Here is a 112,495-nt window from a genome sequence, read left to right as displayed (position 1 = left end):
CGGCACCATCACCGGCCGGGCCGAGGCGTTCGGCCTCCGGGCGTCCGTGGTGGACGGCCAGGACCCGGAGGCGGTCCGCGACGTCACCGCCGCCGCCGTGGCCCGGACCCGCGCCGGTGGGGGACCGGAGCTGATCGAGGCCCACACCTACCGGTTCGACGCCCACCACACCTTCGAACACGCGGTACGCCTCGACTACCGCGACCCCGACGAGGTGGCCCGGGGCCGCTCCCGCGACCCGGTGACCATCCAGGGCGACCGGCTCGCCGCCGACGTGCGGGAACGGGTCGACGCCGAGGTCGAGACGGTGCTGGCCGAGGCGGTCGAGTTCGCCCTGGCCGGTCCCGAGCCGGACCCGGCCGGGGCCCTTGACCACCTGTACGCGAGCGGGCTGGTCGCCCGGGCGGGGAGCCACTGATGCCACGGCTGTCGTACCTCAAGGCGCTCAACCGGGCGCTCGGCGACGAACTGGCCCGGGACGAGGACGTGTTCCTGCTCGGCGAGGACATCCGGGTCGCGGCGTCGAACGTCACCGCCGGGCTGCTCAAGCGGTTCGGCCCGGAACGGGTGCTGGACACTCCGCTCTCGGAGCAGGCGTTCACCAGCTTCGCCACCGGGGCGGCCCTGGCCGGGATGCGGCCGGTGATCGAGTTTCAGATCCCGTCCCTGCTGTTCCTGGTCTTCGAGCAGATCGTCAACCACGCGCACAAGTTCCCGTTGATGACCGGCGGGCAGTGCACCGCCCCGGTCACCTACCTGGTGCCCGGGTCCGGGTCCCGGACCGGCTGGGCGGGGCAGCACTCCGACCACCCGTACAGCCTCTTCGCGCACGTGGGGATCACCACCGTCGTCCCGGCCACCCCGGCCGACGCGTACGGGCTGCTGGTCTCGGCGATCCGGCACGACGACCCGGTGGTGGTCTTCGCCCCGGCGGGGGCGCTCGGCGTCCGCGACGACGTGGACTTCGCCGCCCTCGCCCCGGTGCCGCTCGGCGTCGGCGCGGTACGCCGTCCCGGCACCGACGTCACCGTGGTCGCCGTCGGGCACCTGGTGCACGACGCGGTCGCCGTCGCCGAGGACCTCGCCGACCAGGTGTCCGTGGAGGTGTTCGACCCGCGCACCCTCTACCCGTTCGACTGGGACGGGCTGGCCGCGTCCGTGGCCCGGACCGGTCGGCTGGTCGTCGTCGACGACTCCAACCGCTCCTGCGGCATCGCCGGGGAGATCATCGCGACCATGGCCGAACGCGTCCCGATGGTCGCGCCCCCGGCCCGGGTCACCCGGCCGGACGGCGCGGTGCTGCCGTTCGCGCAGGCCCTGGACCGGGCCGTGCAACCCAGCCGGGAGCAGCTCACCGCCGCCATCCACCACGTCACGAAGGACAGCTGAATGATCGACGCGACGTACGACTGGCCCGCCGCCGGGCAGGCATGGTTCGACCTGCCGGAGTCCGTCCGCGCGGGCATGGTGGCCGCCGGTGCCGAGAACTGGGCGGAGATCTTCCACGGCCGGGCCACGTACAACAAGCAGTGGCGGATGGCCCGGCCGCCGGTACTGGCCGCGGAGAGCTACCGGGTGATGGTCGGCGTCGTCGACCGGCTGGCCCAGTTGCTCCTGGAGGCCGCCCAGCGGCGGGCCCGGACCGCCGGTGAGCTGGCCGGGCTGCTCGGTGTCGACCCGGTCGGCACGCGCATGCTGCCCACCGACGAGCCGCTCGGCGCGCACCTGCTCGCCGCCGTCCGTCCCGACGTGCTGCTCAGCAACGGGGTGCCCCGGGTCGTCGAGTTCAACATCGACAGCAGCATCGGCGGGGTCCTGGACGCCGACACGGTCCTCGACCGGTTCACCCGGGTCTACCGGGAGCGGGGCCTCCTCGACGCGGTCCCGATGGGGCCGGCCCCGTCCGCGATGGACACCCGGTTCGCGGCGATCCGCTCCACGCTGGGACTGCCCGAGGGGGCGGTGGTGCCGCTGTTGCTGGACTTCGAGGCCGACTACCCGGGTCTGGACGACCCGGACCTGATGCGCCGGGTGCTCGCCCCGGTCACCGAGCGGGCCGCGCGGTTCGGCCTGGTGATGCCGATCGAGGCGGTCACCTCGGTCAGCCTCGCCGACGACGGCGGCCCGCTGGTCGCCGGCCGACCGGTCGACGGGGTCTTCCGGCTCTTCGTGCTCAACCGGGTCACCCGTGGTCCCGGACTGGACGCGTTGGAGACCCTGGTGCTCTCCGGTCGGCTGCCGGCCTTCACCTCCGGCGCGGCCTGGCTGCTCGGCAACAAGCAACTGCTCGCCTGGCTCTGGTCCGACCTGGACGGGCTGGACGCGAACGACCGGGCGATCGTCCGCCGGCACCTGCCCCGCACCGAACTGCTCACCGCCGACCGGTACGAGGACGCCGTGGCCGGCCAGCACGACCTGGTCTCCAAGCCCGCCGACGGGTCGGCCGGCGTGGATGTCGTCATCGGCCGGGAGTCCGACGCGGACACCTGGCGCGAGGCGCTGCGTCGGGGCGTCGACCGGGGCGGCTACATCCTCCAGGAGTACGCCCACGCCGACGTGGTCCCGATGGACTTCGTGCACATCGAGACCGGGGAGACGGTGACCGAGGAGGTGCCGTACAGCATCGCGCCGTACCTGTTCGGGCGGGAACTGGCGAACGCCTGCGTCCGGTCCGGCTTCCCGGGCTGCGAGGGCGTGCTCAACCTCTCCCGGGGTGTCCTCCTTTCCGGGGTCATGCTGGTGGACTGAGTGACCGTGGGGCGCGACGGTACGCCGTCGTGCCCCACGAGCCGGCGACGCTACGGCCGGGGTCGGCGGCGGACGGCCTCCGCCTCGAGGTCGGCCGCCGACGTGCGTTCGCCGGACCGCCACAGGTCGAGCAGGGATTCGTCGGTGAAGTCCGGGGTGCCGAACAGAAGCGTCCCGTCGTGGCCGACGAACAACTGGCCGCCACCCTTGCGGATCTGCCAGACGTAGACGACCCGGTCCTCCGGATAGGGTGCCACGCCGTACCGGTCGCTCGGCTGGATCGTGGCCAGCTGCTGCTTGCCCCGCTCGGCGAGTTGCTGTTCGCGTTCGGTCAGGACCGACTGGTTCATCGGGGGATCGGGCAGCGGGGCCAGCTTCGGCAGCGCGTACGGCGGCCCGGCGGCGTGCACCAGGAACACGAGGTGTTCCTTGAGTTTCCGGCGGCTCACGTTGGTCACGTCCTCGCGGCCCCCCATCGACAGCGGAAGCGTGAACCCGAAGCACTCGTCGATCTCCGGCACACCCAGCCTGGTTACCGCGTCGTCGTAGCACAGGCGGGGGAGTGGTCTGGCGTACGGATGCTCCAGATAGTCGAAGACGAGATCCGAGACGACGTCGGCGTACTCGGAGTAGAAGCCGTGCGGGTACCGCACGAGCAGGAAGCGGCCCTGGTGCTGCACGACCAGGTCGCCCCAGGCGGTGGCGAAGACCGGCAACGCGCCCGGGTGCGAGGGCAGGATCAGGTCCATCACCGGCAGCAGCAGTGCCGGGTCGATGAGCCGGACGAAGCCGTCCGCCGTCATCAGGGCACCCTCGTCGCGCCAGGCCCGCTCCATCGCGACCGGCACGATGTTCCCGTACCGCTCGATCACGTCGGGGAAGATGCTCCCGACGACGCGGTGGCCGTTGCGGAAGTGCCCCGTCACGCGGTCCGCCCGTCCGACGCGGGAGCATTCAGGCGCACCGCCAGGCGGCGCAGGGTCTCGGCGGTCGCGATGGCGTCGCTGCGGGCGCTGCCGTGCCGGCCGTCGCTGCTGTAGATCGACGGGTCGGCGGTGAGTGGATGGTCGGTCAGCGCCACGTGCAGGGTGCCGAGCCGCTCGGCGAGCCGGGCGGTGTGCGCCGAGAGGCGACGCATCCGCTCACCCAGCCCGGCACGGACCTTCTCCGGTACGGCCGGGCTGTTCGACACGTCGAACATGCCGACCGTGATCACGTCCGCGCCGGCCCGCTGCAACGCGGTCACCATGACGTCCAGCTCGGCGTCGACCGCGTCCGGGTCGTACGCCGGGCGGAACGCATCGTTGCCGCCGCAGACCACCAGCGCCAGGTCGGGGTTGAAGTCCAGGGCCGGGCGCAGCTGCTCGGCGTGCACCTCGTGGGCCCGCAGCCCGCGCCGGCCGAGGTTCAGGTACGCCAGCCCGGGTGCGGCGGCGCGCAGCTCGGCGGCGAGCCGGTCGGCCCACTGGAGAGGGCTGTAGCCGTCGACCGGCTCGCACAGGCCCTCGGCCACGCTGTCGCCGAGCACCACGAACCGCCGCCACGGGTGGCCGGCGAGCAGCGTGATGCTCTCCCCGTCGCGCAGGCAGTACGGATCGGTGGACTCGGTCAGCGTCGACGGCATGCCCGGCACCGTAGTGGACCCCGGCAGTGTGGACCAGCGTCCGGACGGCCGACCTCGGGCCACCATCGCGGCTGGCGCCGGAGACCTTCCCGGCCGCGACGGACCGTCCACCGCTGCCCGGGGGCAGCGGGCGGCGTGGTCACTCTCTGGCGTCAGCGCGCCTCGGAGCGAACCCGTGCTTCCTGTCCTTTGCTCTGCACCCGCCGAGGCGACACTCACGCAGGGTGACGCCCGGGATTGCCGTGTGGTGCTCCCTTGCGGTGACGATCGGCAGGTCGTCGGGGGTGGCGCGTCGGCAGGTGCAGAGCAAAGGATGAAACTGGGCATGGCCGGACCGGCCGCGAGCGTCACGTTCCGTGACGCGCTGGCTTCGCCACCGTGGGTGACGTTCCGGGGCGTCGGCTAGAGCAGGCGGGTGATCTGCTCGGCGGTGATGCGCTCGTCGACCCGGTCGAGGTCGAGGTTGGCGCAGACCACCACGGACGCGCCGACCGCGAGCGGGGCCAGCAGCCACGTCACCGGCTCCTCGTGCGTGGCCGCGTCGACCAGGATGCGGTCGCCCCGACGAAGGTCGCACGCCTCGGCGACGCCCCGGGCGACCTCCCCCCACTGCCGGTAGCTGGTGCCGTCGACGCTGGCCGCGTCGCCCTGGCGGACGGCCGCGTACGGCGGGAGGCTGTCCGGGTACCGGCCCACCTCGGTGAGGAAGTCGCGGTAGCCGGCGGGCGGCTCGGCCGGCGGCACGCCGACCGGCCCGAGACCGAGGACGAAACGGTGGGTGGCCTCGGGCGGGTCGTCCAACCAGTTGTCGATTCGGTGCCGGGCGACGAAGCTGGCGTCCAGCGGTTCGTCCGCGCCGGGCCCGACCTGGGGCAGCCCGGCGGTGGCCCAGCCCCGGAAGGACACCGACACCCCCGCCGCCCATGCGCCCAGCAGCACGGCGGCGGTCTGCCAGTGCGGGGGAAGCAGGACGGCGGCCCGGCTCCCGGGGCCCAGCCCGCAGCCGTCGCGCAGCAGCCCCGTCGTCCGGGCAGCCCATCCGCCGAGCTGTGCGGCGCTCAGCGCCGTCCGTTCGCCGGTCGCGTCGTCGTAGAAGGTGAGCAGCGGAGCTTCCGTCCCGGTGACCGCCCCGGCGGCCAACAGGTCGGGCAGGTCGGCGGTGGACGTGGCCATTGGACCCTCCGGAGCAGGCGGCGCGGGACCATCACCCTACCCGTCACCGACGGTGGCCTCCGGTGCCGGACACGCCTCGACCGGCGGCGTGCCGGTCGCGCAGGGCACGCTTGTCCACCTTGTTGGAGCGGTTCACCGGCAGCCGGTCGACGAACTCCACCCCCTGCGGCGCCCACAGATCGGAGAGCTCCCGGGTGACCAGGTCGACCAGGTCCGTCCCGGTGACGCTCGCTTCCGGGGTCCGCACCACGTACGCGTAGGGGGCCTCGGCGCCGTCGCCGGCCGGCACCCCGACCACCGCCGCCGCCGCGACCTGCGGGTGTCCGGCGAGCACGTCCTCGATCGGACGGCTGTAGATCGGCCAGCTCCGCCGCTGGGTGAGAATCCGGTCGGCCAACCGGTCGACGAGGTAGAGGTACCCGTCGGCGTCCAGGTGTCCGACGTCCCGGGTCCGCACCCAGCCGTCGACCAGCGTGTCGGCGGTCAGCTCCGGCTGGCCGAAGTAGCCGACGAAGCTCAGCGCGGTGCGCACCCACACCTCACCGTCGACACCCGGCGGCAGCACCCGTCCCTCGGCGTCACGGATCTCCACGGACACGTCCCCGTACGGCCGGCCGCAGGAGCGCAGCCGCTCCGGGTGTGCCGGGTCCTCGGTCAGCTGCGGCAGCGCCGTGATGATCACGGCCTCGCTGAGGCCGTACACGATGCGCATCACCGGGCCGAAGCGGGCGATGGCCTGGCGCAGCCGCGCGGGCGCGGCCGGACCGCCGCCCACGTTGAACATGAACATGGCGGAGAAGTCCGCGCCGTCCAGCGCCGGGTGGTCGAGCACCTCGTAGAGCATCGGCGGGGTGAGGAAGGTCGAGTTGATCTTTTCGGCGTGCACGGTGGCGATGAACCGAGCGGGATCCCACCCCTCGGCGGGGAAGAGCACCCCGCCGGTGAAGAGGTTGACCAGCGTGGTGACCTGCCCGCTGGCGATCCACATGGGGGAGTGCGACAGGTGCCGCAGCAGTGGCGTGCCGCTGCCCCGGATCGCCTCGGCGATGGCGAGGACCTGCCGGTAGAAGCTCTCCCGGTGGTGCACCAGCTTCGGGACGCCGGTGCTGCCGCTGGTCTGGAGGAACGACTCCGGCTCCGGCACCGACACCGGCAGCGCGGCGACGTCGGCCGGGTCACCCGGCGCGGTCAGGTCGGGTCCGGTCCCGGCGCCCAGGCAGAGCACCGGCACGCCGGGCAGCGCGGCGGCCACCTCCGCTCCCCGCCCCCCGTCGCGGGCGTCGTGAACGAAGACGTCCGGGCGGGAACGCCGGACGAACTCCTCGATCTCCCGGCGGGAGGTGACCGGGGCGATCCACATCGACCGGCAACCGAGCAGGTGCAGCGCGAGCTGGAGCAGTGGCGCCTCGAGCACGTTGCCGGCCATCACCAGCACGGCCGCCCCCGGCCGCACCCCGTGCCGGTGCAGGTTGCCCGCGAGGGACCGGACCGCGTCGGCGACGTCCCGGTAGGAGAGCCGCCGTCCGTCGGCGACCAGCGCCTCCCGGTCGCCGAACCCGGCGAAGAGGGCCAGGGCGTCGTGTACGTAGCTCGTCCGGTGCGTGGACCCGTCGGCCATGCGGCAGCTCCCATCCGTGCGGGGTGGTCGCCGGACGCGAGGTCCACACGGAACCTGGTGCGGGCGCGTCCGGGAAAGGGTGTCGGCCGGTGACGGGACCGCGGCGACCACCGCCGACCATCCGCACCGCCGCTCGTCGAGCCTAGGTGGACGGTGTCGACACGGACCAGAGCCGATCGTCGGAGGGCACCGTCCGGGCAGTAGTTGATCATGCCGATCCGGTTGATTGACCCCTGTCAGCAGCGCCGTTAGGTTTCTGGACCATCGTCCGGGCGTCGCCGACCAGCGGACGGCCCCGGGCTGCCGATAATGGAGGTTCAATGTCGACCCCGAAAAGATGGCACGTCGTGGCTGCGGCCACGGCGCTGCTGGTCACGGGCACACCCGCCGTCGTGGCCAGTGCCGGCCCGTCGGCCGAGGTCAACCGCAACGACCGATCGCGCGACGTGTGGGCGGGCACCTGGGCCGCCGCGGTCACCCGGGGCAACTCGGTCGGACTGACCAACACCGGGCTGAACAACCAGAGCGTCCGGATGGTCGTGCACACCACCGTCGGTGGTGACCGGCTGCGCATCCGACTCAGCAACATCTTCGGCGAGCAGGCTGTCAAGCTCGGGCGGGCCACTGTCGCCAAGCCGAACACCAGCACCCCGGACGACCTGTCGGACATCGACACCGGAACCCTGCGCGAGCTGACCTTCGGCGGCTCGACCACCGCCACCATGAACCGTGGCGGGGAACTGCTCAGCGACCCGGTCGCCCTGCGCGTCGGCGAGCAGCAGGACCTGGTGGTGACCCTGCACTTCCCGACCTCGACCGGACCGGTCACCTTCCACGGCCAGTCGCGGCAGACCACGTACATCGGTGCCACCGACCTGACCGGCGCGGCCGGCGGCACCGGCTTCACCATCCGCCCGGACTGCTGCTGGTTCTTCCTCTCCGGCGTCGACGTCGAGCGGCGCAAGAGCCCGGGCGCGGTGGTGGTCCTCGGCGATTCGATCGGCGACGGCAACGCGAGTACGGTCAACGCCAACAAGCGCTGGCCGGACTTCCTCGCCGACCGGCTGATCGACACCCGCTCCGAGGTCCGTACGCCGGGCGTGCTCAACGCCAGCCTCGCCGGCAACCGGCTCAACCACGAGGGCACCGAGCCCGGTGCCGGCGGCTTCCCCGGCTACCACGAGCTGGGCCCGAACGCCGTGGCCCGACTCAACGAGGACGTCTTCGCCCAGACCGGCGTGCGGACCGTCGTCACCCACCTGGGCATCAACGACATCTGGATGTCGGGTGACTCCGCCGACAGCATCATCGCCAGCCTGCGGCAGATCAACCAGCAGGTGAAGCAGCGTGGGTTGACCAGCCTGGTCGCGACGCTGACCCCGTACGAGGGGCACGGCGCCGTGGGCGTCTGGACGCCGGAGAAGGAGGCGACCCGGCAGGCGGTCAACGCGTACCTGCGCGGCAGCACCGAGTTCGACGGGGTGCTCGACTTCGACCAGGTGCTCCGTGACCCGGCACAGCCGAGCCGGCTGCTGCCCGCGTACGACTCGGGGGACCACATCCACCCGAACGACCTGGGCAACAAGGCGATGGCCGAGGCCGTGAACCTGCGGCTGCTCGACCTGTAACAGCACGTCGGAAGCGGCGGGGTGATCCCCCGCCGCTTTCTGCCGTCATTCCTGGGGAGGAAGCACCACACGTGGACGTCCACACCATCCTGACCGGCCTCTACAGCGAACAGGGCCGCCAGGACCCGTACCCGTACTACGCCGCCCTGCACCGGTTGGGGCCGGTGGCCGCCGTGCCGGACCGGGGCGAACACCGCTCGGTGACCGCCGTCGCGGTCGGCTACGACGCGGTCGCCCGGGTCCTGCGCGACCCGGAGTTCTCCAAGCAGCCGCCACCGAACTGGCGGGACCACGAGGTGCTGCGGACGCTCCAGACCTCGATGATGTTCGTCAACCCGCCGGACCACACCCGGATGCGGCAGGTCTTCGCGAAGACGTTCACCCCGCGTCGCCTGGGCGCGCTGGAACCGGTGGTGGTGCGGGTCGTCGACACGCTCCTGGACCGGATGGCCGAGGCCGGGGCGGGCGGCACGGAGGTGGACTTCGTCGCCGACTTCGCCCACCCGGTGCCCGCCCTGGTGATGGCGGAGTTCATCGGCATCCCGGCGCGGGACCTGGCCTGGTACCGGGACCGGGTGGAGTCGATCGACGCGTTCCTCGACGTGGCCGGCAAGACCCCGGAACGGCTGGCCGCCGCGAACACCGCCGCCGCCGAGCTGCGCGAGTTCTACCGCGAGCTGATCGCCCACCGGCGGGCCACCCCGGCCGAGGACCTGATCAGCGGCCTGGTCGAGGCGGTCGACGCCGGTGACGTCGGGCTCACCGAGGACGAGCTGATCAGCAACCTGATCGTCCTGTTCAACGCCAGCTTCGTCACCACGGTCTACATGCTCAGCAACGGACTGCCGATCCTGCTGGACCACCCTGACACGGTCGCCGCGCTGCCCGGTGACGACGCCCTGGCGGCCGGGTGCGTCGACGAGATCCTGCGGCTGCAGAACCCGGTGCACTTCCTGGCCCGCGCCGCGCCCCGCGACCTCGACCTGGACGGCGTCCCGGTCGCCCGGGACGAGAACGTGCTGCTGCTGCTCGCCGGGGCGAATCGGGACCCGGAGCGTTTCGGTGACCCGGACCGCTTCGACCCCCGCCGGACCGGGCCGGCGTCGCTCGCCTTCGGCCTCGGCCTGCACTTCTGTCTCGGTGCCGCCGTCTCCCGGCTGGAGGGGCGGCTCGCGCTGCCCCGGCTGCTCGCCCGCTTTCCCCGGATGGCCGTCGCCGAGGAGCCGACCTACAGCGGCAGCCTCTTCCTGCGCGGCATCGACAAGCTGCTCGTCACCACCGGCGGTTAGGAGACCGACATGCCACTGGACCCGCAGGTCCTGGCGTACCGCGCCCGCCGGGCGGCGGCCGGTACGCCCCAGCTCTACACCCAGACCCTCGCCGAGGCCCGCGCCGCCGACCTGGCCGCGATCCGGGCCGGCGGCGGTGACGCCGAGGCGGTGCACGAGGTACGCGACCGGACCGTCCCCGGCCCGGACGGGGACCTGCCGATCCGGATCTATCGTCCGGCCGGCGACGGGCCGCTGCCCACCCTGGTCTACTTCTTCGGCGGCGGCTGGACCCTCGGCAGCATCGACACCGCCGACGGCATCTGCCGTCGACTGGCCAACGCCGTTCCCTGCCAGGTGATCACCGTCGGCTACCGGCTCGCCCCGGAGAACAGGTTCCCGGCCGCGGTGCTGGACTGTCACGCCGCCACCTCCTGGATCGCCGCGCACGCCGACGAACTGGGTGTCGATCCGGCCCGGCTGGCGGTCGGCGGGGACAGCGCCGGCGGGAACCTCGCCGCGGCGGTCACCCTGCTCGCCCGCCGCGACGGCGTACCGACGCTCGCCGGGCAGCTGCTGGTCTACCCGAACACCCTGCACCGTGGCGAGACCGACTCGATGCGTGAGTCCGAGGACCCGTACCTGTTCAACCGGACGTCGGTCGACTGGTACTGGGGGCACTACCTGGCCGACCCGGCGGACGGGCGGAACCCGCTCGCCTCGCCGCTGCTCGCCGAGGACCTCGGTGGCCTGCCCCCGGCACTGGTGATCACCGCCGAGTACGACCCGCTGCGCGACGAGGGGGAGCGGTACGCCGAACGCCTCCGCGAGGCCGCTGTGCCGACCGAGCTGGCCCGCTACGCCGGCATGATCCACGGGTTCTTCGCCATGTCCGGCGTCCTCGACGGGGGTCGGCACGCACTCGACCGGGCGGCCGGCTGGCTGCGGGGGCGCCTGCACGCCCCGGCGGCCGGGGCGGACGCCGCCCGCCCGGACCGGCGGCCGGTGGGCGCGAGGCGGGCTGATGGCTGAGAGCGTCGCGCCCCCCACCGGTCCGTCGACCGGGCCCGAGGGCACCGTCGGACGCCCCGTCGGCCACCAGCCGCCGGTCTGCCTGGCCGACTTCGCCGCGGCGGCCCGCGCCGTCCTGCCCGCCGACGTGTGGGACTTCGTCTCCGGCGGCAGCGGCGCGGAGACCACCCTCGCCGCCAACCGGGCGGCCCTGGACCGGGTCGCCGTGCTGCCCCGGGTGCTGCGCGGGTCGGGAGCCCCACGGCTGGACGCCGTGCTCGCCGGTCGGCCGGCGGCGCTGCCGGTGGCGGTGGCGCCGATGGCGTACCAGAAGCTGGTGCACCCCGACGGGGAGCTGGCCCTGGCCACGGCGGCCCGGACGGCCGGCGTGCCCTACGTGGCCAGCACCCTCGGTAGTTGTCCGATCGAGGAGGTCGCCGCGACCGGCGCGGACGTCTGGTTCCAGCTGTACTGGCTGCGGAACCGGGGCCTGGTCGTCGACCTGCTGGCCCGCGCCGAGGAGGCGGGCTGCACGGCGCTGATGGTGACCGTGGACGTGCCGGTGCTCGGCCGCCGCCTGCGCGACCTGCGCAACGCGTTCCGCCTGCCCGCCGAGGTGGTGGCCGCGAACCTGCCCGGCGGCCGGAACGACCTCGCCCACCAGGGCACCCCCGGCGTGTCGGCGGTGGCGGCGCACACCGAAGCGGTGTTCGCCCCCGCCCTGACCTGGTCGGACCTGGAGTGGCTGCGGTCGGAGACCCGGCTGCCGTTGCTGGTGAAGGGCATCCTCGACCCCCGTGACGCCGCCCTCGCCACCTCCGTCGGCGCGGACGCGGTGGTGGTCTCCAACCACGGCGGCCGGCAGCTCGACGGCGCGCCAGCCGCCGTCACCATGCTGCCCGAGGTGCTAGCGGCGGTCGACGGCCGTGGCGAGGTGCTGCTGGACAGCGGCGTACGCGGCGGCACCGACGTGCTGCGCGCCCTGGCGCTCGGCGCGAGCGGCGTGCTGGTCGGCCGGCCGATGCTCTGGGCGCTGGCGGCGGGCGGGCGCTCCGGCGCGGAACGCGCCCTGTCGATGCTGGCCGAGGAGCTGCGCGACGCGTTGGCCCTGGCCGGCTGCGCCGATCCGGCCGAGGCCCGTGAGCTGCGCGTGCTGACCGGAGGAGATCGATGAGCGAACCGGTGGAGATCGACGTCGCCGCACTGCACCCGGCGGTCGACGATCCCGCGCTGAACTCGATGAACTTCCTCAACGAGGTGGCCCAGCGGTACCCGGACGCGGTCAGCCTGGCCGCCGGGCGGCCCTACGAGGAGTTCTTCGACGCCGACGCGTTGCCCCGCTATCTGGACCGGTTCCGCCGGTACCTGACCGACGAGCTCGGCCATGACGAGGCCGGGGTCCGGCGCACCCTGTTCCAGTACGGCCGCACCAAGGGAATCCTGCACGAACTGATCGCCCGCAACCTGGCCGTGGACGAGGGCGTCACCGTCGACCCGGAGGCGGTCGTGGTGACCGTCGGCTGCCAGGAGGCGATGTTCCTGGTGCTGCGGGCGCTGCGCGCCGACCCCCGGGACGTCCTGCTCGCGGTCGCGCCCACCTACGTCGGGCTGACCGGCGCGGCCCGGCTGCTGGACTTCCCGGTCCGGCCGGTGCGGGGCGGGCCGGACGGCATCGACCTGGCCGACCTGCGGGACCGGCTGGACGAGGCCCGGGCCGCGGGGGAGCGTCCCCGGGCCTGCTACGTGATGCCGGACTTCGCCAACCCGTCCGGGGTGAGCATCAGCCTCGCCGACCGCCGCCGGCTGCTCGACCTGGCCGAGGCGGAGGACCTGCTGCTGATCGAGGACAATCCGTACGGTCTGTTCCCGGCCGACGGGACGGACCGGCTGCCCACCCTCAAGGCGCTCGACGAGCGGCGGCGGGTGGTCTACCTCGGTTCGTTCGCCAAGACCGTGCTGCCCGGCGCGCGGGTCGGCTACGTCCTGGCCGACCAGCGGGTGCGGGGCGCGGACGGGACGGTCGGGCTGCTCGCCGACCAGCTCGCCAAGATCAAGAGCATGATCACCGTGAACACCTCGCCGATCGCCCAGGCCGTGGTCGGTGGCCGGCTGCTGGAAAACGGGTGCAGCCTGGCCCGGGCAAACGAGCGGGAACGGGCGGTCTACGCCGGCAACCTGCGGCACCTGGTGGCCGGCCTGGCCCGGCGGTTCCCACCGCCGTCCCCGGTGCGCTGGAACGTCCCGGCCGGCGGCTTCTTCGCGGTGCTGACCGTGCCGTTCCCGGTCGACGACGCGCTGCTGGCCCGCTCGGCGCAGGAGTACGGCGTGCTCTGGACGCCGATGGCCCACTTCTACGACGACACCGCCGCGGTCGAGGCCCTGCGGCTGTCGATCAGTGCGGTCACCGGTGAGCAGATCGACCTCGGCCTGGACCGGTTGGCCGCGCTGCTCGCCGACGAACTCGACCGGCGCGGTGTGTCGGTCACCTGACGCGTCCGCCGCGACACGCTCCGACTCGCCACGACACGCTCCGGTGTGGACGGCGATAATGGAACGATGGTCGCCTGGGAGTACGCACTACTGGTCCGCCGCTACCAAGGGCAGGGACGCAGTTTCGAGGTCACGTTCACCTGGTACGGCCCGGACGGCTCACGCCGGGACGTCACCCCCTACGGCGACACCGCCATCGCCCACCTGAACCGGGTGGGCCGGGAGGGGTGGGAGCTGGTCTCCGCGGCCGAGGACGTCAACAACGTCCAGGGCAGCACCGAGGTGCACCGCTACCACCTCAAGCGGCCGATGCCGATCTGACCCCGGTCGGGGTGACGCCGTGCCCCGGCGCCACCCCGACAGCCGGTCGTCAGCCCAGGTCGACGGTCGGGTAGAGCGGGAAACCGGCGACCAGGTCGCTGGCCTGCTTGGCGATCCGCTCGGACACCGTCGGGTCGAGGATGTACTTCGCCTTCGACCCGGTGCCGTCGGCGTTCGCCCCCGGCCGGGTCTGGCTGAGCACCGTGTGGATCAGCTCGGCGGTCTCGTCCATCTGGTCGGTCCCGAGGCCCCGCGTGGTCAGCGCCGGGGTGCCGATCCGGATGCCGGAGGTGTACCACGCCCCGTTCGGGTCCTGCGGGACGGCGTTGCGGTTGGTCACGATGCCGGAGTCCAGCAGGGCCTGCTCGGCCTGCCGGCCGGTCAGCCCGTAGCCGGTCACGTCGATGAGCACCAGGTGGTTGTCGGTGCCCCCGGTGACCAGGGTGGCGCCGCGCCGCAGCAGCCCCTCGGCGAGGGCGTGGGCGTTGGCGACGATGCGCTGCGCGTAGTCGGCGAAGTCCGGCCGGCGGGCCTCGGCCAGGGCGACCGCCTTGGCGGCCATCACGTGCGGCAACGGACCGCCGAGCACCATCGGGCAGCCCCGGTCCACCTGCTCGGCCAGCTCCGGGCCGCAGAGCACCATGCCGCCACGCGGCCCGCGCAGCGACTTGTGGGTGGTGGTGGTGACGATGTGTGCGTGCGGCACCGGGTCGAAGTCGCCGGTGAAGACCTTGCCGGCGACCAGCCCGGCGAAGTGTGCCATGTCCACCATGAAGGTGGCGCCCACCTCGTCGGCGATCTCCCGCAGGATCCGGAAGTTGACCTTCCGGGGGTACGCGGAGTAGCCGCCGACCAGGATCAGCGGCTTGAACTCCCGGGCCGCCTCGGCGACCTTGTCGTAGTCGATCAGCCCGGTCGCCGGGTCGGTGCCGTAGCTGCGCTGGTCGAACATCTTGCCGGAGATGTTCGGCCGGAACCCGTGGGTGAGGTGTCCACCGGCGTCCAGCGACATGCCGAGCATCCGCTGGTTGCCCAGCTCGCGGCGGAGCGCGAACCAGTCGGCCTCGGTCAGGTCGTTGACGTGCCGGGCCTGCGCCCGCTTCAGCGCCGGAGCCTCCACCCGGTCGGCCAGCACCGCCCAGAAGGCGACCAGGTTGGCGTCGATGCCCGAGTGCGGCTGCACGTACGCGTGTTCGGCCCCGAACAGCTCCCGGGCGTGCTCGGCGGCGAGCGCCTCGACCGTGTCGACGTTCTGGCAGCCGGCGTAGAAGCGCCGGCCCACGGTGCCCTCGGCGTACTTGTCACTGAACCAGTTGCCCATCGCCAGCAGGGTGGCCGGGGAGGCGTAGTTCTCACTGGCGATCAGCTTGAGTGACTCCCGCTGGTCGGCCAGCTCGGCGCCGATCGCGTCGGCCACCCGGGGCTCGACGGCGCGGATCACCTCAAGGGCGCTGCGGAAAGCGGTGGACTCGGCGTTCGGCGACGACGGCATGCGACCTCCAGTACGGTGCGGAAGGCCCAGGCGCTCGGCGTGCGTCCTCATGACGGGGCCGCTTCCCGATGGTGCTCCATCCCCACGCGCCAGTCACGGCCCACCGGCGATCCTACCGGGTCGCGGCGGCCGGCCTCGGGCGCGCCTCCGCCGGGGCTGGAGCGGGGCGCGAGCGCGCCCCCGCCAGGGCGCGTGCGCGGGGACGCTGGCCCCACGGAGGTGTCCGTAAGATCGTGGTCATGGTGGGGGAGGGCGGCGGCAGCCTGGTCGCGATCAGTGATCTGCACGTCGGATACGCGGACAACCGCCGGATCGTCGACGAACTGCGACCGGAGTCGCCGGAGGACTGGCTGCTCGTCGCCGGGGACGTCGGCGAGACGGTGTCGCACATCGAGCGGACGCTCGGTCAGCTGCGTGAGCGTTTCGCGAAGGTGATCTGGGTGCCCGGCAACCACGAGCTGTGGACCCCGGCCACCGATCCGGTGACGCTGCGGGGCGAGGAACGCTACCGGCACGTGGTCGACCTGTGCCGCCGGCTCGAGGTGGTCACCCCGGAGGACCCGTACGAGGTCTGGCGCGGCCCGGACGGGCCGGTCCGGATCGTGCCGCTCTTCCTCGGCTACGACTACACCTTCCTCCCCGACGGCATGGACCGGGAAGCGGCGCTGGCCGAGGCGCACCGCACGGGGATCGTCTGCACCGACGAGTACCTGCTGCACCCCGACCCGTACCCGAGCCGGCAGGCGTGGTGCGCGGCGCGGCTGGCGCAGACCCAGGCCCGCCTCGACGCGCTCGACGAGATGCCGACCGTGCTGGTCAACCACTATCCCCTGGTGCGGGAGCCGACCCGGATCCTGCGCTTTCCGATCTTCGCCCAGTGGTGCGGCACGACCGCGACCGCCGACTGGCACCTGCGCTACCGGGCCGCCGTGGTGGTCTACGGCCACCTGCACATCCCGCGCACCAGCGTGCACGACGGGGTGCGGTTCGAGGAGGTCTCCCTCGGCTACCCGCGCGAGTGGAAACCCCGCCCGAACGGTCCGCGACTGCGGCAGATCCTCCCCGTTCCGCCCGGTGACCTACCGGAGTGGCCGGCGATCCAGCCACTCCGGTAGCCGGGTCCGGGCGACCGTCGTGCCCGGTGGTCGGGCTCAGGCGGTCACCGCGTCGAGCGCCTTCTTCAGCGCCTTCGGCGCGGTCGGGGTACGCGGCGCGTCCGGGCGCAGCGCGAGCATCCGTTCACCGATCTCCTGCAACTGCTTGCGGCCGAGCGCCTCGCGCACCTTGGGGAACCACTCCTGCTCCTCCTCCTCGACGTGGTGCGTCACGTTCTCGATCAGCACCGTGGTCTTGGCGACGAAGCGTTCGTCGTCGGCGTCCATGGTGGCCAACTCGGCGCACAGCACGTCGGCGACGTGGTGTTCCTCGTACGACTCGAGGATGTCGTCCTCCAGGTCGGGCAGGAGCCGGCGGACCTCGGGGTACATCACCTCGTTCTCGAGGTAGGTGTGCACGGTCAGCGCCTCCAGGATCCGGCCCACCAGTTCCTGCCGCCGCTTCGGCGGCCCGTCCTGGGCGTCCTGGAACTCCCGGAACAGCCGGCGCATCTCCTTGTGGTCCTCTTTGAGCAGCACGATCGCATCGGTGGACACCGTTGACCTCCTCGGGTGGGCTGGTGATCGCCCTGCTACCCCCGGTCGGGCCGGGCAAAACAGACCTCACCCGGACGGGTGAGGGCCCGGCGCGTCCCCGCGCCGGGCCCTCACCGTGCTGCCGCCCCGTGGTTACCGGACGGCCTCGTGGGCGTCGACCATGCCCGCGCCGTAGAAGCCGTTGCGCGCCCCGCCGGAGCAGGTGGCGTCGTAGGCGTCACCCAGCAACGGCACGGGGTTGTACACCCCGGCCGGGCAGGACACCGGGTCGGCGGTGCGCTCCAGGAACGCCGCGAGCTGACCCGGGTTCATCCCCGGGTGGGCCGAGGCGGCCAGGGCGGCCACGCCGGTCGCGTGCGGGCCCGACATCGAGGTGCCCTGCTTGTAACCCCAGCCGTTGGTCCGGGTCACCACGTTGAACGTGGTGGACAGGATCGCGTCGGAGGTGGTGGAACGGGCCCCCTCGGTGCGGAAGCGGGTGTCGCCACCGGGGGCGGTCACGTCGACCACACCCTGCCCGTACGAGCTGTAGTAGCTCTTCGCCCCGGTCGGGCCGACCGCCGAGACGGTCACCACGCCCGGTGCCTCGCCCGGCAGAACGAGGCAGGCGCTGTTGACCTCACGCACCTCGGGCGTGCCGTTGTTCGGGCTGCCCGTGTCGACGTTCTTGTGCGCCAGGTCGTAGTTGGAGTTGCCGGCGGACGCCACGTGCAGCACGCCCTTGCCCTGCGAGTACCGGATGGCCCGCTGCACGGCCTGCCACACCGGCCGCTGCCGGGCGTCGTTGCGGCAGTTCAGCTCCCACGGGTCGATGTAGTAGCTGTTGTTGGTCAGCTGCATGCCGTGCTCGGCGGCCCAGAGGAAACCGCAGACCGCCGCCTCGGGGAAGATGTAGCCGTCGTCGTTGACGACCTTGACGGCCGCCACCTTGACGCCCGGGGCGACACCGGTGACCCCCACGCCGTTGATCGCGGCGGCGATGGTCCCGGCCACGTGCGTGCCGTGGTCGGAGGTGGTCGGGTTCCAGGACGCCTCGGTGGTGTCCGGGACGCCGCCGATGCAGCTGGCGCTCTTGTCCTTGGCGATCTGGCTGGCCAGGTCCGGGTGGCTGCTGGAGATGCCGCTGTCCAGCACCCCGACCACGACGTTCGGGCTGCCGGTGGTGACCGCGTGCGCCTGCGGCACGTTGATCATCGGCATGTCCCACTGCTGGCCGAAGAGCGGCTCGCCGGTCGGGTCCGCACCAGTCGCGGTGAGACCGGTCAGCTCCACCGTCTCGCCCTCGTCCAGCGCGGTGCCCAGTCCGGCGGTGGAGGCGACCGAGTCGACCCCGGCGCCGGCGACCTGCCGGGCGAAGTCGGGGTTGGTCGAGCGGACCACCAACACGCCGATCTGGTCGTACGTGGCGACCACGGTGCCCTGCGCGGCCTTCGCGCGGGCCACCGCCCGGTCCGTCGACGCGCCCTGCGGCGCGAGCACCAGGAACGTCGTCTCGGGACCGGCCGCGGACGCCGGAGCCAGCCCACCGGTGACGGCGAGGCCGACACCGAGCGCCACGGTCGAGGCCGCGGCAAGTGTCTTGCGACGGATGAACTTCACACACACTCCCAGGGGGCTGTTCCCGCCGGTCGCGGATCCGTTTCCAGACGCGTCCGGCGGGGGCGGGCGGGGTGCCCGCCCTCGGTTGACCAGCGTAGGGAGCGGGTGTGGCGTTACACACATCCGTTCGGTCAGACGCGACCTGTCAGACGGTGGCCAACACCTGGGGGATCTCGTCGAGCAGTTCCCGGGCCAGGAAACCGATCCGGCCGTAGCGGGGGATCAACCGCTGTCCACTGACCGCGTGCGCGAACGCCGCCCAGCAGGCGGCCTGTTCCGGGTCGGCGCCCCGGGACAGCAGTCCGGCCAGCAGGCCCGCGCGGACGTCCCCACTGCCGGAGGTGCCCAGACCGGCGTCGCCGCTCTCCTCCCGCCACCGCCGGCCGTCCGGGCTGGCGATGTGCCCGTAGAGCGACACCACCGCCCGGTAGCGTTCGGCCAGGTCGGCGGCCTCGGCGTCGAGGTCGTCGCCGGGGTCGCGGCCGAGCAGGTGACGGGCCTCGGTGAGGTTCGGGGTGAGCACCGCGGTCCGGTCCGTCTCGGTGAGCAGGTCCGGTTCATGGCTGAGCGCGCCCAGGGCGTACGCGTCGAGCACCAGGGCCGTCCGGGGTCCGGCCGCGTCGAGCACCCGGTGCAGCACGGCCCGGGTCTCGTCGATGTCGTGCAGTCCGGGGCCCACGGCGACCACGTCGGCCTCGGAGACCAGCTCGTCCAGCCGCTGCGCGCGGGCTCCGGCGACCGCGCCGTCGCGGGTCTCCGGCAGTCCCACCACCAGTGCCTCCGGCACCTGGATGCTCAGTGCCGCCGCGGTGGACTCGGCGGCGGCCAGTTGCAGCACCCCGGCTCCGGCCCGCAGGGCCGCCACCCCGGCCAGCAGCACCGCCCCGGGGGTCACCCGGGAGCCGCCGACCACCAGCACTGTGCCCCGGGTCTCCTTGCCGCCGGTCGGCACGGGGAGTGCCCAGTTCCGCAGCAGCGCCGGCGTGATCACCTTCGGCTCAGACCGGTTCGGCATCGACGCCCTCCTCCCGGGTCGGTTCGGTGCCCTGCTCCCGCAGGTGCGTGACGTCGTTGAAGACGGTCAGGTCGAGGCCCCCGTCCGGGCCGCGCCGCCACCCGGTGACCGAGCAGTTGCCCAGCCGGTGCCGTCGGGTCAGCTCGACCAGTTCCGGCTCGGAGATCGGCTCCAGCAGGTAGCGGAGCAGGAACACCAGCGCCTCGTGGCCGAAGAGGGCGACCCGCCGGTCGGCGTGGTCGCGGCGCAGGTCGCCGAGGAGGGCGCGCAGCCGCAGCGCCACGTCGGCCCAGGACTCGCCACCGGGCGGACGGTAGTAGAACTTGCCCAGCCGGGCCCGACGCTCCGCCTCCTCGGGGAACCGGCTGGCGACCCCGTGCGAGGTGAGCAGGTCGAGCACGCCCAACTCCCGGTCGCGCAGCCGCTCGTCCCGGTGCACCGGCACGTCTAGGCCGGCCAGGGCCAGCTCGGCGGTCTGCGCGGCCCGCCGGTACGGCGAGACCACCACGACGTCGGGACGCTCACCGTCGGGCCGGGCGGCCAGCCAACGCCCGGTGGCCTCGGCCTGCTCCCGCCCGGTGGTCGACAGCGGTACGTCCGCGTCCCGTTCGGCGACGTCGACCAGGTCGACCCCGGACGCCTCGGCCCGCGCCGCCGCGACGTTCCCGGTGCTCTCTGCGTGCCTGATGATCCACAGCCGTTCCAGCTCCGCCATGCGCCCATCCGTACCCGGCGGCCCGGCTCCGGTAACCGGGCGGTGTCCGTGGCCGGCACGGGGCGGCCCAGGGTGGCCGGCGGCGGTGGGCGGGTGGCACGCGTGAACGGGGGATCGACGGGTAAGCGCGGGCGGACCGACAGCGGCGAACCAGGGGAGGTGCACCGTGGCGACCATGGTCAGGGAACCGATGAGCCCGGTAAAGGACAAGAACTACGACCTGATCCACGCGCTCCAGCTCTCGCTCGAACACATCTGGCGGATGGAGACCTACATCTCCGACGCCGAGGAGCGGGGCGACAAGGAACTGGCCTCCTGGTTCCGCAAGATCCAGGAGAACAACCGCAAGGCGGGCGAACAGGGCAAGCAGATGCTCATGCAGCGGTTGCAGCAGGAGAACGGGTAGTCGCGGGGCGGGCGGGGGGGGGCGGGGGGGGCCCCCCCCCCCCCCCCCCCCGCCACGCGTCGGGTCAGCCGCCGACGGTGAGGCGCACGGTCACCACCTCGCCCGGCTCGATCCCCTCCGCGCGGCGCACCGCGTCCCGCAGCGGTACGAGGTACCGGCCGTCCTTCGGGAACAGCGAGGTCGTCCACCGGGTGGCGCCGACCCGCGCGGCCACCGGGATCATCCCCCAGCCGTAGGTCACCGCCGCCGAGGCGGCCTTCAGGGTGGCGCTCTCCTCCGCCGGCACTCCGACGAAGTGGTAGGGCGCCGGGCCCCGCCAGTACCGCACCTCGCCGCTGAACTCCAGCTCCATCCGGTCAGGATAGGGACCGGGTGCGACACGATTCAGGCCCACGGGCTGTGGGTGCCGTCGAACTCCTCGAAGACCAGCCAGGTGCGGGTGGACTTCACCCCCGGGATGCTCTGCACCTGCCCCAGCACCACGTCCCGCAGCGTCGCGTTGTCCGGCGCGCGGACCAGCGCCAGTACGTCGTGGTCACCCCCGAGCAGCGCCGCGTGCACGATGTAGCGCACCCGGGCCAGCTCCGCCGACACCTCCCGCCAGGTGTTCTGCTCGATCGTCAACGCCACGTACGCGGAGGTGCCCAGCCCGGCCTGCTCCGGGGCGACCTGGGCGGCGAATCCGGTGATCACCCCGTCCCGCAGCAACCGCTCGACTCGGGCGTAGGCGTTGGTGCGCGACACGTGCACCCGCTCGGCGAGCGTCCGGATCGACATCCGGCCGTCGCCGACCAGCTCAGCGACGATCTGCCGGTCCACCTCGTCGAGCGGGCGGGCCGTTCGTCCCGCCCCGGCGGGCAACTCGACGTCCGGTCGGTCATCCTGGCTCACGCTCTCGCCTCCTGACGGCCAAACGTCCCGGCTTTCGCATTGATCTTGAGTCAACCATCCGCACCGTCGAGCATAGGGCCACCACACGTCCAGGAGGTTCCGCCGTGACGACCACATCTCGGGCGGTCCGCCGGGCACCGTCGCCCTCCCGTCGCGCGGCCACCCCGCCCGACCCGGCGCGCGAGCTGCTGCCCAGTGCGGAGCCGGTCCGCATGCTCGATCCCAGCGGCACGCCGCTGCCCACCACCCTCGCCGAACCCGACGTCGACCAGCTGCGCGAGATGTACCGGCGCATGGTCGTCGGCCGCCGCTTCGACGCCCAGTCCACCGCCCTGACCAAACAGGGCAAACTCGCCGTCTACCCCTCCTCCCGTGGGCAGGAGGCGTGCCAGGTCGGCGCGGTGCTCGCCCTGCGCGAGACCGACTGGGTCTTCCCGACCTACCGCGAGTCCATGGCGCTGGTCTCCCGGGGCATCGACCCGGTCGAGGTGCTCACCCTGCTGCGCGGCGACTGGCACTGCGGGTACGACCCGGCCGCCCGCCACACCGCGCCGCAGTGCACCCCGCTGGCCACCCAGTGCGTGCACGCCGCCGGTCTCGCCTACGGCGAGGCGTACCAGGGGCGGGACACGGTCGCGCTGGCCTTCATCGGCGACGGCGCGACCAGCGAGGGCGACTTCCACGAGGGGGTCAACTTCGCCGCCGTCTTCAAGGCCCCGGTGGTCTTCTTCGTCCAGAACAACAAGTACGCGATCAGCGTCCCGCTGTCCCGGCAGACCGCCGCGCCGTCCCTGGCCTACAAGGGCGTCGGGTACGGCGTCCCCGCCGAGCAGGTCGACGGGAACGACCCGGTCGCCGTGCTCGCCGTGCTGACCCGCGCGGTCGCGCACGCCCGCGCCGGCAAGGGCCCCTACCTCGTCGAGGCGCACACCTACCGGATGGAGCCGCACACCAACGCCGACGACGCCACCCGCTACCGCGACGGCGCCGAGGTCGAGGTGTGGCGCGACCGGGACCCGGTCGTGCGCCTGGAGGCGTACCTGCGCACCCGGGGGGTGCTCGACGACGAGGCGGTCGCCGCCGTCGCCGCCGAGGCCGAGGCGTACGCCGCCGACCTGCGTACGCGCATGCACGACAGGCCGGCCGTCGACCCGCTCAGCCTCTTCGACCACGTCTACGCCGAGCCCACACCCCAGTTGCGGGAGCAGCGCGAGCAGGTCCGGGCCGAGTTGGCCGCCGACGCCGACCGGGAGGGGGAGAACTGATGGCCGCCACCACGATGGCGAAGGCGCTCAACGCCGCGCTCGCCGACGCGATGGCCGACGACGACCGGGTGCTCGTCTTCGGCGAGGACGTCGGCCAGCTCGGCGGCGTGTTCCGGATCACCGACGGGCTGCTGGCCCGCTTCGGCGACAAGCGCTGCTTCGACACCCCGCTCGCCGAGGCCGGCATCGTCGGCTTCGCGGTCGGCCTGGCCATGTCCGGGCTGCGGCCGGTGGTGGAGATGCAGTTCGACGCGTTCGCGTACCCGGCGTTCGAGCAGATCGCTTCGCACGTGGCGAAGATCCGCAACCGCACCCGGGGCGCGCTCAGCGTGCCCATGGTCATCCGGGTGCCGTACGCGGGCGGCATCGGCGGGGTGGAGCACCACTGTGACTCCAGCGAGGCGTACTACGCGCACACCCCCGGGCTGAAGGTGGTCACCCCGGCCACCGTGGACGACGCGTACGCGCTGCTGCGCGCGGCGATCGACGACCCCGACCCGGTGGTCTTCCTGGAGCCGAAGAAGCTCTACTTCTCCAGCGCCGAGGCGGCGCTGCCGGCGACCGCCCCGCCGATCGGGCGGGCCGTCGTCCGGCGGCCGGGCCGTGACGCCACCCTGATCGCGTACGGGCCGGCGGTGCCGGTCGCCCTGGAGGCCGCCGAGGCCGCCCGCGAGGAGGGCTGGGACCTCGAGGTGGTCGACTGCCGCAGCATCGTCCCGTTCGACGACGAGACGGTCACCGCCTCGGTGCGCCGCACCGGTCGGTGCGTGGTGGTCCAGGAGGCGCAGGGCTTCGCCGGGGTCGGCGCGGAGATCGCCGCCCGGGTGCAGGAGCGCTGCTTCCACGCCCTGCACGCCCCGGTGCTGCGGGTCACCGGCCTGGACATCCCCTACCCGGCGCCGATGCTGGAGCACACCCACCTGCCTTCGGTGGACCGCATCCTCGACACCGTCGCCCGGTTGCAGTGGGACGACCAGCCCGACAGCCGCTGGCTGCCCCGCCTGGAAGGCAGCGCGGCATGACCACCGTGGACGGCGCCCGGGTGTTCCTCCTGCCCGACCTCGGGGAGGGCCTCGCCGAGGCGGAGATCGTGCAGTGGCGGGTCGCCGTCGGCGACGAGGTGACCGTGGACCAGACCGTGGTCGAGGTGGAGACCGCCAAGGCGGTCGTGGACGTGCCCTGCCCGTACGCCGGTCGGGTGGTCGCCCTGCACGGCGCGGCGGGGGAGGTCCGTCCGGTCGGCCAGCCATTGATCACCGTGGCGCCGCTGGACGCGTCTCCGGCCGAACCGGCCGGCCACGCAACCTACCGCGAGGAGGAACGCGCCGGGTCCGGCAACGTGCTCATCGGGTACGGCACCGGGCACGGCCCCGGCCGACGGCGTCGCCGTCCCCGACCGGCCGTGGCCCCGGAGTCGTCCTCCACCCGACTGACCGTGGCCCCGGAGCCGTCGCCCACCCGGACGGCCCCCACCGCGGCGGTCGTGCCCGGCGGCACCGACCGGGGCGGGGTCGCATCGGTTACCGGTTCTCCGGTCATCTCGCCGATCGTCCGGCGGCTGGCCCGGGAACACGGCATCGACGCCACCACCCTGCGCGGCACCGGCCCCGGGGGAGTGGTCCGTCGGGCCGACGTGGAGGCCGCGCTCGCCTCGACGGCCACCCCGCCGGCCGCCGTGACCGCCGTACCCGACCCGGCCCCGGCCTCCGCCGCCGAGGACCTGGTCATCCCGCTGACCGGGGTCCGCAAGGTCATCGCCGACAAGCTCTCCCGTAGCCGGCGGGAGATCCCCGAGGTCACCATCTGGGTCGACGTGGACGCCACCGGCCTGCTGGAGACCCGGGCGGCGATCAACGCCGCCGGCCCGGACCGGCCGGTCAGCATCCTCGCCCTGATGGCCCGGATCTGCCTGTCCGGGTTGCGGCGCTTTCCGCAGCTCAACGCCCGGGTCGACGGCGAGGCGCAACGGATCGTCCAGTCGGCCGGGGTGCACCTGGGGATCGCCGCGCAGACCGACCGGGGGCTCATCGTCCCGGTGCTGCGGGACGCCCAGCGGCTCACCACCGCCGAACTCGCCGCCGCGCTGACCGAGACCACCGCGGCGGCCCGCGCCGGCACCCTCCCCCCGGCCCGGCTCACCGGCGGCACGTTCACGCTGAACAACTACGGGGTGTTCGGCGTCGACGGCTCCACTCCGATCATCAACCACCCGGAGGCGGCGCTGCTCGGGATCGGCCGGATCGTCGACAAGCCCTGGGTGGTCGACGGGCAACTCGCGGTCCGCAAGGTCACCCAGCTCAGCCTGACCTTCGACCACCGGGTCTGCGACGGGGGCGTGGCCGGTGGTTTCCTGCGGCACGTCGCCGACTGCGTCGAACGGCCCGCCCTGCTGATCGCCAACGTCTGACCGTCCACCCACTCATCCGCCCGGTCGGCCCGGCACCACGTCCGGGGCCGGCCGGGCGTTTCCGCCTCCCCATCCACCCGAGGGCGGTCGTCCGTTGCCGGTCGGGGTCCTGACCGGGCCGGCGGTGCCGCTGCCGCCCGAACCGCCCGTTCCCGGCCGCCGGGTACCTGCCGCGCGTGAACGGTGATCATGGGACGTACCAGCAGGCCGGGGGAGGGAAGGGACGCCGGTCACGCATGAGGCTCCCGCCGGACCGACCGGGCCGTTCCCCCACATCCGGTCAATTCTCGCCAATGATCGTGGGTAATTGCGCGGCACGATTCTGCGGAAATTGCGCCGACCGCCGAGCGGTGATGGTGACAATGTGCCGGAGGGAAACGGGAACGGGGGGAGAATCATGGAGTGGAGGCGGCGGATCACGCTGTCCGCGGTGACCATGACGGCGACCGCACTGGCACTTGGCGGGTGCACGGCGGACCGGGCACCGGAGAAGAAGGAGGCGGCGGCCCGGGTGCCGTTGGACCTGACCGTGACGCCCACCGACCGCACTCGGGACGTACCGATCAGCGCCGAGGTCGGCATCGCGGTCCGTGGGGGCAAGGTGAAAGAGGTCCGGATCCGGGACGACAAGGGAACGCCGGTCCGCGCCGAGCCCCGCGAGGACGGGACGGCCTGGGTGCCGGCCGCGCCCCTGGCGCACCGCCGGACGTACACCGCCGAGGTGACCGCGAGCAATGACGCGGGCGAGACCGCCACGCGCAGCACGACGTTCACCACTGCCGCGAAATCGAACGCCCCGGCAATTACCAGCACGCTCTACTTCGCCGGCAACCGGACGTACGGAACCGCGATGCCGGTAACCGTGGCGTTCGACCCGCCAATTCCGAAAGAGGCCAGGGACGAGGTTCAGCGCCGATTGTTCGTCACGACCGACCCGCCCCAGCCGGGCGCCTGGTCGTGGCTGGAGGACGGCAGTCAGGTCTACTACCGGGCACCGGACTTCTGGCGACCCGGCACCAGCATCAGCGTCCGTTCGGCGCTGGAGGGCCTGCCGATCGGCCGGGACCGCGTCGGGGACGCCGACCGGCGGGCGACCTCACAGATCGGCCGTCAGGTGGCGCTGGAGATCGACAACGCCACCAAGCAGATGTCGGTGTTCCAGGACGGCCGGCTCCTGCGCCGGATCCCGGTGAGCCTCGGCAAACCGAGCACGCCCAGCTCCAGCGGCCGCATGGTGATCATGGAGAAGCACGAGCGGACCACCTTCGACACCCGGGGTGAACCGAACGGCGGCTACGTGGTCGACGTGGACGACGCCCAGCGCTACACCTGGGGCGGTGAGTTCATCCACTCCGCCCCGTGGTCGGAGGGGGACCAGGGGAACACCAACGTCTCGCACGGCTGCGCCAACGTCTCCGCCCGCGCCGCCGACTGGTTGATGGGAATCACCCAGGTCGGGGACCTGATCACGGTGAAGGGCACCGAGGTCCGGTTGCAGCCGGGCAACGGCTGGACCGCCTGGAACGTCAGCTGGGAGGAGTTCGTGAAGGGCAGTGCCCTGCCGGTGCCGGGAAACCTGCGGCCCGTACCGACCGGTAGCCCGGCGGCACCGGCCGCCGGTGCGACGCCCGGCCCCGCCTCCACCGGCAGCGGCGGCTGAGCCCGTCCGGCACGGGTCCGTCGGGCCGGTGCCGTGACCCCGCCGGGCCCGGCGCACCGTGTCGGGCCCGGCCGGGGGCGTCGCCGCAGGTCCGAGCGGGTGGCGGACCTGCGACGAGGCCCCTGGTGCGGCATGATGATCTCATCGGGTAGCACCCGGGGGGAGCCAGTCATGCGTGTCCGTGCCGTCGGCGCCGTCGACCTCATCTGGGACGAGCAACCGCCCTACGACGACCGCGCGGGTGGCCGGCTGGCCCGGGTCGTCGTGACCAAGGAGTTCCAGGGGGATCTCCAGGCCTCCAGCGTCGCCCACCTGCTCAAGGCCGAGTCGGCCCGGCCGGGCTCGGGCGGCTACGTCGGCCTCGAACGCGTGGTGGGCACGCTGCACGGCCGCCCGGGCAGCTTCGTCCTCCAGCACTGCGGGGTGATGGAGCGGGGCAAGGGCTCGCTGACCATCCAGGTGGTCCCGGACACCGGCACCGGGGAGCTGACCGGGCTGGCCGGCACCATGGAGATCCTGCTGGTCGACGGCGAGCACGGCTTCACCTTCGACTACACCGTCGACAGCTGACGTCGCGGCTGCCCGGGAGCGGTGGGGTGGGGCGGCCCTCCTCCTCCGGGAGGGTGAGGGGTTTTCCCGGACCCGACCCGGGGCGTACCCGGGTATCGGTCCGCGGCAGGAGGAAAGTGTCGGTCCGAGCGCCTAGATTCGAGGTCATGAGGCAGCGCAGCGACCGGCTCGAGGTCGAGGTCAGCATCGGTGACCGGGTGATCGACGTGCGGGTGGCCGGCGAGATAGACATCGCGACGGTGGCCCAGTTCCGGTCGGTGCTCTGGGCCCCGCCGACCCGGCCGCTGCTGCGGCTCGACCTCTCCGCCGTGCCGGTCTTCTCGGCCGCCGCGATCCGCACCCTGGTCGCCGCCCACCTGGGCGTCCGGGCCCGGGGCGGGGAGCTGGTGCTGGTCGACCCGCACCCGATGATCGTGCGGGTGCTGCACGGCACCGGCCTGCACCGGGTCATCCCGGTGGAGGACACGCCGCGACTCACGCTGCCCGCCGGGCGGCCTCCGGCGGAGGCTCTCGGCACGCCCCGGGAAGACCAGCGTGCCGACGTCCCGGCGCCGACCCCGCCGGGCGACGCCCTGCCCTTCGCCGCCGGCCCGGTGCGGCGGTCGTGGGCGGTCACCGACGTGTCCCGCTCCCGGATTCCGGCCGACCGGCGGCCGTCGCCGGTGGGCCGGACGCGCCCGGCCCCGCCGTACCGGCCTCTCGCGGCGGTCTGACCGACGTCCCGTCCCGACCTGCCGGAGGTCGGGGCCATCGGCGTGTCGACGGCCCCGACCTCGTACGTCAGCGAACGCCGAGCAGGTCGACCACGAAGACCAGGGTCTCGCCCGGCTTGATGACACCCCCGGCGCCCCGGTTGCCGTAGCCCAGGTGCGGCGGGATGGTGAGCCGACGACGGCCGCCGACCCGCATTCCCACCACGCCCTGGTCCCAGCCGGCGATGACCTGGCCGGCGCCGAGCCCGAACTGGAAGGTCTCGCCCCGGTTCCAGGACGCGTCGAACTCGCGTCCGGTGGAGTGGGCCACCCCGACGTAGTGCACGGTGACCAGCTGCCCCCGCTCCGCCGCGGGGCCCTCGCCGACCGTGAGGTCCTCGACGACGAGATCGGCGGGCGGGGCGCCCTCGATCGGGCCCACCTCGGGCTTGTTCATCCTGGCTCTCCTGCCTCGCGGGATCACTGTCCCGGTCGATCCTGCCGGATCGTCGGCTGCCGATGTCCGGCAGGACGGCCGGCCCGCCGGTTCCCCGCCCGCCGACCCCGGCCCGCCAACCCCCCGACCCCCGGCCCGCCAACCCCCCGACCCCCGGCCCGCCGGCCCCCCGGCCCGCCACCGGCGCGGACACGACGCGGCGGACGCCACCGGGTGGTGACGTCCGCCGTGGTGCCGGTCTGCGGTCAGCGCAGCCAGGGGAACCGCTGGACGAGAGGGAGCCTCGCCCAGGCCCGGCCGAGGCCGAGGGTGTCACCGGCGGCGACCAGCGCGAGACCGGCGAGCAGGGCCGCGTTGATCAGGTGCTCGTCCACGAGGGGGTTGTTCTCGGGAGGCAGGACGACCGTCCACATCATCACGTAGAGCAGGCCACCGGCGACCGCCGCGATCCGCAGGCCGATGCCGAGCAGCAGGGCCAGGCCGATACCGAGCAGGCCCGCCATGAACAGCCAGTCGGCCCAGACCGCGCCGGCGATGTCGTGGTAGAGCCCCTGGAACGGCCCCTGGGCGCCGAAGGCCAGGAAGCCCCTGGTCGGGCTGCCCCCGTTGGTCCAGGCGTTCTTCGCCTCGGTGGCGAAGCCGAGGCCGAAGGTCTTGTCCAGGAAGGCCCAGAGGAAGGTCCACCCCAGCGCGATCCGGATGCCGGCGAAGACGTACCGGGCGGCCTGGGTCCGGGCGGTCCCCGCCGCCGGGGTTCCGTTCCGGTGGGTCGCGGTCGGCGCCGCCGGGGTGGTGGTCCGGACGGTGGCCCGGTCGATCGTCGCGGTCATGGTGTCCACGTCCTTCCCTCGTGCCTCGCACCGCTTCCCGGTGGCAGTTCCATTCCATCCCGGCCGGGTCGCCGGGGGCAGGGTCGTCCGGCCCCGCGTCCGGCGGGACCTTCGCCCCCTTCCCGGGGGTCCTTCGCGGGCCGGAGGTCCCGGTGCGGTCCGGTGCCTTTGCCTCTGCCCGGTCCGAGGCGGCGGCCGTAGCGTCCGGTGTGCACGGACGGCAGGGAGGTCGGCATGAGGACGTGGCAGGTGGGCGACGTGATGACCGTGGACGTCGCGACGGTCGACGGACAGACCCCGTACCGGGAGATCGTCGACCTGCTGGTCCGGCGGGCTGTCAGCGCGGTCCCGGTGGTGGACGGCTTCCGCCGGGTGCGTGGCGTGGTCTCCGAGGCCGACCTGCTGCACAAGGTCGAGCGGGCCGGCCGCCCGGACGAGCGTCGGATCTTCGAGGGGCGGCGTCGCCGCGACGCGCGCGTCAAGGCCGCCGCGATGGTGGCCGAGGAGCTGATGACCGCACCGCCGGTCACCACGTACCCCGGGGCGTCCCTGCCGGCGGCTGCCCGGCTGATGGACCGCGAACAGGTCAAGCGACTGCCGGTGCTGGACGACCTGGCCCGCCTGGTCGGCATCGTCACTCGTGCCGACCTGTTGCGCGTGCACCTGCGTCGGGACTCGGAGATCCGCGAGGACGTGGTGCAGGAGGTGCTGCGCCGGGTGCTCGCCGTCCCGGACGGGCTGGTCACCGTCCGGGTGCGGCACGGCGAGGTGGCCCTGGACGGCCAGGTCGACCGGCGCAGCTCCGCCGAGCTGGCGGTCCGCCTCGCCGGGCAGGTCAGCGGGGTGACCCGGGTGGTCGGCACCCTCGGCTACGACCAGGACGACACGGTCGCCCCGGAGTGGGCGCCCGGGGTGACCCCGGTGGCGTGACCGCCGGTCGCTCAACCCGGGTGCGTCAGCCGCTGGCCGAGCTGCGCCGCGAGGACCGTGGGCGCCTCGGCCAGCGACGGACCGTACCAGGTCAGGTGCCGGCCGGAGAGGAGGGCACAGGGCACGCCGGGGAAGGCGTCCGGACCGTCCTCGGCGGTGAACCGGTACGGCTCGTCCGGCAGCACCACCAGCTCCGGCCGGTGGTCGCGCAGATCGTCCAGGCCGGGTCGGGGATAGCGTTCCGGATGGTCGGCGTAGAGGTTGCGCACGCCGAGCCGGCGTAGCACGTCCCCGGCGAAGGTGTCGCCGCCGAGCACCACCCACGGCCGGCGCCAGACCGGCACGACCGCGCGCAGGGACCCGTTCGGGACCGGCGGCCTCGTCCAGGCGTGCCGGGCGGCGGCCAGCCACTGCGGTTCGCCGGACGCGCCGAGGGCGGTGAGCAGGTCGCCCAGCTCGGTGAGGGCCTGCGGCACGGTCCGGGGGTAGGTGACGCGTACCGGTACGCCGGCGGCGGCCAGGGCGTCAGCGTCCTCGCGGCGGTTCTCCTCGACGTTGAGCAGCACGACGTCCGGGCGGAGCGCGACGACCCGGTCGAGGTCCGGGTACTTGCTGCCGCCGACCCGGGTGACCGTCAGGCCGGCGGGATGGGTGCACCAGTCGGTCGCGCCGACCAGCACCCCGGGCAGGGTGACCGCCACCGCCTCGGTGAGCGACGGCACCAGGGACACCACCCGCACGTCCGCACCTCCCGATCCCGACCGGTCCGTCGACGTCGATGATGCCCGAACCGGTCGTCGACCGTTGCCCCGCTTCTACAACGTTGTAATACTCCCGGTGTCACTTCGAGGAGGCTGTATGCGACACGACGACGACACCATGTCCACGACCCCGCCGTACGATGCGGGGGAGGTCGGCGAGACTCCGGTGGAGGCGCTCGGCGACCTCTACCGCGACGGGATCACCGCCTGCCGGGGCGCGTTCCCGGCCGAGTGGGTCGACCGGGTCCGTGAGGACGTCGAAGCCGCCTTCGCCGAGGCCCGGTCCCGTCCCGACGGTGCCGTCGGCCGTGGCCCCCAGCGCTGGTACGTGGAGATCCATCCCGAGCAGCTGCGTGGCTTCGTCGATCTGGTCACCCATCCCTGGGTGGTGGGGCTCTGCCGGGCGGTGCTCGGACCGCGCTACGAGATCGTCGAGCTGGGCTTCGACACCCCGTTCCCCGGTGCCGCCCGGCAGCCCTGGCACCGGGACTTCCCGATGCCCGACGAGACCCGGCAGCAGCGACGGCTCACCTCGCTCGCCTTCAATCTCACCACCGTCGACACGGTGGAGGAGATGGGCCCGTTCGAGATCGCCCCGGGCACCCAGTGGGACGACCACGCCGACCTCGACCACGGCATGTTCCCGCCCCGGGAACGCTACCCCCGTTACGAGCGACGCGCGGTCCGCAAGTATCCGCAGCGCGGCGACATCTCGGCCCGGTCGGCGCTGACCATCCACCGCGGCACCCCGAACGTCTCCGCCGTCGCGCGCCCGGTGCTGGTGCTCGGGGTCGACGCCCCCGGCGCCGGCAACGCCGCCCGGCACGACATGGCCGTCACCCGGGACTACTGGGAGCGCCTACCGGCGCTGGTCCGTGAGCACCTGCCGTGCCCGGTGGTGGAGACCCTGACCCCGATCCGGCAGAAGCACACCATCGAGGGGCTGGTGATGGGGGCCTGAGCCCGGGGGCCGGGCCCGCCCCAGACCGCCCCGGCCGAGGGACGCGGCGACGGTGTGCACGGCGCGTCCGCCGGTCCGGTGCGGTCCGTCGTCGGGTGGGCCGCTCGGCGGGCTACCCCCGCCTCCGTCCTACACTCTGCCGGGCACCGAGGGATGGAACGTGGGACAGATGACGAGCACCGGACCCGACGGCGACTCCCGGCTGCGTCCGATCGCCGCCGGACGCGGTCCGCTCCTGGAGCGTGGTGGCCACGTCGTGCACACCGCCCGCCGTCTCGGTGAGCTGGTCTCCGGCCGTCCGCCGGGCATCACCGGTCACCAGTGGAGCACGGCCGGCCGGGCCACCCTCGACGTCGTGGTCTGTGACGGCGCCACCGGACGGCCGGTGTTCGCCGTGGAGTTCACCACCCCGGCCGCCACGCCGGAGGCGCAGCGCGAGGTCCGGATGCGCGACGCGGTCAGCGCGGCGGTCGGCCTGGCGGTGCTCCGGATCCAGTCCGGCACCCTGCGGCCCGGTTCGCACGCGCGGCGGGTGGCGGAGTACCTGATAGACGCCCGTGGCTACGCCGCCGGCATGCCGGAGCCGGGGGACCCGGAAGCCGAGCAGCCCGTGGGGTTCCGGGACATCGTCGGCCGACTGCCCGACGGCCGCAGCGGTCACGTCAACGACCTGGGGGCGATCGCCCGCGCCGCCGCGGTCGAGGCGTACGTCGCCCGGCGGCTCGTCGACCCCATCGTGCGCGACCTGCACGTGCGCTGGACGAACGGCCCCGTCGAGGGCTGGGCCTGGGCCGAGGTGCGTCCCGGCCGGTGCCTGGTCGAGCGGGTCCTGCTCTGGGAACACCGCTTCTCCTGCGGGGTGGACGCCGCGCGGCTCGCCGGGGACCTGGCCGTCACCGCGATCGGGGAACACCTGCGCCGGGTCGACGCCGGTGAACCCGACCTGGTGCCCCGAAGCGACCTCGGACGGGACTTCGACCGGTTGCGGTCCCGTCGCGGTGAGATGGAGCACGGGTTCGACTTCGACCATCTCACCTTCGACTGACCCGCTTTCCGGTCCCGCCGGCCACGTCGGGTCCCGGTCCGGTGGACGTCGCGCTCCGCGCGCGGGAATGGGCCGGACGGTGGTTCCGGGTCGGCCGGGGTGGGTGACGCGAAAGGACATCGTCGGTAATCGACGCGTTCCCAGGTCCGCGAATACCGCCCGCCCGCGCCCGGGTGGGGAAGGGGCACCCGGATACGGTCCCGCTGCTCCGCGGCGGCCGTGCGGGTGGGTCGGTCGGAGCGCCGACCGGCGGGAGCCCGTGGCCGGGCCGGACCCCCGCCATGGCGGATCCACGAGCGCCCCGACCGCGACGTCCGCGTGCCCGGACGCCGTCCAGCGGGTCGGTCGACGACGACACCGGGACGGTGGTGACCGCGCGACGTGGGCCGTGACCAGCGGATGCCGTACGGTGCGGAAAGCCGGCGGTGGAGCCCGGAGCGGGACGGGTGGAAAGGTGGCCCGGCCGGCGCTGGCGGTTTCCCAGCGTGACGTCCGGGCTCCGGATGGTTATGTCGGTCGGTTGATCAGCGGTTCTTGTACGCCTCGACGACCGACACCGGGATGCGGCCACGCTCGGAAATCTCGTAGCCGTTCTTCGCGGCCCATTCACGGATCGCCCGGTTCTGCTCACGATCCATTCCGGACGTCGCCGGACGACCCGGACGGCGGGCTCCCCGGCTGCTCTCCACGACGCCCCGACCGATGCGACGGCCAGCGGCGATGTAGGGGTCCAGGGCCTTACGCAGGACACCGGCGTTTTCGTCCGACACATCGATGGTGTACATGACGCCGTCGAGCCCGAACTCGACCGTCCGGTCGGCCTTTCCGCCGTCGAGGTCGTCCGTGAGAACTGTGATTACTTTCCTGGCCATAGTCCATTACTCCTTGCGCGTGGCGGGGTGTGGCTAAGAGTTTGACGTATCCCACCGCAAATCCGCAACAATGCGTGGCCTTCGGCATTCCATGGTGCGCACCGGACGGGTGAAAACCCGCCTCGGCATGGAAATTGCCAGTCAGCGGGTCGCGCCGCCGGCCATCGCCGAAACCCCCACCCGGGTGCGGCACCGGGAGGCCGTACGGGTGGCGAATACCGTTCAGGTGCCGAGCAGCCCCGCATGGCCCGCGAGTGCGGCGGCCTCCGTCCGGCTGGTCACGCGGAGTTTACGCAACAGCGAAGCGGTCATCTGCTTCACGGTCCGTTCCGAGACGTGCAGCTCCTCGCCGATCGACGCGGTGCCGTGCCCGGCGGCGATGAGCTGCAGCAGCCGTCGCTCCTCGTCTGCCCCCCCCCGGTCCCTCGTCGGTCCCCGTCGCCGGTGTCACCGGGGCGTGTGTCGGGCTCCTCCGCCGCCCCGACCCGGCGACCGCCTTCTGGGGACTCACCACCCCGGCCTTCCTGGTCTCCGTCCCGGTGGTCTTCCAGGTGGTCGACCCGGCCGCGCTGACCCGGGCGCTCGGCGGCGTCGACCCGTACCTCGCGCTCGGGGTGCTCGGGACGCTCACCGCTGCGGTGATCTTCGCCCTGGGACGGGGCCGGCTGGTCGACGACACCCTCGAGACCGCCCAGCCCCGCTCGTTCGGGCAGACCCTCCGGCACAGCGCGCACGAGGCGTCCTTCGTCACCGTCTGGGTGGCCGTGGCGTACCTCGGCTGGCAGGTGATCAGCCCCGGCACCGGCTTCGACGGCTCCCAACTCGCCCTAGCCGGGCTGGTCGGGGTGCTCGTCGGGGCCGCGCTGCTCGCCCTGCCCGGATGACCCGCCCGCCGTCGACGGCATTCCGCACGACGAAAGGAGAGGCTCGTGTTCCACCCCGCACTCGGCGCCGGTCACGGCGCTCCGGTCGGCCCCTCGGCCCGGATCCGGACCAAACTGGCGGTCTCCGGGGTGCTCACCGTCGTCGCCGCACCGGGTTGGACGATCCTGGCTCTGGCGGCCACCACGGCGGCCATTCCCCTCGCCGTCGCGCTGGCCGGCGGGCCGGCGTCGCTCCGTGCGCCCGCCCCACCCGCCGGGCAAGCACCCGTCCCGTCCGCCGGCGGACCGCCCGTCCCGTCCGCCGGAGAACCGCTCGCCCCGCCAACCGTCGGACATGGCGTGGGTCACACGCCGGAACAAGGCGAACGTACGTCGACTTGAGTCAGGCACGCTCAAGTCAACGCAATGGCAGGTGTTCGATGGCAACTCTTCCGGTACTGCCCCTGACCGACACCGTCCTGCTGCCCGGCATGGTCATCCCGGTGACCCTCGACCCGACCACCCAGGCCGCGGTCGACGCGGCCCGCGCCACCGGGGACCAGAAGCTGCTCGCCGTACCCCGCATCGACGGCGAGTACGGCCCGGTCGGCGCGGTCGCCACCATCGAGAAGGTCGGCCGGCTGCCCAGCGGCGAACCGGCCGCCGTCGTCCGTGGCCTGACCCGGGCCCGGATCGGCTCCGGCGTCCCCGGACCCGGTGCCGCCCTCTGGGTCGAGGCCACCGAACTGCCCGAACCCGCTCCCGCCGGCCGGGCCCGGGAACTCGCCCGCGAGTACCGGGCGCTGATGACCTCGGTGCTCCAGCAACGCGGCGCCTGGCAGGTCATCGACGCGATCGAGCGGATGACCGACCTGTCGGAACTCGCCGACTCCGCCGGCTACGTCTCCTGGCTCACCCTCGGCCAGAAGACCCAGCTGCTCGCCGCCCCGGACGTCACCGCCCGGCTCGAACTCCTCGTGAACTGGGTCCGGGACCACCTCGCCGAGCAGGAGGTCAGCGAGCGGATCAACAGCGACGTCCGTGAGGGGCTGGAGAAGTCCCAGCGGGAGTTCCTGCTCCGCCAGCAGCTCGCCGCGATCCGCAAGGAGCTCGGCGAGGACGAGCCCGACGGCTCCGCCGACTACCGGGCCCGGGTCGAGGCCGCCGACCTGCCGGAGAAGGTCCGCGAGGCGGCGCTGCGCGAGGTCGGCCGACTGGAACGGGCCAGCGACGCCTCCCCGGAGGCCGGCTGGATCCGGACCTGGCTGGACACCGTCCTGGAGATGCCGTGGACCAGCCGTACCGAGGACGACACCGACCTGGCCGCGGCCCGTGCCGTGCTCGACGCCGACCACGCCGGCCTGGCCGACGTCAAGGACCGGATCCTGGAGTACCTCGCGGTGCGCAACCGGCGCGCCGAGCGCAACCTCGGCGTGGTCGGCGGACGCGGCTCCGGCGCGGTGCTCGCCCTCGCCGGTCCGCCCGGCGTCGGCAAGACCAGTCTCGGTGAGTCGGTGGCCCGCGCCCTCGGGCGGAAGTTCGTCCGGGTCTCCCTCGGCGGTGTCCGCGACGAGGCCGAGATCCGCGGCCACCGGCGCACCTACGTCGGCGCGCTGCCCGGCCGGATCGTCCGGGCGCTGCGCGAGGCCGGCTCGATGAACCCGGTCGTGCTCCTCGACGAGGTCGACAAGCTCGCCGCCGGATACGCCGGTGACCCGGCCGCCGCCCTGCTGGAGGTGCTCGACCCGGCGCAGAACCACACCTTCCGCGACCACTATCTCGAAGTGGACCTCGACCTGTCCGACGTGCTCTTCCTGGCCACCGCGAACGTGGTGGAGAACATCCCCGGCCCGCTGCTGGACCGGATGGAGCTGGTCGGCCTGGACGGCTACACCGAGGAGGAGAAGGTGGCCATCGCCCGGGACCACCTGCTGCCCCGGCAGCGGGACCGGGCCGGGCTGACCGCCGACGAGGTGACCGTGACCGACGCCGCGCTGGCCCGGATCGCCGCCGAGTACACCCGCGAGGCCGGCGTCCGGCAGCTCGACCGGGCCCTGGCGAGGATCCTGCGCAAGGTCGCCGTGGCGCTGGCGACCGAGCCGGGACCGGTCCACGTCGACGTCGACGACCTGGCCCGCTACCTGGGCCGCCCGAGGTTCACCCCCGAGTCGGCGGAACGGACCGCCGTCCCGGGCGTGGCCACCGGCCTGGCCGTCACCGGCGCCGGGGGTGACGTCCTCTTCGTCGAGGCGACCAGCATGGACGGCGAACCCGGGCTGACCCTCACCGGGCAGCTCGGCGACGTGATGAAGGAGTCCGCGCACATCGCGCTGTCGTACCTGCGCTCACATGGTCGCCAGCTCGGCCTGGACCCGAACGCCCTCGCCGGTCGGCGGATCCACCTGCACGTACCGGCCGGCGCGGTGCCCAAGGACGGCCCGAGCGCGGGCATCACCATGGTCACCGCGCTCGCCTCGCTGGTCAGCGGCCGGCCGGTCCGCCCCGAGGTGGGGATGACCGGCGAGGTGACCCTCTCCGGCCGGGTGCTGCCCATCGGCGGGGTCAAGCAGAAACTGCTCGCCGCGCACCGGGCCGGCCTGACCGAGGTGGTCGTCCCGGCCCGCAACGCGCCGGACCTCGACGACCTGCCCGCCGAGGTCCGTGCGGCGCTGACCGTGCACACCCTGGCCGACGTGGCGGACGTGCTCGCCGTGGCGCTGCGCCCCGCCGACGCCGACAGCCGCACCGGTCCCGCGCTCGCCGCCGCCTGATCGGGTTGGTAGCAGGGGTCCCCTGCAGTGCCCAGGGCACTGCAGGGGACCCCTGCTCGGCAAAAAGCGGTAACAGGGGACCCCTGCTACCACCTCACGCGAGGCGGGGTCAGTGCTGGTCGCGGTCGCGGCGTACGGTCGCCTTGCGGCCCTTGATGGTGCTCTCGCGCAGCCCGGCGATCACCTCGTCGGCAACCGCCTGGGGCACCTCCACCAGAGAGAACCGGTCGGCGATCTCGATCGAGCCGATGTCCCGGCCACTGAGCCGGGTCTCCCCGGTGATCGCTCCGACCAGGTCCTGCGGGCGGACTCCGGCCCGTCGGCCCAGCCCGATGAAGACCTGGGTCGTCCCGCCCGTACGGGCACGGGTCGGACGGCGCTCGCCACGGGTCTCGTACCCCGGCCGGGCCTCGCGGGGAGCGCGGACCGGCGCCTGCGGGATCTCCTCCTCGTCGTCGGCGCCCGGCCCGGCGGCCTCGTGCGCGAGCTTCACCGCCGCGAGCGCGACCTCCATCAGGTCGAACTCGTCGCTGAGCGACTCCACGATCACCCGGAAGGGCTCCAGGTCGTCCTCCAGCAGACTCTCCCGCAGCGCCGCCTGGGTCAGCTCCAACCGCCGGGTCCGCAGGTCGGCCACCGTGGGGATCTTGTCGATGACGATCCGCTGGCCGGTCACCCGCTCGATCGTCTTGAGCATCCGGTGTTCGCGCGGCTCGGCGAGAGTGATCGCCACCCCCTCCCGTCCCGCCCGACCGACCCGGCCGATCCGGTGCACGTACGACTCGGGCGCCGACGGAACGTCGTAGTTGACCACGTGGGTGAGCTGCTCGACGTCCAGCCCCCGGGCGGCGACGTCGGTGGCCACCAGCAGGTCGGCGGTGCCGCCGCGCAGCCGCCCCATCACCCGGTCCCGCTGCTCCTGGCTCATCCCGCCGTGCAGCGCCTCGGCCCGGTAGCCCCGGCCGTTCATCGTTTCGGTGAGCCGGTCGACCTCCTCCCGGCTGCGGCAGAAGACGATCGCCGCGGTGGGGGACTCCACGTCCAGGACCCGGCCCAGCGCGGCCGGCTTGTGCGCCCGCGCCACGATGAACGCGCGCTGCCGTACCAGGGGCGTCTCCCCGGCCACGGCCGGCTCCCGGGCGATGAGGATGCGTACCGGGTCGGTCAGGTGCTGCCGGGCCATCCCGTCGATGCGCGCCGGCATCGTGGCCGAGAAGAGCACCGTCTGCCGCTGCGCGGGCGCGTGCTCCAGGATCGCCTCGATGTCCTCGGCGAAACCCATGTCGAGCATCTCGTCGGCCTCGTCGAGCACCACCGTGGCCAGCCCACCCAGGCGCAGCGTGCCCCGGGCGATGTGGTCCAGCGCCCGGCCGGGCGTCGCGACCACCACGTCCACCCCGGCGTCCAGGGCCCGCAGCTGCCGCCCGATCGGCTGCCCGCCGTAGATCGGCAGCACCCGGACCCCCAACTCCCGTCCGTACCGGTGCAGCGCCTCGGAGACCTGCACGGCCAGCTCCCGGGTCGGGGTCAGCACCAGTGCCACCGGGTCACCCGACGCCCGCTCGGCCGGGAGCCGGTGCAGCAGGGGCAGCGCGAAGGCGGCGGTCTTGCCGGTGCCGGTCGCCGCCTGACCCAGCAGGTCACGGCCGGCCAGCAGGGGAGGGATCGCCTCCCGCTGGATCGGGGTGGGCTCCTCGTAGCCGAGGGACGACAACGCGCCCAGCAACTCGGGTCGCAGACCGAGGTCGGAGAAGGGGCTCGCCGGATCGGGGTCGCCCGGACCGGTGGAAGCGGACGCTGGTTCGGGCAGTACAGGTGCGGAACTCATGCGACAAGCCTTCCATTACCCCTGGGGTCACGTTGCGGCGACCGGGCCACATCGGCGACACCCTCCGGTACGCCGGTGCGGACGACGCCCGTTCAGGCGTCGCCCGCACCGCCGTGGCCCCTTCGACGAGGCCACGGCGTCCCGCTGCCATCCGGACCACGATCTGGGTCCGGACGCCCCCGATCAGGCAGCCGGGACGGACGGCTCAGAGGGTCAGCAGCACCGCGATTCCCACCCCGGTGTCGAAGACGGCGCACCACTCGGCGTACCCGCGCGGCACTACCCGGTTCAGGCGGTGGTGCACGACGTCCCACGCCGAGTGGGCCAGCCAGCCGGCCGCCACCAGCCAGGTGGCGAGCGGCTCGGCGGCGGTCGCCGCGGCCACCGCCAGGCCAACCCAGGCGAGCATCCCGGCCACCTGCACGGCGAGCATCCGGCGGTCGCCCAACCGACGCCGGTACGCGCCGATCACCAGGTAACCCGTCGGCAGCACCAGCACGAACCACGGATTGGGCACGACCGGCGCGAACACCATGTCGACCGTCACCAGCAGGGCCAGCAGGGTCGGCCAGCGTCGCCGCAGCAGCCTGCCCAGCGGACCCGCCGCCGGGGCGGGGCCGCCCGGGTGGACGTGGTCGTCCGGGCGACGCCAGACCACGACGACCGTCGCCGGCACCATCAGCAGGTGCGCGCCGAGGACCAGGGCGTCCGCGTCGATCAGGCCGGCCCACCACGGTACGGCCAGCAGCGCCAGCGGCAGCAGCATCGCGGCGACCATCTCACCCACCCCGGACCACGGGTGCCCCCGGTACCGCATCCACACCGTCATCCCGATCGCCATGTCCACGGCCATCACTGCGACGCCCACGTCGGGCCGGGCGAGCAGGTCGGTCCGGCCGAGGCGGTCGGCGGCCACCGCCCAGAACGGGTCGAGGAGGAGCATCCCCGCCACCATGGCGGCGAGCATCTCCAGTACGGGTCGGAGCAGCCGGCGTCGACCCGCCACCGGCTCGGCCACGGGAGGCGTCCCGGTCGCCGTCCGGGCCACAGGGTTCGTTCCCGTCGTCGTTTCGGTCATACGTCGAGCCTGCGGCGTACCCGCCCCCGGAACCCATCCGCACGGTGTCACCGGTCGGCCGTGCGAAACGCCCGGCGTGCCCGTGCGTCCCGGGCCTGACGGCCGGACCGTCGTTCTCCTAGCATCGGGGCCGTGCCGACCACTCCCGCTGACCCGGACCGCTGGCTGCGCCGGGCCCGGACGGTCACCCTGTTGTCGTTGGCCGGCGGGCTGTGGGCCAGTCTGCTCCTGCCCGCGGTCGGGTTGTTCCGCGAGACCGACGGGCTCCGGCTGGCCGGGGGAGCGGCCGGCATCGTTCTCTTCGCCGTCACACAGGGCGCGGCGGTGCACGCCGCCGTCACCCCCTGGCTGGACGACCGGACGCGCCGCCGTCGCCGTCTCACCTTCGTCGGCGCGGCGGTGCTCAGCGTGCCGCTGGTCGCGCCGCTGGCCGCCGGATCCTGGCCGAGCTGGGCATGGCTCGGGGCCTCGGTGGTCGGCACCGCCCCGCTGCTGGGCCCGGTCCGGGCCCTGCTGCCCGTCACGGCCGGCGCGCTGCTGGTCACCGTGACGGTGGCCGGGGCCACCGGTGGGTCCGTCGTCCGGCACCTGGCCGTCACCGCCGGCGTCGGCCTGGGGATCGCCGCCGTGAACGGTCTCCAATTCTGGTTCTGGGACCTGCTGGTGCAGGCCCGGCAGGGGCAGGAGGCGCGGGCCCGGCTGGCCGCCACCGAGGAGCGCCTGCGGTTCGCGCGGGACGTGCACGACGTGCTCGGGCACGCGTTGACCGTGATCGCCCTCAAGGCCGAGCTCGCCGCCCGGCTCGCCCCGGTGGACGCCGAGCGCGCCGGGCGGGAGGCAGACGAGGTGCGCCGGCTGGCCGCGACCGCCCTGGACGAGGTCCGCGACGCCGTGCACGGGTACCGGCGGGTCGACCTCGCCGACCAGGCCGCCGCCGTCGGGCAGGTGCTCCGGTCCTGTGGCGTACGGTCCACCGTGATCCTTCCCGACGGCGACCTGCCGGCGGCGACGGCTGCCCAGTTCGCGGCGGTGCTGCGGGAGGCGAGCACCAACGTGCTGCGGCACAGCCGGGCGGGCTGGTGCCGGATCGAGATCAGCTTGGAGGACGAGATGGCCCGGATGACCGTCGCCAACGACGGGGCCTCGGCGGCCGGCCCGGACGACCGCAGCCATGGCCTGTCCGGCCTGACCGAGCGGCTGGCCGCGGTCGGCGGCGTGCTCGTCGTCCGGCGTGACGGCGACGTCTTCACCGTCGAGGCGACCGTGCCGGCCGCCGCATGATCCGCGTCCTGCTCGCCGACGACGAGGAGTTGATCCGGGCGGCCCTCGGTGCCCTGCTGGACCTGGAACCGGACCTGACGGTGGTGGCACAGGCCGCCGACGGGCCCGCCGCGGTGACCGCCGCCCTGGCCCACCGCCCCGACGTGGCCGTGGTCGACCTGGAGATGCCCGGCCTGGACGGGTTCGGCGTCACCGCCGAACTGGCCCGGGTGCTGCCCGGCTGCGCGGTGGTGATCCTCACCGGCCGGGGTCGGCCCGCGCACCTGCCCCGCGCGCTCACCGCCGGGGCGCGTGGCTTCCTGCCCAAGGGCGCGCCGGCCGGCGCGCTGGCCGACGTGATCCGACGGGTGCACGCCGGCGGCCGGTACGTCGACCCGGCGCTGGCCGCCGACGCGTTGAGCATTCCGCCGTGCCCGCTGACCCCACGGGAGTTGGAGACGCTGCGGCTGGCCGAGTACGGCGCACCGGTCGCGGTGATCGCCCGGCGCGCGCACCTGTCCAGCGGCACGGTGCGCAACTACCTCGCCTCGGCCGTGCAGAAGCTCGGGGCGGCCAGCCGCGCCGAGGCGGTCCGCGTGGCCCGGGACAACGGCTGGCTGTGAGAGACGCGGCCGTCCCGGTGGCCCCGGTGCGGCTAGCCTGGGCGGCGTGCGGACCGTCGAACTGCTCTGCTCCCCGCCGCTGGAGGACGTGGTCCGGGACGCGTGGCACCGGCTCGCCGACGCCGGCCTGCCCAGCCTGGCCCGGAACACGCACCCGACCAACCGCCCGCACCTGACCCTCGCCTCGGTCGAGGCGTTCCCGCCCGGGGCGGAGGACCGCCTCGCCGACCTGGTCGACGCCGCGCTGCCCCTGCCGGTCCGGCTGGACCGGATCACCGTCCTGGACGGCAGCGCCCCGCTCGTCTGGCTGCTCCAGCCGTCACCCGCGCTCACCATGCTGCACGCCGCCGTCTGGGACGCCCTCTCCGGCGCCGAGGGACGGCTGCCCTGGCACGAGCCGGGCCGGTGGATTCCGCACCTGAGCCTGGCGTTGCGGTTCCGGGACGCCGACCGTCGGCGGGCCCGCGCGGTGGCCGCCGTCCACCGACCCGCCGGCGCGTTCGTCGCCGCCCGCAGCTATGACGGCGCCGACCGGAAGGTCACCCCGCTGGGCGGCGCCCGCCGGTGACGAGCGCGCGGACCGGTCGGGCGGCGAGCCACCGGCCCCGGTACGTGACCGGGCCCCCCGCCCGGCTGGGCAGGGGGCCCGGATGGACGGTCCGACGCCGCACCCCGTGGACCGTCCGTCCCCGTGACTACCGGTAGAAACGCAGGTAGTCGAATTCCGCGGTGACCGCCGGCTCGGCCCCGCCGTGCGCGACCAGGCCGATTCGGGGAGCGGTGCCGGCCGGGAAGGTCCAGACGCCACCCCAGGTCCAGGTACGCCCGTCCCGGCTGGACCCGGCCCGGAACTCGTGCTCGCCGGTGGCCGCGTCGACCCGGTGCGCCAGCCGCAGCCAGGTGGTGGTGGCCGGGGTGCCGACGATGTTCCCGCCGTACACCGGCTGGCCGGCGAAGGGCAGCTCGTAGCCGTACTCGACCTGCCGGGTGTTCCAGATCGCCACCTGGCTCAGTCGGGCGAACCGGTCGTCGTCGACGTATGCCACCAGGCCGGCCTGCTGGTAGTTGCGGACCGTCTCCTCGCCCAGGTCGAGGGTCACCTTCGTCTCGACGACGTAGTTCCCGCTCGGCGCGTCGCGCAGCAGCACCCCTGCGGTGTTGCCGGTGCCGGTCAGGTCCGTCGACCGCACCGGCCAGCGCAGCGCACCGTCGGTGACGGTGACCGCCGGGTCCGGCCGGACCCACTGCCAGTCCGCGCCGAGGCCGCCGTCGAACTCGTCGGAGAAGCGTGGCAGCAGCCCACCGGGGCGGGGCTCGGGCACGGTCCGCCGCACCGGCTGGTGCAGGCGGACCATGCTGGCGTTGTCGAACTCGGCCACGCCGCCCTCGGCGGCCAGTCCGAGACGGCCGACCGGCGGGCGGTCCAGGTGCAGGGTGACCACCGCGAGCTGGTCGCCCAGCCGGGCCGGGCTCAGCTCGGCGACCAGCCGGTCGCCGCGTACCTCGACGGCCAGGTGGTGCCGGTGGCCGGGCGTGAAGCCGGCCGGCAGTGGCGCGGTCGCCGTCCGTCGGCCGTCGCGGGCCACCAGGCGGCCACCGGCCACGTCGATCCGGACGTCGACCCGGTCCCCGAGGGAGACGGCCATGGCGCGGGCACCGGCCGGGTGCAGGTCCACCTCGGCGCGGACGTCTCCGCCGGTGCTGGTGCGGTGGGTCAGCGTGCCGGTGCCGCGCAGCCGACCGTCGGTGACCCGCCAGTCGCCGTCGCGCCGCCACCCGACGAGGGAGGCGTCGTCGAAGCGTTCGTCGACCCGTCCGGTGGTGACCGGGGCGGGCCGGTCGCCGTCGGACGGCCCGGCGCCCGCGTTCACCACCGGCCAGCCGTCGACCCAGTCGAGCCGGTCGATCAGCATCGGCCGCTCGTTGATGCCGAACGGCTCGTCCAGGTACGGGTCGGCCCGGTCGATGCCGTGGTAGACGATCCAGTCCTGACCGGACAGGTCGGTGAGGAACCCGTTGTGCCCGACGCCGATCCAGCGGTTGCCGTTCTGGGCCAGCACGGGCGTGCCGCCGGCCCGGGAGGCGGTCAGCGCCTGCCCGTCGCGGTCGACGAACGGCCCACGCGGACTCCTCGACCGACCGACGTGGACGGAGTAGCCGGTGGCCGGCCCGGCGCAGCAGTTGGCGGTGGAGGCGAAGAGGTAGTACCAGCTGTCGTGGCGCAGTACGTAGCTGCCCTCGAACTTGTTGTCGACCGCCACCAGGGTCGGCTCACCGACCGCGCGCAACCCGTCCGGGGAGAGTTCGGTGACCGAGATGCCGCCGTAGTAGCTGCCGTAGTAGAGGTAGGGGGTCCCGTCGACGTCGGTGAACTGGCTCGGGTCGATGGTCCAGAGCCAGCCGCCGCCCCCGCCGGGGCGGGGGGCGACGACCGGCTCGTTGGTGAAGGTCCACGGTCCGGTCGGGGTGGGGGCGGTCGCCGCGCCGACGGCGAAGTCGCCCCCGCCGGGGGAGACGGTGGTGTCGGTGACGGTCACGTACATGACCCAGCGGCCGTCGACCCAGCGCACGTCGGGAGCCCAGAACCCGGCCCCCTCGGCGGCGTACGGGGGGCGCTGGCCGGCGGTGAACGCGTCCCCGACGTACGTCCACCGGACCAGGTCCGACGAGCGCGCCATGGGGACGCCGTGGAACTGCTTCTCGCCCTCCCGGAGGGGGTCGGTGGTGCCGTAGGCGTACCAGAGCCCGTCGTGGCCCCGGACGATCACGGGGTCGGCGAAGGTGTCGGCGAAGGAGGCGGAGAGCGGATTGTCGTAGCGAGGCGGCTGCTCCGGGCCGGCGAGTGCCGGCGCGGACGCGGTGGCCGCGAGAACGAGCCCGAGTACGGCGCTGCACGCGCCGCCGCGGCGGAGGTGTCCCATCAGACCTGCCTTGGGTCGTCGGTGGTGTCGACCGTCGTCGCTGCGGTGTCGTGCCTTTGTACAACGTTGGATACAACGTTGTAAAGATCTCCCCGTCGCCTGTCCACATCGGCCGGCGCTCCCGCCGTGTCCGACGGTGTTCCCGGCCGCCACGGTGTGGCGCGCCGGCCGGTGGGGTGTCCTCCTCGGGCGGGTGTCCCGCATCCGGTTTCCCCCCGGACGGGGAGCTTCCCCGCTGGATAAGAGCAATCTTCGTACTCCGCGGCGTAGTGACCGATACCGTCGTCTTCAGGCTCACCCTGCCGATATGTCGGGAGAGAGAGGACCGTGCCATGCGAGTGCCCAGCCGGCGTCCGGAACAGCCCGGCTCGTTCCTGACGGCCGGCGGACCGGTCCGGGCGGCCCGGACCACCGCGACCCGACCCGACCTGGACGCCTACCGTGCCGCCGTGACCGAGTTGCTGGTCGAGGTCAGGGCGTTCGCCGACGAGAACTCCACCGTCGCTCGGCAGGCCCTGCTCACCGACCGCCTCGGCGAGCCGGCGCTGGCCGACGTCCTCCAGGCCACTCCGCAGGGTATGGTCGGCGCCCGGGAGACCCTGCTGTTGGAGATGACCCGTCCCCGGCCGAACGCTTACAGTTCCGCCGCCCTGACCGCCCTGGTCCGGATCTACCTGCTCTCCCGGATCGACGTGATGTGGTGGGCGACGGCGTCCACCTACCGCACCGACGACCAGGTCCAGCGGGACGCGAACCTGGTCGACCTGGACCGGCTGCGCCGTCGGGGTCTGCTGCGGTTCCGCTACCGGAGGCAGCCCGGCACCCTTCTCGGCCGGGCCGTCCGTGCCGCGCAACGGCGGACCGTCCCGCACCGTGCGCCTCGGACCACCGGGCTGAGCTGCGTCCACGCCCGCCCCGAACCGGTGGCGCTGCTCAACCAGATCGCCGCCGAGTTCGCCCTCGCCGCGCCGGCCGGCACGCCGCCTCTCTGGGTCACCAGTCTCACCCGCAGTCTGGAACACCAGTACCGGCTGCGCCGACTCGGCTACGCGGCCATGGTGCCCAGCTCGCACTGCCTCGGTTGGGCGGTCGACGTGGAGATGCACTGGTTCCGCCGGTTCGGTGCCGCGGAGGCGCTGGCCAACGTGCTGCTCGGCCGTCAGGATGCCGGCGAGGTGAACGTCGTCGACGAGGGGCGGGCATGGCACCTCTGCGTCTCCCCCAGGGCCGTGCCCCGGCTGCGTCGGGCGTACCGGGAGGAACTGGGGGAGTGCTGAGGTGCGCGGCACCGTGCCGCCCGGGTCGGGCGGTAGGAGGGTTCCCCTGCGCCGCAGAAAGGGGTAACAAGGGACCCCTCCTGCCACCTCAGCAGGGCGTCACCGTCAGCGCAGGTACGGGCCGGTGGCGCCGATCTTCCCCGGTGCCGGGTTGCCCGGCAGGTCGAGCACGTAGACCCGCAGGTTGCCGGTACCGCTGACGCCGGCGGTCAGGGTGCCGGTGGTGACGGTCTTCACGTCACCGGTGACCGCGTCGGTGTACCGGCCGTTCGGGATGCCGGTGAAGGTCGCGCCGGAGGAGACGGTGACCAGGGCGAAGCTGTCCACCCCGCCGGCGGTGTACCGGCGCTTGAAGGCCATGTTGCCGTTGACCCCCTCGGTGGAGTATTGCCCCTTCTGCAGGGCCGGCACCGCCCGCCGGATCTGGTTGAGCCGCTGCACGTGCTTGACCAGTGGCTTGTCCAGCGTGGTGGCCACCGGACCGCTGGCGGCGCCGACGACGCCGAAGTCGGTGGCGGTGACGCTGCCCTCCAGGTGGCCGCCGTAGTAGGCCCGTCCGGTCGTGGCGAGCGGGCAGGTGGGGCCGCAGTCGATCCGGGCGCCCTTCTGGAACTCGATCTCTGAGCCGTAGTAGAGCGTCGGGATGCCCCGGAACGTCCACATCAGGCTCATGTTCTCCGCCCACGCGTCGGTGCCGCCGGTGTACCGGGTGTTCGACTTGTTCGGCCCGTAGTCGTGGCTGTCGACGTAGACCACGTTGTACGTGGCGTCGTTGTAGCTGTCGTCGGAGTCCTTCCCGTTGTGGAACGCGTTGGAGGCGTCCCCGAAGTTCATGTGCATCCGCATGTCGATGACGTTCATGCCGGAGAACTTCGAGTGGTCCGGGGCGTGGTAACTGTTTCCGCGCAGGAAGGCGTTGTCACTGGTCGGTTGGTTACCGGTGCCGAGCAGCTGCTCGTAGTCGTACTGCTCGATCGCGGCCTGGACGTCGTCCGGGCTGTACTCCTTGCGTTCCTTCCAGGTGAAGAACTGCGCGGAGTGGTTCACCGAGCCACGGTTCCACTTGTCGTTGACGAACGCGGCGACCTCGCCGAAGACGTAGAAGTCCTTCCCCTTGGCCCCGTGCTTCGCCACCGCGTGCGCCTGGAGGGCCGGCAGGAAGCGGCGGTTCCAGGTGACCCGGGGAATGTGCACGGCGGTGTCGACCCGGAAACCGTCCACGCCCATGTCGATGTACTTGTTGTACACGTCGATCAGGTACTGCTGCACCCTCGGGTTCTCGGTGTTGAAGTCGGCGAGGTCCTCGTGCAGCCAGCAGCTGCGGGAGTCCTCTCCCTCCCAGTTGCCGATCCAGCACTGGTGGTAGAGGTCGGCGGGGAAGAGCTTGTTCGTCGGCGACGGCCACTGGCAGTCGTAGAGCGTGTAGCCCTCCGGGCTGCGGCCGTTCGGCGTGCCCCACCGCAGGCACTGGTTGCCGGCGGGCGCGGTGGTCGACCAGACGTCGCCGTTGTAGGGCCGTCCCTTGGCGAGCGCGTTCTGGGCCGGGGTCAACTCCGGGTCGTTGCCGGCGTGTTCGACCAGCGGGTCGTACGACCGTCCCGGCTCCTGTTTGCTGTACATCCACTTCCACTGCTCGTCGCGTACGCCGTAGACGGTCGGGGTGAACAGGCCCTTCGCGCCCCAGCGGGAGCTGTGGTTGTAGACCACGTCCTGGAAGATCTTGATGCCCTTGCCGTGCGCGGCGTTGATCAGGTCCTGGTAGCTGGCCCCGGGGCTCTCCAGCCGGGGGTCGACCCGGTGGAAGTCCCAGCCGTGGTAGCCGTGGAAGTCGTAGTCGGAGCGGTTGAGCACCACGGGTGTGATCCAGATGGCCGAGAAGCCCAGCCCCTTGACGTAGTCCAGCTTGTCGATCAGGCCCTGGAAGTCGCCCCGGAACATCGGGTCGTCGTTGGCCGCGTTGCCGGACTTCACGTGCTGACTGCCGCCCCGGTTGTTGGCGCCGTCGCCGTCGGCGAACCGGGCGGTCATCACGAAGTAGATGGTGTCCTCGCGGGGGTCGCCGCCGAGCGGGGTGCCGCCGGGCGGGTCCGGGGGAGCGGTGCCGGTGGTGGCTGCGGCCGGGGTGCTGGCGGGCGAGGTGTTGCCCGCCGCGTCGTGTGCCCGGACGGTGTACTCGTAGCGGGTGCTGGCGGTGAGGTTGCCGTCGACGAGGCCGGTGCCGGTGGTGGTCAGGGTGACCGTGCCCTGCGGCCCGCCGGTACGGGTGATCCGGTATCCGGTGACGCCCCGGTCGTCGGTCGAGGCGGTCCAGGCCAGCGTGATCCGCACGCCGTCGGCGCTGGCGGTCAGGCCGGTCGGGGTCGACGGGGGCGTGGTGTCCGGCGTCGGTGCCGTGCACGGCTCGTCCGCCTCCGGGGTGACGACTCCGGCCCGTACGGTGGTGACGCCCGCCACGATGCGGTAGTCCGCGCCGTTGTTGTTGTCCCACCGGCCGGCGCCGTCGTTGAACGCCGCGCGCAGGCCGGTGGCGTCACCGAGGTCGACCACCTTCCGTGCCCAGCCGTCGCAGACGGTCTGCATCGGTACGCCGGGCACGGTGGTCCAGGTGCCGCCGGTGACCTGGTAGTGGATGTTCGCGCTGGACCAGCCCCGGCTGCCGGTGTGGTACCAGACCTCGGCGGGCCGGTCGTCCGGCGGTTCGCCGCCGGTGCAGGGGTCGCCGGTGCCGATCACCCCGCCGGAGACGGTCACCGTTCCGGTGCCGATCCGGTAGTTCGCGCCGTTGTTGTTGTCCCAGGTGCCGGTGGTGTTGGTGACGACCACCTGCGCGCCGGTGGCCGCGCCGAGGTCGATGGTCCGCTTCCGCCAGCCGGTGCAGGCGGTGTCCATCGGCACGCCCGGCACGGCGGTCCAGGTGCCGCCGGTCGGCGCGTAGTGGATGTTCACGGTGCTGCCCCAGGCGGCGGGGGGCTGGTAGTAGACGGTGACGGTCTGCGCGGCTGACGCGCCGGTGAGCGGGGTGAGACCCGCTCCGAGGCCGACCACCAGGGCCAGCACCGCCCATCGCCGTCGGGTTCGGATGCTGCTCATAACTCTCCTCGGGGGAGGCTCCCGGCGTCGCACCGACCCCGGGGACAGCTGGATGTTCTTGCAATCCTTGACTCGGCGGTGAGCGAATGTTTCTGCAAGAACATGAAAGTCTTGCCAGGAAGTTACCACCATCACTCTTCTGGGACCAGATGTCGCCCATCCGGTGAACGGGTAAGGAACACGTCATGACGAACGTGGACGTGATGGTGGTCGGACAGATCGCCCGGGACCTGGTGCTCCAGGTCGACGAGGTGCCGGACGCCGGTGGGACCGCCCCGGTGCGACGACGCCGCGAGCTGCTCGGCGGCAAGGGCGCCAACCAGGCGGTCGGGCTCGCCCAACTGGGCGTCCGGGTGGGACTGCTCGGCGTGGTCGGCGACGACGAGGTGGGCCGGGGACTGCTCGCGCAGGCCCACGCCGACGGCATCGACGTCGCCTCGGTCGTCCGGCGCGTCGGCACGTCCACCGGACTGATCGTGGACGTGGTCGACGCCGGGGCCCACTGGCGCTACCTGGAGGACCTGCCCGAGCCCGTGCTGCTCACCGAGGCGGACGTGACCGCCGCCGCCGACGCGCTGACCGGGGCGCGGGCGGTGGTCGTCCAACTGCAACAGCCCCCGGCGGCGGCCCTGGCCGCCACCCGCCTGGCCCACGGCGCCGGCCGCCTGGTGGTGCTCGACGGCGCGCCCGCCCCCGAGGCGGCCGACGACCTGCTCGCCACCGCCACCGTGCTGCGCGCCGACAGCCAGGAGACGACCCTGCTCACCGGTCGGGAACCCACCGACGCGGCCGGCGGGCTGCGGGCCGCCCGGGACCTGCTCGCCCGTGGCCCCTCGCTCGTGGCGGTGGAGGTCGACGGGGTGGGCAACGCCTTCGTCTGGCCGGACGACGAGGTGTTCGTGCCGCTGAGTGCGACCACGACCGTGGACACCACCGGGGCGGGGGACGCCTTCGTCGCCGCGCTCACCGCCGGGCTGCTCCGCGACGAACCCCGCAGCCGGTTGGCCCGGCTCGCGGTGGCGGCGGCCGGGGCCACCGTCGGCACTCCCGGCGGGCGGCCGGCGCTGACCGACGCGGCCATCGCCGCCCAACTGGCGCGGATCCCGGCGGGTACGCCTACACAGGACCGCTCTGCCCGACGACCGGAAAGAAGGAATTCGTCCTGGTCAGGATGAACTGGTCAGCGCGCGGGGCGGGCGTTTGGTCCGCCCAGGCGATGTCAGCGGCCCGGTGGAGCTTGGGCGGGCACGACGACGGCCCGCCGGGCCCCAGCGACGCTGGTGGCCCCGGCGGGCCGTCGGTGGTGTCGGGGGCGGGCGTCAGCCCGCCGGCGGGTACGGGTCGTCCTTGTAGGTGTACTCGGTCTCGATCCGGCCGTCGGCGGTGTGGACGACGAGCTGACTGGGCTCGTTGTCGTGCGCGACCTTCCGGCCCGCCTCCACCGCGACCTGCTTGGTGTCGTACCGGCCGACCTGCTTGCCGCCCTGTTCGACCTTCCAGCCCTGACCGTCCGGCACCACGTGGTACTCGTTGCGCTTCATCGTCACCTCACCGTCCCTTCGGTGTTCGTTGGTACCCACCACCCACGGCCGGAAACCGGGGCATCCACTCACGACCGGGAGCGGGGACATTCACCACCGTGGACAACCCGCCGCCGCTGTCCTAGCGTCTTCCAGCTATGCGGAGACATGCGCTCGTGCTCGGCCTGGCGGTGCTGCTGACGGTCACTAGCTGTTCGGGGGCGGAACCGGTCACCGGCGCGCCGGCCGGGCCGACCGACGGCACCGCGACCCCGGCCGCCTCCCGACAGACCCCGGCCGAGGTCGAGCGGACGCTGGCCAGCCTGCGCCGCGTCGACGACCTGCCCCTGTACGAGATGACCTACGTCGGTGACTACGACGCGCAGACCGACCTGGACCGGCCCACCCCCAGCCCGGTCGGGTGCTCGCTGTTCGCCGCGCTCGGCGACCCGGACCGGCCGCTGTTCGCCCGTAACTTCGACTGGGACCGCAACCCGGCGATGGTGCTGCGCACCGACCCGCCCGACGGGTACGCCTCGATTTCCCTGGTGGACATCTCCTACCTGGGGGTGGGCGCCGACCCGACCGGTGACCGCCGGCTGCTCGACGCCCCGTTGCTGCCCTTCGACGGGATGAACGAGCGCGGCCTCGCGGTGGGGCTGGCCGCCGACGACAACGCCCGCGCCGAGCCGGTGCCCGGGCTGCCCCGGGTGGGCAGCGTCCGGATCCTGCGGCTGGTGCTCGACGAGGCGGCCACGGTCGCCGAGGCGGTGCGGGTGTTCCAGCGGTACAACCTCGACTTCGAGGGCGGTCCGCCGCTGCACTACCTGCTCGCCGACGCGACCGGCGCGTCGGCGGTGGTGGAGTTCGTCGACGGCCGGATGCGCGTGCAGCCGGGCGGTGGGAGGTGGCAGGCGCTGACCAACGTACCGGTGATCGACGTTCCGGAGCAGCGGCGACGTGCCGACCACCGCTACCGGGTGCTCGCCGAGGCGCTGACCGCGGCCGGCGGCAGGATGGACGCCCCGGCGGCACTGGACCTGCTCGACGACGTCCGGCAGGGGCACACCCGGTGGTCGGTCACGTACGGGCTGCGCGGCGGCGAGGTGCGGGTGGTCACCGCCGCCGGTGGCCGGCACGAGTACCGGCTGCCGACCGCCTGATCGGCGGACACGCCTCGGCCCGGCCCCGTGCGGGGTCGGGCCGAGGACGCGGAACGACTACCGGCTGCGGTAGCTGGGCTGGGTCTGCGGGTTGAACTCCCGGAACCGGGTCAGCTTCGCCGACGCGGTACGCGGGTCGTTGATCTCCAGGATGTCCAGGCCCTTGACCGTGTCGCTGGAGTAGATGTACCCGTTGTAGTAGTACGCCGACCAGGTGCCGCCGAAGGTGAGCTCGCTGTCCGACAGCGGCCCCCGCTCCCAGAAGCCGATCTCCTTCGGCGTGGTCGAATCGGTGAAGTCCCAGACCGAGATCCCGCCCTGGTACCAGGACTGCACCATGATGTCCCGTCCCTTGACCGGGAGCAGCGCGCCGTTGTGGGCCACGCAGTTCTCGGTGTCGGCGTTGGCCCGGGGGATCTTGAAGTAGCTGCGGAAGGTCAGCTTGCGGGCGTCTCCCTTGCCGGAGAGGTCGTAGACGGCGTTCGCGCCCCGGTTCGGTCCCACGGTGGCGTTGCAGGTCGCCGCGCCGCCGCCACCCAACTCGTCGACGAACACCACCTTCGTGCCGGCGTTGTTGAACGTGGCCGAGTGCCAGAACGCGAAGTTCTCCGTGTCCCGCACCCGGTTGATCACCCGGGGCGCCTCCCGGTCGGCGATGTCCAGCAGGATGCCGTCACCCATGCAGGCACCGGCGGCCAGGTCCTTGTCCGGGAAGACGGTGATGTCGTGGCAGCCGCTGGTGGCGGAGCCGCCCGGACGTCCCTCGTATCCGCCGTCGGGGAAGAGGTTCGGTACGGCGACCACGCTCGACGCCGTCGGGTTCTTCACCGGCACCTTGACGATGGAGATGGAGTCGTGCGGCCGGGAGCAGCCGACGTAGGTGTCGGACGGGCCGTACGAGGAGACGTAGAGGTAGACGGTGTTACGGGCGCGGGCCGGCACCAGGGTGTGCGTGTGCGAGCCGCAGGCGGTCTGGACGGACTTGACGTAGCGCGGGGCGGTCTTGTCGCTGATGTCGAAGATCTTGATGCCCTCCCACGCGGTCTGATCCGGGTTGACCCGGTCGCTGGCGCAGGAGTCGTCGCTGCGGGGGGAGTCGGTCGACAGGAACAGCAGGTCGCCGTGGACCGAGATGTCGTTCTGCGACCCCGGGCAGAGCACCTGGGAGACCAGCTTCGGCCGCTCCGGCCGGGCGATGTCGTGGATCTGGAAGCCGTTGTAGTTGCCGACGAAGACGTACCGGCCCTGGAAGGCCAGGTCGCTGTTGATGCTCGTGTTCAACGGCTCGCCGATCGGCGTGTTCGCCACCAGCCGCATGTTGGGGCTGCTGACGATCTCGTCCACCCCGGGTATGCCGGTCGCCGCGCTCGCCTGCGCGGGAGCCGCGTCGGGGGCGGTCTTCGCGGCGCTGGGTGTGGCGGGGGCGAGACCGAGCAGGAGCAGGCCGGTGGCGGCCAGGCCCAGGGTCCGTAGCTGACGTGGGGGTGGGAGGGCTCTGCTCATCGGCGGCATCCTTCGACGGAAGGCTATGGTACGAGGGCGCCTTGCAACCTGACGATAGCAGTCGATGTGACCGGGCGGCGGAGGTTGTCGTCGCGGTTCCGTGTACCACGCCGGGAAGGGGAGGGGTGCCGATGACGGTCCGACATGGACGGCTGCTGGCCGCCGCCATGGTGCTGCTGGTGGTGGTGGCGGCCGCGTTGCTGCTGCGGTTCACCGCCGACCCGCCCGCGCCACCCCCGCCGCCCGCCGCCCCGCCCACGGCCACGCCTGCGCCGGACGGCCCACCGGTGATCGTCCCGGGGCGGCCCGGTGAGCCCGCGGTGACCCGCGCCGGCAGCGAGGTGCGCCGGGACGCCTCACCCGGCCACAACGACGCGGACGTCTGGTTCGTCCGGGCGATGATCCCGCACCACAACCAGGCGCTGGAGATGGCCGCGCTCGCCCCGCAGCGGGCCGGTGACCCGGCGGTGCGGGCCCTCGCCGAACGGATCAGGGCCAGCCAGGGGCCGGAGGTCGGAATGCTGCGGGGCTGGCTCGCCACCCGGGGGCTACCCGCCGAGGAGACCGGCCACGGCCATGGCACCGACACCGGCACCATGCGGGGCGTGCAGTCCCCGGAGGCGATCCGGCAACTCGCCGCCGCCCGGGGCGCGGACTTCGACCGCCTCTTCGTCAGCATGATGACCGACCACCACCGGGGCGCTGTCGCGATGGCCACCGACCTGCTCCGGGTCGGCGCGGACCTGACCCTGTCGGAGTTCGCCACCGCGGTCGCGGTCGAGCAGAACGTGGAGATCGACCGGATGCGTACGCTGCTCGACCGCTGACCGGGGGCCGCCGCCGGCCCCCGGCGGGAGTCAGCCGGTGCCCTCCGCTCCACCGTTGCCGCCGCCGGCCGGGGCGGTCGTGGTCTGGCCGACGGTGGGCTCCGGATCGGTGGGCTCGACCGCTGGAGTGGTGGTGGGCGCCACCGGCGGCGTGGTGGTCGGCGCGCCGGTCGGCTCGGTCGACGGGACCGGTTCGGCCGTGCCGCTCGACCCCGGGCTCGGAGTCACCGTCGGGTCGACCGACGGCCGACCGGTGGGCGCGCCGGGGCGGTTCGGGCGGTTCGGCCCCGGCGTCGTCTCCTCGGTCAGGCCCGGATCCTGGTTGTCACCGCTCGGGGCGCTCGCCGACGGGGTCGTCCTCAGGTTGGTGGCCGGTGGCGACTCGTCGTTGGTCAGGCTCATGGCGGTTACCAGGCCGGTGATGGCCACCAGCACCGCCGCGACCGCGCCGATCAGGGGGCCGCGCCGCCGGTTGCGCGCACCGGCCGCACCGGTGGACGACACGGCGGGCAGGTCGGTACGGGTGTCCGGGCCGGAGACCCGCAACGGGCCGGGGACCGGCACCGTGGGCGTGCCGCCGGCCGTGGTGGCCGTCGCCATGCCGCCCGCCGCCCGGGCGGCGACGGCCATCTCCGCGCCGGAGGCGTACCGCTCGGCCGGGTCCTTGGCCAGCGCCCGGAAGACGAGGTCCCGTACGGGTGCGGGGATCTCGACCGGCAGCGGTGGCGGCTCGTCGTCCAGGTGCCGCACGGCCACCTGGAGCGGGTTGTCACCGGTGAACGGCGGGCCGCCGGTGAGGCAGCAGTACGCGACCGCGCCGAGGGCGTAGATGTCGGTGGCGGCCGAGACCGGCCGGCCGGCAGCCTGCTCCGGCGCCATGTAGAGGGCGGTGCCCGGCACGGCGTTGGTGCTGGTGATGCTGGTGACGTTCGTCGACCGGGCCACGCCGAAGTCGACGAGGACGACCGCGCCGCTCTCCTGGACCATCAGGTTGCTCGGTTTGACGTCCCGGTGCACGATGCCGCCGGTGTGCGCCGCGTGCAGCGCCTCGGCGGCCTGGGCCACCACGGACATGGTCTCGGCGACGCCCAGCGTGCCGTCGGCCTCGATGCGCCGGGAGAGCGGTTTGCCCTGGACGAACTCCATCACCAGGTAGTCGGCCGTGCCACCCTCGGGAAGCTCGTCCTGGCCACAGTCGTAGACCTGCACGATCCCGGGGTGGCGCAGCGCCGCCATCATCCGGGCCTCGGCGCGGAACCGGGCGATGAAGTCGGGGTCGGAGACCAGCGCGGGCAACAGCACCTTGACCGCGACCTGGCGTCCCAGCACCACGTCGGACGCGCGCCAGACATCGCCCATGCCGCCGGTGGCGACACGTTCGTCCAAGCGGTACCGACCGCTGAGCACGACTCCGGAAGACAACACGGCAATACCGTACCCATCGGCGCGCGCGGCTATCCGGGCGCGATCCCGGGTAGGGTGAGCGGGGCGCAGTGGTGAAGACACACAGTGTGACGGTGGTGTGGCCCGGATGGCGCGCCGGCCCGTGGCGACCCGGCAGGCGGGTCGGAACCGGTTCGTTGCACGCGCCCGTAAGCTGCGCGAACACCGGACCCCGTCGCACCGGCCGCCGGGAGCGTCGCACGGTCGCTGGGCGTTACGGCGACATGCCGTGACTTGTCGTTGACTTATGTCACTTGTTTGATTTGTGGTGCTGTCTTGTCGGTGCGTGACGTGCCCCCTACCGTTACCGACTCGGGTCGGCCCCGACCGGGGCGCGGGACCTGCCCGCACGGGCGGCTACGCCCCGGTGCGTGCCGTGCCGTCGCGGCGGCGGACGCGATTCGAGGCCAGCGGGGGGCTGATGGTGCGGCTGGAGGTCCGGTCGGACGTCGACGGCACCGACCCCGAACGGTCGGCCCCGGACGGGCACGTGGCAGGATCATCGCCCCGATGACCGGTGACCTGAACGCGGTGGTGACCGCTGCCCAGAACGGCGACGAGGAGGCGTTCCGTCTCCTCTACCGCACGCTGCAACCGGGCCTGCTGCGCTACCTCACCGCCCTGGTCGGCGCGGACGCCGAGGACGTCGCCTCGGAGACCTGGCTCCAGGTCGCGCGCGACCTCGCCACCTTCACCGGCGGCGAGTTCCGGGCCTGGGCGGTCACCATCGCCCGCAACCGGGCCATGGACCACCTACGCCGGCAGCGCCGCCGGCCGTCCGTACCGGTGCCCGTGCAGTCCCTCAGTGACCTGCCCGGCGACAGCGACACCGCCGAGCACGCCGGGGAGACCCTCGGCACCGAGTCGGCGATCGCGCTGATCGCCACGCTTCCGCCCCGCGAGGCGGAAGCGGTCCTGCTCCGGGCGGTGGTCGGGCTGGACGCCGAGTCCGCCGCCCGGGTGCTGGGCAAGCGGCCCGGCGCGGTCCGTACCGCCGCGCACCGGGGCCTGCGCCGGCTCGCCGCGCTCCTCGGCGACGGCGAGTCGTCCCCGGCCACGCCACCCCACCCACGCCCCGGCCGGGGCCGGCAGATACCGGCTCCGCCTCACGTCGAACCGGCGGACGGTTGACGTGAGGGGAGCCTGGATGCCTTTCCGCCGATTCCGCCGACCGGACGAGCAGGCGGCCGAGCGACTGCTCGACACCGTCGTCACCGCAGGCGTCGACCCGTCCGACGAGCCCGTCGCCCGGCTGTTGGCCACTGCCGCCGCGCCGGCCCGCCCCGGCGAACTGGCAGGCGAGGACGTGGCGCTGGCCGCGTTCCGGGCCGCCCGGGCACAGCGCCCGGCACCCGTGCCGGACCCGCCCCGCCCACGCCGTACCGCGCGGGCCGCGGCCTGGCTGGCCGGGCTGGCGGTCGTTGCGACCGCCGGGGTGGCCGTGGCCACCGTCGACCTGCACCGGTCCGACCCGCCGCCGGCCCCACCCGCGCCGACGACCGGCACTCCGGCCCCGCCGGAGAGCGCGCCGACGCCCACCCGGACGCCGTCGACCGCCACCGACGCCCCCACCACGGGGCCCCGACCCGGGGCGGGACCGGGTCGGTCCACCGATTCCCGGGGCCCCGCCGCCCATCGCGGCCTGTGCACCGCCTACCTGGCCACGTCCGCCGGGCAGCGCGCCAAGGCGCTGAAGACTCCCGCCTTCCGGGCGCTCACCGAGGCGGCCGGCGGTCCCGGCCGGGTCGAGGAGTACTGCGGGGAGCTGGTGGACGCTCCTCCGGGCCGCCACCCCACCCCGACCGACCGGCCCGGCCACGACAAGCGGACCGAGCCGCCGACGGCCCGACCGTCGAAGTCCCGGTGAACCCGTACGACGAGCGACACCGGTCGTTCGTCTGCTAGACATGACACGGAAGGGCCGCCGACGCGCCGGTTCGCGACGGTGGGCCCGGTGCCGACGAACGGTTCGGGGAGGGACCACGCATGGTGACGTCGCCGGAGCTGGACCGCTCGGCGATCCTGCGGGAGGCCGGCGCTGCCGCCGGTCACATCGCCCGGATCTGCTTCAAGACCGGCCCCCCACTCCTCACCGGTGTCGAGCTGGAATGGACCGTGCACGACGCCGCGGATCCGGCCCGTCCCGTCGACCGGGACCGGCTGCGCGCGGCACTGGGGCGGCACAGCCCCACCACTCTGGACAGCGCGAGCCCGGCTGAGCGGCTCCACCACGGCGGTACGGTCACCGTGGAGCCCGGCGGGCAGGTGGAACTCTCCACCGCGCCGCGACCCTCGCTCGCGGCCCTGCTCACCGACACCGACGCGGACGTCGGTGAACTGACCCGGCTGCTGGCCACCGCCGGCCTGATCCTGGGCCGCAGCGGCATCGACCCCCACCGGGCACCCCGTCCCGTCGTCGACACCCCCCGCTACCAGGCCATGCGCCGTGCGTTCGACCGGCGCGGCCCGGCCGGGCGGACCATGATGTTCAGCACCGCCGGTGTCCAGGTCTGCCTGGACGCGGGGGAGGAGACCGACCTGGCGGCCCGGTGGACGGCGGCGCACGCCGTCGGCCCGCCGCTGCTGGCGGCCTTCGCCACCGCCGACCGGCACGCCGGCCGGCTCACCGGTTGGGCGTCGGCCCGGATGGCCGCCTGGCTCACCATCGATCCGACCCGGACCCGGCCGGTCTGGCAGCCCGGCGACGGGCACCGGGACCCGGTGGCGGCCTGGACCGGGTACGCGCTCGCCGCGCCACTGCTCTGCGTCCGTGCCGACGGGCCGGACTGGACCGTCCCGCCGGGGATCACCTTTGCCGACTGGATCGACGGGGCGCTGCCCCGGCCACCCACCACCGACGACCTCGACTACCACCTCAGCACCCTCTTCCCGCCGGTGCGGCCCCGGGGATACCTGGAGATCCGCTACCTGGACGCCCAGCCGGGCCGGGAGTGGACGGTGCCGGTGGCGGTGCTGGCCGCCCTGTTCGGCGATCCGGCGACGACCGCCACGGCGGCGGCGTGCGGCGCACCGGCGGCCGACCGCTGGTACCAGGCGGCCCGGTACGGACTCGCCGATCCACCGGTGGCCCGGGCCGCGGTGGAGCTGCTGGACCTGGCGTTGGCGGCCCTGGCCCGGTTCGACCTGCCGGCCGGGACGTACGAGGAGATCGTCCGAGGTGTACGACGGCGGCGGGCCGTCGCGGAGAGGAACGCACGGTGACATCAACCCAGTCGGACGCGGAGACACTTCGCGACCGGATCGCGGCCGAGTTGGCCCGCACCCGGGCCCGGACCGCCGGACTGACCGACGCGGTCGACGACGACGACCTGGCCCGTCAGCATTCCCCGTTGATGTCCCCGCTGGTGTGGGATCTGGCGCACGTCGGCAACCAGGAGGAACTCTGGTTGGTCCGCGACGTCGGCGGCCGGGAACCGGTCCGGCGGGACATCGACGACCTCTACGACGCGTTCAAGCAGCCCCGTCGGGACCGGCCGGCCCTGCCGCTGCTGCCGCCCCGGGAGGCCCGCGCCTACGTGGCGACCGTTCGGGACAAGGTGCATGACCTGCTCGACCGGATCCGGTTCACCGACCGGCCGCTGGTCGCCGACGGTTTCGCCTTCGGCATGATCGTCCAGCACGAGCAGCAGCACGACGAGACGATGCTCGCCACCCACCAGCTGCGCTCCGGCCCGCCAGTGCTCGCCGCGCCGCCGCCGCCCGAGCCGACCGTCCGGATCGGCGGGGAGGTGCTGGTGCCGGCGGGACCGTTCACCATGGGCACCTCCACCGACCCGTGGGCGCTGGACAACGAACGCCCCGCCCACACCGTCGACCTGCCCGCGTACCTCATCGACGCGGCGCCGGTGACCAACGGGCGGTACCGCGAGTTCATCGCCGACGGCGGCTACGACGACCCCCGCTGGTGGAGCCCGGCTGGCTGGGCACACCGGCAGGCCGAGGGGCTGACCGCGCCGATGCACTGGCGGCGCGACGGCGACGGCTGGGCGTACCGCCGGTTCGGCCGCTGGGATCCGGTCCGTGACGACGAGCCGGTGGTGCACGTCTGCTTCCACGAGGCGGAGGCGTTCGCCACCTGGGCCGGCCGTCGGTTGCCCACCGAGGCGGAGTGGGAGAAGGCCGCCCGCTGGGACCCGGCCACCGGCCGGTCCCGCCGCTACCCCTGGGGCGACGACGAGCCCACCGCCGCCCACGCCAACCTCGACCAGCGGCACCTGTGGCCGGCGCCGGTCGGCGCGTACCCGGGCGGGGCGTCCCCGCTCGGCGTGCACCAGCTGATCGGGGACGTGTGGGAGTGGACGGCGACCACCTTCCGGGGCCACCCGGGCTTCACCGCCTTCCCGTACCGGGAGTACTCCGAGGTCTTCTTCGGCGACGACCACCGGGTGCTGCGGGGCGGCTCGTTCGGCACCGACCGGGCGGCCTGCCGGGGCACCTTCCGCAACTGGGACTACCCGATCCGCCGGCAGATCTTCAGCGGCTTCCGCTGCGCCCGGGACGCCCGGCCGGAGGAACGGTGATCCGACGCGCCGCCGGGCCGGTCCCGGTTGGTGGCGCCTGATGTGCCGGCACCTGGCGTACCTGGGGCCGCCGGTGTCGCTGCGGGCGCTGCTGTTCGACCCGCCGCACTCGCTGGTGCGGCAGTCCTGGGCACCCGCGGACATGCGCGGCGGCGGAACGGTCAACGCCGACGGCTTCGGTGTCGGCTGGTACCCGGACGGCGGCGTCCCGGTGCGCTACCGCAGCGCGCAACCGATCTGGAGCGACCCGGCGCTGCCCGGCCTGGCCGCCGCCACGGTCACCGGGGCGGCGTTGGCCGCCGTCCGCTCCGCCACGGTCGGCATGCCGGTGCACGCCGGGGCCGCCGCGCCGTTCGGTGCGGGAGCCTGGCTGTTCAGCCACAACGGCGTGGTACGCGGCTGGCCGGAGTCGGTGGCCGGGCTCGCTGCCGCCCTCCCGGTGCCCGACCTGCTCACCCTGGACGCCCCCACCGACGCGGCGCTGCTCTGGGCGCTGGTCCACGACCGGCTGCGGGCCGGTGCGGACCCGGCCGACGCCGTCGCCGACACCGTCCGGGCGGTCACCGCGGCCGCCCCGGGGTCGCGGCTGAACCTGCTGCTCACCGACGGCCGTACCGCCGTGGCGAGCGCCGCCGGGCATGCCCTGTCGGTCCGCGCGGACGGCGACGCGGTGCTGCTGGCCTCCGAACCCCACGACGACCACCCGGCCTGGCGGCCGGTGCCCGACGGCCACCTGGTGGTGGCCACCCCGGCCGGGCTGCGCACGACCCCGCTCGACCGCGGGTAGCACCGGCCGGACGCGACGTTCACCAACGAAAGGGAAGTCCATGACCGCCGAACCGCTGGAGATCCACCTGGAGGAGCGTGACCTCGACCGGAGCCTGCGCGACGACGTCCGGACCGGGCTGACCGCCGACCCGAGGTGGCTGCCGCCGAAGTGGTTCTACGACGCCCGGGGAAGCGAGCTGTTCGAGGAGATCACCCGGCTGCCGGAGTACTACCCGACCCGGGCGGAACGGGCCGCGCTGAAGCGGCACGCGTCCCGGATCGCCGAGGTGACCGGAGCGAAGACCCTGATCGAGCTGGGCTCCGGCTCGTCGGAGAAGACCCGGCTGCTGCTGGACGCGCTCAGCGGCCGGGGCACCCTGGGCACCTTCGTCCCGCTGGACGTGTCGGTGAGCGCGCTGCGCCAGTCCACCGCCGCCCTCGCCGCCGACTATCCCCACCTGCGGGTGCGGGGCATCGTCGGGGACTTCACCCGCCATCTGGACCGGCTGCCGGCCGGCGGGCGGCGACTGGTGGCCTTCCTCGGCGGCACCATCGGCAACCTGCTCCCGGCCGAGCGGGCCGCCTTCCTGGCCGCGATGCGGGCCGCCCTGGAGACCGGGGACTGGTTGTTGCTCGGCACCGACCTGGTCAAGGACCCGGGGATCATCGTGCCCGCCTACGACGACGCCGCCGGGGTGACCGCCGAGTTCAACCGCAACGTGCTCCGGGTGATCAACCGTGAGCTGGGAGCCGACTTCGTCCCCGACGACTTCCGGCACGTGGCCGTCTGGGACGCCGAACGGGAGTGGATCGAGATGCGCCTGCGGGCGCGGCGGCCGATGCGGGTCCGGGTGCTCGACCTCACCGTCGACTTCGGCGAGGGGGAGGACCTGCGGACCGAGGTGTCGGCGAAGTTCCGCCCGGAGGGGGTCGCCACCGAGCTGGGTGCCGCCGGCTTCACCGCCGAGGAGCTGTGGACCGACCCGGACGGCCTGTTCGGGTTGACTCTCGCCCGGGCGATGTGAGTTTCCGCTGCCCGGGCCGCCGCCCCCTCCGCTGGCGGCGGCCCGGGATCGGGTACGCTGTGCACCGCGAAGGGGAGTAGCCCCCAATGTCGTGGTCGACACACTGATGCGTTCCGCATCCGGCCACGCGGCCCCGCACCGGGGCGGGCGAGACCTTCGACTCAGGCTGTTGACAGCCGGGTCGAGGGCGCTCCTGTTCCTCCTCCCGGCCTGATCCGGAAGGACGCCCATGGAGGGCTTTCTCGTCGCGCTGGCGGTGAGTTTCGGCGTGATCTTCGTTGCCGAGCTGGGGGACAAGTCCCAGCTCATGGCGCTGACCTTCGCCACGCGGTTCAAGACGGTCCCGGTGCTGATCGGGATCACGATCGCCACCGCCGTGGTCCACCTGGTCTCGGTCGCCATCGGCTACGGACTCGGCGCGACCCTGCCGACCGGGTGGATCTCGCTGGTCGCCGGTGTGGCCTTCCTCGGGTTCGGCGCGTGGACGCTGCGCGGGGACACCCTCACCGAGCAGGAGAAGCGCAAGGCGGAGCGGAGCACCAAGTCGGCGGTCCTCGCCGTCGGCGTGGCGTTCTTCCTCGCCGAACTGGGCGACAAGACCATGCTCGCCACCATCACCCTGGCCACCCAGTACGGCTGGTTCGGCACCTGGATCGGCTCGACCATCGGCATGGTGGCCGCCGACGCGCTCGCCATCGTGGTCGGCCGGATGCTCGGCCGTAAGCTGCCCGAGAAGACCATCAAGTACGGTGCCGCGATCCTCTTCGCGATCTGCGGCCTCTGGCTGATCCTCGACGCGGTCGACCAGCTCACCTGACCGACCGCTCGCTGCACACCTGGGCGTTGCCGGATCGCTTCATCCGGTGCGAAGGCCACCTCCCGCTGCCGGGAGGTGGCCTTCCTGGTTGAGGCACCGGCGGGCTCATGACGTCCTCCGGCTGAGCACCCGGGCGAGGACCAGCGTGATGACGCCGGCCACGACAACGGTGAGCAGGCCGACGCGCAGGCTGGTCAGGTCCGCGACGGAGCCGACCAGTGGCGGGGACAGCAGGAAGCCGGCGCGCAGCAGCCAGCTCACGATGGTCAGGCCGGTGCCCGGGGGTAGGCCGGGCAGTTCGTCGGCGGTGTGCATGGCGGCGGGCACGAGGGTGGCGAAGCCCAGCCCGGCGAAGGCGAACCCACCCAGCGTGGTGCCCACGGTGGGCACGGCCAGGGCGGCGCCCATACCGACGGCGGCGAGCGCCGCGCCGACCTGGGCGACGGCGCGCTGGCCGAAGTGGTCCACGACGCGGTCGCCCGCCAGCCGTCCGACGGTCATGGCCCCCTGGAACACCACGACCGCCAGACCGGCGACGGCGGCCCCGGTGTGCAGATCGTCGCTCAGGTAGATGGCACCCCAGGATGCGCCGGCGTCCTCCACCAGAGCCCCGCAGGCGGCCAGCGCGCTCAGCGCGGCAAGCATCCGCACGGCGGGGCCGGTGAACGAGCGCCGGCCCGGACGATGGTGTGCGGGCGGCGCGCCGGGGTGTCCGTCGGCGGCGGCGAGATCCTCAGCCTCGGTGGCTCGCTCGGCGTCCTCCGGTCCGGGCAGCAGGAACCGGTAGGCGGCCAGGGCGACGAGGCTGAAGGTCACGGCCGAGATCCCCAGGTGAACGGTGAGGGGAACGTCGAGGCCGGCGGCGGCCGAGCCCATCAGGCCGCCGAGTACCGCGCCGATGCTCCACACCCCGTGCAGCGAGTTGAGGATCGAACGCCGGTAGCGGCGCTGCACGCGTAGGCCGTGGGCGTTCTGCGCCACGTCGACGATCGAGTCGAGGGCACCGACGACGAACAGCACGGCACCGAGCGCGAACCAGTTCGGCGCGGCGGGGATGGCCAGCGTCGCGATGGTGGTGATGACAATTCCGAACGCCGCCAGCCGGGCGGAGCGGAAGCGGCGGATGGCGGCGCCAGCGAGCAGCCCGGCCAGCAGGGCGCCGATCGAGTAGCCGGCCAGGGCGGTGCCGAGCACGGCGTTACTCAGCCCGAGGTCGGCCTTGATCTGCGGATAGCGCGGGACGACGTTGAAGAACACGGCGCCGTTGGTGAGGAACAGCGCGGCGACGGCGGCGCGGGCCCGGCGTACCTGGCGGGGCGGCGGGGCCAGGGTGGAGGCGGACAAGGTGGTCTCCCGGTGGGTGCAGCGATGGGGTAGGGCGTGGGCCGACGGGTCAGCGCAGGTACCGCTCGATGGCGTGGCGGACCTGCGCCGGCGTCATGGGGTCGGTCGACAGCGCGCTGTGCAGGGTCAGGCCTTCGATCAGGGCGTCGATCTCGCGGGCGGTGGTCGGGTCGAAGTGGCGCTCCAGGGCCTGGCGGCTGCGCTGCATCCAGGCCTGCGTGACGGTGCGTAGGGCCGGGTTACGCGCCGCCGCCGTGTACAGCTCCACGGCCAGCACGAGGTCGTCCTGGGGCCCGCCGATCAGGTCCTCGCACACCAACGCGATCACCGCCTCGATCGCGGCGTCGCGGTCGGCAGCGGACGCCAGCCGCTGGTCGAACACGGCGGCAGCTGCGGTGGCGTGCCGGGTGAACGCTGCCACGAGGATCTCGTCGAGGCCGGTGAAGTGGTAGGTCATCGACCCCAACGGCACGTCCGCGACTCGGGCGATCTCCCGATGCGTGGTGCCGACCACCCCGCGCTCGGCGATTACGGTCAGCGCCGCGTCGATCAGACGGTCGCGGCGGTTCGGGTCGTGCCGGCGCGGTCGGCGTGGTGTCGACGCCCCACTGGTCGGGGCAGCCTCGCTCATCACGCGCCGGCCCCGATGGCGCGTACCACGCGGGCCGGATCGCCCGCCGTGGCGAACTCGTCGCTGCCCACCATCATGGGTACGACCGTACACATGATGTGTACGTGCGTACTTCTCTGCAGCTCACAGAGTCCCGAAACCTGTCCCGAGGATGGTGGTCCAAGGGAAGGGCCCGAGCCGCCACCCGAAGCCCGTTGTTGACGGTTACGCTGATCGGGTGATGGCGCAGTCACGGGTTCGAGTGCAGGGGGACCTCTACCACCCGGTGGTGCCGGCCGGTGCCGTCTACGTCGGGCGGCAGGGGTTCGGGTTGCGGCGTTCCCCCTGGGCCAATCCGTTCAGCCTCCGTAAGCACGATCGGGCCGAGGCGTTGCGCCTGTATCGGCAGTGGCTTGTGGGGCAGCCGGCGCTTGTCGAGCGGGCGCGGCGGGATCTCGCCGGAAAACAGCTGGCGTGTTGGTGCCGTGCGGAGGATGCCTGCCATGCTGATGTGCTGACCGAGATCATCGGTTGACGCGGAGTCGGTATCGGTCGGTGGGTCGTCTGGGTGCGTAGATGCCGCCGATGCTGAAAGATTGTGGTCTTGCCGCTTGGTTGCCGACGTAGAAGGCCACGTCGCGGTCGGCGGCGCAGAGCTGGGTGAGGAACCTGTGCCTGAGGTGATCCGAAGCCTCCGCATCGGTGAGCTGGCGTAGGTGACGTTGTAGGGCGACGAACTCCCAGTCCCAGAGTCTCTGCTGGTGCCCTCGGCATTGGCGGTCTGCGCACCGGTAGCGGTAGGCGCCGGTGAATCGCGGTGCCTGAAGAGGGCTGCGTTTGGACGGCTCCAGCAGGTCGAGCTGGTTGAGGTAGCCGGCCATCTTCTTGCGGTCCACCGCCGACCAGCCGGGATGTCGTTTGACCTGTAAGGCCGAGATGTCGGCGACGCGGATCAGTGCGATCGAACGTGCGCGGGGATCGTCACGGGTCTGTTTGTTGAGCTGGCACATGGAGTCTTCTACGAGTGGATCAAGGAGATTCCGACGGGGCTGCCCGTTGGCAAGGTGTTGCTCGGTGGTGACGGTGTCCACGATCGGCTTCCAGCTCTCGCGGCGCTGGTCCTGCCGGGCCGGTAGTGCATCGAGGTGGACGATGTCGTACTTGCGGAACCTGCTGTCGTCGACCAGTTCCCGAAACTGGATCGGGTAGAGCCGGATCCAGCCCGTCCAGGGAGCATCCAGGCCGAGCGCGCCGACGCAGACGGTCTCGCCGTAGCGGGCGGAGGGGTTGGGTGCCGCCTTCACGGTGATCAGGAGGCGAAGTGTCGCTGGTCGTGTCAGTACCGGCTTTGGTGGCAGATCCTCGCCAGTGCTTGGACCCCACAACGGAAGTTGTTCCAACAGAACCACCGACATCGCTGAATGTGGCTGCCCGTGCACTGCGTGCTATATAGATAGTCTCGCATCTAAGCCGATGGGACGCTAGCCCGCGAACTGGAATTCTGGGGCGAGTCGAACAAGACCGGCATAACGGCAGTCGGTGGCGCCGCCGACGTAGCTGCCGTCGTGAACCGTTACAAGGACGCCGGAGCCGATGCCGTGATTCTGCAACCCACCGCCGACGAACCCGACCTCGAGGGCTTCGCGCGGTTCACCGCACACGAGGTTCGCGCTCTCGTTTCCTGATGCCCGTATGACAGCCCGGTGGGAACGGCGCTCCGGGACGGCCCTGTCCGCTGAACCGGGTATACCCACGTCGACGCCACCGCGCGCCGCCCCCCGAAGCGCACCAAGACGCCCCACCCACTGTCGAATCCGGACCGTGGCCACGGCGGCGCGTAGTTCGGTGCCCTCTCCCTCGCCGCCACCCCGGGCGCTCACCCCACACCGGACCCGAAGACGCCGCGCTTTCGGAGGTGGGGCCACCGCGACTGGTGCTCACGGTGCCGACGGTCCCGTCACCGGGTCCGTGGCGTGACGAACGCGCGGTGCTCAGCGGCGGTGGGTGTGAGGTCGTGGGCGGCGAGCCAGGCCGCTGCCTCGGCCGGGTCGCCAGCGATGGTCGCCGGGCGTTTCAGTCGGGCCAGCAGCGCGGCGCGGATCTCCGGCGGGCCGGTGAGCAGACCGCCGGCCAGGACGAGCGGTTCGGCGCCGGGTGCGACGGCGTGCACGGTGGCGGCGAGCCGGTCGGCGGCCTTCTCGATCAGCCGGTGGGCGTCGGGGTCGCCGGCCCGGACCGCGTCGAGCACGAGCGGGGCCAGGCCCGCCACCCGGTGCCGGGGCAACGCGTAGAACGCGGTGACGAATCCGTCGCCCGTCGGGTCTCCTGCCGGGGCGGCGGCGCCGCGTACGGCGGTGGACACGGCATCGACCAGCGGCCCGATCCTGTCATGGCCGGTGGTCAGCGCCCGGGCGGTCAGCCGGGCGGCTTCGAGGCCGAGCCAGAAGCCACCGCCCTCGTCGCCCAGCAGCCAGCCCAGCCCGTCGACGGTGTGGCCCACCGAGTGCTCGACGATCCGTGCCGCGACTGCTCCGGTCCCGGCGATCAGCACCGTGCCCGACCGCGCCGGTGTGCCGGCGGCGAACGCCACCACCGCGTCGCCCACCGTGCGCAGCGGGCAGTTCAGTCCGGTCGCCCGCCAGGCGTCCGCGAAGCACGCCGCCACCGCCGGACGGTCCAGGGCCGACCGCCCGGCCAGCGCCACCACGGCCCCCGCCACCCGCGCGGGATCGCGCCCGGCGAGGGCCTCCCGCACCGCCGCGACCAGCGCGGCTGCGGCGTCGGCCGGTGGCCGGGCGACCGGGTTGCCGGCGCCGGCCCGACCGCGCCCGACGATCCGCCCGTCGGGCGTCGCGACGACCACCCGGGTCGCCGAGCCACCGCAGTCGGCGCCGACAACGAGCGCTGTCGATGTGCAAAGTATTGACACATCCAAATGTTCAATCATAATTTTGCTCATCACAAGGGTGAGTCGAAAGGAATGCTGATGGCCGGGACCGGGTTGCTGGGTCGTGTCCGTACCGAGCTGCCGACCCTGCCCGAAGCCCTCCAGCGGGTCGGCGAGCGGCTCCTCGGCGACCCCGAGGAGACCGCCCGGTCCACGATCGTCGACCTCGCCGAGCGGGCGGGCACCTCGACCGCCACGGTCACCCGCTTCTGCCGCACCTTCGGCTACCGGGGCTACGCCGAGCTGCGGCTCGCCGTCGCCACCGAGACCGGCCGGGCGGCGCAGGCCCGTTGGGACACCGACATCGACCGCGAGATCGGTCCTGACGATCCGCTCAGCCACCTGCTGGACGTCGTCGCGTCGGCCGACGGGCGGGCGATCCAGGACACGGCCGGCCAGGTCGACCTCGCCGCCGTCGACCGGGTGGCGGCGGCCGTCGCCGAGGCGCGCCGGGTCGAGCTGTTCGGTCTGGGCAGCTCCGGCAGCGCGGCCCGGGAGATGGCGTTCCGCCTCGAACGGATCCGGGTGCCGTGCTGGCACCGCCCCGACCCGCACACCGCGCTCACCAACGCCGCGCTGCTCGAGGCGGGCGACGTGGCGATCGGGCTGTCGCACAGCGGCCGTACCCGCGAGGTCATCGAGGTGCTCGCCGAGGCGGCCGACCACGGCGCGCTGACCGTCGCGGTCACCTCGTTCCCGCGCTCGCCGCTGGCCGAAACGGCCGACGTCGTGATGACGACCGCGGTGCAGGAGACGACGTTCCGCCTCGCCGCGCTGTCGGCGCTGCACTCCCAGTTGCTCGTGCTCGACCTGATCTACGTCGCGGTCGCGCAGCGCACGTACCGCCGTACCACCGAGGCCTTCGAGGTGACCGCCCGTGCGGTCGCCGCCCACCGCCTGCCCGACGAGAGCCGCCGGCCCCGGCGGCGTCACCGACCGGAGGAACGATGATCGGCGCCCAGGAGTATCTCACCGCAGTCAACGCCGCGATCGCGCAGGTGGCCGCCACCCAGTCCGACGCCGTACGGCGAGCCGCCGACCTGATCACCGCCGCGCTGCGGGCCGGCGGCGTGGTGCAGGCGTTCGGCAGCGGCCACTCCGAGGCACTGGCCATGGAGATCGCCGGGCGGGCCGGTGGCCTCGTGCCGACCAACAAGATCGCGCTACGCGACATCGTCCTCTACGGCGGGGCCGAGCGGGCGGCCCTCGAAGACCCGTTCCTCGAGCGTGACCCGGCCGTCGCCCACCGCCTCTACGAGCTGGCCCCGGTCAAGCCGGACGACGTGTTCGTGATCGCGTCGAGCTCGGGCGTCAACGGCGTCGTGGTGGAACTGGCGAACGTCGTCCGCGAACACGGCCACCGGCTGGTCGCGATCACGTCGCTCGCCCACACGAACGCCGTCCCGTCGCGTCACCCGAGCGGCCGGCGACTGAGCGACCTCGCCGACGTGGTGCTCGACAACGGCGCCCCGTTCGGGGACGCGGCCCTGCCGATCGAGGGCGGGGGAGCGGTCGGCGCGATCTCGTCCATCACCGGCGCCCTGCTGGCCCAGCAGGTCGTGTGCGAGGTGGTGGCCCGGCTGGTCGCCGCCGGCGAGACGCCCCCGGTCTACCTGTCGGCGAACATCCCCGGCGGCGACCGGCACAACCAGGAGCTGGAGGCCCGGTACGCGGGGCGCATCCGACGTACCGCCTAGAGAAGGCGAGCTTGGTCATGGACCCCTCTCCCTCCCACCGACGACACCCGACCACCCGGCGCACCGTGCTGCGGGCGACCGCCGCCGTCGCGGCGGCCGGGCCCCTGGCCGGCTGCGTGACCGCCGGCGGGGGCGACGACGACGCCCCAGCCGCCGAGGGTGCGCGGAGCGCCGACAACCCGCTCGGGGTACCCGACGCGACACCGCTCGAGGTCGTCATCTTCAAGGGCGGCTACGGCGACGAGTACGCCCGGCACGCCGAGAAGCTCTACCAGGATCGGCACCCGGGCGCGACCGTCGACCACAAGGGCATCCAGAAGGTGGGCGAGGCGCTCCAACCGCGTTTCGTCGCCGACACCCCGCCGGACGTCGTCGACAACACCGGCGCCGGACGGCTCGACCTGGCCACCCTCGTCGCCGCCAAGAAGCTCACCGACCTGAACGAGCTGCTCGACGCCCCGGCGCTCGACGGCGGCGGGGCGAAGGTACGCGACACCCTGCTGCCGGGAGTGGTCGAGGACGGCACCTTCGGCGGTGTACCGCGCGCCCTCAACTTCACCTACACCGTCTGGGGGCTGTGGTACTCCCGGTCGCTGTTCGCCCGCAACGGCTGGACGTTCCCGACGACCTGGGGCGCCATGCTGACCCTCTGCGCCGAGATCAAGAAGACCGGCGCGGCGCCGTGGACGTACCAGGGCAAGTACCCGGAGTACCTCAACGACCCCCTGTTGACCATGGCGGCCAAGGCCGGCGGGATGGACCTCGTCAAGGCGGTCGACAACCTCGAACCCCGGGCATGGAAGCAGCCGGCGCTGCTCGACGCGGCCACCGCGATCGCCGAGCTGGCCGGGCGCGGCTACCTCCTGCCCGGCTCGGAGGCGCTGTCGCACACCGAGTCGCAGGCGGCCTGGTGCCAGGGACGCGCCGCGATCATCCCCTGCGGATCGTGGCTGGAGGCCGAGCAGAAGGGCGTGGCCCCGGACGGATTCGACATGGTGATGGCCCCGGTGCCGGCCCTCGACGGCGGCGACCGGATGCCGGCGAACAGCCTGCAGGCGACCAGCAGCGAGTCGTTCATCGTGCCGGCCAGGGCGAAGAACCCACGGGGCGGTCTGGACTTCCTCCGCATCCTGTTCTCGAAGCCAGCCGCCCGGCGGTTCGCCGAGCTGAACTCCACCCTGCCCACGGTGGCCGGCGCGACCGACGGCCTCACCCTGTCCAGCGGGCTCGGATCGGTGAAGGGCGCCGTCGACGCCGCCGCCGTGAACACGTTCGCCTATCGCTTCCGCACCTGGTACGCGCCCCTGGCGAAGGCGGTCGACGACGCCACCGGCGAGCTGGCCACAAGGCGCGTCACGCCGGCCCAGTGGGCCGACCGGATCCAGAAGGCGGCGGACCGCGTCGCGGCCGACAGCGCCGTCACCAGATACGAGCGGTAGCGATGACCACCGTCCGGTCCGGCCGGAGCCGGTTCCTCGCCGGCGCCATCCTGCCCGCCCTCGCCCTGTACGCGGTCTTCGTGCTCTCGCCGTACGCGCAGGCGTTCCACCTGGCCCTCACCGACTGGACCGGGGTGTCCGGCGAGGCGCGTTTCGTCGGGCTGGACAACTTCCGCCGGCTGGTCGACGACCCGCTGTTCCGTGCGGCGTTGCGCAACAACGCGCTGATGCTCCTCGTCGTGCCGGCGGTCACTATCCTCCTCGGGCTCCTGCTGGCCGCGCTGGTCTCGTTCGGCGGGCGCGGCGGAGCCGCCGGACCGTCCGCCGTCCGGGGCGGCGAGCTGTACCGGGTGGCGTACTTCCTGCCGCAGGTGCTCGCGCTGCCGATCGTCGCCGTGCTCTGGCAGTTCGTCTACAACCCGACCGACGGGCTGCTCAACGGGTTCCTGCGCGGGGTCGGGCTCGACGCGCTGGCCCGGAGCTGGCTCGGCGACCCGGCCGTCGCGCTGTGGGCGGTGATGGCGGTGCTGATCTGGTCGTCGGTCGGCTTCTACATGATCCTCTTCGGCGCCGCGATGGAGTCGATCCCGCGCGAGGTGCTGGAGGCGGCGGTACTGGACGGCGCCGGGCGCCTCGCCGTCCTGTGGCGGGTCGTCGTGCCGCTGCTGTGGGACAACGTCCAGGTCGCGTTCGTCTACCTCGGCGTGCTCGCCCTGGACGGCTTCGCGGTGGTGCAGATCATGACCGTCGGCCCGGGCGGGCCGGACGGGGCGACCGAGGTGATGGGCCTCGGGCTGTACCGCAACGCCTTCACGTACGGGCGGTTCGGTTACGCCGCGGCCATGGGTGTCGCGCTGTTCTTCCTCACGCTCGCCGTCGCCGTGGTGGCGCTGCGGGCCGGACGCCGGGAGCGGGTGGAGTATACATGACGACCGTCGTCGAACGACCCGTCGGGGCGCGACCCGCCCCGCCCGCCCGGCGTCGTCACCGCAGCGGCACCTGGGGCGCGCACGTCTTCCTGGTGACCTGGGCGGCGATCGTCACGGTACCCCTGCTCTGGGCGGTGGTCAGCTCACTCAAGACCGACCGCGAGATCCTCACCAGCCCGTGGACGCTGCCGGAGCAGCCGCGCTTCGACAACTGGTCGCGTGCCTGGGAGCAGGCATCCATCGGCCGGTACGTCGGCAACAGCGCGATCGTGGTCGGCGCGGCGCTCCTCCTGACCATGGTGCTGGGCTCGACCGTCGCGTACGCCCTGGCCCGCTACCCGTTCCGGGGCAACCGGATCGTCTACTACACCTTCGTCTCCGGACTGCTTTTCCCGGTGTTCCTGGCCCTGGTGCCGCTCTTCTTCGTGGTCGAGCAGCTCGGCCTGCTCGGCACGTACCCCGGTCTGATCCTGGTCTACACCGCGTACGCGTTACCGTTCACCGTCTTCTTCCTGCACGCGTTCTTCCGGTCGCTGCCGACCGCGCTCGCCGAGGCGGCGTTCCTCGACGGCTGCTCGCACTGGGGCGTTCTCGTCCGGGTGATGCTGCCGCTGGCCCGACCCGGCCTGATCAGCATCGCCATCTTCAACTTTCTGGGGCTGTGGAACCAGTACCTGCTTCCGCTGGTGCTCAATCCCGACCCCGACCGGTACGTGCTCGCCCAGGGGTTGGCCGCGCTGTCGGTCAGCCAGGGCTACCGCAGCGACTGGAGCGGCCTGTTCGCCGGCCTCACCATCGCGATGCTGCCGGTGCTCGCCGCGTACGTGCTCTTCCAACGGCAGATCCGCACGGGCCTCACTGCGGGGGCGATCAGGTAGGCCCTTCTGATGGGTTCCACCGCGCGGGCGGTCGTCGTCGCCCGGCCGCGCGTATCCCTTTCCCTCCCACCGTGAGGAGACCCCCATGTCACGGAGACCCCGCGTGGGCTTCGCCGCCATCTCGGCGGCGGCGCTCACCGCCGTCGCCGCGTTCGCCGCAGCCGGCCCGGGTGGCAGCGCCACCGCCGCGGCCGAGACCTGCGGCGTGCTGTTCGACGACTTCGCGTACACGTCGTCGGCCGATCCCGCGCTGCCGGCCCGTAGCTGGACGGTACGCACCAACGCCGGTGGCCCCGGCGTGCCGGGCGCCTCGTGGCCGGCGTCCAACATCTCGTTCCCGACCTCCGACGGCCAGAAGGTGCTCCAGCTCGCCGCCTCCACCAACGGAACCGCCGCCGGTACCAGCCACGCCGAGCTGTTCCAGCGCCGGGCCTTCTTCGAGGGCACCTACGCCGCCCGGGTGCGCTTCACCGACGCGCCGGTCTCCGGCAACGACGGCGACCGCCTCGTCGAGACGTTCTTCACGATCACCCCGCTCGACCGTCCGATGGACCCGAACTACGGCGAGATCGACTTCGAGTACCTGCCCAACGGGGGGTGGGGCGAACAGGGGCCGATCTTCTACCAGACCACCTGGGAGACGTACCAGAACGAGCCCTGGGTGGCCGACAACATCCACACCGCGCAACGCAGGAGCTTCAACGGCTGGCACGACCTGGTCTTCACCGTCTCGGCGGGTCGGGTCAAGTACTACGTGGACGGTCAGCAGGTGGCCGACCACGGTGACAAGTACTACCCGGAAACGCCGATGTCGATCAACTTCAACCTCTGGTTTATCGACCTGGTCACCCACACCGGCGGGACGAGCACCTACCACCAGCAGGTCGACTGGCTGTACTACGCCGACCGGCAGGTGCTGACGCCGGCCGAGGTGGCGACGCGGGTGGCCGGGCAGCGGTCGGCCGGCAGAACGCACACCGACACGGTCGGTTCGGGCGGCACCTGCCCGACCCCGCCGCCGACCACCGCGCCGACGACCCCGCCCCCGACCACCGCGCCGCCGACGACACCGCCCCCGACGACCCCGCCGGCGAACTGTGCCGGCGTCCCGGCCTGGGATCGCAACACGGTGTACCTCGGCGGGCAGCGGGTGCGGCACAACGGCCGACTCTGGCAGGCGAACTGGTGGACGCTCGGCTCCGAGCCGGGGCTCACCGCCCAGTGGCGCGACCTCGGCGCCTGCTGAACCGGTACGGGGAGGCGCCGCCGTCACCGGGCGGCGGCGCCCCTACCGCCCGCGACCGTCGGGCGGCCGGCGACGCGAGCTGTTCAGAGCAGCGGCAGCACCGCCCGTGCCACGACCCACCTCGTCTGCTTCATCGTCTCGAACCTGACCCGGTGAACGTCCCGGTCTTGTAGAACCCTCCGCGTTGTCGGGAGAACTCAAGGCGACCCAGCGGGCTCTTAATCCGCGGGTTCGGGGTTCGAGTCCCTGGCGGCGCACCAGCAATAAGGCTCTGACCTGGGGTTTCACCCTGGGTCGGAGCCTTTTCGTTTCCCCGCCGGTGGCCCGGTGCTCCGTGGGTGCTCGGGAGCGGTTGGACTGCTACGGCTGCCGGTGGACGGGTGGCGTGACGGTGGACGTCCGGGCGGGGCCTCGGCTGGTCCGATGAGGGGTTTCGGTGGCACGGCCTCGGCGTGGCGGTGATGGTTGGCTGCCTGGTGACGGCGGGGCTATACGAGCCGGCTCGTCTGAGTCGGGCTATCAGCGGTCGGCGGCGCGTTGCTTCAAGTCCGTGCGTCGTGAGCGCGCCGGCCGCGTTCGACCAAATTGCCGCGCTGGCGCGAGACTTCCACACCCAGCAGGCACAGGCGCGGGACGAGGAACGCCAGCGGCGCGCCGGCCGGACCGCCACCCGGGCCAGTCAAGCCGCGACGGGTGACTGCCGGTGCGGGACGGTGGTCGTCGGCCGGTGGACCGGACAGGAGACCCGCGCGCTACGCGAGGCCCTCCGGATGACGGTCCACGACCTCGCCCGGCACCTCGAGGTGGCGCCCGCGACGGTTTCCGGCTGGGAACACCGCCACACGTCCACACCGCCACCGACGATGGCCACACAAGCGGCCCTGGACGAAACGCTCACGCTCGCCGACAGCAACGTCAAAGCCCGGTTCCTGCTGATCCTCGACACCCCGGACCACTACACGTAAGTCGGCCAGGTGAGCGGGAAGGTGTCTGCGCGGCATGCGCACCACGTCGCGTGATCGCGCAGGCCTTACCGCCACGCCCGATCGGCGGCATGAGCGCGCAACCGAACCCGTTCGCATGCGGGCAACCAGTTAGGGCGCTCGTGGCGGCTCGGCCGGGCGGCTGCTGGCGTTGTATGAGTTTTTGGCAGCGACCACGGCCGCCTGGAGATGCTCGGGGTCGACGCCCTGCACGTTGAGAGGCGGGTGCATACGCCGGACGAGTACGGCCTCGATGGTCGCCGGTTCCGCGTCCTCCGCCCAGGTCAGGCGCAGGTGCGTGTGCATCCACGTGGTCAGCCGCACCTCGTCCTCGGGGACCAGGACGACACGGTCGGTCCAGGTCGTTCGGTAGCCCTCGGCCACCAGAAGCCCGGCCAGGGTACGGCGCAGAGTCGAGCTGCCCGAACGCCTCAGATGGTTGCGCAGGATCCGCCCCCGCAGGCTGGTCGCCCGTCCGAGGTACAGCAGCCGTAACGACGGGACGTTCTCATTCGGCAGCCCGGGGAGGTCGGGAAAGACCGAGGGAGCAGCCCACCAGGCGTAGACACCGCTACCACGGCCAAGCCGCCTGGCAGCGACACCGAGTTCAACCGGGACGCCGGAGAGCAGCCGCAGGGCCTCGTTGATCCGGGCTTCGTCCGGTCGCCGTTCGGGAATGATCATCCAGACCATCGTAGGTCCCGGGCGGAGCGCGGCCGGGATCGGATGGACCGGATGCCCCACGCAACGGCACCTGCGGCAGCCTCGCGGGTACTGCTTAGCGCGCGCCTCGCGGCAGATCCGTGCACCTGGATTCGATGTGTCATCGACCTGACGAACTGGCTGCGGTAACGTCCGGGCCGACGGCATCAGATCGTTGTAGTCGTGGCTCGCCACCATCACGCGATAACCATCGTTGCAGGGAGCAGACCCATCGACGCCTCCGACACGATCACCCTGTGGCGGCCTACCGGGCAGGCCGAACTCGACCTTGTCGCGGCGTCCGGATGGCGGGCATGGCCACCACGCCTGCCGGACCAGCCGATCTTCTACCCGGTACTCAACCGCTGGTACGCCACAAAGATCGCCCGCGAGTGGAATGTTCCTGCCGGTGGCATCGGCTACGTGACCCGGTTCGAGGTCCAGCGTGCGTACCTGGACCGTTACGAAGTTCATCAGGTCGGTGGCCGCGACGTGCTGGAGTACTGGATCCCCGCAGAGGAGCTTGCCGACCTCAACGCCCACATCGTCGGCGCGATCATCGAGGAAGCCGACTACCGCGGTCCCGTGGGCGACCAGGATTTCACGGACGCCCACCACGCGCTGGGCAGAGCGCTACCGGCCGCGTGGCGGGCCTACCTGCAAGGCGCGTCGTGGTTCCGGCGAGGGTGGATGCCAGGTGGAGCATACGTTTGGCTCAACACGCCACGCGAGATGCTTGAGCTGCACGACGCATGGGACGAGAGCACCGACGCCCACCCCGGCATCGCGATCATCGGCGGAGACGGATCCCGTGAACAGCTCGTGCTCGACCTGCGCAGAGACCCCGCACCGGTGCTGCTGGTCGACATCACCAGCAGCGGATGGGACAACGCCATCCAGCAAGCCGACGATGTCGGCGAGCTCATCGACCGCATCGAGGCGGGCACTTTCGCGTTCGACTTCGAGGATTAGCGGACATCGGCGAGCGTCCAACGCGCACCTCGAGGCAGATCCGGATGCCTGAATGGGCCAGTTGGCAGATGCAGGTAGCCCGTAGAGTCGTACGCCGTGAGAGAGTCGCCTTTCGGCGTGCGGTTGTGGCGTCTACTGTCGCAGCGTCGGCCGAATTTCACCGCGTCGATCGGGCAGATGCAAGCCGTCCTTGCCCGAGACGCCGGAGTGCCGGGCGGGGAGCTCGCTGCGGTGATCCAAGACGGTGCGGTACCAGACCCCGACCTCGTCCGGAACCTGGCGCCGGCGCTCGGCATTCACGCTGCCGACCTTTTCGTCATCGCCGGGCTGCCCGTGCCGGACGACCTGGCTTCGGCTTGGCCGACATCGCCGTGGGACGTAGGCTCGATCGTTCAGCACCTTGCCCGGATGAACGCGGACCAACGTCGTCAGATCGAGGCGCTGGTCAAGTCGCTGCCGGCCCAGCCGCCGATCGGGCCTGCGCCGAGCGACGACTACTACGCAATCGCAACATCCGCCCACACAATGCGCGGATCCTCAAGGCAATCGGCGACGGCCCGTACGTCTCCGACTCCACCATCTTCGGGCTGGGCCCAGGCAGGGTCGTCATCACCCCGCAGTACGTGACGGCGTTCGCGCACCTACTTGGCTATCCGCCCAGCGAGATGGTCGCGCTGACCGGGATCGGGCCGGTCGTCAAGGACGCGCGGGTACATCCAGCCAGCACGGAGATGGCCGCGCTGGCCTGGCGATCCCGACGACTCAACAGCGAGCAGTTGAGCACGGTGATAGCGGCCGCTCAGTCCATACAACACGCCTGACCAGATCCGGATGCGGTGCGGCGGAAGCCTGCGCCCAAGTCGCGGCATCTCGTGCCGCTGCGTCGGGCCACCCCGCAGTGCCGCCTCTGACCAGGACGCCGCGACGCCCGACCAGCGGCATGAGCGTGCATTGCCACCGAGGCCTCGTGGATGCTCTGAAGATGGGTGACGGTGGCTGTGCTGTTTCGGCGTAGGTTCACCGGGTGACCGTGTACGACATCGCCGCCAAGCTGCCGTCCGTCGCCGTGCTGCGGGACCGCTGTAAGGCACTCGCCGTGCTGGAGTGCATCGTCGGCGGTGGGGAGCCCTACTACGCCTACACCCGCGCCTGGGGTGACGACGAGGCGGCACTGATGAGCAACGGCAGCGGTGACGAGTGGGCGGTCGTGTTCACCGCCGCCGGCGCGTTCATTCGCGCGTTTGACCACGAGTCGGCGATGACGCCGTACCGTGGTCCGGACCACGGGCTGTGGCCCGGACTGCTCGACGACCTCCCGGCGGTGTTCCGTCCGCAGATCGAGGAACCGGCGTTCGGCGACGAGGAGGGACAGTTCCTCGCCACCGCTGTACTGTGGCGACTCTTCGATGACGACCGCTGGCATGCCGGCGAAGGCATCACGTTTCCCCCGCCCCGCGGACCGTACGACACCGACCCGGACGGCTCTGGCCGGCTCGGGATCCTGCTCGACGACATCGTCGACCGGTACGTCAGGTTCGCCGAGGACTACTACGAGATCGAGGTGGACCCGACGGTGATCGAGCACGTCGTCGCACACCGCCCGCTCACTGATGTCGTTGTGCAGGCTCTGAACCCGCAAGTAACCGTTGCCGGGCTGCACGAGGACATCACCGCGATTGGATACCCGATTGCGGGGGCGTGACGTCAGGCTGACACCTGGATCGCCTCGGCAGCACGTTGGTCGCTCATCGGTTATCCGATCAGTCGGCCAGACTGCTCGACTCGCGGCATGAGCGCGCATTCAGTAGCTGGATACCATGCGCATGTGTTTGGGTTACGGCGGCCGCCGGCCGATTTGAGCAGACGAGCCCGCTCGTTCGTCAGCGTTCACGGAGTTTGGCTCGACGTACCGCCGGTGAGTCAGTTTCGAGGCGCGTGGCAGAAGGCGCAGATTCCTGACGAGGTCATCGACCGCGCCGAGGCGTATGGGGCCCGGTGGGGTGGCCTTGTCCTTCCGTCCGCGTCGGGCATGCCCGAGGATGCCGCGGGTCCGCGGATGCTCAGCGTGGATACGCCGGAGTGGGAAGACACGTTCGCTCCTCAGGGGTGGTTCTTCGAGGCTGGGCCGCAACGCGCCGCTGTGCCGTATGCGTTCCTGATCGGTCCGGACGGCACGTTCGGTATCGCCGGTGGTGACGATGGGCGGTGGGTCCCTTTGCATCGCAGCATCGACGGCTGGGTTGAAGCCTTGGCTCTGGCGTATGCGGCGATGGACGTCGCGGACACGGTCACCAGGCTGACCGGTTCGGCCGTCGACCAGCTGGACCTGGCCGCCATGCAACCGGTCGCAGAGGTCGGTGGCATCACGAACGGCTGGTGGTACCGGCCGGGCCTGCTCGCTGCCGTGTACTCGGGCGAGTCGGAGCTGTTCGCGCGGCCGGCCTACCGCACCGCCTACCTGTACGCCGGCAACATCGATGAGCGGTGGTGGTAGCGCCGCTACCACTCGATCATGCGTGGTATCGGGTGAGCACCATCAGCGGCAAATGAGAGTCGGATGCTCTTTGCCGGCAGGGCTGGCCGGCAATACCCTTAACCATGAGCACGGCTTCCTCCGGCACGTCAAACGCTCGGGCTCGACCGGTCCGCGCTCGCTGCTCAATTCGAGAGGCATGCCTATGCCCGGTACAACTGAACCCGTCACGTACCTCATCGTGGACGGGGAGAACATCGATGCCACTCTCGGCAACAGTGTTCTGGAGCGCCGGCCGGCCCCTGCGGAGCGACCCCGGTGGGAGCGTCTGCGGGACTTCGCGCGGGACACGTGGCAGCAGCCGGTGAAGGCACTGTTCTTCCTCAACGCCTCGGGCGGCGGTCTGCCGATGCCCTTCGTCCGGGCCCTCCTGAGCATGGAATACCGGCCCATTCCGCTCGCTGGATCATCGGATCAGAAGGTGGTGGACATCGGCATCCAGCGGACGTTGGAGGCTATCGCCCGGCGCTCGGGCAATGTGATGCTGGCCAGCCACGACGGTGACTTCCTGCCGCAGGTCGACGAGCTCCTACGAGGTGATCATCAGGTCGCGATCGTCGGGTTCAAGGAGTTCTTTAACGCCGGCTTCGCCGACCTGCCGGGCCTACAGGTATTCGACATCGAGGAGGATGCGGGCTGCTTCACCAACGTCCTTCCTCGGGTTCGCATTATTGACCTCGAAAGCTTTGACCCTGAGCGCTTCTTGTAGGCCGGACAGCATCCGCGGACCGGCCGCAAGGGCTGTAGTCGCCGTGCCCACCTTGGCTCAGCACCGATCAGGGACACAGATCAGGTGCCACGGGACCTTCGTCAGTGCTTCGTCTCCGCTGGCCAACATCCGCACCATGGCGATGGGTGCGAGACGCGTAGCCGACGACCAGCGTGTGTGACAGCAGCGCGCAGAGTAGATCATCGTGCCAGTGCTGAAGACGCTGGGCCGCCTCAGCGTCAACGCCGGCACAACACCCGCGCCTTGCTCGCGGCAAATGAGTGCGTCACTCTCCGAGAGATTTGGCGAGTAGGATCTCCAGCGGTTCGCCCGGTAGCAGGAGGCATCCGCGATCGACGTAACCCAGTCGGCGGTATAGATGCTGGGCTTCTTCGCTCGCCAGGGTTGATGTCATCACCGAGCCATGGCCCGCTGCTCGCTGCTGTTTCTCCCAGTGCTGGATCAGCCGCGTGCCGAGGCCTTTGCCGCGGTGCTGCTCGAGAACGAACAACATGTTCATGAAGGGAATCTCGTCCCAGAAGAGGCCCCACCTGAGCCATCCCTGGATGGACGTGTCTTCCACAGCAACGGTGACTCGACCGGCCTCGATGACCCTGTGGAGTTCCTGCCGGTCGACGTGAAGATCCGCCTGAACGAGGAACGACACATCCCGGTTGTCCGCCACGCGCAAGCCGATCCCCATGGAAGGACGATGACACAGGTCGCCTGCGACTCGTGTCCGCACATCGGCAGAGCCGTGAACGCTGGCTATGTCCCCGAGGCCATGTACGCGGCGAGGCAGTTGGGGTGGCGATCGAGGTTCTTGCGGGCTCGGTCGTAGCGCATGGTGGTTCTCGGGTCGGCGTGGCGGGCGGCGATCTGCACGTCGCGGAGGCTGACGCCAGCGTCGAGCATGGTGGTCACGAAGGTGTGGCGCAGCATGTGGGGGTGCATCCTCGGCATCCGGATCCCTGCGGCAACGGCGAGGTGCTTGAGCCAGCTGGTGGCGGCGTGCCGGTCCATCCGCCGACCGTGGGTGTTGCGCAGGATCGGCCCGTTGGTGCGTTCATCGATAGCCCGGTCGGTGGCCCGAGCCACTGCGGGTGGCAGCGGGACGAGGACGACCTTGCCGCCCTTGCCGCGCATCCGTAGGACCCGGTGGCCGTGTTCCTCGCCCAGGTCGGCGATATTCGACCCGCAGGCTCCGAAGATCCGCAAGCCGAGCAGGCCCAAGAGCGCGACCAGGGCGAAGTCGTTCGGGTTGGCCGACGGCCGGGCGACGGTGGTCAGGGCCTCGAACTGCAGGTGCCCTAGTCCGAAGGTCGGCGACGCGGCCGGCACCGTGGGCCGACGAACGGCGTCGATCGCCGCGACCGGCGGATCGTCGTTCACCAGGGCAGACAGGGCGGGAACGCGGCGGCCTGCTGAAGCATCTCGGTGACGCTGTGTGTGCCGAACGTCGTCGGGTCCAGACGGAGTGGGACGGTGGTGTGCGGTACCTCGGGATGGGTTAGGAGCCGGTGGAACGCGGTCCGGCCGTTGTGCTCGGTGAAGGATGGGGGCAGTGGGCGGTTGGCCTCGGCGGCGGCGAGCGCGTCGGCGGATCCACCCGACCTGTTCCAGCCCGGCCATGGGCATCGCGCGGCGGGCGCCCCAGCAGGCTGCCTGGCGTTGGCGGGCGGCGGGTAGCGCGTCGATGCGGTCGAGCAGCAGGCGGTCGATCCGGGCCAGAGACCGCGCCTGGCTGAACAGCCTGCGGACACGATCCGACGGGGAGCGCCTCCCCACCGCTCGGCGTCGCGCTCGGCCTGGAATCGGCGGGCTTTCTCGGCCAGCGCGCTCGCCGTGGTGGCCTGCCGGGTCAGGTGCCAGCGGCGCCAGGATGGCCGGACGGCTCGACGGACGCGGTACCAGTGACAGCATCGTCCACTCGGCGGCCTTGGCCGGTTTCTGTCCCGGTTCCGGCCTCCCGGGTCGGCCAGCACGGTGCACCATGGCGTCTCCGATGTCCACGCCGGACGCGCCCGGCACGGTGGACACGATGTACTGGCAGTGGCTGACGTGCAGCCGCGCCCAGTACCCGCCGTTGGCGGGTGGAGAGGTGAGCAGGTCCAGTTCGGCCGCTCTCTGGCCCGCCGTGCCAACGGAACGATCTGCCGCTGAAGCTGGGGCTTGACCGCGAAGGGGTGGCTTCATGCGCCCGAGCTGGACGCAGCGCCTCGATTAACGGCTATCTCCCGGTCGGCTGGGCGGCCTCACCGCCGAGCCCGACGGCTCACGACGGACGCGTGGTGTTGCCGTGCGCCGCCAGGGCGTCGAGGATCAGGTCGAGGCCGAATTCGAACTGCCCGCCGAAGTGGTAGCCGGGCTGCTGGACGTGCTGCGTGGCGAGCTCGACCAGATGCGGGTAGGCGCCCGCCGCGAAACCTTCCATGATCGAATCCGTGACCGCGTTGGCGGAGTCCGCGTTGTCGAACGGCAGCGACGCCTCCTGCAGCACGAAACCGTAGACGTACGCGTCGACGATTGCGTACGCGCGGGCCGTCATCTGGAGCGAGAAGCCCCCGGCCCGCAGTACGCCCAGCATGGCATCGTGATGGCGCAGGGTGGCCGGCCCGGGGCTGGTGCGGCTTTCCACCAGGGCCAGTGCCCAGGGATGCCGCGCGAGGACCGTCCGGGCTGACAGAGAGCGTCGGCGCACCTCGGCACGCCAGTCGCCGCCCGCCTCCGGCAGTTCGATCTCCGCGAAAACCCCGTCGACGAGGGCGTCGAGGAGCTCGTCCTTGTTCCGGATGTAGTGGTACAGCGACATCGGCTTGGCGTTCAGCTCGGCGGCCAGTGACCGCATGGTCAACGCCCCCAGGCCGTGCGTGTCGGCGATGCCGACCGCGGCCCGCAGCACCCGCTCGCGGCTCAGCTGCCGTCCTGGTTCGCCCAACTCCCCGGTTCCCGTCTTCCTGACCTTGCGTTGACCGGCCTTGCGGCCCAAGACTATCGTACTTAGTACCCCTTACTTAGTACGAAGCCTGGAGGCAGCAATGTCCCTTCGCGTGACCGGCAGATGCACGGGCGCCTTCTTCCTGTTGGCGTTCGTCTGTTACGGCATCGGCAGCTCTCTCGCCGGGCAGTTCGCCGGGACGGCGCTCGTGGTGCTCAACTCCGTCATGGTCGCGGCCATCGGCGTACTGGTCTTCCGGGCGCTGCGCCGACCGCATCCGGTGGCGGCCTGGACATACCTTGTCGCGCGTAGTGCGGAGGCATTCCTGCTCACCGCCGGGATCGTCCTGCGGGACTCGGTCGGGGCCGGCGCGGCCGACATCGCCTACCAGACGGCCATGCTGTCGCTGGGTCTGGGCAGCCTGCCGCTCTTCCTGGCGCTCAACCGGCGAGGCTGGCTGCCGGGTTGGCTGGCGATCTGGGGATTCGCCGGTTACGTGCTGCTGGCGACGGGCTCGGCCGCTGAGCTGATGGGGGCCGGGGTCGGGATCGTGCTGGCGATCCCGGGAGGCCTTTTCGAGATCGTCTTCGGTCTGCTGTTGCTCGTTCGCGGCTTCGCGCCGTCCACCGCTGTGCAGCCGAGCGCCGCGCTCGACGGGGCGTCGAGCGCGGCCGGCGACTCCCGGGTAAGCCGTGCGGCGCTGGCCGCCGGACTCGGTCTGCTGCTGATGGCGGTTCTCGCGGGGCTGGCCAACTTCGGCGTCGTGGAGCGGCTGGTCTCCACCGATGCCGCCGAGACCACCACCCAGCTGCTGGCGAATGAACGGGCATTTACCCTGGCCGTCGTCGCTCTGTTCGCGGTGGCCTGCCTCGACGTGCTGGTCGCCTGGGCGCTGCGGGCGTTCTTTGCCGACACGCACCGCACCGTCTCGCTGCTCTCGGCCTGGTTCCGCACCGTGTACGCGGTCGTCTTCGCCGTCGCGATCACGCACCTGATCGCCGCTGCTGGCCTCCTGCGTGACGGTGCGGCGACCGACCAGATCAGCCCCAGCGTGTACGCGCAGATCACCGAATTCGAGGAGATCTGGAGCCTGGGTCTGATCGTGTTCGGCGTCCACCTGCTGTTGATCGGTTGGCTGGCGTGGCGGTCTCCGGCCGTGCCGGCCTGGGTGGCGGTGCTCGTAGCGATCGCCGGTGCGGGCTACCTCGCCGACTCGATCGGAGCACTGGTCTCGGCCGCGTACACGATCGAGGTCGCCGCAGTCACGTTCGTCGGTGAGGTCGTCCTCATCGTGTGGCTGCTCGTGTTCGCCGCGCGCTCGCGCAGCCACCGCCGGTCCAGGGTGGACGGGCCCGGCGCCCGACCGGCGCAGCTGGGGGCGGCCTGAGGGCGACCTCCGATCAGCGGGCCGCTCACCGGCGTGGCACCGACTGGTGGGTCAGGTGTTGATCCAGTACCGCCGGGTGGGAGTCGTCGGGTTCGTGCCGCAGCGCGATTCCGCCGAGCACCCGGTCGCCCTCGACGACCCACCGGTACGTGCAGCGCGGCCGGCCGGCGTCCGGCGGCCTCGTCGGATCCGACTGGTCGACCAATCGGGCGACCCGGGCCGCGAACCCGGCGGGGGAGTCGACCTCGTCGGACGGTCGCAGCCCGAAATCGTCCTCGTGGAGGCCGGGGCCCCACTCGCGGTGCGCGTCGAGCCAGGCGGCGCGCAGCCGGACGGTGGGCTCGACCAGTTCGGGCATGCGGCGACGATAACGCTCCCCGTCCGTGCGACGGCCGGGGCTACGGCTCATCGAGGACCTGGGCCGGTCGCATCCCGATCGAGGCTCGTCCGGAGCGTGTCCATGACCTGCGCCACCATGGTGGAGGGGTGGCGGGCGCGGAGGTCCAGGACGTTGCCCGGGACGCTGACGTGGTTCGCCACGAGCAGCCGCATGACCGCCAACAGCGGGTCGAACCGGCCGGTGAGGTCGAACTGCCGGCCGTCCGGAGCGATCACGAGAGCCGGGGTGGCTCCGGCGGTGAGGTTGCTGCGATTCCAGTCGATCTCGTACGCCCGGCGGTCGGGACTTACCAGCGCGACGAGGTCCTTCGTACGGTGCAGCAGCGCGAGGTAGTTCATCGGCACCGTCAGCTTCTTCCGCGCGTCGAACGGCGCTCCGCCCTCGACGGGCCAGATCCGCAGGACGGTTTCCAGCACCGGGCCGTGGTACTGGTAGGTCGTCGTGCCCCGCAGTTCCAGGAACCGGGCGCGGGTGAGCTGGCCGCCGTGGCGCGCCCACCGGCGGTCGACGTCGCCGAACGCCCCCGCCTCGCCGGGTAGGTCGTCGACCACCCACCTGGCCCGTCCGTCCGGCACCGGTCCGGCCGTACGCCGCCCGGCGGGTTCGTCGACCCGCTCGACCAGGCCCTGGAGTCGTGTCGCCACCGGGGGAGCGAGGTGACGGAGGTCGATCGTGTCGACGTCCATCCGGATTCCGCCGACCGTGCCGGCGATCCGCATCTGTTCCAGCAGGAGGTCGGGGCGTCCGGTCAGGTCGACGCGTCGGCCGTCGAGACCGACCAGCCGGCAGGGCCGGGTGCCGGACAGTAGGGCGCTGCGCGGCCAGTCGATGCCGACCTCGGCGGGACCGGCCGGGTGGACGACGGCGACGAGACGCCCGGCGGTGACGGCGGAGAGACACAGCGACGGCACGCGCCGTTCGCCGGTCCATTCGAACGGTGTGCCGCCGTCGGGGTGGATCCGCAGCCGTAACCGGATGAGGGGCTTGACCTCGTCGGGGTCCAGGTCGCCGCCGTAGCTCTGGTAGGTCGCCTCCCAGTCGCCGCCGTACCTGACGAACGTCGCCTCCAGGACGTCGGCTGCGGCGAACCGGCCCTGCGGGGCGGGGACGTCGGCGCGCGGTGTCCACAGGGCGAAGCTGTCGTCCGGCCGGCCCGAGCCGTCGTCGAGCCGGTCGCGGTGGGTGACGACCCGGTAGTCGGCCCGTGCGCCGGAGAGCGCGAGGAACGGTATCGCCAGCGTGCCGACCAGCCCGGCGAGGAGGAAGACGAGCGGGATCCGGCGGTCGGACTCTCCGGGATCGGCGACACCGAGGGCGCCCAGGACGAGCAGGATCGGCCCCGCCACGGTGCAGACCGCGGCGACGACGAGGTTGCGGGCGAACGTACCGGCGAAGCTCTGCACGGCCCCTCCTCCGCTGACGTCGGTCCTTGATACCACCGCGAAGGCGTCGGTGTCGCCTGCACGAACTTCGGGCGGCGACTACCGGGGGCGGCGGCGGGTAACGGTGGCCGGTGAGCCCGGAGGAGATCCTGCGTGTGGGTGACCAGGTCCTGGTCGCCCTGGTGGAGGTCGCCGGGGCGGTGGTGATCTTCGTCGGCGCGTGTTGGGCGGCGGTGCGGTTCGTGGTAGAGGGGCTGCGGCACCGCAGCGCCGCCGTGTTCACCCCGATCCGGCTCTCCCTGGGGCGTTTCCTCACCCTGGGACTGGAGTTCCAGCTCGCGGCCGACATCCTGCGTACGGCGGTCTCCCCGACGTTCCCCCAGATCGGTCAGCTCGCCGCGATCGCCGCCATCCGGACCGCGTTGAACTATTTCCTGCGTCGGGAGATCGCCCAGGAACAGCAGCAGGTCGGCATCGCCGGCCGGACCGACCGGTGATCCGCGTCGCGGTCACCGTGCTCGGCGCGGGTGCGTCGGTCTGTGCCGTGGTGGTGCTGCTGACGTCCGGCTCGTGGCGTGCCGCCCTGCGGATCCTGCTGGATCTGCTGACCGCTGCCGGGCTGCTGCGTCTGAGCGGGGCACCCGGGTGGGGTGCTCTCGCCGCGGTGGCGGCGATCGTGGCGCTGCGCCGCCTGCTCTGGGCGGCGCTGGCCGCCTCCGAGTCGAGCGCCGGCGCGGCACCGGAGGACCGTCGCGCCCCGACCCCGGCCCACCGGTGCTGACCGGAGCCGGGCTCCTCGCCGGTCGGGGTGGTAGCAGGGGGCCCCTGCACGACAAAAAGCGGTAACAAGGGTCCCTGCTACCACCCCACCCCACCCCGCACCCCGCACGGACCGACCGGGTGCCGACGACGGTCGGGCGCGTGGCGGCGGTCAGCCCGGGGAGGCCGGCCGCTGCTGGTAGACGTCCGGGACACCGTCGTGGTCGTCGTCGCGCCGGTCCCGTTCGTCGATGCGTCGGTAGACCTTGTTGCGCCGGACCAGCAACACCGACGCCACCACGGCCGCGATCAGGGAACCGGTCAGCACGCCGGTCTTGACCTTGTCCTCGGCGTCGGTGCCCGCGCCGAAGGCCAACTCGCCGATGAGCAGTGACACGGTGAAGCCGATGCCGGCCAGGCACGCGACGCCGAGCAGGTCGGCCCAGCTCAGCTCGCTGTCGAGTTCGGCGCGGGTGAACCGGGCCATCAGCCAGGTCGAACCGAACACCCCGATCGCCTTGCCGAACACCAGCCCGACCGTGATGCCGATCACGATCGGATCGGTGAGCAGGCCGCCCAGGTCGGTGCCGCGCAGCGAGACCCCGGCGGCGAAGAACGCGAACACCGGCACCGCGAAGCCCGCCGAGACCGGCCGCCAGCGGTGTTCCAGGTGCTCGGCCAGGCCGGGGCCCGAGCCCCCACCGAGCACCGGGACGGCGAAGCCGAGCAGCACCCCGGCGATCGTGGCGTGCACCCCGGAGGCGTGCACCAGCGTCCAGCTGGCCACCGCGAGCGGGAGGAGCGCCCACCACCAGGTCTTCCGTCGCTGGACCAGCAGGGCAAACGCGGCGATCGGCAGCAGCGCCGCGACCAGCGGCAGCGGGCTGAAACCGGAGGTGTAGAAGATCGCGATGATGACGATCGCGAGCAGGTCGTCGACCACGGCCAGGGTGAGCAGGAACGCCCGGAGCCCCTGGGGCAGGTGTGAGCCGATGACCGCCAGGACGGCCAGGGCGAACGCGATGTCGGTGGCGACCGGGATGGCCCAGCCGCGTAGCCCGTCGGTGCCGCTGACCAGCATGACCCCGATATAGAACAGCGCCGGCACCACCATGCCGCCGACGGCGGCCACCACCGGCAGCGCCGCGCGCCGGGGTTCGCGGAGTTCTCCGGCGACGAACTCCCGTTTGAGTTCCAGGCCGACCACGAAGAAGAAGACGGCCAGCAGGCCGTCGGCCGCCCAGGTGGCCAGGTCCAGGTCGAGGTGCAGCGCCTTCCCGCCGGACCAGGGCACCCATGCGCCGAGCGCGGCGTAGGCGTTCGACCAGGGGGAGTTCGCCCAGATGAGGGCGAGCACCGCACCGAACAGCAGCAGACCGCCGCCCACCGTTTCGGTACGCAGGACGTCACCGAGGAAACGGGCCTCCGGCCAGGAGGAACTACGGGTGAAGAGGCGGCGCTCGTCGTCCGGGCGCGGGGGGTTGCGGTGGCTCATCGGCGTGACTCGTCTCGGTGTCTGGGGTCGGCAGGGCACATCGCCGACCAGACTTCCCGGCACACCGGCTCCGACCTTACCGATCAGGGCCGGGACCGGCGAGCGCTGACGATGGGACGCAGCTCACCCGGTCCCGGCCCGCACCGGCGGGCGGTTCACCCGGGCAGTGCGTGGGGGCGCGGACTCACCCGCGCGGTGGGAGCGCCACGTCCGAGCCGGTCCGGGGCGCAGAGCGCGTCGAGCCGCTTCACCAGTTCGTCCGGGTCCGCGTACGGGTCGAGGGCGTGCAGCTCCTCCGGCGCGAGCGCCGGTACCGGTACGTGTGAGACCAGCGGGTGCAGCGGGCGGCTGTCCGCCTCGCCCGGCCCGAAGAGGTCCTCGTGCAACTTCTCGCCGGGCCGCAACCCGGTGAAGACGATCTCGGTCGGCTGCGGGGCCTCGGCGGCGAGCCGGCGTGCGACGTCGGCGATCCGGACCGGTTCCCCCATGTCCAGCACGAGCGCCTCGCCGCCCCGGCCGATGCTGGCGGCCTGCAGGACCAGGTGCACCGCCTCCTGCACGGTCATGAAGTACCGGGTCACGTCCGGGTGGGTAACCGTGATCGGCCGGCCGGCGTCGATCTGGGCGCGGAACGCGTTGAGCACGGAGCCCCGGCTGCTGAGCACGTTGCCGAACCGGACGCTCAGGAACGCCGCTCCCAGGTGCTGGGCGTGGTGCGCGGTGAGCCGTTCGGTCACCCGCTTGGAGTAGCCGAGCACGCTGACCGGGCGGGCCGCCTTGTCGGTGGAGATGTTGACGAACAGTGCCACGTCCCGGCACGCCTCCAGCACGTTGAGGGTGCCGAAGACGTTGGTCTTGATCGCCTCGCCGGGGTGCCGTTGCAGCAGGGTCAGGTGCTTCAGGGCGGCGGCGTGGAACACCACGTCCGGCCGGCGGTCGGCCATGATCCGGGCGATGCCCTCGGCGTCGCGGATGTCGGCCAGGATCAGCTCCGGGCCGTCGAGCAGGGCCCGCCCGTACAGGGACATCTGGAGCGCGTGCAGTGCGGACTCGTCCCGGTCGAGCATCATCAGCTCACCCGGCTCGTACCGGGCGATCTGCCGGCAGAGTTCGGAGCCGATGGAACCGCCGGCCCCGGTGACCAGCACGCGCCGCCCGGCCAATCCGCCGCCCCCGACGGTCAGGTCGGCGGCCCGGTGCGCCCGGCCGAGCAGGTCGGTCAGTTGCAGATCCCGCACGTCGGTGACCGCCACCGGCCGTTCCAGCAGCTCGCGTACCGGGGGCAGCACCTTGAACGCGGCCCCGGTCTCCAGCGTCCGGCTGCGGACGTCGCGCAGCAGGTCGGCGTCGGTGCCGGCCATGGAGAAGATCACGGTGGTGGCCCGGGTACGGCGGACGACCTCTCGGATGTCGGCCCGACCGCCGAGCACCCGCAGACCGTGCAGCCGCAGCGGCCACCGGTCGGGGTCGTCCTCGAGCAACCCGACCGGCAGGTACCGGCTGCGCGGGTCGCTGAGCAGTGCGCGGATCAGTCGTTCGCTCGCCGCGTCGACCCCGTAGACGAGGGTCCGGCTGGCCGACCGGACGGGCCGGTCCCGCCGGTCGCGGTGGTGCCGGTATCCGGCCCGGGCCGCGACCATGAGCAGCAGCGCGACCGCGCCCCCGAGCAGGGGTGTGGTCGCCGGCACGGGGCGCACGGCCATCGGCAGCAGGGCGGCGAGCATCGCGGCGGTGGCCAGCGTGACGGTCGCCGCCAGGCAGCGCGCCTCGTCGGCGCTGCCGACCGGGTGCCGGCCGCCGACGGTGAGCCAGAGCTGGCTGATCCCGGCGTGGACCGTGGCGCAGACCAGCGCGCTGGCCAGCACCAGCGCCGCGTGCCCGGCGGTGAGGTCGAACTCGAACCGGGTCCACGCGGCGGCCAGGAAGCCGGCTACCCAGGCCAGGACGTCGAACGTGATCAGGGAGAGGGTCGCGGTGCGTCGGGTCACCCAGTCCCGGTGCGGCGCGGGACGTTCCGGTCCGGTGGGGGAAGCGTGGTCCATCTTATGCCCTCAACAGTAGGTGAGTAATGGTCGGTGTCCCATTGAGGGGAATGGGACCTATTGCGGCGATTCATCGACTACATTCGGCGAGATGGTTCCTACGGCCGGTGAGCGGTCTTCATCCTGTCACGGCTTATATCCAGTTTGGGGGATTTTCGTGCAGTTCATCCACGTGCTGGTCGGGGTGCGGGGGCGCGCCTGATGGATCTCCGTACCTACCTCCAGTTCGTTCGCCGACAGTGGTGGATCGTGCTGGTCACGGTCCTGGTCACCCTCGGGGTCGCCGGCTGGCTCACCGTCCGGGCCGAGCCTCGCTACGTGGCGTCGGTGACCTTCTTCGTCACCACGCCCTCCCAGGGCGTCACCGACGCCTACCAGGGCAACCTCTGGCTCCAGCAGCGGGTGAAGTCCTACGCCGACCTGCTGCGCAGCGACCGGCTCGCGCGTGCCGTCGCCGCCGATCCCGCGTTCAGGCTGACCCCGGAGGGGGTGCAGAGCCGGCTGAACGCCAACCTCCAGACCGGCACGGTGCTGATCGAGGCGACGATCACCGACACCGACCGGCACCGGGCGCTGCGGGTCGCCGAGGCGGTATCGGTGAAGTTCGCCGACCTGGTGAAGACGGTCGAGACGCCGCCGGAGGGGCGCTCCTCGATCAAGATGGAGGTGGTCAGCGGTCCCCGCGTCGGCACCGACCCGGTCTCCCCGCGCATGGACCGCAACCTGCTGCTGGGCGGACTGCTCGGCCTGCTCGCCGGGATCGGGCTGGCGGTGCTGCGGGGCCTGGTCGACACGCGACTGCGTGACGGGGACACCCTCCAGCGCGCCACCGGCAGTCCGCTGCTCGGCGAGATCCCCTTCGACCCGGTCGCGCGGACCGCGCCGCTGATCGTCGGCGACGCGGCGACCTCGGCCCGCGCCGAGGCGGTCCGCAAGCTCCGCACCAACCTGCGCTTCGTCGACGTACACGAACCGGCCCGGATCATCGCCGTCACCAGTGCGCTGCAGGGGGAGGGGAAGACCACGCTCTCCTGCAACCTGGCCATCACGCTCGCCGAGGCGGGCTGGCGGGTGCTGCTGGTGGACGCGGACCTGCGCCGTCCCCGGGTGGCCGAGTACCTCGGCCTGGAGCGCGGTGTCGGCCTGACCGACGTGCTGCTCGGCGACGTCGAGGTCGGTGACGTGGTACAGCCGTGGGGGGACCGGTCGATGCTGGTGCTCCCCAGCGGCTCGAATCCGCCCAACCCCAGCGAACTGCTCGGTTCCAAGGCGATGGCGGACCTGCTGCTGACGCTGCGCGAGTCGGCGGACATCGTCATCATCGACACCGCGCCGCTCCTGGCGGTCACCGACGGGGTGGTGGTGGCCGTGCAGGCCGACGGCGCGCTGATGGTCAGCCAGCAGGGCCGTACGTCCCGCAACCAGGTCGCCCGGGCGGCGAAGGCGCTGCACTCGGTCTCGGTGCGCACACTCGGCTGCGTGCTCAACATGGCCCGGGTGGCCAAGGCCGACGCGTACCAGTACGAGGCGTACCGGGTGGCCGCGGACCGCCGGAACGTGCCGGCCGACCGGGCCACCGCCCGGCACGGCGCGGGCAACCGGTCCGGCGCCGGTCAGGCCACCCAGGAACTCACCCGGCTGCCGCGATGAGCACCCCGATCGGCGCCATCGACCGTTCGATCTCCTCGGCACACCGCTGGAAGTCGGCCGCGGTACCGCCGATCGGGTCCACCAGGTCGTCCGCGTCCGGCATCGGTTGCAGCCGGCTCCGCGCCCGGGCGGCGGCCTCCACCGCCGCCCGCACCGGCCGATCCGCTGTCCTCGGCGGCGGGTCGGCCACCGCTGCGAGCCGGGCGAACTGGCGCAGCGTGAACGTCCGGTGCAGCGTGGCCGGGGCCAGCCCGACGCAGACCGCGCGCTGCCGGCGGGTGGCGGTCAGCACCAGCGCGGCCCCGGTGAGATGGTCGATCCGCAAGCGTCGACTACGGAATCCGCTTGCGTCGATCCCCCGGGCGGCGGTGATGACCGCCGCGTACGGGTGGATCGGCCGGCCCGCGACCGCGTCGGTACCGCTGCTCGCCACCGCCACCGGCCACCGCTGGAGCGCCCGCCGGGCGATGTACTCGGCCATCGGTGAGCGGCACAGGTTGGCATGGCAGACGAACAGCACCTGCTCGGTCATGGGGGCCCCTCGTTCACGGCACGTCCTGGAACCGGTCGCGCCAGGTGGCGGCCGGCGGTCGGGTGAGGGGTTGACGGCATCGTATGCGGTGGGGCGCCCGGCGTGCCCGGGTGCCGCGCCGACGGGCGGGACGGGGGTGGCCCGGTGCGGATCGGTGTCCTGACGTACCACTTCCCGCCCGAACCGGCGTTCCTGCCGGGCAGCCTGGCCGAGGAACTGGTTGCCCGGGGCCACGAGGTGCGGGTGCTGACCGGGTTCCCGCACCATCCGGGCGGCCGGATCCACGCGGGGTGGCGGCAGCGCTGGTGGTACGAGACCCGCAGCGAGCGACTGACCGTGCGGCGGGTGCCCCGGTACGCCGCCGACACCTCGCCCCGGGCGCGGCTGGCCGGTCAGCTCACCTTCGCCTCCGCCGCCGCGCTGGCCGGACGGCGGTTCCTGGCCGGGATCGACGCGTTGCACGTCTGCCAGCTGCCGGCGGTGACCCTCGCCGCCGCGGCCCTGCGGCGGGCGCTGCCCGGGATACCGGTCCTGCTGCACGTGCAGGACGTCCGGCCGCGTGCGGAGCTGGTCGGGGAACCGGGAGGTGAGGGGACCGCCGCGGTCCTGGGCCGACTCCTTCGGGGCGCCGACGCGGTCGCGGTGAGCGCTCCGTCCATGCGGGACATGGTGACCGCCGCCGGTGCCGATCCGTCCCGGGTGCGGCTGGTGCTGCCCTGGACCGACGAGCGGCTCTTCCGACCGGTCCGGCCGAGCACCGCCGCCCGCCGTCTGGTCGGCGGTGCCGGGCGCTGCGTGGTGATGCACGCGGGCGCCATCGGCGAACGGCAGCGGCTGGAGACCGCCGTCCGGGCGGCCGCCGCGGTGCCGGACCGGATGGACCTGGTCCTCGCGGGCTCCGGCGCGGACGAGCCCCGCCTCCGGGGGCTGGTGACCGACTGGGGCGTCCGCAACGTCCGCTTCGTCGAGCGGCGGTCGCCGACGGACATGGCCGACCTGTACGCCGCCGCCGACTACCAGTTGGTGGCGCTGCGGGACCTGCCCGAACTGCGGGGCGTGGTGCCTGCGGAGCTTCCGGCTGCCTTCTCCTGCGCCGCGCCGGTCATCGCCGCCGCCGCCGGTGATCCGGCGACGATGGTGGAGCGGGCCCGGGCGGGCCTGTCCTGCCCGCCGGAGGACTGGGCGGCGCTGGCGGACCGGTTCTGGCTGGCCGCCACCATCGGCACCGAGGCGCGTACCGGGATGGGGCAGCGGGGTCTGGAGGCGTACCGGCGGGACATGTCGCTGCGGGCCGGCGTGGACCGGATCGAACGGATGCTCTACGACGTCGCCGCCGGGCACGCCCGGCGGCGCTGAACCCGAATCCGACTCACGAACCGCCCATATCGCCTAATCTCCGCAAAACGCCACGTACGTCTGCCCGACCAGGTAGAAATCAGATGAGAAAGCGCTTTTCATCCTTTTCCCCTGGAGGTCGGGTGACCACACGCGTAGCGCCGTGGTGGCGACGTGGTCCGTCCCGGTCGGGGCTGCGCCGGGCGGCGGTCGCCGGGTCGCTGGTGGTCGCGCTGGTGCTGGCCGCCGTCGGCTGGGTCGGGTTCCGGGGCTGGCAGGCCCGGGATCACCTGCTCGGCGCCGCCGAGCTGGCGCGCGAGTTGAGCGCCCAGGTGGTCGGCGGAGACGTCGACGGCGGTTTGGGGACCCTGGTGGAACTCCAGGAACGGGCCGCCGCCGCCCGGCGGGCGACCGCCGATCCCGGCTGGGCGCTCGGCCGGCGGGCGCCCCTCGCGGGCGACGACCTGGCGGCGGTCCGCCAGGTAGCGATCACCGTGGACGAACTGGCCCGACTGGCGTTCCCCCGACTGCTCGGTGTCGACCTTGACACCCTCCTGCCCAGGGAGGGCCGGCTCGACCTGACCGGCCTGCATGCGGCGGAGCGGGAGGTGACCGCCGCCGACGACGTCGTGCGCGCGGCCCGGACCCGGCTCGACGGGGTGCCCACCGGCGGCCTGACCGGGCAGGTCGACGCGGCCCTGACCGAACTGCGCGGCGAGGTAGACCGCCTCGCCGGCCTCACCGGTGCGGTGAGCCTGGGGGCCGCGCTGCTGCCCCCGTTGCTGGGCGCCACCGAGGGGCGGGACTACCTGCTGGTCTCCCAGAACCTCGCCGAGCTGCGCGCCACCGGCGGCATGTTCGGCGCGTACGCGGTCGTCCGGGCCGAGCGGGGGCGGGTCCGACTCGTCCGGCAGGGCACGGCGGGGCAGCTCGGCCACTTCCTGCCGCCGTTGCCGGGGGTCAGCCCAGAGATGCGCGCCCTCTACACCGACCTGCCGGGCATCTGGCCGGCGGACGTCAACCTGACCCCGCACTTCCCGACCGCCGCCGCGCTCTACCACGAGATGTACCGCCGTCGTACCGGCGAGACGGTCGACGGTGTCCTGGCCACCGACCCGGTCGCCCTGTCGTACCTGCTGGCGGTCACCGGTCCGGTCGAGGTGGCCGAGTTCGGCCGTCTGACCAGCGACAACGTTGTGCGGTCGCTGCTGTCGGAGAGCTACCTCACGCTCGACCTGCGTCGCCAGGACGAGTTCTTCGCCCGGTCGGCGGCGGCGGTGTTCGAGGTTCTCCTCGCCAGGTCCGTTCCGCCTAAAGCGCTTTTGTCGGCATTCGACCGAAGTGTCACTGAAGGCCGGATATTGTTCTGGAGTGCCCGCCCGGAGGAGCAACGGATGCTCGGCGAGAGCCGGCTGACCGGGGTGCTTCCGGAGCGGGAGGCCGAGCCGACCGTCGGTGTGTTCCTCAACGACGGCAGTGGCGCGAAGCTCGGCTACTACCTGGAACCGGGCGCGGAGTTGACGGTCGGCACGTGCCGACCGGACGGCCGACGCGAACTCCGGCTGAGAGTGTCGCTGCGCTCCTCGGCACCGAGGTCGGGGCTCACGCCCTCCGTGCTCGGCGTCGGCCGGACCGGCGACCCGTACGTCGTCCGGACCCTGGTCCACGTGTTCAGCCCGGCGGGCGGCGCGGTGGTAAGGGCCCGGCTGGACGGCGTCGGGACGGCGCTGGGCAGCGGGACCGAACGTCGCCGTCACGTCGCCGTCGCGACCGTCGACGCCGGACCCGGGGAGACCCGGACCCTCGAGGTCGATCTGCTGACCGACCGGAGCGGCACCGGTGGGGCCGCGTTGCGGCTCACCCCCACCGCCACTCCGTGGACCACCCACATCCAAACCGCGTCACCCTGTGACCAGTAGGAAGGATCCATCATGCGGCTATCCCGCATCATCACGACCATCGCGGTCGGCCTGGCCGTTGCGGCCATGCCGGGCGCTGCGGGGGCGGCACTGTCCCAGCCGCAGCCACCGCCGCAGCAGCCACCGCAGTCGCCGCAGCCGCCGCCGTACCAGCCGCCGCAGCAGGGCCTGACCGTCTCGCCGAGCACCGTGGAGGTCGGTGAGATCGCGACGGTCACCGGCCGGGGCTTCTACTACGAGGAGCAGGTGGAGATCACCATCACCACCGGTCCGCTCGCCGCCGGCCTGCCGGGACAGACCGCCCGGCGCGGCGACGGCAGCACCGTGGCGCTCGCCCCGGTGTCGCACCACCGCGCCGACCCGCAGCCCGGCGGGCCGAAGGGCCCCGAGCACGTGCCGGGCAACGGCCCGTGGAACGGTTCCCCCGACGGAGCGCGGCAGGTCTTCTGGATCCGCGCCGACGACGACGGCTTCTTCCAGTTCTCCTTCCGTCCGCGTCACCCGGGGACGATCACCATCACGGCCCGGGGCCTGACCGGCGGTTACGTCGGAACCGCCACGCTGACCGTCCTGCGCCCCCACCACGGTGACGACGACGACCCGTTGCCGGTGACCGGCAGCAGCCTGGAGACCCCGCTCAAGGTCGGCGGCGGTCTGGTCGGCGTCGGCGCGGCGCTGCTGCTGGCGACGTTCGCGCTGCGGCGGCGCAACCGCGTCGGTACGGACACCGCGAGCTGACCGCACCCACGCGCGGGTGGTCGCCCCGCCGGACCCATGGGTCCGGCGGGGCGACGTGCGTCCGGTGTGCCGGTCAGCGGCCGAGGTAGCGGCGCAGGTGCCGGGCGGTCACCGTGTCGGCCTGCCCGACCAGGTCGGCGGGGGTGCCGGTGAACACCACCCGGCCCCCGTCGTGTCCGGCTCCCGGCCCGATGTCGACCAGCCAGTCGGCGTGCGCCATCACCGCCTGGTGGTGCTCGATGACGATCACCGTGTTGCCGCCCTCGACCAGCCGGTCCAGCAGGGCCAGCAACTGGTCGACGTCGGCCAGGTGCAGACCGGTGGTGGGCTCGTCGAGCACGTAGACGCTGGACCGCTCGGCCATGTGGATGGCCAGTTTGAGCCGCTGCCGCTCGCCCCCGGAGAGGGTGGTGAGCGGCTGGCCGAGGCCGAGGTAGCCGAGACCGACGTCGGCGAGCCGGTCGAGGACGACCCGGGCCGGTCCGGAGGGGAAGAAGTCCCGGGCCTCGGCGACCGACATCGCGAGGACCTCGCTGATGTTCTTCCCGCGCAGCCGGTAGGTCAGCACCTCCCGGGTGAACCGCCGGCCCTCGCACTGCTCGCAGACCGACGACACCCCGGCCATCATCGCCAGGTCCGTCCAGATCAGCCCGATGCCCTTGCAGGCCGGGCAGGCTCCCTCGGAGTTGGCGCTGAACAGCGCGGCGCGGACCCCGTTGGCCCGCGCGAACGCGGCCCGGACCGGGTCGAGCAGACCGGTGTACGTCGCCGGGTTGCTGCGCCGGGAGCCCCGGATCGGCGACTGGTCGACCACCACCACGCCGTCCCGGCCGGACAGCGAGCCGTGGATCAGGGAACTCTTGCCCGATCCGGCCACCCCGGTGACCACGGTCAGCACGCCGAGCGGGATGTCGACGTCGACGTCCCGCAGGTTGTGCAGGTCCGCGCCACGGATCTCCAGCCGGCCCCGGTGCGGGCGGACCCGGTCGCGCAGGGTGACCCGGTGGTCGAGGTGCCGTCCGGTGAGCGTGTCCGCGCGGCGCAGCCCGGCGACGTCGCCGGTGTAGCAGATCCGTCCCCCGGCCGGTCCCGCGCCGGGGCCGAGGTCGACCACGTGGTCGGCGATGGCGATGGTCTCCGGCTTGTGCTCGACCACCAGCACGGTGTTGCCCTTGTCCCGCAGCCGCAGCAGCAGGTCGTTCATCCGGTCGATGTCGTGCGGGTGCAGTCCGACGGTCGGCTCGTCGAAGACGTACGTGACGTCGCTGAGGCTGGAGCCGAGATGGCGGACCATCTTGACCCGCTGCGCCTCGCCGCCGGAGAGGGTGCCCGACTCCCGGTCGAGGCTGAGGTAACCCAGCCCGATCTCCACCAGCGAGTCGAGGGTCTCCCGGAGGGTGGTGACCAGCGGTGCGACGGACGGCTCGGTCAGTCCCCGGACGACCGCCGCCAGGTCGCTGATCTGCATGGACGAGCATTCGGCGATGGTGCGTCCGGCGACCTGCGCCGAACGGGCGGCGGCGTTGAGGCGGCTGCCATCGCAGTCCGGGCAGGTGGTGAAGGCGACCGCCCGGTCCACGAACGCCCGGATGTGCGGTTGCATCGCCTCGCGGTCCTTGGCCAGGTAGAGCCGGCGTACCTTGACCACGAGTCCCTCGTAGCTGAGGGTGCTGCCACCGACCTTGAGCTTGGTGGGTTCCTTGTAGAGGAAGTCCTGCCACATCTGCGGCGGGAAGTCCTGCACCTTCAGATCCGGGTCGACGAGCCCGGACTGCGCGATGACCCGCCAGTACCACGAGTCGACGCCGAAGTTCGGCACCGTGATCGCGCCGTCGTTGAGCGAGCGTTCCACGTCGACGAGCTGGTGCACGTCCACGTCGGAGACCCGGCCGAGCCCCTCGCAGGTCGGGCACATCCCGTCCGGTGTGTTGAAGCTGAACGCGCTCGACGTGCCGACGTACGGGGTGCCGAGCCGGCTGAACAGGATCCGCAGCATCGCGTACGCGTCGGTGGCGGTGCCCACGGTGGAGCGGGAGTTGGCGCCCATCCGCTCCTGGTCGATGACGATCGCGGCGCTGAGGTTGCGCAGCGCGTCCACGTCGGGTCGGCCGATGCTCGGCATGAAGGACTGGAGGAAGGCGGTGTACGTCTCGTTGATCAGCCGCTGCGACTCGGCGGCGATGGTCCCGAAGACCAGTGAGCTCTTGCCGGATCCGGAGACCCCGGTGAAGACGGTGAGTCGGCGTTTGGGGATGTCGACCGAGACCGAGGCGAGGTTGTTCTCCCGGGCGCCGCGTACCTCGATCATGTCGTGGCTGTCGGCGGCGCGTGTCGGCTGCTGCATGGTCACCCTTTCCGGGCAGGGTGCATCCCGCCCGAGCTACGCGATGAGCTGGCGGGATTACATTCTCCCATTGACCAGCGCGTTGAGGGTTTCGCGGGCTAGCCCCGGTGATCGCCGATAGAAAGGGCGGAAAAGTCTCAACCGAAGGGGAGACGCTAGGGTGGGCCGGTGGTGGAACCGTCGCGGCTGCGCGCCGTGGACCTCGCGGCGAGCGCCGGGATCTCGGTGCAGCAGGTCCGCAACTACGTCGACCTCGGGGTCCTTCCGCCGGTGACCCGCACCCCCGCCGGCTACCGCGTCTTCACCGCCGCGCACGCCGAGGCGCTGGTGGTCGTGCGGCGGATGGCCGAGGGGCACGGGTGGGCCCGGACCCGGTTGATCATGGCTGCGGTGCACGCGGGAGACCTGGGGGCGGCGCTGGCGGCGCTCGACCAGGGGCACGCCGAGCTGGACCGGGAGCGGGCCGAGATCCGGCGGGTGCTCGGCGCATTCGACACCGTGGTGGCCGGCCCGGCGGTGACCGTGCCGGCCCGCCGCCGGGGCGTGCGTATCGGCGAGGTCGCCGACCTGGTCGGGGTCCGGACCTCCCTGCTGCGCCTCTGGGAGCGGCGTGGGCTGCTGCGGCCGGTGCGGGAACGGGGCACGACGTACCGGCTCTACGACGCGGCCGAGCTGCGGGCGGCCCAGGTCGTGGCGCTGCTGCGCCGGGGCGGCTACCCGTTCGACATCGTCGCGTCGGTGCTCGGGGAACTGCGCACGACCGGCAGCCCGCAGCGGGTGCGGGCCGAACTGGCCCGTCGCGAGCAGGAACTGCACCGGCGCAGCCTCGCCCGGCTGGGCGCCTCGGCGGCCCTGTACGACTACCTGCGGTCCCGGGGGCTGGCCGAGGCGACGATCCCGGCACCCCGGTCACAGTGACGGGCACGGAGCCGTCGACGCCGTACTCCACGGTTCGGCCCCGAGCCGGCTCGGGGCCGAACCCGCCGTCACCCTCGTCCCCTGGTCACCCGGCCGGTGCCGCGCCTGGTCCGGCGGTGTCGGGGTGCCGGGTCAGCAGTCGCTGACCTCCCGGAACGCCTTCGGCGCATCGGCCGTCGTGGCGGCGGTGATGGCTCTGGCGGCGTCGCCGAGCGCGGTGAGTTGCTCCGGGGTGAGCACGTCGATGACGAGACGACGCGCCTCGCGGACGTGACCCGGGGCGATCTCCTGGAGCTTTGCCAGACCGGTGTCGGTGAGCAGGGCCTTCGCGCGCCGGCAACCGTCGGCGAGGTGGCGCCGCTCCACCCATCCGGACCGTTCGAGCCGGGTGATCGCGTGGGAGAGCCGGGAGAGTGACCCCTGGGCCGAGATGGCCAGCTCGGTGAGCCCCAGCGTGCGGTCGGACGCTTCGGACAGAGCGGCGAGTACCTGGTACTCGAAAACGTTCACGCCCGCGTCCTGCTTGAGTTGCGCGTCGAGCGCCGACGGCAGGGTCGCCAGCAGTACGACCAGGGCGCGCCAGTCGCGCTGCTGGTCAGGCGACAGCCACGGCACGTCGCCCGAGGCCACGGTTTCGTTGGTGCTGTCGGTACTCACAGGAGGAATCCTACCGGTTGCTTGAACATTCAAGTAGGAGTGGTAGCGTCTACTTGAACATTCAAGCCCTCGTTCACCGGGAGATCCGCATGTCCATGCTCCGCGTCGACGCCAGCATCCAGGGCGACCGCTCCGCCAGTGGCGCACTTGCCGACCTCGTCCTCGACAAGTTCACCACCGCGCGCCCCGAGGTGCCGGTCGTGCGGCGTCACCTCGGTCAGGACCCCCTGCCCGCAGACGCCTGGGCCGCCGCGATCTCCGGTAGCTTCACACCGGACGGGGACCGCACCCCCGCCCAGCGCGAGGCGCTCGCCACCGCCGAGCGGCTCGCCACCGAGTTGCAGCAGGCCAGGAGCGCCGTGCTCGCCCTGCCGCTCTACAACTACGGCATCTCGCAGCATGCGAAGACCTGGTTCGACCTAGCCCTCGCCGGGGCACCCCAGGGCACCCGTCTGCTCGATGGGACGCCGACCGTCCTGATCACCACTCGCGGCGGCGCCTACGGACCGGGCACCCCGCGCGAGGGCTGGGACCACAACAGCGACTACCTCCGCCGGATCCTCGTCGACGTCTGGGGCGCCGACCTCACGGTCGTCGAGCGCGAATTCACCCTGGTCGGCGTGAACCCGGCCCTCGACGAGTTCTCCGAGGTGGCAGCGATGATGCGCAAGACCGCCGAGGAGGCAGCGATCGAGGCCGGCGTGACACTCGCGAACCGTCACGTCGCCTGAGCTCTCGCACGGCGCAGATTCCCACCACGGATGTCACCGATCGCTGGTGCCGAGCCCGGTCCGCTGCCGGCCGCTCCAGCGCGGCGATCACCGGCCCTCGGCGGCCCGCTGATCGGCTGGTCGTACGGCGGTGCCGTACGACCAGCCGGTCCCGGTGCCCCGGTACCGGGACACCGGGACCGGCTCGGCCCCCGGCGGCATCCGCTCCCGGTACAGGCGCCCCTCGAGGTGGTCGATCTCGTGCGCCACCAGCCGGGCCAGCCCGTCGCGGAAGCCGGTGACCGTCGTCCGGCCGTCCAGCTCCTGGTGGGCCACCTCGATCCGGGACGGTCGCCGGACCAGACCCCGGACGTCGAAGAAGCTCAGGCATCCCTCGAACTGCTCGTCGACCTCCGGGGACTCGTCGACCACCCGAGGGTTGAGCAGGACCAGTTCCGTGCCGTCCGGTGACCGGACGACCGCGACGGCACGGCCGACGCCGATCTGCGGCGCGGCCAGCCCCATCCCCTTGGCGAACGGATGCACCGACGCGACCCGGGACATCGTGGCCCGCAGGCGGGCCACCACCCGGAGCGCGTCCCGCGTCTCGGCGGGCAGCGCGAAGGGCACCGCCGGGCGGCCCAGGACCGGCGCGCCCTCCTGGGCGATGCCCAGCTCGATCATCTGTTGACTCGGTGTCGGCATCCTCTGCTCGCTCCCGTCCCTCCCCGTGCGCGGCGACCCGCTCGGCGACGGCTACATGCGCTGCGGGCTGATTCTGCGTCGCCCGGCGTGCCGCCACCACGTCCGTCGGGTGTCGGGTATCCGTCACCGAACGTGCCGGTGCCACCACCGGGTCCGGGTGGACGGTCGCGTCGACAAGCCGGAACCGAGTCCATAGACTGCGATCTTTCCGCCCACTGTCGTGCAGGAGGACCCGTGTCGCGCACCCCCCGTCCACCGTCCGCCGCTCCCGTCCGGGCCCGACTCCTCGGCGGTGTCCTGGTCGCCGGGGCGCTGCTCGGCACCGTCGGCGTCGCCGTGCCGGCCGGTGCGGCCGAGCCCGCCCGGACCACGCCCGGCCCGTGCGGCTACACCGCCACCCCCGACGACCCGGCCGCCCGTCCGGTGCCGCTTCCCCCGGACCCGCGCCGCACCCCCGACCACGGGACGGTCCGGGTCACGCTGCGCACCAACCAGGGCCCGATCCCGCTGGTCCTCGACCGTGAGCAGGCCCCCTGCACCGTGCAGAGCTTCCTGCACCTCGTCCGGCACCGCTTCTACGACGACACCTCCTGCCACCGGCTCACCGCGTATCCGACGCTGAAGGTGTTGCAGTGCGGCGACCCGTCCGGCACCGGCTCGGGTGGCCCCGGCTACCGGTACGCCGACGAACTCCCCACCGACCTGCCGCCCGTCCCGACCGACCCGACCGGTGAGCGCCGCCTCTACGCCCGGGGCGCCCTGGCCATGGCCAACGCCGGCCCGGACACCAACGGCAGCCAGTTCTTCCTGGTCCAGTCCGACTCGACGCTGCGGCCGAACTACACCGTCTTCGGTTCGATCGAACCGGCCGGGCTGGCCACCCTGGACCGGATCGCCGCCGCCGGGATCGCCCCGACCGACGAGGACCCCGCCCCGGTCGACGGCGCGCCCGCCGTGCCGGTCGACATCGACCGGGCGGTCCGCCGGCACTGAGTCCCGCCGGGGCGGGACCAACCCGGTCCCGCCCCGGCGATATGTGTTGCGGGCGCACCGGGTGCGCCCCTACCGTGAACGACACCGTCCAGCGACGATCCTCGGGAGTCACCGTGACCCGCCTGCCCCGTACCGGCAATCCACGCCCCTGCCGGCGTGGACCGGTCGTGGTGCCCGCGCGGGCGCGTCGCGTCGCGTGGTATCCGCAACGTTCCCGGGGTGGCGGCGCGTGACAGCGCCCGAGTGACGGCACGTCCGCCGCCCACCCCAGCCGGGTCGGGCGGCTTTTTCGTGCCCGGCCGGCGACCTCTTCCTACGCCAGCCGACCCACAGGAGACGACGATGAGCTTCACCCCGCTGCCCGGCACCCGGGCCCCGGTCCGGGTCTGGACCGACCCGTACGCCATCGAGGCGCAGGCCCTGCGGCAGCTGCGCAACATCGGCGCGCTGCCCTGGGTGGAGGGCGTCGCGGTGATGCCCGACGTCCACTTCGGCAAGGGCGCGACGGTCGGTTCGGTGATCGCGATGCGCCAGGCGGTCTCCCCGGCGGCCGTCGGCGTGGACATCGGCTGCGGCATGTCCGCGGTGCGGACCTCGCTGACCGCGTCCGACCTGCCGGACGACCTCGCCGCGCTGCGCAGCGCGATCGAGGCGGCCATCCCGGTCGGCTTCGCCAAGCACGACCGGATGGTCGACCCGCGTCGGGTGCGGGGCCTGGAGCAGCGCGGCTGGGACGACTTCTGGGGCCGTTTCGACGACCTTGACCGGCGGGTCCGGCAGCTCAAGGACCGGGCCCAGCACCAGATGGGCACCCTCGGCGGCGGCAACCACTTCATCGAGGTCTGCCTGGAGCAGGGCGGTGACGACGAGGGCCGGGTCTGGCTGATGCTGCACTCCGGCTCCCGCAACATCGGCAAGGAACTGGCCGAGCGGCACATGGCGGTGGCCCGGGGCCTGCCGCACAACGTCGACCTGCCCGACCGCGACCTGGCGGTCTTCCTCGCCGGCACTCCGGAGATGGACGCCTACCGGCGGGACCTGTGGTGGGCCCAGGAGTACGCCCGGCGCAACCGGGCCGTCATGCTGGCGCTGCTCTGCGACGTGGTGCGGACGCACCTGCCGCAGGTTCGCTACGACGAGCCGATCTCCTGCCACCACAACTACGTGGCCGAGGAGACCTACGACGGCGTGGAGGTGCTGGTGACCCGGAAGGGCGCCATCCGGGCCGGTGCCGGTGACCTCGGCATCATTTCCGGCTCGATGGGCACCGGCTCGTACATCGTGCGCGGGCGGGGGAACCCGGACGCGTACTGCTCCGCCTCCCATGGAGCGGGCCGGCGGATGTCGCGGGGACAGGCCAAGCGGACCTTCACCACCGAGGACCTGGCCGCCCAGACCGCCGGGGTGGAGTGCCGCAAGGACCCGGGGGTGGTCGACGAGATCCCCGGTGCCTACAAGGACATCGTCGAGGTGATGGCGCAGCAGGAGGACCTAGTCGACGTGGTCGCCCACCTCAAGCAGGTGGTCTGCGTCAAGGGCTGACCGCTTCGCGCACCCATGCCAATGAGCGCTTTTCATCGTGGGTGTCGACTGGTCTGGACGTGATGTAGGACGAGGATGGCCTGGACGATCGCGGTGGCGCGTCGGGGGCAGCAGCGGAGCTTGGCCAGGACTTTCCAGCCCTTGAGGGTGGCGACGGCGCGTTCGCCGACGGCCCGGATCTTGGCGTGGTGACGGTTGACGGTCTTCTGCCGGCGGGACAGTCCGGGCCGGTACCGGCGGCGTTTGAACGGTGTGCGGATGCCGCCGCCGGCGCCCTGGTAGGCCTTGTCGGCGAAGATCATGACGTTCGCGCCGTTCAGCGCGTCGATCAGGCCGTGCGTGCGGGCGGCGGTCAGGTCGTGGACAGCACCAGGTAGGGCAGGCGAGGCCCAGACGAGGCGTCCGGCGCAGTCCGCGATGACCTGCACGTTCACCCCGTGACGCTTGTGCTTTCCGGAGAAGTACGGCCTCTGGTCCGCGACCCGGTCGATGGGGATCAGGGTGCCGTCCAGAATCGCGTACGCGAGTCGGCCGATGCGCCGTGTGGCGGCGTTCTGGTCCTCGGCGTGCGCCGCGAGCAGATCGATTGCTTCCCGGACGTACCGCCAGGTCGTCGTGACGCTGACCGTGAAGCCGCAGGCCAGACGGGTGATCGTGTCGCCGTTGCGGAGATGGGCCAGGGCGATCAGGGCCTGCCGGCCGGCGTCGAGGCGCCACCACCGGCCCCGACGCCGAGTGCGTTCAGCGCGGATGAGGTCAGCGAGGTGGTTCAGGGTGCGGCTGGACAGCGCGACCGCAGACGGGTAAGACAGCACAGCGAGGCTCCCGGTTGGGGCATCGGATCTTGGTCGACTGCTGTCTTACCGGGAGCCTCGCCCTACGTCGATCCCGCCCCACCGCACCGTCCGTGACCAGCACCGTCACGATGAAAAGCGCTCAATCTTGAACAGCTGCCGTCCCGAGCGCCAGCCCGTCGACATGGGCTGGCGCTCGGAACTGCCGAGAGTACGGTCGGGCCCGAACTGGTCATGGTGATGTCGGCTCCGGCGTACTTTCCGCCGACGACCAGAGGACCGGCCGTGTTGTTTCAGCCGGCGACGATGTCCTCGACACCGCCGAGGAAGGACACGACGTCTTCGACGCCGCCGGCGATGAACTCGTTCGTCCGTCCCAGGGTAGCCATGAACGTTCCCCTCTCACTCGCAACAATTGCACGAACAGGATGCCAATGAGAGTGGCCGGATCGCCTCCGCGTGTCAAGGTGCGAAAAGGAAAAGGAAGCCTGATGACCCAGGGTGATCCGGCCGCGTGATCAAACAGCCCATCTCGGATATTAGTGACGCGGCGCAGGGCGATCCGACAAAGGCTGATAATGGGTGCCGGCTCAGCCGACGGCTGTTATCCGGAAATAGGTGGAGTCGGTGTCCGACAGTGAGTGCCGCAGCGTCACGGCGGCCGACGTCCGCTGTGGCTGCGGCCACCGAGAGGACAAGCGTCCTTGTCATAACTGGCGGGTGCCATGAGCCGCCGTAGCTGGGCAGGCCCGGCCGGGGCGACGACGTGCCGGCCGCTGACGATCCTGAAAGATCAGGTTGAGTCGGGTGCGAGGGGCTGTGGGTCAGAGAGCTGTCGAGGAGGTCGGGGCAGCACTGGATGCGTTTGAGCCGATTGCGGACGATGGCGAGGAGGTGGTCGATGCCGGTGACGGCGAGGTGGCCGATGCTGCGTTCGAGGTGTGACCAGGCGGCCTCGGTGGCGTTGAGGGCCGGGGCGTAGGGCGGTAGGCAGATCACGGCCAGCCAGGCCCGGCCGGCAATCATCTGCCGCCGCCGGCGACGCAGGGGCGAGCGGCGCGGCTTCGCCGAGACCGACTACGTCCCTCTGATGGATGCCGCAGGCCAGCAACTCGGACCGAACGTTCTCGTGTGGGACAACCTCAACACCCACATCAGCGCCGCACGTGCTGGTGCGGCGGATCGGTCGGGAATGCCGGCCGGGCTTGCAACAGGTCGGCCCGGCGATGGAGACCCGTCCGGAGCCCCTGCCCGTTAGATAGCAGACGGCGGCGCACAAGTCCGTTTCCGCGCCACGGATGCAGCACCAGGGAACGATCGCAATCGCCGCGCTGAATGCAAACGATCCGATGTCGGTATATAAAAGTAGACGAATCGCTTGATGTGGCGTACGCGCAATGATGACCACCATCAATTAGGAGAAAAAATTGCGTGCAAGCTCGCCTCGCCGGTGGGCCTGCTCGTCTATCGACGTGCGGCGCCGTCCAGTATGTATCCGTGCAAGTAACGGCTTTCCTCCTTATCTTCTCCTCGCACAACCTTCATGGGCGCGGCCGACTTGTCCTGAATTTGGGGTGCTTCGTCTGGCCCACCAGATCCCGAGTGGCACGTTCGTTTGGCAGACCCCGCCAGCGCCGTGTGACTGACGCCTACAGACCCTGCACCCGTTACACCAAAAGAATCAGTACGCGCATTACGCGCTGGCCGGTTCTGGTCGGCGTGGAGGGCGGCGAGGCGGTGGGCGGGGGAGCGGTCCAGCGAGCCACGGTTGCGGTCGTAGCGGACAAGCCCCGGCCTCACGCGTACGCGCGTAGGCGCGTCTCGAATGTCTCGGACTCGGTTGGCGGGTGCGGTGGCGCATGGAGCCGGCTGCGGAGGGTAGCCGTAGGCGGTCTGAGCCGGCGCGGTCACCCTCACCGAGTGGTGAGTGATCCGTGAGACATCGGCATGCCTAGCCAACGATACCCCTGGGGGGTATGTTCGTTGCCCTGAGGGAGGCGATGACGATGTCGCACGAACACCAGGCCATACCGACGCCGGCAGGCAGTCACACGGACACCGGCGGGCAGCAGGGGCGCCACGGCGACCAACACGGCCACGCAGTTCACCACCGCTCCAGTCACGGTGGGCATGACAAGCACGCCGGACACGATCCGGAGATGTTCCGCCGCAGGTTCTGGCTGAGTTTGGCCCTGACGGTGCCGGTCGTGGTGACCAGCCACATGGTGATGGACTGGTTCGGCTACCAGCTTGGCTTTCCCGGCATCGGCTGGGTGGCACCGGTGCTGGGCACGGTGGTGTTCGCCTGGGGTGGGTGGCCGTTCCTGCAGGGTGCGGTGCGGGAGGTCCGGGACCGGGCGCCAGGGATGATGCTGCTGATCGCGATGGCGATCAGCGTGGCGTACGTGGCGTCGCTAGCCACCTCGTTGGGCGCGTTCGACCTGGACTTCTGGTGGGAGCTGGCCGCCCTGGTCACGATCATGCTGCTGGGGCACTGGCAGGAGATGAAGGCGATCGGCCAGGCCCAGGGTGCGCTGTCGGCCCTGGCCGCGCTGTTGCCCGACGACGCCGAGCGCCTCGACGCGCAGGGCCAGCCGAAGCGGGTGTCCGTGGTCGAGCTGGGTGTCGGGGATGTGGTCCTCGTCCGCCCGGGCGGACGGGTGCCGGCCGACGGCACGGTCGTCGACGGCGGTGCCGAGATGGACGAGTCGATGATTACCGGGGAGTCCCGGCCGGTCACCCGGGCTACGGGCGATCGGGTGGTGGCCGGCACGGTGGCCACTGACGCGGCGATCCGGGTCCGCATCGACGCGGTCGGGGAGGACACCGCCCTGGCCGGCATTCAGCGCTTGGTGGCGCAGGCGCAGCAGTCCAGCGGTCGGGCGCAAGTGCTGGCCGACCGGTTCGCCGCGTGGCTGTTCTACATCGCCACCGTGACCGCCGTGGTGACCGTGTTGGCCTGGACGGTGCTGGGCAACTTCGACCAGGCTGTCGTCCGAACCATCACGGTGTTGGTGGTCGCGTGCCCACACGCCCTGGGTCTGGCCATCCCGCTGGTGATCGCCTTGTCCACGGCAGTGGCGGCCAAGGGCGGAATCCTCGTCAAGGACCGCCTCGCGCTGGAGCGGATGCGCACCGTCGACGCGGTGCTGTTCGACAAGACCGGCACCCTGACCCGCGGCGAACATGTCGTCACCGGGGTGGCCGCCACCGGCGCCGCCAGCGACCACGAGGTCCTGGCCACCGCCGCGGCGGTAGAGGCGGACAGCGAGCACCCCCTGGCCCGCGCGATCGTCGCCGCGGCTGCCGAGAGGGGCATCACCCGCCGGGCCACCGGATTCCAGTCGTTGACCGGACGCGGCGTTCGCGCCGACGTCGATGGCACCACCTACGCCGTCGGCGGTCCCGCCCTGCTGCGCGAGCTGCGGGCTACCGTCCCCGACCACCTGCGACAGCGCCAGGACGACTGGTCGCGGCGCGGAGCGGCGGTGCTTCACCTGTTGCGCCTCGACGGCGACGGGGCGACGATTGTCGGTGCCTTGGCCCTGGAGGACCAGGTCCGCCCCGAGGCCCGGCAGGCCATCACCGAGCTCCGCGAGCAGGGTGTCCGCAAGATCGTGATGATTACCGGTGACGCCCGGCCCGTGGCTGAAGCCGTCGCCGCCGACCTCGGGTTCCGCCCTGGTGAGGACGAGGTGTTCGCCGAGGTGCTGCCCGCCGACAAGGACGACGCCGTCGCCGACCTGCAAACGCGGGGCCTGCGGGTGGCGATGGTCGGCGACGGCGTTAACGACGCCCCCGCCCTGGCCCGCGCCGACGTCGGAATCGCCATCGGCGCCGGCACCGACGTCGCCATCGAGTCCGCCGGCGTCGTCCTGGCCTCCTCCGACCCCCGCGCCGTCACCGGAGTGATCCGCCTGTCCCGGGCCTCCTACCGCAAGATGATCCAGAACCTGGCCTGGGCCGCCGGCTACAACGTGATCGCCCTGCCCCTGGCCGCAGGCGTGCTCGCCTGGGCCGGTATCACCCTCAGCCCCGCCATCGCGGCGGTGCTGATGTCCGCCTCCACCATCGTCGTCGCTCTCAACGCCCAACTCCTGCGCCGGGTACAACTGCGCCCGGCCGCCGAGTAGGCACCCCCCCGGTGTCGGGTTCTGGTGGGCGCCCGCTCGCGGCCAGCTAGTGCCTCGTCTTGGAACGTTGATCGTGTAATCCGCTGGTTCTGAGGATCTGTCGGGCAGGCTGTCTCCCATCGGTTCGACCTTGGGAGGTGGTGGCTGGTGGGTAGACGGCCGGAGGTGTTCGTTCGGCAGGTGTCGATGGCCGAGGGTCAGCGGTTGCAGAAGATCACTCGCACGGCGAAGGACCCGGTGAAGCTGCGGCGGGCGATCGTGGTGCTGATGTCCGCCCAAGGGCAACCAGCACCGGACATCGCCCACCTGCTGAAGGTGACCGAGGACTACGTGCGGGACGTGATCCACTCGTTCAACGACAGGGGGTTCAACGCTTTGGACCCAAAATGGAGTGGGGGCGCACCGAGACGGATCGATGAGCAAACCAGAGACTGGATCTGCGTCATCGCCCGGTGCGGCCCCCGCTTCCTCGGCCGACCGTTCTCCTGCTGGTCACTGGCCAAGCTGCGCGACTACCTCATCGACGCCGGCTACGTCACCACGATCAGCGTCGAGACCATCCGCCGTGTCCTGCACGAACGCGGCGTGTCCTGGCAGGCCACCAAAACATGGAAGGCCAGCACCGACCCCGACTTCACCACCAAGATGCACCGGGTCCTGGACCTCTACGACCACCCACCCACCGACGGCAGGGTGATCTGCGTCGACGAGTTCGGACCCCTGAACCTCCAACCCCGACCCGGCCGCGCCTGGCAGCCTGTCGGACACCCGGTGCGACTACGAGCCACCTACACCCGTGACCAGGGCGTACGGCACATGATCGCCGCCCTCGACCTGGCCACCGGCAAGCTGCACTACCGCATCCGCGACCGGAAACGCTGGCGCGAGTTCCTGGCATTTCTCAAGACCCTGCGCCGCCGCTGGCCTGACCAGAAGCTGTACCTGATCGTGGACAACTTCTCCCCGCACAAGCACCCCGAGGTCCGCACCTGGTGCGCCGCCAACCAGGTCGACCTGGTGTTCCTGCCGACGTATGCGTCCTGGCTGAACTGGATCGAAGCCGAGTTCGCCGCCGTGCGCTACTTCGCCCTCAACGGCACCGACCACCGCAGCCACGCCGAGCAGGACGCCGCAATCGGCGCCTACATCCGCTGGCGCAACCAACACACCCGACCGAAATCCGGGTTCGCGATCAACTCCAAGATCCGCCACCCGGATTACCCGTTCAAGGCTGCATGACGAGGCACTAGCTGGACATCGTGACAGCACGAGCAGCACGAATCGGTCCCCTGGTCCGGTTCCTGCTGCTCGCCTGCACCCTTATCGACGCCGGCAGGAACCGGCAGGGGCCGGCCGGACCGATTCCCGGGGATCGGCGGCGGCCCCCTCGCCGGGGGCCCGGGTGGCGGTGACAGCAAACAGACACCCGCGTTGACCGTAAAGCATATGCCCACCGTGAAGAGTTGCTCATCTATCCCTTGTGGAGATGGTCGGCTTGACCAGAGCCCACACCTGCGATCTCAGAGGGGAGTACCCCGACGACGTGTGCACCCGAAGCTTCCTTGTCAGTGAGTTCGCGATGCTGGAAAACGGCCGGCGCGTGCTCCTGCACGCGGAACGTGGGTTCACTGTCACCGCCAGGTCAACCAGCGCCCCAGGTGACGGTGCTGTTCCGCTCCACGAGGCCCGGGACAGCCTCACCCAGCAGGTTCTGATCGTCGTGCTTCCCGACGACGACGCGTGCGCGGAGGAACATCCCTGGTCATGGCTGGCCGAGCTAGCCCAGGCTCGCGGCCTGGAAGTGACCGCGGACGACCTACGAGGGCTTCCGTACGAGGTGGTCTTCACCGACGCGGTGTCCCGCTGGCTCACGCCCGGCTGAGGCCCGGCCGGGATCACTGTCGGGTGCGGTCGGGCGGTCCCTCAGATGTGTGCGTGAGGGGCCGCCCGACCATTGGTGGTCAGATCCACTGGCCTGCGGGGTCGTCGGGCAGCGGGCCGTCGGTGTGCGGGTGATACCGCAGGACCTCGGTGTGCTGGTGGCGGGAGCGGATGTCCGGTTGTGGGACGACGGCCGTTGTCGGTGTGATGGATGCTCCGGCCGTGAAACCGGAGCGCACCCGAGCCCGGATCAGATGAAGATCGTGCGGGCCGGGTCGAGGAAGTCGGCCGCGATGATCTGGGCGGCGCCGTACGGCATGGTGTCGAAGCCCTTGTAGTTGTGCCAGGCCTTGATCTGGCCGTCGGTCTGAATTAGGGCGATCTCGGAGCGGCCGTCGTCGTTGAGATCCATGAACCGCACCCTCGCGGGGTCGGTGAATCCGGTCGCGAGGGTGACGGTGTAGCCGTATGGCGAGGCGGCGAAGCCGAGGTCGTTGTGCCAGGCCTTGATCTGGCCGTCGGTCTGGATCAGGGCGATCTCGGACCGGCCGTCATCGTCCAGGTCGGTGAATACGGTCCGGGCCGGTTCGGTGAATCCGGTCGCGATGACGACGGAGTTCCCGTATGGCGAGGCGGCGAAGCCGAGGTCGTTGTGCCAGGCCCTGATCTGGCCGTCCGCCTGGATTTGGATCAGCTCGGACTTTCCGTCGTTGTCGAGGTCGGCGAAGCGCACCCTGGCCGGTTCGGTGAATCCGGTCGCGATGACGACGGAGTTCCCGTATGGCGAGGCGGCGAAGCCGAGGTCGTTGTGCCAGGCCCTGATCTGGCCGTCC

The 112,495-nt window shown here is 72.3% G+C and carries 105 protein-coding genes, 1 tRNA gene, 1 pseudogene and 1 riboswitch (1 of these 108 cut by a window edge); of the genes and pseudogenes, 66 read left to right on the top strand and 41 right to left on the bottom strand.

What is annotated here, in order from left to right:
- The 3 genes in view from ACIBJE_RS04575 to ACIBJE_RS04565 are tightly spaced (each overlapping or abutting the next) and all read left to right on the top strand, a layout consistent with a single transcriptional unit that may run on beyond the window.
- Positions 1-418, top strand: the 3' portion of a protein-coding gene (locus ACIBJE_RS04575) for a thiamine pyrophosphate-dependent dehydrogenase E1 component subunit alpha (RefSeq protein ID WP_396742748.1). Its footprint begins 554 nt before the window's first position; 418 of the gene's 972 nt are visible here — the last part of the coding sequence; its start codon lies off the left edge, out of view; it ends in the stop codon at positions 416-418.
- Positions 418-1,389 carry an alpha-ketoacid dehydrogenase subunit beta gene (locus tag ACIBJE_RS04570; protein ID WP_396742745.1) on the top strand — a complete coding sequence of 324 codons (972 nt, stop codon included), beginning with the start codon at positions 418-420 and terminating at the stop codon, positions 1,387-1,389. The genes ACIBJE_RS04575 and ACIBJE_RS04570 overlap by 1 nt, the downstream gene beginning before the upstream one ends.
- Positions 1,390-2,748 (top strand): hypothetical protein, encoded by a 1,359-nt coding sequence (locus tag ACIBJE_RS04565; RefSeq protein WP_396742742.1) that lies wholly within the window; start codon positions 1,390-1,392, stop codon positions 2,746-2,748.
- A gap of 50 nt (positions 2,749-2,798) precedes the next feature.
- On the opposite strand, the gene ACIBJE_RS04560 is transcribed toward ACIBJE_RS04565, so the two are convergent.
- From ACIBJE_RS04560 to ACIBJE_RS04545, 4 genes are all read right to left on the bottom strand, one after another.
- On the bottom strand, positions 2,799-3,674 hold the full coding sequence (locus tag ACIBJE_RS04560; RefSeq protein ID WP_396742739.1) for a T6SS immunity protein Tdi1 domain-containing protein: 876 nt from the start codon (positions 3,672-3,674) through the stop codon (positions 2,799-2,801).
- Positions 3,671-4,372 carry an SGNH/GDSL hydrolase family protein gene (locus tag ACIBJE_RS04555; RefSeq protein ID WP_396742736.1) on the bottom strand — a complete coding sequence of 234 codons (702 nt, stop codon included), beginning with the start codon at positions 4,370-4,372 and terminating at the stop codon, positions 3,671-3,673. The genes ACIBJE_RS04560 and ACIBJE_RS04555 overlap by 4 nt, the downstream gene beginning before the upstream one ends.
- Positions 4,373-4,774: 402 nt before the next feature.
- On the bottom strand, positions 4,775-5,545 hold the full coding sequence (locus ACIBJE_RS04550) for a TIGR03089 family protein (protein ID WP_396742733.1): 771 nt from the start codon (positions 5,543-5,545) through the stop codon (positions 4,775-4,777).
- 43 nt (positions 5,546-5,588) lie between these two features.
- Positions 5,589-7,163 carry a class I adenylate-forming enzyme family protein gene (locus ACIBJE_RS04545; RefSeq protein ID WP_396742730.1) on the bottom strand — a complete coding sequence of 525 codons (1,575 nt, stop codon included), beginning with the start codon at positions 7,161-7,163 and terminating at the stop codon, positions 5,589-5,591.
- Positions 7,164-7,510: 347 nt separating this feature from the next.
- Between ACIBJE_RS04545 and ACIBJE_RS04540 the strand changes: the two genes are divergently transcribed.
- The 6 genes from ACIBJE_RS04540 (at position 7,511) to ACIBJE_RS04515 (ending at position 13,881) form a co-directional block, all read left to right on the top strand.
- Positions 7,511-8,791, top strand: a complete 1,281-nt coding sequence (locus ACIBJE_RS04540; RefSeq protein ID WP_396742727.1) for an SGNH/GDSL hydrolase family protein — start codon at positions 7,511-7,513, stop codon at positions 8,789-8,791.
- Between the two features lie 71 nt (positions 8,792-8,862).
- Positions 8,863-10,080 (top strand): cytochrome P450, encoded by a 1,218-nt coding sequence (locus ACIBJE_RS04535; protein ID WP_396742724.1) that lies wholly within the window; start codon positions 8,863-8,865, stop codon positions 10,078-10,080.
- A gap of 9 nt (positions 10,081-10,089) precedes the next feature.
- A complete protein-coding gene (locus ACIBJE_RS04530; RefSeq protein ID WP_396742721.1) occupies positions 10,090-11,091 on the top strand; it encodes an alpha/beta hydrolase in 1,002 nt (333 codons plus the stop codon).
- The gene (locus ACIBJE_RS04525; protein WP_396742718.1) at positions 11,084-12,244 is read left to right on the top strand and encodes an alpha-hydroxy acid oxidase; all 1,161 of its coding nucleotides are present in this window, start codon (positions 11,084-11,086) and stop codon (positions 12,242-12,244) included. The genes ACIBJE_RS04530 and ACIBJE_RS04525 overlap by 8 nt, the downstream gene beginning before the upstream one ends.
- Positions 12,241-13,560, top strand: coding sequence for a PLP-dependent aminotransferase family protein (locus ACIBJE_RS04520; protein WP_396742715.1), 1,320 nt, complete (start codon positions 12,241-12,243; stop codon positions 13,558-13,560). The genes ACIBJE_RS04525 and ACIBJE_RS04520 overlap by 4 nt, the downstream gene beginning before the upstream one ends.
- Positions 13,561-13,626: 66 nt before the next feature.
- Complete coding sequence (locus ACIBJE_RS04515) at positions 13,627-13,881, top strand: hypothetical protein (protein ID WP_088984208.1); 255 nt, start codon at positions 13,627-13,629, stop codon at positions 13,879-13,881.
- 49 nt (positions 13,882-13,930) lie between these two features.
- Here the strand turns inward: ACIBJE_RS04515 and ACIBJE_RS04510 are convergent, their stop codons facing one another.
- Positions 13,931-15,373 (bottom strand): glycine hydroxymethyltransferase, encoded by a 1,443-nt coding sequence (locus ACIBJE_RS04510; RefSeq protein ID WP_396742712.1) that lies wholly within the window; start codon positions 15,371-15,373, stop codon positions 13,931-13,933.
- A gap of 17 nt (positions 15,374-15,390) precedes the next feature.
- A riboswitch (ZMP/ZTP riboswitch) is annotated at positions 15,391-15,480 on the bottom strand.
- 132 nt (positions 15,481-15,612) lie between these two features.
- Here ACIBJE_RS04510 and ACIBJE_RS04505 point away from each other — a divergent pair.
- Positions 15,613-16,488, top strand: a complete 876-nt coding sequence (locus ACIBJE_RS04505) for a metallophosphoesterase family protein (RefSeq protein ID WP_396742709.1) — start codon at positions 15,613-15,615, stop codon at positions 16,486-16,488.
- A 36-nt stretch (positions 16,489-16,524) separates the two neighbouring features.
- On the opposite strand, the gene ACIBJE_RS04500 is transcribed toward ACIBJE_RS04505, so the two are convergent.
- From ACIBJE_RS04500 to ACIBJE_RS04485, 4 genes are all read right to left on the bottom strand, one after another.
- Entirely contained in the window at positions 16,525-17,025 is a 501-nt protein-coding gene (locus ACIBJE_RS04500; protein ID WP_396742706.1) for a hemerythrin domain-containing protein, read from the bottom strand.
- A 132-nt stretch (positions 17,026-17,157) separates the two neighbouring features.
- Complete coding sequence (locus tag ACIBJE_RS04495) at positions 17,158-18,624, bottom strand: S8 family peptidase (protein WP_396742703.1); 1,467 nt, start codon at positions 18,622-18,624, stop codon at positions 17,158-17,160.
- Positions 18,625-18,769: 145 nt separating this feature from the next.
- Positions 18,770-19,639, bottom strand: a complete 870-nt coding sequence (locus ACIBJE_RS04490; RefSeq protein WP_396742700.1) for an NAD(P)H-hydrate dehydratase — start codon at positions 19,637-19,639, stop codon at positions 18,770-18,772.
- Complete coding sequence (locus ACIBJE_RS04485; protein ID WP_396742697.1) at positions 19,623-20,354, bottom strand: histidine phosphatase family protein; 732 nt, start codon at positions 20,352-20,354, stop codon at positions 19,623-19,625. The genes ACIBJE_RS04490 and ACIBJE_RS04485 overlap by 17 nt, the downstream gene beginning before the upstream one ends.
- A 175-nt stretch (positions 20,355-20,529) precedes the next feature.
- On the opposite strand from ACIBJE_RS04485, the gene ACIBJE_RS04480 reads away from it, so the two are divergent.
- A complete protein-coding gene (locus ACIBJE_RS04480; RefSeq protein ID WP_396742694.1) occupies positions 20,530-20,760 on the top strand; it encodes a hypothetical protein in 231 nt (76 codons plus the stop codon).
- A 64-nt stretch (positions 20,761-20,824) separates the two neighbouring features.
- Here the strand turns inward: ACIBJE_RS04480 and ACIBJE_RS04475 are convergent, their stop codons facing one another.
- Positions 20,825-21,112, bottom strand: a complete 288-nt coding sequence (locus ACIBJE_RS04475; protein ID WP_396742692.1) for a DUF1905 domain-containing protein — start codon at positions 21,110-21,112, stop codon at positions 20,825-20,827.
- A 32-nt stretch (positions 21,113-21,144) separates the two neighbouring features.
- Entirely contained in the window at positions 21,145-21,621 is a 477-nt protein-coding gene (locus tag ACIBJE_RS04470; RefSeq protein ID WP_396743495.1) for an Lrp/AsnC family transcriptional regulator, read from the bottom strand.
- A gap of 134 nt (positions 21,622-21,755) precedes the next feature.
- Here ACIBJE_RS04470 and pdhA point away from each other — a divergent pair, with 134 nt between their 5' ends.
- The 6 genes from pdhA (at position 21,756) to ACIBJE_RS04440 (ending at position 28,266) form a co-directional block, all read left to right on the top strand.
- Positions 21,756-22,916, top strand: a complete 1,161-nt coding sequence (gene pdhA / locus ACIBJE_RS04465) for a pyruvate dehydrogenase (acetyl-transferring) E1 component subunit alpha (RefSeq protein WP_396742689.1) — start codon at positions 21,756-21,758, stop codon at positions 22,914-22,916.
- Entirely contained in the window at positions 22,916-23,938 is a 1,023-nt protein-coding gene (locus tag ACIBJE_RS04460; RefSeq protein ID WP_396742686.1) for an alpha-ketoacid dehydrogenase subunit beta, read from the top strand. Before pdhA ends, ACIBJE_RS04460 begins: the two co-directional genes overlap by 1 nt.
- On the top strand, positions 23,935-25,323 hold the full coding sequence (locus ACIBJE_RS04455; RefSeq protein ID WP_396742683.1) for a dihydrolipoamide acetyltransferase family protein: 1,389 nt from the start codon (positions 23,935-23,937) through the stop codon (positions 25,321-25,323). Before ACIBJE_RS04460 ends, ACIBJE_RS04455 begins: the two co-directional genes overlap by 4 nt.
- 397 nt (positions 25,324-25,720) lie before the next feature.
- Positions 25,721-26,983, top strand: coding sequence for an Ig-like domain-containing protein (locus ACIBJE_RS04450; protein ID WP_396742681.1), 1,263 nt, complete (start codon positions 25,721-25,723; stop codon positions 26,981-26,983).
- 171 nt (positions 26,984-27,154) lie between these two features.
- The gene (locus tag ACIBJE_RS04445) at positions 27,155-27,553 is read left to right on the top strand and encodes a DUF3224 domain-containing protein (protein WP_396742678.1); all 399 of its coding nucleotides are present in this window, start codon (positions 27,155-27,157) and stop codon (positions 27,551-27,553) included.
- 146 nt (positions 27,554-27,699) lie between these two features.
- Entirely contained in the window at positions 27,700-28,266 is a 567-nt protein-coding gene (locus ACIBJE_RS04440) for an anti-sigma factor antagonist (protein WP_396742676.1), read from the top strand.
- 67 nt (positions 28,267-28,333) lie between these two features.
- On the opposite strand, the gene ACIBJE_RS04435 is transcribed toward ACIBJE_RS04440, so the two are convergent.
- Together ACIBJE_RS04435 and ACIBJE_RS04430 are read right to left on the bottom strand one after the other, a co-directional pair.
- Complete coding sequence (locus ACIBJE_RS04435; protein WP_396742673.1) at positions 28,334-28,702, bottom strand: FKBP-type peptidyl-prolyl cis-trans isomerase; 369 nt, start codon at positions 28,700-28,702, stop codon at positions 28,334-28,336.
- Between the two features lie 245 nt (positions 28,703-28,947).
- Positions 28,948-29,541: a hypothetical protein gene (locus ACIBJE_RS04430; RefSeq protein WP_396742670.1), complete on the bottom strand. Its 594-nt coding sequence runs from the start codon at positions 29,539-29,541 to the stop codon at positions 28,948-28,950.
- Positions 29,542-29,766: 225 nt separating this feature from the next.
- Here ACIBJE_RS04430 and ACIBJE_RS04425 point away from each other — a divergent pair, with 225 nt between their 5' ends.
- Complete coding sequence (locus ACIBJE_RS04425) at positions 29,767-30,462, top strand: CBS domain-containing protein (RefSeq protein WP_396742668.1); 696 nt, start codon at positions 29,767-29,769, stop codon at positions 30,460-30,462.
- Positions 30,463-30,473: 11 nt separating this feature from the next.
- Here the strand turns inward: ACIBJE_RS04425 and ACIBJE_RS04420 are convergent, their stop codons facing one another.
- Positions 30,474-31,202, bottom strand: coding sequence for a helical backbone metal receptor (locus tag ACIBJE_RS04420; protein ID WP_396742665.1), 729 nt, complete (start codon positions 31,200-31,202; stop codon positions 30,474-30,476).
- A 118-nt stretch (positions 31,203-31,320) separates the two neighbouring features.
- Here ACIBJE_RS04420 and ACIBJE_RS04415 point away from each other — a divergent pair, with 118 nt between their 5' ends.
- Together ACIBJE_RS04415 and ACIBJE_RS04410 are read left to right on the top strand one after the other, a co-directional pair.
- On the top strand, positions 31,321-32,184 hold the full coding sequence (locus ACIBJE_RS04415; RefSeq protein WP_396742663.1) for a phytanoyl-CoA dioxygenase family protein: 864 nt from the start codon (positions 31,321-31,323) through the stop codon (positions 32,182-32,184).
- Positions 32,185-32,353: 169 nt separating this feature from the next.
- The gene (locus ACIBJE_RS04410; protein ID WP_396742660.1) at positions 32,354-33,229 is read left to right on the top strand and encodes a hypothetical protein; all 876 of its coding nucleotides are present in this window, start codon (positions 32,354-32,356) and stop codon (positions 33,227-33,229) included.
- A gap of 524 nt (positions 33,230-33,753) precedes the next feature.
- Here the strand turns inward: ACIBJE_RS04410 and ACIBJE_RS04405 are convergent.
- A complete protein-coding gene (locus ACIBJE_RS04405; RefSeq protein WP_396742659.1) occupies positions 33,754-34,101 on the bottom strand; it encodes an Lsr2 family protein in 348 nt (115 codons plus the stop codon).
- Between the two features lie 222 nt (positions 34,102-34,323).
- Positions 34,324-34,491, bottom strand: a complete 168-nt coding sequence (locus ACIBJE_RS04400; RefSeq protein ID WP_396743492.1) for a LuxR C-terminal-related transcriptional regulator — start codon at positions 34,489-34,491, stop codon at positions 34,324-34,326.
- A gap of 149 nt (positions 34,492-34,640) precedes the next feature.
- Here ACIBJE_RS04400 and ACIBJE_RS04395 point away from each other — a divergent pair, with 149 nt between their 5' ends.
- Genes ACIBJE_RS04395 through lon form a run of 3 tightly spaced genes read left to right on the top strand, consistent with a single transcriptional unit; the run spans position 34,641 to position 37,735 of the window.
- Entirely contained in the window at positions 34,641-34,985 is a 345-nt protein-coding gene (locus ACIBJE_RS04395; RefSeq protein ID WP_396742657.1) for a hypothetical protein, read from the top strand.
- Between the two features lie 45 nt (positions 34,986-35,030).
- Entirely contained in the window at positions 35,031-35,366 is a 336-nt protein-coding gene (locus ACIBJE_RS04390) for a hypothetical protein (RefSeq protein WP_396742655.1), read from the top strand.
- Positions 35,367-35,404: 38 nt separating this feature from the next.
- The gene (gene lon, locus ACIBJE_RS04385; protein ID WP_396742653.1) at positions 35,405-37,735 is read left to right on the top strand and encodes an endopeptidase La; all 2,331 of its coding nucleotides are present in this window, start codon (positions 35,405-35,407) and stop codon (positions 37,733-37,735) included.
- 109 nt (positions 37,736-37,844) lie between these two features.
- Here the strand turns inward: lon and ACIBJE_RS04380 are convergent, their stop codons facing one another.
- Together ACIBJE_RS04380 and ACIBJE_RS04375 are read right to left on the bottom strand one after the other, a co-directional pair.
- A complete protein-coding gene (locus tag ACIBJE_RS04380; protein ID WP_396742651.1) occupies positions 37,845-39,563 on the bottom strand; it encodes a DEAD/DEAH box helicase in 1,719 nt (572 codons plus the stop codon).
- A gap of 205 nt (positions 39,564-39,768) precedes the next feature.
- The gene (locus tag ACIBJE_RS04375) at positions 39,769-40,581 is read right to left on the bottom strand and encodes a hypothetical protein (RefSeq protein WP_396742649.1); all 813 of its coding nucleotides are present in this window, start codon (positions 40,579-40,581) and stop codon (positions 39,769-39,771) included.
- Between the two features lie 192 nt (positions 40,582-40,773).
- Between ACIBJE_RS04375 and ACIBJE_RS04370 the strand changes: the two genes are divergently transcribed.
- The 3 genes from ACIBJE_RS04370 to ACIBJE_RS04360 are packed head-to-tail and all read left to right on the top strand — an operon-like array spanning position 40,774 to position 43,092.
- Positions 40,774-41,922: a sensor histidine kinase gene (locus ACIBJE_RS04370; RefSeq protein ID WP_396742647.1), complete on the top strand. Its 1,149-nt coding sequence runs from the start codon at positions 40,774-40,776 to the stop codon at positions 41,920-41,922.
- Positions 41,919-42,524: a DNA-binding response regulator gene (locus tag ACIBJE_RS04365; protein WP_396742645.1), complete on the top strand. Its 606-nt coding sequence runs from the start codon at positions 41,919-41,921 to the stop codon at positions 42,522-42,524. Before ACIBJE_RS04370 ends, ACIBJE_RS04365 begins: the two co-directional genes overlap by 4 nt.
- Before the next feature lie 46 nt (positions 42,525-42,570).
- Complete coding sequence (locus ACIBJE_RS04360) at positions 42,571-43,092, top strand: 2'-5' RNA ligase family protein (RefSeq protein ID WP_396742643.1); 522 nt, start codon at positions 42,571-42,573, stop codon at positions 43,090-43,092.
- Between the two features lie 127 nt (positions 43,093-43,219).
- Here ACIBJE_RS04360 and ACIBJE_RS04355 read toward each other — a convergent pair whose 3' ends face one another.
- Positions 43,220-45,445: a family 43 glycosylhydrolase gene (locus ACIBJE_RS04355; protein ID WP_396742641.1), complete on the bottom strand. Its 2,226-nt coding sequence runs from the start codon at positions 45,443-45,445 to the stop codon at positions 43,220-43,222.
- 332 nt (positions 45,446-45,777) lie between these two features.
- Here ACIBJE_RS04355 and ACIBJE_RS04350 point away from each other — a divergent pair, with 332 nt between their 5' ends.
- Positions 45,778-46,722, top strand: a complete 945-nt coding sequence (locus tag ACIBJE_RS04350) for a DUF5715 family protein (protein WP_396742639.1) — start codon at positions 45,778-45,780, stop codon at positions 46,720-46,722.
- Positions 46,723-46,827: 105 nt separating this feature from the next.
- Here ACIBJE_RS04350 and ACIBJE_RS04345 read toward each other — a convergent pair whose 3' ends face one another.
- Entirely contained in the window at positions 46,828-49,812 is a 2,985-nt protein-coding gene (locus ACIBJE_RS04345) for a carbohydrate binding domain-containing protein (protein WP_396742638.1), read from the bottom strand.
- A 185-nt stretch (positions 49,813-49,997) separates the two neighbouring features.
- Here ACIBJE_RS04345 and ACIBJE_RS04340 point away from each other — a divergent pair, with 185 nt between their 5' ends.
- Positions 49,998-50,987 carry a PfkB family carbohydrate kinase gene (locus ACIBJE_RS04340; RefSeq protein ID WP_396742636.1) on the top strand — a complete coding sequence of 330 codons (990 nt, stop codon included), beginning with the start codon at positions 49,998-50,000 and terminating at the stop codon, positions 50,985-50,987.
- A 144-nt stretch (positions 50,988-51,131) separates the two neighbouring features.
- Here the strand turns inward: ACIBJE_RS04340 and ACIBJE_RS04335 are convergent, their stop codons facing one another.
- Complete coding sequence (locus ACIBJE_RS04335; protein WP_396742634.1) at positions 51,132-51,353, bottom strand: DUF2188 domain-containing protein; 222 nt, start codon at positions 51,351-51,353, stop codon at positions 51,132-51,134.
- 137 nt (positions 51,354-51,490) lie between these two features.
- Here ACIBJE_RS04335 and ACIBJE_RS04330 point away from each other — a divergent pair, with 137 nt between their 5' ends.
- Positions 51,491-52,495, top strand: coding sequence for a linear amide C-N hydrolase (locus ACIBJE_RS04330; RefSeq protein ID WP_396742632.1), 1,005 nt, complete (start codon positions 51,491-51,493; stop codon positions 52,493-52,495).
- A gap of 57 nt (positions 52,496-52,552) precedes the next feature.
- On the opposite strand, the gene ACIBJE_RS04325 is transcribed toward ACIBJE_RS04330, so the two are convergent.
- Positions 52,553-53,998 (bottom strand): LVIVD repeat-containing protein, encoded by a 1,446-nt coding sequence (locus tag ACIBJE_RS04325; protein ID WP_396742630.1) that lies wholly within the window; start codon positions 53,996-53,998, stop codon positions 52,553-52,555.
- A 131-nt stretch (positions 53,999-54,129) separates the two neighbouring features.
- On the opposite strand from ACIBJE_RS04325, the gene ACIBJE_RS04320 reads away from it, so the two are divergent.
- The gene (locus ACIBJE_RS04320) at positions 54,130-54,825 is read left to right on the top strand and encodes a DUF305 domain-containing protein (protein WP_396742628.1); all 696 of its coding nucleotides are present in this window, start codon (positions 54,130-54,132) and stop codon (positions 54,823-54,825) included.
- 30 nt (positions 54,826-54,855) lie between these two features.
- Here the strand turns inward: ACIBJE_RS04320 and ACIBJE_RS04315 are convergent, their stop codons facing one another.
- Positions 54,856-56,250, bottom strand: coding sequence for a serine/threonine-protein kinase (locus tag ACIBJE_RS04315; RefSeq protein ID WP_396742626.1), 1,395 nt, complete (start codon positions 56,248-56,250; stop codon positions 54,856-54,858).
- A gap of 528 nt (positions 56,251-56,778) precedes the next feature.
- Between ACIBJE_RS04315 and ACIBJE_RS04310 the strand changes: the two genes are divergently transcribed.
- The 7 genes from ACIBJE_RS04310 (at position 56,779) to ACIBJE_RS04280 (ending at position 63,419) form a co-directional block, all read left to right on the top strand.
- Positions 56,779-57,399 carry an RNA polymerase sigma factor gene (locus ACIBJE_RS04310; protein WP_396742624.1) on the top strand — a complete coding sequence of 207 codons (621 nt, stop codon included), beginning with the start codon at positions 56,779-56,781 and terminating at the stop codon, positions 57,397-57,399.
- A 16-nt stretch (positions 57,400-57,415) separates the two neighbouring features.
- On the top strand, positions 57,416-58,135 hold the full coding sequence (locus tag ACIBJE_RS04305) for a hypothetical protein (protein WP_396742622.1): 720 nt from the start codon (positions 57,416-57,418) through the stop codon (positions 58,133-58,135).
- Between the two features lie 119 nt (positions 58,136-58,254).
- Positions 58,255-59,490 (top strand): ergothioneine biosynthesis glutamate--cysteine ligase EgtA, encoded by a 1,236-nt coding sequence (gene egtA / locus ACIBJE_RS04300; protein ID WP_396742620.1) that lies wholly within the window; start codon positions 58,255-58,257, stop codon positions 59,488-59,490.
- Positions 59,487-60,809 carry an ergothioneine biosynthesis protein EgtB gene (egtB, locus tag ACIBJE_RS04295; RefSeq protein WP_396742618.1) on the top strand — a complete coding sequence of 441 codons (1,323 nt, stop codon included), beginning with the start codon at positions 59,487-59,489 and terminating at the stop codon, positions 60,807-60,809. Before egtA ends, egtB begins: the two co-directional genes overlap by 4 nt.
- 40 nt (positions 60,810-60,849) lie before the next feature.
- On the top strand, positions 60,850-61,596 hold the full coding sequence (egtC, locus tag ACIBJE_RS04290) for an ergothioneine biosynthesis protein EgtC (RefSeq protein ID WP_396742616.1): 747 nt from the start codon (positions 60,850-60,852) through the stop codon (positions 61,594-61,596).
- A 40-nt stretch (positions 61,597-61,636) separates the two neighbouring features.
- Positions 61,637-62,602, top strand: a complete 966-nt coding sequence (gene egtD, locus ACIBJE_RS04285) for an L-histidine N(alpha)-methyltransferase (protein ID WP_396742615.1) — start codon at positions 61,637-61,639, stop codon at positions 62,600-62,602.
- 229 nt (positions 62,603-62,831) lie between these two features.
- Positions 62,832-63,419 carry a TMEM165/GDT1 family protein gene (locus ACIBJE_RS04280; protein ID WP_396742613.1) on the top strand — a complete coding sequence of 196 codons (588 nt, stop codon included), beginning with the start codon at positions 62,832-62,834 and terminating at the stop codon, positions 63,417-63,419.
- Positions 63,420-63,524: 105 nt separating this feature from the next.
- On the opposite strand, the gene ACIBJE_RS04275 is transcribed toward ACIBJE_RS04280, so the two are convergent.
- Positions 63,525-64,763, bottom strand: coding sequence for an MFS transporter (locus ACIBJE_RS04275; protein ID WP_396742611.1), 1,239 nt, complete (start codon positions 64,761-64,763; stop codon positions 63,525-63,527).
- A gap of 49 nt (positions 64,764-64,812) precedes the next feature.
- Positions 64,813-65,394, bottom strand: a complete 582-nt coding sequence (locus ACIBJE_RS04270; RefSeq protein WP_396742609.1) for a TetR/AcrR family transcriptional regulator — start codon at positions 65,392-65,394, stop codon at positions 64,813-64,815.
- Between the two features lie 220 nt (positions 65,395-65,614).
- Between ACIBJE_RS04270 and ACIBJE_RS04265 the strand changes: the two genes are divergently transcribed.
- Complete coding sequence (locus tag ACIBJE_RS04265; RefSeq protein ID WP_396743489.1) at positions 65,615-65,908, top strand: DUF4326 domain-containing protein; 294 nt, start codon at positions 65,615-65,617, stop codon at positions 65,906-65,908.
- Here ACIBJE_RS04265 and ACIBJE_RS04260 read toward each other — a convergent pair.
- Together ACIBJE_RS04260 and ACIBJE_RS04255 are read right to left on the bottom strand one after the other, a co-directional pair.
- Entirely contained in the window at positions 65,898-66,788 is an 891-nt protein-coding gene (locus ACIBJE_RS04260) for a hypothetical protein (protein ID WP_396742607.1), read from the bottom strand. The two genes, ACIBJE_RS04265 and ACIBJE_RS04260, sit on opposite strands and share 11 nt — an antisense overlap.
- 542 nt (positions 66,789-67,330) lie before the next feature.
- Positions 67,331-68,320 (bottom strand): N-acetylglucosamine kinase, encoded by a 990-nt coding sequence (locus ACIBJE_RS04255; protein ID WP_396743486.1) that lies wholly within the window; start codon positions 68,318-68,320, stop codon positions 67,331-67,333.
- Between the two features lie 39 nt (positions 68,321-68,359).
- On the opposite strand from ACIBJE_RS04255, the gene ACIBJE_RS04250 reads away from it, so the two are divergent.
- The 8 genes from ACIBJE_RS04250 to ACIBJE_RS04215 all read left to right on the top strand — a co-directional run bounded on the left by ACIBJE_RS04250 (position 68,360) and on the right by ACIBJE_RS04215 (position 75,474).
- Positions 68,360-69,271 carry a MurR/RpiR family transcriptional regulator gene (locus ACIBJE_RS04250; protein ID WP_396742605.1) on the top strand — a complete coding sequence of 304 codons (912 nt, stop codon included), beginning with the start codon at positions 68,360-68,362 and terminating at the stop codon, positions 69,269-69,271.
- Positions 69,268-70,017: a sugar isomerase domain-containing protein gene (locus tag ACIBJE_RS04245; protein ID WP_396742603.1), complete on the top strand. Its 750-nt coding sequence runs from the start codon at positions 69,268-69,270 to the stop codon at positions 70,015-70,017. The genes ACIBJE_RS04250 and ACIBJE_RS04245 overlap by 4 nt, the downstream gene beginning before the upstream one ends.
- A 17-nt stretch (positions 70,018-70,034) precedes the next feature.
- Complete coding sequence (ngcE, locus tag ACIBJE_RS04240) at positions 70,035-71,456, top strand: N-acetylglucosamine/diacetylchitobiose ABC transporter substrate-binding protein (protein ID WP_396742601.1); 1,422 nt, start codon at positions 70,035-70,037, stop codon at positions 71,454-71,456.
- 2 nt (positions 71,457-71,458) lie between these two features.
- A complete protein-coding gene (locus tag ACIBJE_RS04235) occupies positions 71,459-72,385 on the top strand; it encodes a carbohydrate ABC transporter permease (protein ID WP_396742599.1) in 927 nt (308 codons plus the stop codon).
- Positions 72,382-73,263 (top strand): carbohydrate ABC transporter permease, encoded by an 882-nt coding sequence (locus ACIBJE_RS04230; protein ID WP_396742597.1) that lies wholly within the window; start codon positions 72,382-72,384, stop codon positions 73,261-73,263. Before ACIBJE_RS04235 ends, ACIBJE_RS04230 begins: the two co-directional genes overlap by 4 nt.
- Before the next feature lie 85 nt (positions 73,264-73,348).
- Complete coding sequence (locus ACIBJE_RS04225) at positions 73,349-74,509, top strand: carbohydrate-binding protein (protein WP_396742595.1); 1,161 nt, start codon at positions 73,349-73,351, stop codon at positions 74,507-74,509.
- Positions 74,510-74,690: 181 nt separating this feature from the next.
- Positions 74,691-74,769, top strand: a tRNA-Lys gene (locus ACIBJE_RS04220).
- A gap of 297 nt (positions 74,770-75,066) precedes the next feature.
- Positions 75,067-75,474, top strand: a complete 408-nt coding sequence (locus ACIBJE_RS04215) for a helix-turn-helix domain-containing protein (RefSeq protein ID WP_396742593.1) — start codon at positions 75,067-75,069, stop codon at positions 75,472-75,474.
- 129 nt (positions 75,475-75,603) lie between these two features.
- Here the strand turns inward: ACIBJE_RS04215 and ACIBJE_RS04210 are convergent, their stop codons facing one another.
- A complete protein-coding gene (locus tag ACIBJE_RS04210) occupies positions 75,604-76,176 on the bottom strand; it encodes a GIY-YIG nuclease family protein (protein WP_396742591.1) in 573 nt (190 codons plus the stop codon).
- A gap of 249 nt (positions 76,177-76,425) precedes the next feature.
- Here ACIBJE_RS04210 and ACIBJE_RS04205 point away from each other — a divergent pair.
- The 5 genes and pseudogenes from ACIBJE_RS04205 to ACIBJE_RS04185 form a co-directional block, all read left to right on the top strand.
- Positions 76,426-76,773: pseudogene (locus tag ACIBJE_RS04205) on the top strand (ADP-ribosylation/crystallin J1); the annotation flags it as partial.
- A gap of 749 nt (positions 76,774-77,522) precedes the next feature.
- Positions 77,523-77,987 carry a hypothetical protein gene (locus ACIBJE_RS04200; RefSeq protein WP_396742589.1) on the top strand — a complete coding sequence of 155 codons (465 nt, stop codon included), beginning with the start codon at positions 77,523-77,525 and terminating at the stop codon, positions 77,985-77,987.
- A gap of 203 nt (positions 77,988-78,190) precedes the next feature.
- On the top strand, positions 78,191-78,868 hold the full coding sequence (locus tag ACIBJE_RS04195) for a hypothetical protein (protein WP_396742587.1): 678 nt from the start codon (positions 78,191-78,193) through the stop codon (positions 78,866-78,868).
- 213 nt (positions 78,869-79,081) lie between these two features.
- Positions 79,082-79,660, top strand: coding sequence for a hypothetical protein (locus ACIBJE_RS04190; RefSeq protein WP_396742585.1), 579 nt, complete (start codon positions 79,082-79,084; stop codon positions 79,658-79,660).
- 70 nt (positions 79,661-79,730) lie between these two features.
- The gene (locus ACIBJE_RS04185) at positions 79,731-80,408 is read left to right on the top strand and encodes an NYN domain-containing protein (RefSeq protein ID WP_396742583.1); all 678 of its coding nucleotides are present in this window, start codon (positions 79,731-79,733) and stop codon (positions 80,406-80,408) included.
- Between the two features lie 286 nt (positions 80,409-80,694).
- On the opposite strand, the gene ACIBJE_RS04180 is transcribed toward ACIBJE_RS04185, so the two are convergent.
- From ACIBJE_RS04180 to ACIBJE_RS04170, 3 genes are all read right to left on the bottom strand, one after another.
- Entirely contained in the window at positions 80,695-81,111 is a 417-nt protein-coding gene (locus ACIBJE_RS04180) for a GNAT family N-acetyltransferase (RefSeq protein ID WP_396742581.1), read from the bottom strand.
- 65 nt (positions 81,112-81,176) lie between these two features.
- Positions 81,177-81,800 (bottom strand): tyrosine-type recombinase/integrase, encoded by a 624-nt coding sequence (locus ACIBJE_RS04175; RefSeq protein WP_396742579.1) that lies wholly within the window; start codon positions 81,798-81,800, stop codon positions 81,177-81,179.
- 883 nt (positions 81,801-82,683) lie between these two features.
- Positions 82,684-83,397, bottom strand: a complete 714-nt coding sequence (locus tag ACIBJE_RS04170; RefSeq protein ID WP_396742578.1) for a TetR/AcrR family transcriptional regulator — start codon at positions 83,395-83,397, stop codon at positions 82,684-82,686.
- 61 nt (positions 83,398-83,458) lie between these two features.
- Between ACIBJE_RS04170 and ACIBJE_RS04165 the strand changes: the two genes are divergently transcribed.
- Positions 83,459-84,733, top strand: coding sequence for a DUF4386 family protein (locus tag ACIBJE_RS04165; RefSeq protein WP_396742576.1), 1,275 nt, complete (start codon positions 83,459-83,461; stop codon positions 84,731-84,733).
- 25 nt (positions 84,734-84,758) lie between these two features.
- On the opposite strand, the gene ACIBJE_RS04160 is transcribed toward ACIBJE_RS04165, so the two are convergent.
- Entirely contained in the window at positions 84,759-85,091 is a 333-nt protein-coding gene (locus ACIBJE_RS04160; RefSeq protein WP_396742574.1) for a GNAT family N-acetyltransferase, read from the bottom strand.
- Positions 85,092-85,138: 47 nt separating this feature from the next.
- Positions 85,139-86,536 (bottom strand): hypothetical protein, encoded by a 1,398-nt coding sequence (locus ACIBJE_RS04155; protein ID WP_396742572.1) that lies wholly within the window; start codon positions 86,534-86,536, stop codon positions 85,139-85,141.
- Positions 86,537-86,646: 110 nt separating this feature from the next.
- On the opposite strand from ACIBJE_RS04155, the gene ACIBJE_RS04150 reads away from it, so the two are divergent.
- Positions 86,647-87,012, top strand: coding sequence for a DUF1622 domain-containing protein (locus ACIBJE_RS04150; RefSeq protein WP_396742570.1), 366 nt, complete (start codon positions 86,647-86,649; stop codon positions 87,010-87,012).
- Positions 87,009-87,296, top strand: coding sequence for a hypothetical protein (locus ACIBJE_RS04145; RefSeq protein ID WP_396742568.1), 288 nt, complete (start codon positions 87,009-87,011; stop codon positions 87,294-87,296). Before ACIBJE_RS04150 ends, ACIBJE_RS04145 begins: the two co-directional genes overlap by 4 nt.
- A 150-nt stretch (positions 87,297-87,446) precedes the next feature.
- On the opposite strand, the gene nhaA is transcribed toward ACIBJE_RS04145, so the two are convergent.
- A complete protein-coding gene (gene nhaA, locus ACIBJE_RS04140) occupies positions 87,447-88,769 on the bottom strand; it encodes a Na+/H+ antiporter NhaA (protein ID WP_396742566.1) in 1,323 nt (440 codons plus the stop codon).
- Between the two features lie 155 nt (positions 88,770-88,924).
- Entirely contained in the window at positions 88,925-90,811 is a 1,887-nt protein-coding gene (locus tag ACIBJE_RS04135; RefSeq protein WP_396742564.1) for a polysaccharide biosynthesis protein, read from the bottom strand.
- A 201-nt stretch (positions 90,812-91,012) separates the two neighbouring features.
- Here ACIBJE_RS04135 and ACIBJE_RS04130 point away from each other — a divergent pair, with 201 nt between their 5' ends.
- Positions 91,013-92,461: a polysaccharide biosynthesis tyrosine autokinase gene (locus ACIBJE_RS04130; protein ID WP_396742562.1), complete on the top strand. Its 1,449-nt coding sequence runs from the start codon at positions 91,013-91,015 to the stop codon at positions 92,459-92,461.
- Here the strand turns inward: ACIBJE_RS04130 and ACIBJE_RS04125 are convergent.
- Positions 92,442-92,993: a low molecular weight phosphatase family protein gene (locus tag ACIBJE_RS04125; protein WP_396742560.1), complete on the bottom strand. Its 552-nt coding sequence runs from the start codon at positions 92,991-92,993 to the stop codon at positions 92,442-92,444. The two genes, ACIBJE_RS04130 and ACIBJE_RS04125, sit on opposite strands and share 20 nt — an antisense overlap.
- A 144-nt stretch (positions 92,994-93,137) precedes the next feature.
- On the opposite strand from ACIBJE_RS04125, the gene ACIBJE_RS04120 reads away from it, so the two are divergent.
- The 3 genes from ACIBJE_RS04120 to ACIBJE_RS04110 all read left to right on the top strand — a co-directional run bounded on the left by ACIBJE_RS04120 (position 93,138) and on the right by ACIBJE_RS04110 (position 96,985).
- The gene (locus tag ACIBJE_RS04120; protein ID WP_396742558.1) at positions 93,138-94,349 is read left to right on the top strand and encodes a glycosyltransferase family 4 protein; all 1,212 of its coding nucleotides are present in this window, start codon (positions 93,138-93,140) and stop codon (positions 94,347-94,349) included.
- 122 nt (positions 94,350-94,471) lie between these two features.
- Positions 94,472-96,247: a DUF4012 domain-containing protein gene (locus ACIBJE_RS04115; RefSeq protein ID WP_396742556.1), complete on the top strand. Its 1,776-nt coding sequence runs from the start codon at positions 94,472-94,474 to the stop codon at positions 96,245-96,247.
- A gap of 12 nt (positions 96,248-96,259) precedes the next feature.
- Positions 96,260-96,985, top strand: a complete 726-nt coding sequence (locus ACIBJE_RS04110) for a hypothetical protein (RefSeq protein WP_396742554.1) — start codon at positions 96,260-96,262, stop codon at positions 96,983-96,985.
- A 73-nt stretch (positions 96,986-97,058) separates the two neighbouring features.
- Here ACIBJE_RS04110 and ACIBJE_RS04105 read toward each other — a convergent pair whose 3' ends face one another.
- Positions 97,059-99,329 carry an ATP-binding cassette domain-containing protein gene (locus ACIBJE_RS04105; protein WP_396742552.1) on the bottom strand — a complete coding sequence of 757 codons (2,271 nt, stop codon included), beginning with the start codon at positions 99,327-99,329 and terminating at the stop codon, positions 97,059-97,061.
- A gap of 168 nt (positions 99,330-99,497) precedes the next feature.
- Between ACIBJE_RS04105 and ACIBJE_RS04100 the strand changes: the two genes are divergently transcribed.
- Positions 99,498-100,247: a MerR family transcriptional regulator gene (locus ACIBJE_RS04100; RefSeq protein WP_396742550.1), complete on the top strand. Its 750-nt coding sequence runs from the start codon at positions 99,498-99,500 to the stop codon at positions 100,245-100,247.
- A gap of 132 nt (positions 100,248-100,379) precedes the next feature.
- On the opposite strand, the gene ACIBJE_RS04095 is transcribed toward ACIBJE_RS04100, so the two are convergent.
- Positions 100,380-100,904 (bottom strand): MarR family winged helix-turn-helix transcriptional regulator, encoded by a 525-nt coding sequence (locus tag ACIBJE_RS04095; protein ID WP_396742549.1) that lies wholly within the window; start codon positions 100,902-100,904, stop codon positions 100,380-100,382.
- Positions 100,905-100,993: 89 nt separating this feature from the next.
- Here ACIBJE_RS04095 and ACIBJE_RS04090 point away from each other — a divergent pair, with 89 nt between their 5' ends.
- Entirely contained in the window at positions 100,994-101,635 is a 642-nt protein-coding gene (locus ACIBJE_RS04090; RefSeq protein WP_396742547.1) for an FMN-dependent NADH-azoreductase, read from the top strand.
- A gap of 87 nt (positions 101,636-101,722) precedes the next feature.
- Here ACIBJE_RS04090 and ACIBJE_RS04085 read toward each other — a convergent pair whose 3' ends face one another.
- Positions 101,723-102,319, bottom strand: coding sequence for a peptide deformylase (locus ACIBJE_RS04085; protein WP_396742545.1), 597 nt, complete (start codon positions 102,317-102,319; stop codon positions 101,723-101,725).
- 234 nt (positions 102,320-102,553) lie between these two features.
- Here ACIBJE_RS04085 and ACIBJE_RS04080 point away from each other — a divergent pair, with 234 nt between their 5' ends.
- The gene (locus ACIBJE_RS04080) at positions 102,554-103,312 is read left to right on the top strand and encodes a peptidylprolyl isomerase (RefSeq protein ID WP_396742543.1); all 759 of its coding nucleotides are present in this window, start codon (positions 102,554-102,556) and stop codon (positions 103,310-103,312) included.
- Positions 103,313-103,654: 342 nt separating this feature from the next.
- Complete coding sequence (locus ACIBJE_RS04075; protein ID WP_396742541.1) at positions 103,655-104,854, top strand: RtcB family protein; 1,200 nt, start codon at positions 103,655-103,657, stop codon at positions 104,852-104,854.
- A gap of 32 nt (positions 104,855-104,886) precedes the next feature.
- Here the strand turns inward: ACIBJE_RS04075 and ACIBJE_RS04070 are convergent, their stop codons facing one another.
- Positions 104,887-105,669, bottom strand: coding sequence for a transposase family protein (locus ACIBJE_RS04070; protein ID WP_396742539.1), 783 nt, complete (start codon positions 105,667-105,669; stop codon positions 104,887-104,889).
- A gap of 798 nt (positions 105,670-106,467) precedes the next feature.
- On the opposite strand from ACIBJE_RS04070, the gene ACIBJE_RS04065 reads away from it, so the two are divergent.
- The 4 genes from ACIBJE_RS04065 to ACIBJE_RS04050 all read left to right on the top strand — a co-directional run bounded on the left by ACIBJE_RS04065 (position 106,468) and on the right by ACIBJE_RS04050 (position 111,663).
- Positions 106,468-106,593 carry a hypothetical protein gene (locus ACIBJE_RS04065; protein WP_396742537.1) on the top strand — a complete coding sequence of 42 codons (126 nt, stop codon included), beginning with the start codon at positions 106,468-106,470 and terminating at the stop codon, positions 106,591-106,593.
- A 1,214-nt stretch (positions 106,594-107,807) separates the two neighbouring features.
- Positions 107,808-109,781, top strand: a complete 1,974-nt coding sequence (locus ACIBJE_RS04060) for a heavy metal translocating P-type ATPase (protein ID WP_396742535.1) — start codon at positions 107,808-107,810, stop codon at positions 109,779-109,781.
- 147 nt (positions 109,782-109,928) lie between these two features.
- Positions 109,929-111,020 (top strand): IS630 family transposase, encoded by a 1,092-nt coding sequence (locus tag ACIBJE_RS04055; protein ID WP_396742533.1) that lies wholly within the window; start codon positions 109,929-109,931, stop codon positions 111,018-111,020.
- Between the two features lie 247 nt (positions 111,021-111,267).
- On the top strand, positions 111,268-111,663 hold the full coding sequence (locus tag ACIBJE_RS04050) for a hypothetical protein (protein ID WP_396742531.1): 396 nt from the start codon (positions 111,268-111,270) through the stop codon (positions 111,661-111,663).
- A 249-nt stretch (positions 111,664-111,912) separates the two neighbouring features.
- Here ACIBJE_RS04050 and ACIBJE_RS04045 read toward each other — a convergent pair.
- The coding region (locus ACIBJE_RS04045; protein WP_396742529.1) for an FG-GAP-like repeat-containing protein at positions 111,913-112,495 on the bottom strand (583 nt) is incomplete at its 5' end.

It is taken from the genome of Micromonospora sp. NPDC050187 (assembly GCF_044459745.1).
Taxonomy (GTDB): Bacteria; Actinomycetota; Actinomycetes; order Mycobacteriales; family Micromonosporaceae; genus Micromonospora.
This window is presented reverse-complemented; position numbering and strand designations above follow the sequence as displayed.

Coding starts and splice junctions, on each gene's coding strand:
- ACIBJE_RS04530 (WP_396742721.1), top strand. CDS start 10,090: ATGCCACTGGACCCGCAGGTCCTGGCGTACCGCGCCCGCCGGGCGGCG.
- ACIBJE_RS04280 (WP_396742613.1), top strand. CDS start 62,832: ATGGAGGGCTTTCTCGTCGCGCTGGCGGTGAGTTTCGGCGTGATCTTC.
- ACIBJE_RS04310 (WP_396742624.1), top strand. CDS start 56,779: ATGACCGGTGACCTGAACGCGGTGGTGACCGCTGCCCAGAACGGCGAC.
- ACIBJE_RS04110 (WP_396742554.1), top strand. CDS start 96,260: ATGCGGCTATCCCGCATCATCACGACCATCGCGGTCGGCCTGGCCGTT.
- ACIBJE_RS04425 (WP_396742668.1), top strand. CDS start 29,767: ATGAGGACGTGGCAGGTGGGCGACGTGATGACCGTGGACGTCGCGACG.
- lon (WP_396742653.1), top strand. CDS start 35,405: ATGGCAACTCTTCCGGTACTGCCCCTGACCGACACCGTCCTGCTGCCC.
- ACIBJE_RS04225 (WP_396742595.1), top strand. CDS start 73,349: ATGTCACGGAGACCCCGCGTGGGCTTCGCCGCCATCTCGGCGGCGGCG.
- ACIBJE_RS04335 (WP_396742634.1), bottom strand. CDS start 51,353: ATGAAGCGCAACGAGTACCACGTGGTGCCGGACGGTCAGGGCTGGAAG.
- ACIBJE_RS04445 (WP_396742678.1), top strand. CDS start 27,155: ATGCGTGTCCGTGCCGTCGGCGCCGTCGACCTCATCTGGGACGAGCAA.
- ACIBJE_RS04520 (WP_396742715.1), top strand. CDS start 12,241: ATGAGCGAACCGGTGGAGATCGACGTCGCCGCACTGCACCCGGCGGTC.
- ACIBJE_RS04380 (WP_396742651.1), bottom strand. CDS start 39,563: ATGAGTTCCGCACCTGTACTGCCCGAACCAGCGTCCGCTTCCACCGGT.
- egtA (WP_396742620.1), top strand. CDS start 58,255: ATGGTGACGTCGCCGGAGCTGGACCGCTCGGCGATCCTGCGGGAGGCC.
- ACIBJE_RS04125 (WP_396742560.1), bottom strand. CDS start 92,993: ATGACCGAGCAGGTGCTGTTCGTCTGCCATGCCAACCTGTGCCGCTCA.
- ACIBJE_RS04265 (WP_396743489.1), top strand. CDS start 65,615: ATGGCGCAGTCACGGGTTCGAGTGCAGGGGGACCTCTACCACCCGGTG.
- nhaA (WP_396742566.1), bottom strand. CDS start 88,769: ATGAGCCACCGCAACCCCCCGCGCCCGGACGACGAGCGCCGCCTCTTC.
- ACIBJE_RS04525 (WP_396742718.1), top strand. CDS start 11,084: ATGGCTGAGAGCGTCGCGCCCCCCACCGGTCCGTCGACCGGGCCCGAG.
- ACIBJE_RS04105 (WP_396742552.1), bottom strand. CDS start 99,329: ATGCAGCAGCCGACACGCGCCGCCGACAGCCACGACATGATCGAGGTA.
- ACIBJE_RS04135 (WP_396742564.1), bottom strand. CDS start 90,811: ATGGACCACGCTTCCCCCACCGGACCGGAACGTCCCGCGCCGCACCGG.
- ACIBJE_RS04075 (WP_396742541.1), top strand. CDS start 103,655: ATGAGCTTCACCCCGCTGCCCGGCACCCGGGCCCCGGTCCGGGTCTGG.
- ACIBJE_RS04555 (WP_396742736.1), bottom strand. CDS start 4,372: ATGCCGTCGACGCTGACCGAGTCCACCGATCCGTACTGCCTGCGCGAC.
- ACIBJE_RS04415 (WP_396742663.1), top strand. CDS start 31,321: ATGCGACACGACGACGACACCATGTCCACGACCCCGCCGTACGATGCG.
- ACIBJE_RS04350 (WP_396742639.1), top strand. CDS start 45,778: ATGCGAGTGCCCAGCCGGCGTCCGGAACAGCCCGGCTCGTTCCTGACG.
- ACIBJE_RS04545 (WP_396742730.1), bottom strand. CDS start 7,163: ATGGCCGACGGGTCCACGCACCGGACGAGCTACGTACACGACGCCCTG.
- ACIBJE_RS04235 (WP_396742599.1), top strand. CDS start 71,459: ATGACCACCGTCCGGTCCGGCCGGAGCCGGTTCCTCGCCGGCGCCATC.
- ACIBJE_RS04490 (WP_396742700.1), bottom strand. CDS start 19,639: ATGCCGAACCGGTCTGAGCCGAAGGTGATCACGCCGGCGCTGCTGCGG.
- ACIBJE_RS04260 (WP_396742607.1), bottom strand. CDS start 66,788: ATGTCGGTGGTTCTGTTGGAACAACTTCCGTTGTGGGGTCCAAGCACT.
- ACIBJE_RS04510 (WP_396742712.1), bottom strand. CDS start 15,373: ATGCCGTCGTCGCCGAACGCCGAGTCCACCGCTTTCCGCAGCGCCCTT.
- ACIBJE_RS04460 (WP_396742686.1), top strand. CDS start 22,916: ATGGCCGCCACCACGATGGCGAAGGCGCTCAACGCCGCGCTCGCCGAC.
- ACIBJE_RS04210 (WP_396742591.1), bottom strand. CDS start 76,176: ATGATCATTCCCGAACGGCGACCGGACGAAGCCCGGATCAACGAGGCC.
- ACIBJE_RS04475 (WP_396742692.1), bottom strand. CDS start 21,112: ATGGAGCTGGAGTTCAGCGGCGAGGTGCGGTACTGGCGGGGCCCGGCG.
- ACIBJE_RS04440 (WP_396742676.1), top strand. CDS start 27,700: ATGAGGCAGCGCAGCGACCGGCTCGAGGTCGAGGTCAGCATCGGTGAC.
- ACIBJE_RS04050 (WP_396742531.1), top strand. CDS start 111,268: ATGGTCGGCTTGACCAGAGCCCACACCTGCGATCTCAGAGGGGAGTAC.
- ACIBJE_RS04405 (WP_396742659.1), bottom strand. CDS start 34,101: ATGGCCAGGAAAGTAATCACAGTTCTCACGGACGACCTCGACGGCGGA.
- ACIBJE_RS04340 (WP_396742636.1), top strand. CDS start 49,998: ATGACGAACGTGGACGTGATGGTGGTCGGACAGATCGCCCGGGACCTG.
- ACIBJE_RS04570 (WP_396742745.1), top strand. CDS start 418: ATGCCACGGCTGTCGTACCTCAAGGCGCTCAACCGGGCGCTCGGCGAC.
- ACIBJE_RS04330 (WP_396742632.1), top strand. CDS start 51,491: ATGCGGAGACATGCGCTCGTGCTCGGCCTGGCGGTGCTGCTGACGGTC.
- ACIBJE_RS04345 (WP_396742638.1), bottom strand. CDS start 49,812: ATGAGCAGCATCCGAACCCGACGGCGATGGGCGGTGCTGGCCCTGGTG.
- ACIBJE_RS04305 (WP_396742622.1), top strand. CDS start 57,416: ATGCCTTTCCGCCGATTCCGCCGACCGGACGAGCAGGCGGCCGAGCGA.
- ACIBJE_RS04450 (WP_396742681.1), top strand. CDS start 25,721: ATGGAGTGGAGGCGGCGGATCACGCTGTCCGCGGTGACCATGACGGCG.
- ACIBJE_RS04250 (WP_396742605.1), top strand. CDS start 68,360: ATGGCCGGGACCGGGTTGCTGGGTCGTGTCCGTACCGAGCTGCCGACC.
- ACIBJE_RS04455 (WP_396742683.1), top strand. CDS start 23,935: ATGACCACCGTGGACGGCGCCCGGGTGTTCCTCCTGCCCGACCTCGGG.
- ACIBJE_RS04060 (WP_396742535.1), top strand. CDS start 107,808: ATGTTCCGCCGCAGGTTCTGGCTGAGTTTGGCCCTGACGGTGCCGGTC.
- ACIBJE_RS04325 (WP_396742630.1), bottom strand. CDS start 53,998: ATGAGCAGAGCCCTCCCACCCCCACGTCAGCTACGGACCCTGGGCCTG.
- egtC (WP_396742616.1), top strand. CDS start 60,850: ATGTGCCGGCACCTGGCGTACCTGGGGCCGCCGGTGTCGCTGCGGGCG.
- ACIBJE_RS04410 (WP_396742660.1), top strand. CDS start 32,354: ATGACGAGCACCGGACCCGACGGCGACTCCCGGCTGCGTCCGATCGCC.
- ACIBJE_RS04515 (WP_088984208.1), top strand. CDS start 13,627: ATGGTCGCCTGGGAGTACGCACTACTGGTCCGCCGCTACCAAGGGCAG.
- ACIBJE_RS04565 (WP_396742742.1), top strand. CDS start 1,390: ATGATCGACGCGACGTACGACTGGCCCGCCGCCGGGCAGGCATGGTTC.
- ACIBJE_RS04485 (WP_396742697.1), bottom strand. CDS start 20,354: ATGGCGGAGCTGGAACGGCTGTGGATCATCAGGCACGCAGAGAGCACC.
- ACIBJE_RS04160 (WP_396742574.1), bottom strand. CDS start 85,091: ATGCCCGAACTGGTCGAGCCCACCGTCCGGCTGCGCGCCGCCTGGCTC.
- ACIBJE_RS04090 (WP_396742547.1), top strand. CDS start 100,994: ATGTCCATGCTCCGCGTCGACGCCAGCATCCAGGGCGACCGCTCCGCC.
- ACIBJE_RS04355 (WP_396742641.1), bottom strand. CDS start 45,445: ATGGGACACCTCCGCCGCGGCGGCGCGTGCAGCGCCGTACTCGGGCTC.
- ACIBJE_RS04255 (WP_396743486.1), bottom strand. CDS start 68,320: ATGATTGAACATTTGGATGTGTCAATACTTTGCACATCGACAGCGCTC.
- ACIBJE_RS04270 (WP_396742609.1), bottom strand. CDS start 65,394: ATGAGCGAGGCTGCCCCGACCAGTGGGGCGTCGACACCACGCCGACCG.
- ACIBJE_RS04085 (WP_396742545.1), bottom strand. CDS start 102,319: ATGCCGACACCGAGTCAACAGATGATCGAGCTGGGCATCGCCCAGGAG.
- ACIBJE_RS04130 (WP_396742562.1), top strand. CDS start 91,013: ATGGATCTCCGTACCTACCTCCAGTTCGTTCGCCGACAGTGGTGGATC.
- ACIBJE_RS04480 (WP_396742694.1), top strand. CDS start 20,530: ATGGTCAGGGAACCGATGAGCCCGGTAAAGGACAAGAACTACGACCTG.
- ngcE (WP_396742601.1), top strand. CDS start 70,035: ATGGACCCCTCTCCCTCCCACCGACGACACCCGACCACCCGGCGCACC.
- ACIBJE_RS04180 (WP_396742581.1), bottom strand. CDS start 81,111: ATGGGGATCGGCTTGCGCGTGGCGGACAACCGGGATGTGTCGTTCCTC.
- ACIBJE_RS04365 (WP_396742645.1), top strand. CDS start 41,919: ATGATCCGCGTCCTGCTCGCCGACGACGAGGAGTTGATCCGGGCGGCC.
- egtD (WP_396742615.1), top strand. CDS start 61,637: ATGACCGCCGAACCGCTGGAGATCCACCTGGAGGAGCGTGACCTCGAC.
- ACIBJE_RS04320 (WP_396742628.1), top strand. CDS start 54,130: ATGACGGTCCGACATGGACGGCTGCTGGCCGCCGCCATGGTGCTGCTG.
- ACIBJE_RS04230 (WP_396742597.1), top strand. CDS start 72,382: ATGACGACCGTCGTCGAACGACCCGTCGGGGCGCGACCCGCCCCGCCC.
- ACIBJE_RS04435 (WP_396742673.1), bottom strand. CDS start 28,702: ATGAACAAGCCCGAGGTGGGCCCGATCGAGGGCGCCCCGCCCGCCGAT.
- ACIBJE_RS04505 (WP_396742709.1), top strand. CDS start 15,613: ATGGTGGGGGAGGGCGGCGGCAGCCTGGTCGCGATCAGTGATCTGCAC.
- ACIBJE_RS04550 (WP_396742733.1), bottom strand. CDS start 5,545: ATGGCCACGTCCACCGCCGACCTGCCCGACCTGTTGGCCGCCGGGGCG.
- ACIBJE_RS04245 (WP_396742603.1), top strand. CDS start 69,268: ATGATCGGCGCCCAGGAGTATCTCACCGCAGTCAACGCCGCGATCGCG.